The sequence below is a fragment of the Candidatus Hydrogenedentota bacterium genome (assembly GCA_016791475.1).
GTDB lineage: Bacteria > Hydrogenedentota > Hydrogenedentia > Hydrogenedentales > JAEUWI01 > JAEUWI01.
On record JAEUWI010000003.1, the window covers coordinates 115,343 to 218,996 of the forward strand.

The window sequence follows — 103,654 nt, forward strand, 5'->3', positions numbered from 1 at the left end:
TGAAATTGCCTGCCGAGCGGCAGCGCCTGTCGGCCCGCCTTGCCGAGCGCGTCGAAGTCCCGCTCCATCCCTTCGAGCTCACGGATGATGGCATCCGCGCGGCCGGTCAATACGGCCAACGACGGATCCTGTGCGGCGCTGCGCAGTGCACGCTCTTCCAATGATTCCGCTGGGGCGTAAAGATCCCCAATCCGCAATTTGTACTTCTCCAGAAGCTTGTTGGATTTCAGGCTGGTGAGGGCCGCGCGCATGCGTGGATAAACGATCGGCATCGGACGTTCGAAGAACTCGAAGACTTCCTTTAGCTGGCCCCAATAGGCCACTTCGCCGGGACCGGCCACATAGGAACGCACTGGAAACAAGGTCTGTTGCACGATACAACGAAGCCCCACATTGGCCGTGAACACTCCCGGCTCCCGATGGAGCAATTCGAGCAATTCCGCCTCGCTGAATCGCTCACCCGTATCCGGAAGTATGAAAAGACCTTCCCCATGGCGAACTCTACAGCGCACGCCCGCGCGTTCGAGGAAGAAATTGCAGGTATCGTCACCCTTCACGACCTGAGCGCCATAGCCCGCGGATTCCAGGCGCGCGCCGCCTTCGTTCAGGAGCCGCGTGCTCGCCAGCGGATGGCGTATTTCGCGCTCAAAGACCGGAATGGCAAGCTCGCGGGCTTCGGGGAGTTCGGGCGTGAAGATGACCAGGGGCGTGTCGCGAAAAAGACGCGCCATGAGCCGGGCATGCCATTCCGAGAGATTTGCCGAGGCCTGAAGGCTCTCGTGGAGAAAACCCAGGATTTCGCCGGAAAATTCCGAACCCGGAGCCTGGGCCGCGGCCAACTCGGCCAGATCATGCAGTTCATCGCGCACGGGCAGCCGGTAGATGGAGCTCGCCACTTGTCCAGGCGCGGGCAACAGGGCTAAGGAAACATCCACATGGTTCCTGCTCAGCAGGTGGGCTTCACGAATCTCATCAAAATCATGATCATCGCCGCCGACCCAATATATGGGAAGGAATGCGTGGCCCGACGTTTCCGAGGCGGCTTGAGCGAGCTTTATCGCGGTGATGGCCTTGTAAATCGTGTACAGGGGACCGGTAAAAATGCCCGGCTGTTGCCCGGTGATAAACACCCCCTCGTCACCGCGCAGCGTGCCGTTGCTTCCGATGTGAGCCTGGTAGCGCCGGATCCCGTCCACGAGCGAAGCGTTCCAGGGGGCGGGGGAGAGGTCCGCACCCGTCACGCCACGGGGTACACCCGCGTAGAACTTCATGAGCTCCGGATGGCCCGCCAGGTAATCCTCGATCAGGGAAGCCATGGTTAGAGCCGCGTTCCGACGACGATCTGTCGCGGTGTGTCTTCCCGCACGGGATCACCGTCGTAGTTGCCATAGCATGACTCCATGCGAAGGCCCGCACGCTCCAGCAAGGCCAGCAACTCTGAGCGTTCATAGAGGCGTACCGACTCTGAGCTACGGTTAATGATGGCGCCGTCACGTTCGACCTCGGTGATTTTGTTCACGCGCCTGGTGGTCTCGTCAATCCAGCGGCGTTCACGAATCTCAAATCTCCCTGAAACGCGAAGAGATTCCGGATCCAGGTGAGCCCGCAAGTAGGCGGGGTTCAAGTAGTCCACAAAGAAGCGGCCACCCGGCTTGAGCGCCCGGGCAATGCCCTGGGCCACGGCGAGATTCTCAGACTCGCTGCAGAAATATCCGAAGCTAGTGAAGAAATTGGCCAGCGCATCGAAAGCGCCCCTGAAGGGAATGGCCCGCATATCGCCACGCAGCAAATGGCCGGTCGTACCCAATTGCTTCCGCGCAATCTCCAGCAGGTCGGGGGAGTAGTCGAGCCCGACCACGTGGGGCGTATGCTTAAGCAGGTGGACCATGTGTCGACCGTTTCCGCAACACAAATCCAGCACGGAACAGGACTTGCAGAGGCGAAGCTGCTCGATCGCAAAGGCGGATTCCGCCGTGGCGGCCTCCACGGTCCGGTGGGCGTAGACAACCGGATACAGGGCGTCAAAGGCATGGGCAAACCAGTCCTTTTCCACCGTGCGCTCGGTCGACTTCGTGTTCAATACAACCATCCTGATGGCGTTCTCCGGGCTCCGGTGCCGTGTGGAGCCTCGAATAGATTCACGGAAATTTTGTTTCCGTGTCAATCATTGGGAACAACAATTAAATATCGTCCCCGGAATCGCCCACCGTGTGGAGCTTCAACATATTGGTCCGCCCGCCCTCCGCCAGAGGGGTGCCGGCAACAATAATGATCGTGTCGCCCTCCGCAGCCGCCTTGTGTCGAAGCAATTGCTCTTCCACTTCATGCACCATGACTTCGATAAGATCGAAATCCTTGGTCAGTACGGCGGAAACGCCCCACATGATGGCGCACTTGCGGCAGGTAGACTCACGATTGGTGATCGCCGTAATGCGAACACGAGGGCGATAACGGGCGATGGCGCCGGCCGTGTATCCGGTCTTGGTGAAGCAGACAATCCGGGTGATATCCAGGCTCTCGCACATGCGAAAGACCGCCTGGCCGATAGCGTCGGCATAGGAGTTCAGGTGAACGCCACGCATGCCCTCGCGCCGCTTCTTCAGTTCGTCCCGGCGCAATTCGCGCATGCGTCGGTCCGTCGAGGTCCGCTGTGTCTCCGCATCGGTTTTCGCGGCCACGCGGGCCATCACGGTGCAGGCCTCCACGGGATACTTGCCCGATGCCGTCTCCGCGGAGAGCATGACCGCGTCCGTGCCGTCATAGATGGCATTGGCCACATCGGTAACTTCGGCCCGGGTGGGTCTCCCGGCATAGACCATGGACTCAAGCATCTGCGTCGCCGTAATAACCGGCACGCCGAGCTCGTTGCAGGAGTTGATTAGCGTCTTCTGGATACTGGGGACGTCTTCAAAGTTCACTTCGACACCCAGATCACCCCGGGCGACCATGACGGCATCGCTGAGTGCGGCAATCTCTTTGATATGGACCAGCGCTTCCGGGCGCTCGATTTTTGCGACGATCCCGATATCGGAATTGGATTCCCGGAGGAGCTCCCGCAGCCCTCGGATATCGTCGGGTGAGCGGACGAAGGAAAGGGCGACAAAATCTACCTTTTCGGCGATACTGAGGGCTACGTCGATGCGATCTTTGTCCGTCAGGGAGGGTTCGGCAATGGACACGCCCGGAAGATTGATTCCCTTGCTCTCGCCCAGTTCTCCGCCGCGCACCACCGTGCAATGGACTTCGGGAGGAGCGACGCTCTCCACGCAAAGTTCCAGGGTGCCGTCGGAAAGCAGAATGCGGTCTCCCGGTTTGACGTCGTGGGGGAGATTGGCGTAGGTCGTGGAGATGCGATTCACATCGCCGACGATCTTATCGGTGGTAACCGTGATGCTGGCGCCGGGCTCCAGATTGACCACGTGGGGAGGGATGAGCTTCCCGGTCCGTATTTTCGGCCCCTGCAGATCCATAAGAATCGCCACATTGGCATTTTTTCGCGCGGACACTTCGCGGATGATTTTGATCCGCTCCTTGTGCGATTCGTGGCTGCCGTGGGAGAAATTGAGGCGGGCCACGTCCATGCCCGCATCAATCAGCCTCTCGATCATTTCGGGACTACACGACGCGGGCCCGATGGTACACACTATTTTGGTTTGACGGCGCATGGTTATTCCCAGGACTCGAAGGCGCGATAAATTGCGGTTACCGCCCGCTCCAGAGACTCTTCCTCTACCCCGACGATAATGTTCATCTCCGACGATCCCTGATCGATAACGCGAACATTCACGTTAGCCTCCGCCAGAGCCGTAAATAGACGTGCGGCCACCCCGATATGATGGTTCATTCCCAGACCCACCGTGGCGACCATAGCCAGACCCGACACCAGCCCTATGCTATCGGGTTGGCAGCGCCGTTGCAAGTCGTCGACCAGCTTATCGCCCAGACCGCCAATTTCTTCGTCCCGGAGAATGATGGACATGGTGTCGATGCCGGTGGGCATGTGTTCCCAACCAATGCCGTGCTCTTCAAGCACGGTAAGCGCCCTTCGGCCGAAACCCCGCTCGCGGTTCATCAGCGTCTTCTCAATATTGATCATGCTGAAGCCCCGGCGTCCTGCGATACCGCAGAGGGGGTGCTTGCTTTCCCGGCTGGCTACAATCAGGGTGCCGGGGTTTTCGGGTTCCCGGGTGCTTCGTATCTGAATCGGGATTCCAGGTTCGCGCACGGGATAAATCGCTTCGTCGTGCAGTACCGTGGCGCCCATGTACGACAATTCGCGCAGTTCCTGATAGGTGACCTCGTCGATGCGGCGCGGCTTGTCCACAATGCGCGGATCGGCCATGAGGAAGCCAGGCACGTCGGTCCAGTTCTCGTAGAGATCCGAGCCCGTTGCGCGCGCCACGATAGACCCCGTAACGTCGCTGCCCCCTCGTGAAAAAGTCTTGATGCGACCATCGGGCATGGCGCCATAAAAACCGGGCACTACATACAGACCGTCGCCCGAGAGCCGCTCACCGAGCAATCCGTAGGTCGCGGAATCGAAGTCGCCGCTGTTGGTGAAGCGGATACATTCTGCGGGGTCCACAAATTCAGCCCCAAGCAGGGCCGCAACCAGGCGACCGTTAAGGTATTCGCCGCGGGAAGCCATGAAGTCGGGCGTCGATTCGCGGGGAGCCCGGGCCTCAATCTCGTCGAGCAGCGCGGCTAAATCGATGCCGACATTAAGCTCCCGGGCCAGTTCTTCAAAGCGCTGCCGGATGATACGTTTTGGCTCGGACGGGTCCAGCCCCTGGGCGGCAATACCGTGCCAGGCATAGAGGAGGTCCGTGACCTTCTTGTCGGAGTCAAAACGCTTTCCGGGGGCCGAAGGAACCACGAAACGGCGGGCGGGGTCGGCCTTGACGATGGATTCCATGATACGAATGTTGGTAGCGTCGGCCAGCGAGGTGCCGCCAAATTTGCAGGTGATTTTCTTCAATTCCGGGGACTCCAGAGCTTGGGGGAAACAGGTTGGAACCTCGCTCCCGGCACGTGAAGTGAGTGCGGGAGTCAGGTGTTGAATCCGGGCGACGGACCTTGGCCGGCGATCAGGGCAACATGTCCGTGATCAGACGGCCCACATCGTTCCAGGTCACGAATAGCATGAGGCCGATGATCAGAACCAGACCGACGGTCTGGTATCGCTCCAGCACCACCATGCTGACGGGTTTTCGCCGGATTCCTTCTATTCCATTGATGAGAATCTGGCCGCCGTCGAGCACAGGCAGAGGCAGGAGATTAAATACGAACAGATTGATGCTGATGAGGGCCGTGATGTCCAGCAGTCGCCCCCAGCCCATCTGGGCTGCGTCGCGTGTGACCTGGAAGATCATGACCGGTCCCCCGAGATCCTTCGGGCTCACATCCCGCATGGCGAGGGCCTTAAGCGTAAGCAGGGTCTGCGCAACCGCCGTATAGCTCTTGTTGAGGGCCGCCGGAATGATCTGTGAAACCGATACGCGGTGAAACACCGTCTTCGGCGCCATGGAAATACCAATCGCACGCACCGAGTCCACCGGGAGATCGAGTTTCAATTCCTTGCCGCGCTGAAGAAGGCCGAAAAGGATCGCGGGACGTTCCACGCTGACCGAAAGGGTCTGGCCGGGGCTGGCCATCAATTTGTCCTGAAGAGATTTCAAGGTAACCGCTTCGCCATTGACCGCCGTAATCTTGTCTTTCCGCTGAAGCCCGGTGCTCTTTTCGAATGCCTCTTCCACAAACGATACCACGGGAACGGCCTTCTCCGGCTCTTCCGAGCCGCGGGGAGCGCCCCAGGCGACGGCCTTCAGGCGTCCAACGGTTTTGGGAGCCAGCGAGAGATGAATCTTTTCACCGGCCCGATCAACCAGCAGATCGAGGCTCTGCCCCTCCGGCATGTCCTGGGTCAATTCGAGAAAGGTGGAGGTATCCACCGCCGCCCCATTGGCACGGAGGATGATGTCGTCCGCCTGCAACCCGGCCGCCTCCGCGGGGGTTTCGGGAAGAATGCTCGCTATCAGCACCGCCGAAAAGGGCTCCACGCCAAAGCGGGGATAGCGCTCCTCGTCCTTCCGCGCAGGCATCACTTCACAGCGATAGTAGGTCTTGGAATCATCCGCGCCGGTGCGTTCGATTACGAAGTCGTGGGACATTTCGTCCCCATGCAAGAGGGCATTCACCGCCAGCGCCGGCACGATATTCTCTATCGGCGCCCCGTTCATCGACACAATCAGGTCGCCGGGTTGCCAGCCCACCGCGTCCGGCTCGCCCGTCATGTCCGGCGTGTCCGTCGCACTGGCCATCTTGTACAGCTTCGCCGTGGCCGCCGGATAGTCCTTCTCCACCTTGCCGATGCGCGGGGAAAGAACGGATTCGGGCACTTGCTCGCCGACGCCGACCAGCACGCCGTAGAGCACCACCGCGAGCAGGAGGTTCGCCACCGGCCCGGCCAGCAGCACAATCATGCGCTGCCACACGGGCTTGTTGTTAAACCAGCGATCCGGCGGAATGCTGCCGTACTCGCGCTCACGTTCCTCCTCGGAGAGCGGCGCGTCTTCCTGGCCCGCCATCTTAACGAAACCGCCGATGGGGAGAGCGCCGATACAATAGTCCGTCTCGCCCCACTTGAAGCCGATCACGCGGGGCGGCATGCCCACGCTGAAGCGGTCGACATAAATGTTGCAGGCTTTCGCTGCCAGAAAGTGCCCCATCTCGTGAAAGAACACCAGAAAACTCAGCACCAGCAGGAAAATTAAAACACTCGTCATTTCGTCATGATCCTAGTAGTTTGACCATTTCCCGCGCTCGGGCGCGAGCCTCGCCATCCGCAGCCATGATCGACTCAAGACTGTAATCCTGAGCGGGAGTTATCCCGTCACAAACACGACCGACCACGTCGCTTATCCCGAGAAAGGGCAAGCGATGGTTGCAAAAAGCCTCCACCGCTATCTCGTTGGCGGCATTCAACACTGCGGGCGCCGTGCCACCAACTGCCGCCGCCTGGCGCGCATACGCGAGGCAAGGAAACGCGCTGAAATCGGGCGTGTCAAAGGTAAGGGCCTTCAACCCGGCCAGATTGAGCCGTTCCATGGGTAATTCTACCCGTTCCGGGTAGGTAAGTGCGAACAGGATGGGGAATTTCATATCCGTAACCCCCATATGGGCGAGGATATTACCGTCCGTAAACTCCACCAGACTGTGAATAATGCTCTGGGGGTGAATCACCACGTCGATCTGATCGGGGCGCAAATCAAAAAGCCACATCGCCTCCACGATCTCCAGCCCCTTGTTCATCAAGGTCGCCGAATCCACACTAATCTTCGCGCCCATATCCCAGGTGGGGTGACGGGTCGCTTCTTCCGGGCGGACCTGGGCGAGACTTTCCCGGGGGCGACCATAGAAGGGCCCGCCCGACGCCGTCAAGTGAACCGTAAGTATATCGCCATGGGCATGGCCCATGGAGCACTGAAAAATCGCACTGTGCTCGCTGTCCACCGGAAGCACTTCCACGCCCCGGGCCGCGGCGCGCTCCATGATCAGCTTGCCCGCCATCACGAAGGGCTCTTTGTTGGCGACCGCCACCCGGTTTCCGGCGTCTATGGCGGCCAGCAGCGGATCCAGTCCGGCCGCGCCCACCATGGCGCAGAGGACGGTATCCACGGGAAGGGCGGCAAGCCGGGTAAGCGGAGCGGGGCCGTCCAGCACGATGGGACCGAGATCCATTTCCGCAAGCACGCCTCCGGCACAGGAATCGGACATGGCGGCGTAGCGGGGAGTAAATTCGCGAATCTGCGCGGCGAGCAGGTCCACATTGCGGTGAGCGCCAAGTCCAACCACGTTGAAGTGCTCGGGATATCGGCGGACCACTTCGAGGGCACTCTTGCCGATCGAGCCTGTGGAGCCCAGAATGATAATGTCTTTTTTCATCGAGGGACCGTTATTCCTGCACGGTCCGAGCGGCATTCCGTGCCCGGACCGAGGCCAAGTACTGCGCCATGGACTGTCGGCGCAGGTAACGCTCCTTGAGCAGGGCCTTGATCTCGTCCGCCGTCCCCATCTTCATGATTTCCACCGCGAGGGACTTGGCCTCCTTGTAGTTGATTTCGGCGATTTCGGCGCGCACCTGAGGCAGAGAAACCGAGGACATGCTCAGCGAGGTTACCCCGAGACCGATCAGCACTTCGGTGTACAGAGGATCGCCCGCCATCTCGCCGCAGATAGAGCAGGGGATACCCGAGCGGGTCGCGGCGTTGCAGGTCCACTTGATCATCCGGAGTACCGCGGGATGGGCCGGCTCGTAGAGGTGGGCGATCTTTTCATTGACGCGGTCCACCGCCAGAGAATACTGGATGAGGTCATTGGTGCCGATACTGAAGAAATCACATTCCTGCGAGAGGACATCCGTGAGTGTTACGGCGGAGGGCACCTCGATCATGGATCCAATCTTGATATCCCGGTCGTACTCGATTCCTTCCGCTTCCAGCTCCAGGGCGACATCCTCCACCACCTGCTTCACGCGGCGCAATTCTTCGAGACCGCTGATCATCGGAAACATGACTTGAATATTGCCCAGCGCCGAGGCGCGCAACATGGCGCGCAACTGGGGGCGAAACACATCGAGTCGCTCCAGGCAGAAGCGAACGGCGCGCCAGCCAAGTTGGGGGTTGTCTTCTTTCGAAATCTGGAGGTGGGAGACCAGTTTGTCTCCCCCGATGTCCATCGTTCGCAGGGTAACCTGCGCGGGATGCATCGTCTCAGCCGCTTTGCGATAAGCCTGGTACTGTTCCTCCTCGCTCGGCAGCGTGTTCCGGTTGAGGAAGAGGTATTCCGTCCGAAACAGCCCGATGCCCTCGGCACTGGAACGCAACTCGGGAACCAACTCGAAGGGAAGCTCGATATTGGCCAGCGTCGGTATGGAAACACCGTCCCGGGTCACGGAGGGACCCAGATGGAGCACACTCCGGAGCGCCTCGCGCATCTCCGTCTGCTTGCGCCGCTCTTCCTCGTAGTGGGCGAGGGTCTCCGCGGACGGATTGGCCACGAAAACGCCCTCGTTCCCGTCGACGATGACCGGGGTGCTCTGCGATACCAGAAGCGAGGCGTGCCGAAGGCCCATGACGGCGGGGATCTCCAGGGCACGGGCGAGAATCGCGGTGTGGGAGGTGGCGCTTCCGGAGTCCAGGGCCATGCCCAGCACTTTGGCCCGGTCCATGGTGGCCGTATCCGATGGCGGTATATCGTGCGCCAGCAATACGCCGGGGGCGGGAAGTTCGTGGAGGTGTGGCCGTTCTTCGTCCAGCAGGTTGCGCAGCAGGCGGTCCATTACGTCCAGCAGATCGGCGGTCCGCGCCTGGAAACGGGCATCATCCACCGCCGAGAGGATGGCCGCATAGTGGCGACTCAACTCATCCAGGATGGATTCCGCATTAACTTTTTCCTCCACGATGCGGTTCTTGACCTCGTCGAGAATCGCAACATCTTCGAGCACCAGCAGGTGGGCCTTGAAAATGTCCGCATGCCCCTCGCCAAGATCCTGAATGGTCTTCCGGTGAAGGTTCTGCAGATAGGCGCGGGTCTTCGATACGGCCAACTCGAATCGCTTCAGTTCCGCCGCCGGGTCCTCGACCTCGTACTTGGGAACTTCGAAGCGATCCTGGCCAAACAGGATCGCGGATCCTATCGCGATGCCCGGAGACACGCCTATGCCGCGGAGAACAGACTCCACTTAGTTTTCTCCAAACCCCGAAGCAAAAAGCGCGCGAATGGCATCCATCGTCGCTTCAGCGTCGTTGCCTTTGCATGTAATCGTGAGCCGGCTGCCCTGGGTCGCCGCCAGGGTCAAGAGACCCATGATACTCTTGGCGTTCACCCGGCTGCCATTGAAGGAAATGAAGACGTCGGACTGGAAAACCAGTACGCATTGCACCAGAGCCGCCGCCGGGCGCGCATGAATGCCCAGCTTGTTGACCACGGTAAGCTCTTCGGAAATGTCCTGCATAGTTACTGCACCAATCTCTATATCTATCGCTGCCCAGGCCTCCGCCGCCACGGCGGAAGCCACCTACTCGATGGAATCCATTCGATTTACGTAAAAAACGAACTCGCGGTGTACCGTCGCACCCGGCTCCAGCCGAAGCGCCCAGGAAGTAAGCACCACACTGCCCTGATGAACGCGCTCCTGCCCGCACTCGGACTGGCTCACCGTTTCCAGGGGGAAAAAGTAGAAGGAGCCGGCCTCGGCAAGGGAAAAACCAGCCTCCAACTGTTGCCACTCGTCCCGGAGGGCGAAGGCCTTCAATCCGCTTTCCACACCGCGCACCCCGAGCATGGGCCGGTCAAGCGCACGCTCCGCGGAATGGTAATACCGGTCGCTCGCGCTGCCGGTCAAGAAATTGATTGAGAATTCGACGCCGAAGAGCGATTCGAAAGCCGCCTCTCCGAGGTTGGTGATATCATAGCGAATTTTCAGCTCGGATGCACCGGAATCCAGCAGAATCTGCTTCTGAACTCGCACCGGGTGTTCACCACCTTCATACACGACGCCATCGGCGCTGAGGGCCAGCGCATTGCCCCGCGCCTCGCAGTGATACGTCTTCAATGGAAAGTCGGATCGTTCGCCCGCTTCATTGCGATAGAGGGTTTCCACGTCCAAATCAACCGCATAGAAGTGGTCGCGCAGACTCGCCCGACGGTAGCTGTCGTAAAAGAGGAGGGAATTGAGCCCTCGCTCTTTCGACTGGAAGTGATCATGAATACTCCGGACCTGCCCTTCATCCTCCGCTTCCGACTCCTCTTCGGCTTCGCTGGCGAGTTCGACGTGGTAGGGCTCCTCCCGGCGCGTGAGGGTATTGAGCACGTTGAAGGCGCCCGGCTTGTAGTCCAGCTCAAAAATGGTTCCGCCGTCGTTCGGATTGACAAAGACCGCTATCTCGCCATTTTCGAGCACGTGCTCCAGTTGGCCGTCGCCGTCAAAATCCAGCGCCACCGATCGAACACTGTTGTCCCGCTGTTCGATCTGGTCAAGCACATTCTCCGCCCGGATCAGGTGCTCGTAGATCGCCGTGCGAAGGTGATTCAGATAGAGACCGCCAAATTGCCCATGCCAGTAGGCGCAATTGCATTGTCCCTGGTGGAGATAGCGTTCCGCCTGCTCCAGCAGCGGTGATTCGCCGAATCGCGCGCGAAAATCGTTCAGGCGCTTGCTCACGCGGAGCATGCGCTTCTGCATGTTGTTGGCCTCGGCATATTTCGTGAGGAAGTTCCGCCAGAAACCGCCGCGCAGGAAGGGGGCGCACTTATCGCTAATCGCCGGCTGCTGCGCCAGCGTCTCGCGCACCTCCTTCAGCTCGCGCTGGCGGCGGGGCGGCAGCGCCCACGCCATCATTTCCTGATAGGACGCGCACGTAAGATAAGTGCGACCTATGGGGCGGTGCTGCTCCAGATATTCCGAATAGGTCACACTGCGCAGCCAGTCGCGGTTGTCCGTAAGCGCGGTGAAAAAAGCCTCCAGCCAGCCCTCTTCATAGACGCTGTGGTAGGTTCCGGGCCAGACGCCAAATTTCTCGCCGTCGTCGTGGAGCACCGCACAGCGCTGACCGTCTTCGGTCGCAAGGTCGCGCAGGTAGGAAATCGTCTCCTCGACCCGATGGAAGGGTACGAGATAGCGCAGCTTCTCCAGAATCGGAAACACCCGGATTGCCTCGCCTTCCTCCTCGGTCATGTAGCAGCCGTAGAGATCTTCCGGCCCGAGGCCGGAACAGAGGAAGTGGGAGTCGTCCAGAGCCGCATAAGTAACCCCGGACTGGGCCAGGATCTTCGCCATGTGGGGTTCCCAGACCCGCTCGGCCAGCCACATGCCCTTGGGCTCGGAGCCGAAATGCTCTTTGCAGAAAGCCCCCATTCGCTTGATCTGGCCCATGGCGTCCCGCTCGGGAATGGCGCATAGCATGGGCTCGTAATAGCCGCCGCCCATGATTTCCACCTGGCCGGCCTCCACGAGCACCCGAAGTCGCTTTACGTACTCCGGGTGATGTTCCACAAACCAGTCCCACAGGGGGCCGGTGTAGTGGAGCGTTACGCGAACAGCGGGGAAGCGTTCCAGCACATCGATAAAGGGGACATAGGATTTTTCGTAGGCCTCCTGGAACACAAAGTCGAAATTGCCCACGGGCTGGTGGGAATGGCAGCCCAGTATCAAGTTTATGCTTTTCATCGCGGGGGAGTGCCTTTGTGCCGGCCCGATGCCACTTCCGTCGGTACCGCCATGGGAAAGGAGCGGTTGGGGAATGGCGTCACAAGGCCACGGTCAATTACTGCGGTCGTTGATAATTCCCAGAATTCGATTGTTAAACTGTTCCGCTGGGTTCATCCCCAGCTCTTTGAGGCGATGGTTCAGGGCCGCCACCTCAATGATAATGGCGATATTCCGCCCGGGACGAACCGGAATACGAAGGTGCGGGATCCGGACGCCCAGTATATCCACATGCTCTTCCGTCAACCCCGTACGGTCGTAGAAAGCGTTCTGATTCCACTCCTCCAGCTCCACAATCAGGCCGATTCGCTTGGTATTGCGCACACAACCCACACCGAAAATGGCCTTCACGTCGATAATGCCGACGCCCCGAATCTCCATATGATGTTCGATAACGGGGTTCGTTTCGGCGTAAAGATTGTCTTCCCGAAGCCGCTTCAGCGCCACCACGTCGTCCGCGATCAGTCGATGTCCCCGCTCCACCAGTTCCAGCGCCGTCTCGCTCTTGCCCACCCCGGGTGAGCCCACGATCAGGCAACCGACGCCGTAACAATCCACCGCCGTGCCGTGAACCACCGTTTCGGGCGAAAACTCTTCCGCCAGAAAAAGAATGATCCGGCTGATGACTTCATCCGTGGATTTGGAGGTGCGCAGCACCGGAACCCCCCGGTGATTGCACAGATCCAGGAATACATTCTGCGGCGAGAGATTTCTGGATAGTACAAAAATGGGAATTTCAAAGGAGAACATGGCCGTCAACCGCCGTTCGAGCAGGGCGGGAGGGAGCTTCTCCATGTAGTGAATTTCCGTATTCCCCAGCAACTGGACGCGGTCGTTGGCAAAGTATTCGAGATAGCCGCTGAGGGCCAGCCCCGGACGGTTGATATCCGAGGTAAACACCGGTCGCCCGATACCTTGAAACCCCGCAATGACCTCAATATCCAGATCGTCCGCCATTTTGTCCAGTATGCGGGCCACCGGAATACTGCGCTTCCGGTTGACTGGGAGGTCCTGCGTATCCATAGGCGCCCTCGTGGGGTAGGCTGGCCGGGTCGGGGGGGAAGAAATGCGGGCTACCGCCTCGGCGATAGCCCGCTACCGCATCTCAGAACTTCGGCTCGATCAGTCCGAAAGTGCCGTCCTCACGGGCGTAAAGCACATTTACTTCAGACGTATCGGCATTCGAAAACACCAGAAAGGGCTGATCCTGGACCAACTCAAGCTGCATCATCGCCTCGTCCACGCTCATGGGCTTCATCGAGAGCTTCTCCCGATGAACCACCCGATGGGAGTCGTAGCTGGCGTCCGCATTCGTATTCTCTTCCGGAAGCTCCGGTGTAAGAATCGCATGGTGATAGTCGCGCGCTTCCCGCGCGGTGCGGGGCTGGTGCCGGTTAATCCGGTCCTTAAACTTGCGAATCTGTCGCTCCAGCTTCACCATGGCCGCATCGACGGACGCGTACATGTCGCTGGAAGCTTCCTTGCTATGAATCCGAACGCCATTGGTCCGCAGGTTCACTTCGGCGATATGCCGATGCTTCTCCACGTCCAGTACGACATCCGCCTCAAAGGCGTTGTCAAAGTGTGCCTCAACCTTTTCAAGACCATTCTGTATATAGGCCTTAAGGGCATCGGTCATTTCCATGTGTCTGCCCGTCACAGTAATATTCATAACATAACCTCCATTGCTCTAATTCCAAGGATAGTGCGATCATAGCACTGGACTGGAAAGCCTGTCAAAATATAACGGTGCGACTGCAAATCGCGCCAAAGCCTTTTACAACAGGGTGATAGGTGGGGTCAGAAGCTGGTTGGGCGTACCGGGTCCAGACGAGCAATACCACGAGGAAAGGAAAATTCTTGTACTTTAGTCAATAATTTACTATACTGACCGCGCCGTAAGGAATTCCGCCCCCCAGGGGCGACAAAACCGGAAACCAGGATACGATCCATGGTAACCCAGGCACAGAAGAAGCACGAACGCATCGTCGAGGCGGTGCGCCTCGGACTCGATGGCGAGGCGGCGGTGGACTTTGTCCACCAGTCCGGTTTTGCCGTTACCACCACGGGCATAGCGAGGCACTTGAGAAAAATGGGCGGAAGAGGTCATATCGTGGCATTGATTAACGAAGGACACACGAACTGGGAAATTCTTCAGGCCGCCTACCCCGAGGAGCGATTTGAGCACCTCACCGTGCTCCCCCCGAGCCAAGGCGACCTCTTTTCCGACAATTCCCCCAAGGTCCCTGATAACCTGTTGCCCTTTCAGGACTTATTCCAGAGCACAAAGATCACGCTGACCCTGCCCAACGACCTCCTGGAGGCCATACGGCTGGCGGCCCGCGCCGAAAAGACCACGCGGTCCCAACTCATCATCGACATCCTCACCAGCGCCATGTCCCGGGTGCCCGAGTGGCCACAGGGGGATGGGGAGTAGGGTGCAGTTGGCGGCGTTGTTCTGTGTCCTTACCATTCTATCCACCGAAGTAGCAATCTTGATGGGTCAGTTCCGGTGTTCGAATTTTGACGCTCCGCCTTCTCGGGGTTGATACAACTGGATATCCAGGAACCGAGCATAGTTTATGAAGTCTTTGTCTGTTGTGAATATCGGCAAAACACATCGGCTGGCGACTGCACAAATCAAGAAGTCTATATGTGACCCTTGGACACCCTTTCTTCTGCAAATACTATAAGCTATTGCCGCCGCCTCGTAATCACGAGCAACAATCTCCAAGTCGTCGAAATCGGCAAGGTGTTCACGGACCCTTTCGAAACTCTTTGAATCTGGCAGACCGGAAAGAATTTCCTGTCGAATCGGTCCGATTAGTGACGCTCGGCCTTCCTCAACGAGTTCGGAAAGCTCCCTTATCACGCCGCGATTGCGATCCGGCGCGTGGGTCCGGCGAAGCGCGAGAGACCATACCGTAGTGTCCACGAGAACAATCAACGGCGGTTTCTCCCCTTCTTGTGATCATAGGATGGATCGAAGTCGATCGTTCCAAACAGCGCAAGAATCTTTTTTTGTTTTCGTTTCTGGATATACTCGCGCAGCGCCTCGTTGACGGTGTCTTTTTTCGTTTTCAGGCCGCCTTCCTTAAGTGCCTCAGTGAGGAGCGCGTCGTCAATCGCAAGATTCGTAGCCATGGTTTACACCTCCTTTTACACAAAGAATAACACAGAACGTCTTGTCGCACAACCGAAGAATTCCATTGAGGACGTCCAAAGTCGCCATTCCTGGAGTCTATTTCAGGGCGCATTCCCGCAGTCGACCTTCCATGGCGCTCCCCGCTCCCTGTACTTCTCGACGCGTTCCGTTCGAGGCTCCAAACTGACAAGGGCGAAACCGCGCTCGTCCAGTTTCTCAACACAACAGTAATACAGAGCCCGAGATTCCAGCTTCAGATACATCATGTAGAACCCGAACTCATAGTCAATTGCTTCAATGCCGGTGAATCCTTTGAAATCCTGTCCCGTGAGTCGAAGAATTGCTTCGTTTTCATCCCGGTTCGAATTGGGCGAAAGTGGTGGGACGGTGTCTTGCTCCAGTTCCAGCAATGCGCTGTTTACGAAATTGCAGACGTCATTCCACTGCGGCGAATTCGCGGGTTTCACATTGCATCCGTGCAATGTGGCTGCTGCTGTCCCCAGCGTGATTAGGGAGACTTGCGTGATGTTCTTTCTTCTCTCATTGATGAGGCAAACCCTTATCGGTAACCCACCGCTGAAGTACATACCGTATGCTCCTTCGTTCGCAGAACCGACGATCTAAGCTGACTTCCCAAATGGAATCGGAATATGGTTCGAGGTTTCTTTCCATGAGTCCAGTGTAAGTCAAGTCGTCGACTCACTTTCGTTCACGAATTCCGAGCAGCACTTCCGCGTTCCTCACCATCCCGGCGTGCTTCGTTCTCCGGATGGGTGTCCCCGCGAAGCGTTCGTTGAAGGTCTCCTCATTCGACCCAGCCAGTTCCTCGAGTTTTGGAAAGGCCTGGCCCGCTCTCGGCGCGAAATCCGGCTCGGAACTGGATTGCTGGAAACGGTTCCAGGGGCAGACCTCCTGGCAGATGTCGCAGCCGAAGACCCAGCCCTTCATGTTGGCCTGCACGACGTCTGGAATATCGCCTCGGTTTTCGATCGTCTGATAGGAGATGCACTTGCGGGCGTCCAGAACGCCCTCGCGAACAAAGGCATCGGTGGGGCAGGCGTCGAGACAGGCGCGGCAGGTACCGCAGTGATTCGCGACGGGCCTGTCCGGCGCCAGCGCCACTTCCGTGATCACGGTTCCGACGAAGAACCAGGAGCCGATGTCGCGGCGTAGCACGAGGCTGTTTTTCCCGATCCAACCCAGGCCAGCGCGTTCGGCCCAGGCGCGCTCCATGACCGGCCCGCTGTCCACGGCGGCGTAGCTGGGAGCACTCACGCCAAAATCATCGAGGAATCGGGCGAGCTTGATGAGGGGCTTTTTCAGGACTTTGTGGTAGTCGCGCCCTCGGGCGTAGCGTGCCACTTTGCCCGTGCCCGGATCAGGTTCGGGGTCGGGGTAGAAGTAGTTTCGCGCAACGACGACCACAGAGCGTGCCCCTGGGATTTTGACGCGGGGATCCTGGCGAATTGCCTTTGTCGCGGCCATCCAGTCCATATCCGCATGAAATCCCGCAGCGAGCCATTGGCCCAATCGATCTTCGGGGTCAATCGGGCCCGCCTCGGCGATGCCGCAGGCGTCAAAGCCGATGTTGCTGGCGAAGTCCTTGACCGAGCGGCTTCGTTCCTCCGTGTCCCCGGTCATCGGAGATTTACTCGCGCCCCGTATTTCTTGATCAGTGCGGCGTTCCAGGCGTCGCCACCGGGAAGGTTGGCGCTCTTGAACAGGGGCGGTTCCTGACCCGCAGCCAGGAATACCTGGCAAATCTCCAGGACGATCTGTTGAACAATGACCACATTCGCCAGGGTGGAGGTGGGCCCGGTGGCCACACCGGTATTGCCCACGGGAATCGCGGCATCGCCGGTACAGCCGCAGTTGTCGATGACCACATCGCAGACCTCGAAAAGCTTCTTCGTCTGTCCCGTACCGGTCGTGGCGGCGGCGGATTGGGCGAGGGAGGTCAGGGCGATGGTCGCGATGCCACGTTCTCTTGCCATCAGGGCCAGTTCGACCGGCACGGCATTCTTGCCGCTATTGGATATGATCGTGAGCACCTCACCGGGGCGGATGTCCTCTTTCTCGAACAGGAGACGGGCCAGGCCGGGCAGTCTTTCCAGCTTTGTACTGGTGGCCGGGCCTTCATGCTGCATCAGGGCCGGAAAGAGCATCGCGTTTACCGGTGCAAGACCACCGGCGCGGTAGTAGACCTCTTCGCTGATGAGATGAGAGTGTCCCGTTCCAAAGAGATGCCAGACGCCGCCGGCGAGCAGAGACTCGCCCACGAGTATCCCGGCGCGGCGAATCTCTTCGCCCTGGGTCCGCTCGATGGTGTCCAGGACCGAGCGGGCCGCATCAAGGAAGCTGTTCATCTGGAATACCTCGGGCCCGTCGGGCCTGGAATCATCGCGCGGGGTCAGAGCGGATTATTCAGCGTCTCGCCCGCTTTCAACTTCAAGAAAACCAGCTTCCCTTCCCGCAGGGCCACCTTCAAGGGACCGGGAACGCCCTCCCGTATCTTCTTGACCTGGGCCCCCACCTGAACGAGATTGTCGGGATAGATACGACCGTGTACAAAGATGTGGTTGTTTGCCGAGGCATGGATGGAACGAAACAGGCCCTCCAACTCCCGCTCCTGCGCGGCAAAGAGGGTCTCGCGCTTCTGCAGCTCTTCCAGCAACTGGGCAAGCTTCTGCTTCAGCGGCGGCGAAAGGGAGTCGCGCTTGGTCCGGAGTGGCGCGACGGCATCGCGCAATTTCATGACAATGGTCTTCGAGGATTCGACGATAGCCCGTTTCTCCGTAATCACGGATTCCATCGTGTAGTCTTTACCTACGGTAAGTTCCGAGGGAATGCAGGCGTCGCTACCGAGATCGCCGGTCTCAATGCCCTTGAGCGCGACGATGGATCCGCCCACGATCCGCCCCTGAGAAACGACCACCGCGCCCCGTGTGCGAATCTGGCACTGGTTCAACTCCCGGTCCACGTAGATATCGCCACCGGCCTCGATGACCGCGTTCCGGATGAAACGGGCGTGGAGATTTCCCGCCACCTTGATGGAGCCGCGTTCTTTAAAAGATATGCCGCCCTGGACGGTCAGGTTGCCGCCCGACTCCACGATTGCGTCTTCGATGTTTTCGCCTACGTCGATATCGCCGGACGCGACCACCTCGGACTGGCTCTGGATGTCGCGGGTGACGATAAGGGCTCCCGGATGCTTGATATTCCCGGTTCGAAGACCCACGTTGCCTTCGATTTTGTAGACGTCGTCCACGGAGAGCACTTCGGCAACGAACCGAATACGACCGCTTACTTCAGAAGTGTATGCGCGCTGTCCGGGATTGTAGCGTACGTTCTTTCCCTCGTGTATTTTGGCCGGGCGCGGGTCGCGGGGGGGGACCACGCGCCCGAAAACGTCGTGACCGTTCTTACCGGGTTGTCCGGGAATGATCTCCGCCAGCAACTGGCCCTGTATGACCGAAACATCCGCGATTTTCCGGCGATAGTCCGCCTTGCCGGTCGCGGGGTCGATCACGAAGCCCTTTTCCAGGAAATTGCCGTTCCATCGGATGGACTCATCGATCGGCGGCGTGGGTGGGGAGCCTTCCAGGAGAACCACGTTTTCCAGATGAGGCCCCTGGGGAACCGCCTTGTGAAAGCGCGCCAGGGCCTCGGCAAGCCGCTCTTCCGTATTGATGCCGAGGTCGCCCAATTCGTTTCGAATGCGACCCACCAGTATCTCTATATTTCGCGGGGGTAATGTACAGGAAAGTAGCAGTGACATGTAGTCTTCAGAGGGGCGGAGATCGAAGCCCGGGCCGCTTGCGCTTCGTTTGGTCGTCGCTCCGGTATTGATAAAATCAGTCATGCACGAATCCTGGTCTCCAGGCGAAAACGCCATCGTCAACGCCCCCCCAACGCCACCCCCCTGTATGATAACACCTCTGTCAAGCTGGAGTACATAGTTACCGTAAGAGGACGACCGTCGTGCGCCGCCTTGCAATCGCCGGTCATGCGTGAGCTACCATGGCCCCAGGCCGGGGTGAACCATGGACGAGTTATCAACGTATAGAGCGGCAGGCGCGGCGGACCTCTCGGATGAAGCGCTTATGGCCCGCGTAAAAATGGGCGACGGGGATGCATTCGCCGTCCTCGTAAGGCGCTACGAGGAGCCCCTGTTCAATTATGCCAGCAAAATGCTCGGAGACAGAGCCGAGGCCGAAGATGTGTTTCAAGAGACTTTTTTGCGCGTCCACCTCCACGGGCATCGGTTCTGGGGACATGCCCCCTTTCGCCCCTGGCTTTATCGCATCGCCACGAACCTCTGCAAGGATCGGCTGCGCTACCGAAAACGGCGCCCGGAAGTCCCGGTCACATCGCTGCGCCACGACGAAGACTGGCCGGACCCCGTCGATCAGTGGGCCGCGACTTCGCAGCGCCCCGACGAAGCAGCCCTGGCTCGGGAACGCTCCATCATCATGGAACGCGCCTTGGCCGATCTTAGCGTGAAGCATCGGGCCGTCTTTCTCATGGCCCATCAGGAAGGACTGTCCTATGCGGAGATCGCCAAAGCCCTCTGGATTCCCGTGGGCACGGTGAAATCCCGCATGAACAAGGCGGTCAACCGGCTCATGGCGGCCATGGAGGCCTTGGACTAATGGCAAAGCATGTAGACTGCGAACAGGTCCGGGTGAATCTTCGCGCCTATGCGTTGAGGTCACTTTCCGACAGAGACATGGAGACCTCTCGACTTCATCTGAGCGGCTGTACGACCTGCCAGGCAGCGCTTGATAATGAACTGAAGCTACTCTCACGACTCAATGTACTCTCGGTGGAGGAGGCGCCGTCGGGGCTTGCCGAGCGAACGGTTGCGAGCGTAAAGATTCCCCGTCGCTCTTATGTGCGGCCGACGGCGGTCGCCGCGACGATTGTCCTGCTTTCCCTGCCGGTCCTTTACGCGCTGAGCAAATCCCGGGAAGCCGCACGACGCTCCTCTACCCAGGGAAACATGAAACAATTCGGTTTGATCTTCAAGATGTACGCCAACGAGTCGAGGGGTGAGGATTGGCCGCAATTGGCCGATGCCGACGGTGCCTGGGTACCCGATCTGGCACCGTGGTATGGAAAACTCGTCACGGACCCGCAATTCATGGTCTCGGAACAGCACCCGGACCGAAATCGTCTGAAGAAGGCGCTTGCAGAAGCCTGGAGTAGTCCCCGGCCCGACTTTGAAAAAGCCGAGGAAATCGTGGGGGAGAGCTTCGCCTACCTCGGATATTCCACAAAGGACGAGGCCGAGTTCGAGGCGCTAATGCGTGCCCGCGCCGAGCACCGGATGCCCGGCGAAGGGACCGTCCCCACTGGGCCGGGGGAACCTGCCCTTCAACCGCTCCGCGAAGGGGTTGAGCGCTTTATGATCACCGACATCAACAACGCCGGCGCTTCGTCCAGCGCGCAATCTTCTATTCCCGTGCTCATTGAAATCGCCACGTGGAAACATCGAAAATCCGATGACGATTTCAAGGGGACCAACGTGTTGTACATGGATGGCCACGTGGCCTTTGTGCAGCTGGGCACCTTTCCCGTACTGCCGTCTATTCTGGATGTGTTGAGTGGGGAGTAGGGACAGCCTCACCGGCTGAAGCACACTTCACACGTGTTAGATAACTCGATTGACATACCGTTCTTTTCGTAAATCGAAATCGTAGCGCGAGGCTGTCCCTACTTGACCTGCTGGCGCTTTTCCATCAGCTCCGTCCAGGAGACCAATATCACGCCCTCTTCTTTGATGGCTTCCAGGATCTTTGGATTCGTCAGGGCCTTGTAGTCGCCGTAGAGGTGGGTGCGACCGCCGGTAATCTTATCGGTCGTGTCGTCTGGCTTGGTCAGGTGCACGACGAACTCCGTGACGCCGGGCTTGAGGTTTCGGATGGCGTCGATAAAGAGGTCCGTCTTATCCGTCGTATCCCAGCCGTAGCTGGCGGCGTGCATATCGTCCAGCACGGGAAGGCCCGCTTCCCACAGCTTCTCAATGTGCGGTGCGCACTTCTCCACGAACTCCGGCTCCGCAGCGTAGGTGTAGCCCCGGACGGGACCGCCCACGATACGAATGGGAATCTTCTTATCGATGGCGACCTTCACATAGCGATCCAGAAATTCCGGCTTGGCGAACATGGACCACATGTGGGAATCCATGTGGGATACCTTGAGGCCCATCGTTTCCGCGCGGTCAATCTGGGCGCGAATCTCGATTTCAATCTCGTCGGGAGTAGCATGCTGGAGCAGGAGCTTATTGTTGTCCCAGAAGCAGCCCATCTCATCCACCAGGCCCGGCACGGCGCGTTTGCCGGCCACGGGCATGAAGCGGTAGTCGTCCCATTCCGAGCAGAAAGTCAGGTGGACGCCCACGCAGACCTCGGGATTCTTCTTCACGTAGTTGGCGAACATGGGTACCCAGGGGCAGGGCATCATGGCGGTAACCGAGGTCACGATTCCCGCTTCGATCCCTTCAATCGAGCCCTGTGTGGAGGCCAGGCACATGCCTACGTCGTCACTGTTGATGATCAGTACCCGGGAACCCGCCGGGTAGCCCAGGCGTTCGGCAAAGGTGGGCTCGTCGGCGGGACTGCCGAGGGCGAGGAGCGAGACGACAACAATAAGGGCACCATCAATCAAACGCATCATGCTTCTTCTCCCTGTGCGTTGTGCACGACCGATCAATGAAAAGGACGTTACTCACGAGTGACCCCGACGGGCGCATTGTAGCATTGATGCGAGTCGATCAACACTCCGGATCTTCTCCAAGTAGCAGCCGCAGCACCGCATTGGCCTGGTGGTGAGCCGCCACACCGACGCGCGGCGCCATCAGGCCCGTGCCCGGCTGAGCGGCCGTAACCAGATCGCCGACGATGACCATGACGCGGCCCATTTTCTGGGTGCGGATCGTGTTGCTCGGCATATGGCCTGCCAGGCCCGTGGCCAGCACGATGGGCTTTTCGGGGTAAAGCATGCCGTAGGATTCCGCCAGCATGGCCTTCTGGTCCGCACGGTCGAAGGCTTCCACCATGACGTCCACGCGTCCGAAAAGTTCGGCGATATTCTCGGGGGTTACCTTGATGAGATGGGGTTCCACGTTCACGTAGGGATTGATACGCCGGAGATTCGCCGTCAAAGCCTCAACTTTGGGCTGTCCAATCTGATCCACGAAGAACTGTTGCCGATTCAGATTGCTCGGTTCCACCACATCGAAGTCCGCGAGAATGAGGGTGCCAACACCGCTCCGCGCGAGAGCGACCGCCACGGCGGAGCCCAGACCGCCGGCACCGGCAATGCCCACGGTGGCCACCTTCAGTTTCTCGTGCACGCCCGGCGTGTGGCGCGAGGCCATCAAGGCTTCGAGCTCGTGCTTCGCGGGGATTTCGCCACGTCGTATGAGCACGACCGCGTCGCCTTCCGTAAGGACTACGTTCTCGGCTGCGGGTGCACCGTTCAGGATGAGTACGTCGGCCCCCGGTTTGTGCTCCTCCCGCAGGTCGAACAGGGTCATGCCCCGGGGTACGTGAATCACTTGTTCGGAAAGCTTGATGGTGATGGGGTGGTCCATGGTCCCGTTCCTCTCAGCGATAGCGCCCTTGCCAGTTCCTGTAGTGTATCAGGAGGAGGTCCCAGAACATGCGCGCCGAATCGCGCACGGGATTCACCCGCGATGCGCGGCTGTTGATCCAGCGTACGGGAATCTCCCGGATGACCAGGCCGTGCTTTTCGGCTACGAAAAGGAGCTCCACGTCGAAGCTGAATCGGTCCACGGTCTGCCGTGAAAAGACGCACTCGGTCGCCGCGGCGGTAAAGGCCTTGAAACCGCACTGGGTGTCGATAAATCCCGAAAGGCGCAGGGCCTTCAAGATGCGGTTGTAGGTTCGCCCCATGAATTCCCGGTAAGGCGCCTGATGAACCTCCACGCGCGATTCCGGCAGGGATCGGGAGCCGATGACGATGTCCGCGCCCCCCTCAAATTCCGCCCAGATCCGGTCCACTTCTTCGATGGGGGTGGACGCGTCGGCGTCGTAAAAGAGGCGGAAGGCGCCCGTCGCGAGCGTGTTCATGCCCGCCTTGACCGCCGCCCCTTTTCCCTGGTTGACCTTAAGCTGGTGAACGCGGATCGGCGTGCGGTTGGGCGTTCGCATATTGCGCACAACCCCGAAGGTCGCATCGGTGCTGCCGTCGTCCACCACGATGACCTCGGAAGGGTAATCCTGACTTTCCAGATAGCGCAACACGTGGACCAGGGTCGATTCAATGCGCGAGGCCTCGTTGTAGGCCGGGATCACGATGGAGAGTCGGGGAGGAGTTTCCGATTTGGTGTGGACCGACGTGCGTGGGTTCATTCAGGGTTCTTCCAGGGAAGCATAAAAATGGCGCTGGCCGCGCCCCAGCCCCAGGGTGCAGGCGCGGCCAGCAGCAGTACTATCAGTCGATGGGCTTCAGCCAGATATTGCGATACTCCACGCGATCGTGGTGATCCTGAAGCATCAGAACGCCTTTGGGCGCTTCCTGATCGCTCACACCGCCGGGGGTCGGGCTGGGGAGGACCACTTTATCGTGGATCGTAATACCATTGTGCTTTACCGTGATAATCGCGTCGGCCGTCTTGGCGCCGGCGGCGTCAAACTTCGGCGCATGGAACTCGATGTCGTAGGTCTGCCATTCTTCGGGCGGGAGACAGGCCTTGGTCAATGGAACGGCCTTCTGGTAGATGCCGCCACACAGGTTGTCGCGCGGCGCATCGGTGAAGCTGTCCAGCACCTGCACTTCGTAGCGCCCGAAAACGTAGACGCCGCTGTTGCCACGGGCCTGGCTGCCGGGCGCTTCGTTGGGCATGAAGGGGGTCTTGAATTCCAGGTGGAGCTGCATGCTCGGGAATTCTTCCTTGGTGCGGATGGAGTGGCCGCTCATGTTCATCACGCCATTGCGCACGTCCCAGAAGGGCTCCTGGATCCAGGCGTTCATGTTCGTGCCGTCCTGCAGCACTATCGCGCCCTCGGGGGCTTTGAGGCCCAGCGTGGGGGAGCCTTTCTCGATGCGGTTGAGGGAAAACTTGTGCACACCATCCGAGCCTTCGGCCGTGCCAGAGAAGACCCGATTCTCAACCTTGCCGGAGATTTTGAAGCTGCCCATTTCAGGGCCAAGGTCAATCGTCTGTTCGTAGAGACAAAGGCCGTCTTCCGCCTTGCCCTTGGTCATGCCTTTTACTTCGACCAGGGCATCGGCCACACTGATTTTGGCCACGTGCTCGCCTTTGCCGAGGGCCACGATCTGGGCCGTCACGGGCATCGTTTCGCCGGTGGGCGCCGTTACGGATCCGTCAAAATTACCCTGGAGTTCGATTTCCTTTACACTGGCGGCCATTGCGGTGAGCGACAGGCTCAGGGCAAGGCAGCCGGTCAACAGCGTTTTCTTCATGGGGTTTCTCCTGATGATGACCAATCTCTCCGCGCACGCGCCGCACGCCGGCGCCAGCCCGTCAAACTGCTGCATTGGACCACGGACACACGGGAGGGGTGTCGGGGAATGGATACAAACACTTCGGGGCTGTCTTGCGCGGAGTGAATATAGCACCCGCTCCGGTGGGGATTCCAGACTTCACGGCATCGCCAAAGGCTTGCTCGTTAACAGCCCTATGCCCCTGCCTGAGGTGCCGACCGCGTTGTAGAAGAGGTAGCGCGTATCGTTACTGGGGTTGTACACCAAAGACACCTTGTGGGCATGCTCCGCGTCCAGCCCACCGGGGTGACCGCCTGCTCGGTAGAGGGGCTCCGGGTCCACCGTCCACGTAAGAAGATCGCGCGAAAAGGCCGCCATGATGTGGGCATGGCCCTGACCTACACCGAAGAAGATCATGATCCAGTGATCGCCGTCGCGGTAGACCTTGGGGTCGGAGGAGAAGACCTCATTGAAGCTGCCTTTCGGCCCCACAGGGATGACGGGGTTCTTCGGGTGACGGCGCCAGTCGAGGAGATTCTCTGAAAAGGCTACACCCGATTGTTCCACACCGCCCTCGGCGGCGTTGTAAAAATTGTAGAAGCGCCCTTCGTACTCCACAAGCCACGGCTGATAAATGCAATCCTTTTCCCAGGTACCTGCGTCATCCTGAAAGATGGAAAGGATGGGCCGGTCCACCGCCCGACGCCAGGAAAGGCCATCGTCGCTCACCGCCACGCCTTCATAGCCGGGACGGAGCTCGTAGCCGCCCTGCCGGGGGTAGGCGCCGTAAAGTGACCAGTATCTCCCGTCGTGTTTCTTTAGCGTGCGCCGGTCATTGGTGCCGTAGCGCTCGTAGAGGTAGGCGCCCAGCACCACACCGCCGTGGTCAAAACTACCCGCTTCACCAAAGCCCATGGCGAGGCGGGGCTGAGTCCAGCGAACCAAATCGGTGCTTTCGGCGATGTAGGACTGGTAGCCCCGGCCGTCGAATCCGATGAAGGACATAAACCACCGGGGATCGTCTGGAAGCTGGAATACCGTGGGGACGTCCGTCTTCTCGATGCCCGCGTGGCCTGGAATTTCGGGGGCCGCGGGTATCACAAGTTCGGGGTAGTAGTGCCAGCCGCGCCAGGGCGCCGACCATGCTGCGATGGTATCGGGAGAAATTTCCTCGCCGTTGACACGTACAACGGTAATTAGCAGCAGCGCGATCAGGATATGTGGACGAAGTATCGTCATGGGGCCGTCTCCGCGGGGCCGCTCCGCTTGGCCATGAAGGCATCCCAGAGCTCTTTTCGAATGAAGGTGGGCATGAGTACGCCGGGCCGCAGGCCATTCATTTCCACCTGATATTCATCTTTGAGCCGGGGCTGCAGGGCACCGGCGATCTCGGGGGAGGTCAAAATGACATCGGCGTCGGGGGATTCGGGAAAATTTGGCCAATAGCCCACATTCGGATAGCGCCGCAGATACCACGGCAGCGGCCAGTAGTCGCCGTCGAATCGGAAGACGTTGATGTGAATCTGATCGCCTCGGGGATGGACCGCGGCCAGATCGGTCACGCGCTCGGTCAAGCGGCGAATGGCGGAACTGGTATGGGCATAGACGTAAGGATTGCGCACATCCGCGCCGTAGGTGAACGACCCGCGCCACGCCTGGCCCGCGAGCTGAGCCGTGGCGGCCAAAATCAATACCCCGAACAGGAATCGAACCCATACTGCGCGCTGCAATCCTGTCAGGCATTGCGCCCCCAAGCCCGCCAGGAGGCAGAGGGGATGGAGGAAGATGAGGAGGTTCCAGGGCGTCTTGTAGGGAATCAGAGAGAAGCCCACAACGAGAAAGAGGGTGTAAAGTGCCAGGAAACGAGGAAACGCCGCACCGCAGTCCACGATTGCCCCATCCCGATCGGTCCGATCCGTCTGATCGGTCCGATTAGGACCCCAAAGCCCCCACAAGACGCCGATCAGCCCCAAACCCAGTATCAGCCCTTCGCTCCACTTCGGGCCCGCCTCGCGGTAGGTCCAGGCCAGCAGCGAAATGTAGTAATACCACGGCTGATCGTGCAGGGCGCTGCTTCCGTGGCCTTCCGCGCGGTTGAGATAGGTCGTGTAGGTCAGGAGCGAATCCAGCGGACCGCGCCAGTGCGTGAAAAACGAGGAGAAAAAGAGCACCGAAATCGCCAGGGCGAGCCCCAATCCCGCGCCGAGGTGCCTCCAGTTCAGGGTCAGGGCTATTGCCCGCCGCGCGACGAATTTCTCCCACGCGACGACACAGGCCAGCGCCGCGACCATGGCGAAAACGACGAGTACGCTCGTTTCCTTCGTGGCGTGGAGGAGTCCCAGACAGAGCCCGGCTCCCAGCGCCCAGCCAATGCGGCGGGAACTCAGGTAGTGGTGGCCGCACCAGAGCAACCCCGCCGCGAAAAAGACGAAGGAAATCTCCTGCACGTAGTAGCGGCTGTAATACACCAGCCCGTGAGAGACCGCCGTCAACAGGGCGGCCCACAGTCCCGCCCGGCGATCGATGGGGGAGACAATCAGCCACGACAGCAACACCAGCCCCAGCCCGAAGAAAGCCGGGACGAGGCGGATCATGGGCTCGGTCATCTCCGCCGCGTTGTGCGCCCCGGCGATCCACAGAATCGGTAAAGTCAGATAGTAGAGCGTTGGCCCATGGTGCTCGAAGGGATCATAAGCATATTCGCCTTTCGCCAACAGCACGGAAGTCTTCATCGCTTGATTCGCCTCGTCGCCATGCATCGGGCGATAACCGAGGTCGTAGAAACGAAGTACGGCGGCGACGAGGAGGATGAGGGCCAGGGTGGCCACATGGAAAACGGGAAACTTCGTCAATGTATCTCTGTGCCTTCGTAGTCTATGTGGCGGTAGCCAATGAAAACCTATGTGTTCTTTCCGTTCTTTTTGGTTAGATTCCTTTTGAACCACAAAGAACGCAAAGAACACATAGGTCTCCGCTGCAAGACTTCGGTTAAGTCCGAGTGTGTTGCGGCTGATGTCAATTATCTGATTTCTTACCCCATACTTCGATTTCAACTACTTGGTTCGTGGACGTGTTCGTGTTGCCGTTGCCGTAAAAGCGAATGTAGCGGGCCTTGATTCCCTTCAGATCGAAAAGTCGTCCGTAGTTTCTTTCCAGGTACTCCTTGTCTTTTCCCGCGCCCAGATGAGAAGTGTTGTCGATATCGTTGTTGTAAAACTCGGTTACGTCCTTCTTGAACTCAGGATCGTTCGAGGCCTGACCTATGACATCAAAATAAATATGGATTCCACGGAAGTTGTGCCAAAGGAGGATGGCATAGACCTCGAATTCTTCCTGGAGGTCGACCTGAGTCCATTGTAACCCTTCGGGAAGTTCCAGAACGTTTTCTGGTTCGTAGCCTTTCTTGCCATCAACCACTTGTTCCAGTTTTCCCCGCAGCGGCGAAGCACTGGAGCTTACAGGCTTTTGCCTGGAGACAATTGCGGTGCCCACGGGCGCTTTAAACGGTGGACGTTCCTTATAGGTAAACTCCTCCAAATTCGGAAACCATCCATCCAGAGGCGTGCCCCCAAAGAATGGCTCGGGCAGCTCAAATTGTAATTCGGCTTCTTCGGGAAGTTGCTCTTCGCCGTGGACGGGCTGGATGGCGGTCCATAGACTGGCGAAGAGCAACACAGCAATCCACATGGTTTTCCCATCCGTTATTCTGAATTCTCTATTCACCATTTGCCTTCTTCCCCCAAACCTCAATCTCGACATAGTTGTTAAAATCATTCGCCGTATTTCCCCGGCTCGAAAACCGCACGTAGCGCCCGGTCTTCCCCTTAAGCTCAAAGAGACGCCCATCGCTAATGTCGATGTACTCTTTGTCCTCGCCCTGGCCGAGGCCACTGGAATTGTCGAAATCGTTGTTGTAAAACGTCGTCACGCCGGTCTTGAACTCCGGGTCGTCGGAGATCTGGCCGATCACGTCGAAATAGACCCGGGCGCCTTCATGAAAGTGCCAGAGGAGGATCGCGTGGATGGCGTGGGGGGCTTCCAGGTCGATCTGAACCCACTGGGTGCCCTCCGGCAACTCCACCAGGCTCGTCTTGCCGAATTCTTTGTTGCCGTCGTTGATCTGCTTCAATTCGCCGATGGTGGGCGCAGCGCTGGCGGTCACGGGCTTGCCCAGCGACACCACGGACGTGCCCCTCGGGGCGAGTACCGGCTTCCGCTCGGGGTAGAGCGTCGATTCCAGCTTGGGACTCCAATAGGAGATCACCGTGCCGCCGTAAAAGGCTTTCGGCAGTTCAAATTTCAGCGCCTCCTGCTCCTCGGCGAAGACCGGTGAGAGCAGCAAGGTGGAGACCATTAATGCAATTCGAATTGGTGAATTCATGCGTACTTCAAAACCTTTCGCAACTAAAAAAACTGGCGGGTCCGATCCCGCTGTCAATGGTTAAGAATATGGTTCATCCGGTTTCAGCGTACGTTTTCCATTGGAGTCGAGAGCGCATGCGGCTTCTGCTCTTTTTCTTCGAGAAGTCTCGCAAGAAAAGCCCACCACCGCCCCAGACTCTTTTTTATTTTCGTTTTTGCCCCGGAGGGGCTACGGAACTTAGCCCAGGGTGAAGCGAGGTACGAGCGAAACCCTGGGAAACCGAGTGGCGATATGGCTCAACCCCCAAAGGGGGTGACGGAAACGCTGTCAATTCCATCGGAGACCGGTTGATTTTGATGTCTTGACACCATCAAAAGCAACAGTCTACACATAGATTCTCGTGTCGAGAGCGCTTTACCTCAGCTCGTCTTCCGCCACTCCCTTCGGGAGTTTAAGACATGGGTATTCCGCAGATCCCAGCGTTTCGCTCGTTCCTCTCTTCACGCTGGGCTAAGTTCCGCGGCCCCTCCGGAGCCAGGACAATCGCAAAAAGGTTAACGCGCGCGATCGCAACAAAAGTGAAAATGTACGATCAAACCTGATGAACCAACGACATCATTTTCCCCATACCTCCACTTCGATAAAGTGGTTGAAGTCGCTGGCCGTGCTGCCTTTGCCGTAGACACGCAGGTAGCGGCCCTTGGCACCCTTGGCATCGATTAGGCGGCCCTGGTAGCTCTCCTGATACTCGTTGTCTTCCCCGACGCCGAGGCCGGCGGAATTGTCGAAATCGTTGTTGTACAGCGTGGATACGCCGGTCTTGAACTCAGGATCCTCGGAAAGTTGAACCACCAGATCGAAGTATACCCGCTGCCCTTCGTGAAAGTGCCAGATCAGCACGGCATAGAGGGTACTCGACTTCTCCAAGTCGATTTGCACCCACTGGAGCCCTTCCGGGAGTTCGATCTGGCTCGTTGTCGCATAGTCCTTGTCCCCGTCGGTGAGGCGCTTCAACTCACCAACCGTCGGATCGGCGCTGGCTTTTACCGGCTTGCCCTTCGAGATTATGGCGGTGCCTTTGGGCGCCATAAAGGGCGCGCGAGGTTTGATGCTTTTTTCTTCAAGCTTCGGTCCCCAGTAGTTAATGGGCGTCCCGCCGAAAAACTCCCGGGGTAGATCTATCTTGATGGCTTCGGTCTCTTCGGCACGGGCACCCGCGCACGAAATGAGGGCAGCGGTGGCAAAGACGCAGAGTTTGCGAGTGAGTTCCTGGATGTTCATGGTGCCTCCTTAATGGTTGTCACAATATATCTTGGATTATTCCACGTTCGGGCTGATTTGTCGGCGCATACTGGAACCAGCGAGTCACTTGCCCCAGACCTCCACTTCAATAAAGTGGTTGAAGTCGCTGGCGGTGCTGCCTTTGCCGTAGACGCGGAGGTAACGGCCCCTGACACCCTTGGCGTCGATGAGGCGTCCCTTGTTGCTCTCGATGTATTCCTTGTCTTCGCCCGCGCCCAGACCGGCGGAGTTGTCGTAGTCGTTGTTGTAGATCGTCGTCACGCCCCTGTTGAACTCGGGGTCGTCGGATACCTGGGCCACGAGGTCGAAATAGATCCGTTTGCCTTCGTGGAAATGCCACACGAGCACGGCGTAGATTTCGCTGGTCTTTTCCAGGTCAATCTGCACCCACTGCAGGCCTTCGGGGAGTTCGATGAGGCTGGTCTTGGCGTAGTTCTTGTCTCCGTCGGTCAGTTGCTTCAGCGTGCCCACCGTGGGCTCGCTGCTGGTCGTAACGGGTTTACCGGCGGAAATAATTGTCGTCCCGCTGGGAGCCAGGAACGGGGGACGCTCCTTGTAATCTTCCGCTTCAAGATTCGGACCCCAATAGTCGAGGGGCGTGCCGCCGAAGAAGGCTTCGGGGAGCTCTACCTGAATAGGCTCCATCGTGCTGGCTACCGCAAACGGTTCGGACTCCGGTGTGGCTTCTTCCGGATCTACAACGGAAGTGGCTGGAGCTGTTTCATGCTCGGGACGCTCAACTACGGGAGACTCTACCGAAGGCATCTTCCCGGTCTGATCGGGCGCGGGTTTGGGCTCCAGCGGTGGCTCAGCCACTGCAAGCACGTCGTCCGTGGATACTGAATCCCTGGTCTCCGGCGATTCAACCGGTGGCACAGGCGTTGGTATTTCAGTTTCGGCCTCTGGCGTAGGACGCAGCGGTTGTTCATCTGAGGCTACTCGATCTTTTTCGGGCCTGGAATCCTCGGTCTCGGACGATTCAACGGGTGGCAATGAGGACGCCACTTCGGTTGCGGGTTCCGGCATGGGATTCTGCGGCTGTTCATTCGAAGCAGCAAGGTCCTCTTCTGGGGCAGGCTCTTCGACCACCGTAGCCGCAACCGACGGTACCTGCACAGGCACCGTATTCCCCATTTCGGGCGATTCAACAGGCGCGGTGGAGGTGACCTGACTCGTGGGGGATTCGATGGGCGGAGTCCCCGTCTTCAGCGTCCAGGCAATAAGGCCAGCGAGCGCCGCGAGGACGATGATACCGAAAACTTTCGATGCGACAAGGGTACTCTTTCGGGACGGTACGGCGCGAGGTGTGGAAGGGACATTTCCCGCACCCGCGAGGGACAACTTGCCCAGGTTGGCGGCCAGGTTGGCACTGACCATCTCAGAAGTGCTCTCTTCGAGGGCGGTGCCCACTACGCTGGCGGATGCGGTTATGCCACGGCGATGAAGATCCCTGCGAACACGCTCGATTCCCTTGTTGATGCGGTAGCGAACCGTTGGATCCGCAATCCCCAGTTCGCGACCGATCTCGGCGTGGGTCTGTCCTTTGAGAAAATGTCGAATGATGGATTCACGATACTTTACCGGCAAACTCGCAATGGCCTCGTCGATATGGGGGTAGATGTCATCCCAACCGACTGTGTAACTCGAAGGCCGACCCATGGCATATTGGATTTCCCTCTCGCGCCTGCGGGACTCCCGCTTAAGCCGATCCAGGCAGCGGTGCGTGGCCAGCGTGTGGAGCAGTCCCCCCAACGAATTTCCGACCAGGGTGTGAACGGCGCCCAGTTCCATGAAACACTCCTGGGTCACATCCTCCGCGTCCGCGCGATTGCGCAGAATCCGGTTGCATGTGTTGAACACCATGCCCGAGTGGCGCATGACCAGAAGGGTGAATGCCTCGCTATCGGAACTTTGTTGCCACCGTCGCAACAGGGCCACATCGGAAATGTCCATGAATGCCTCCAGAGTCTATTATCCTTATAGCGACACCGGAGAGGAAATCAGCAGAAAAATAAAAAGCGCCCCCGACGAGATGTCGGAGGCGTCTAATGCTGCAATACGTGAGCTTACTTACCCCAGACTTCCACTTCGATGAAGTGGTTGAAGTCGCTGGCGGTGCTGCCCTTGCCGTAGACGCGGAGGTAACGGCCCTTCGTGCCCTTGGCGTCGATGAGACGGCCCTTGTTGCTCTCGATGTATTCTTTGTCTTCGCCCACACCCAGACCGGCGGAGTTGTCGAAGTCGTTGTTGTAGATCGTGGTCACGCCCGTCTTGAATTCGGGATCGTCGGAAACCTGGGCCACGAGGTCGAAGTACACCCGTTTGCCTTCGTGGAAGTGCCACACCAGCACGGCGTAGATTTCGCTGGTCTTTTCCAGGTCAATCTGCACCCACTGGAGGCCTTCGGGGAGCTCGATAAGGCTGGTCTTGGCGTAGTCCTTGTCGCCGTCGGTGAGCTGCTTCAGCTCGCCCACGGTCGGGTCGCCACTGGCCTTTACGGCCTTGCCCTTGGAAATCACGGCCGTACCCTTGGGGGCCATGAAAGGCGCGCGGTCCTTGTAGTCTTCCGCTTCAAGGTTCGGGCCCCAGTAATCGAGGGGCGTGCCGCCGAAGAAGGCTTCGGGAAGCTCGATCTTGATGGCTTCCATTTCCTGGGCCACCGCGAACGGCATCACCAGCCCGCCGAGGGCCGCCATCGCCGCGCCGGCACACACCACAACACGCATTTTGTTCATTACATTCTCCTTTTACTACAGCCAGGGTCGTAACAAGTAGAAACTTGTTGGTTAAACAGAACCACGGGTATACACCTGCCGGATAGTGTAGCAAATCATCCCGCCCCGGTTCATCCGGTAAATTGGACGCGGAAAGACAGGGGGATATTCAAAAAAGGAACCGCAAATTTCCGCAAATTCACGCAAATTCGATTGGGGGACGGCGAAAGGGGATCTGAACCGCGAATGGACGCGAATTAACGCGAATTATATAACGGGCCGTCTATATTGGTCGCAGGAAGCATACATTGACCACGGAGCCCACGAAGGCGCGGAGAAAATAAAAATGGGACGGAGGCCGAGATGCCTTATCAAACGCAAGCGTGCCGTGACGCGGGGCCGGCGCTTCTGAAGCTCTTCTTCTTCTCCGAGCCTCCGTGGCTCCGTGGTCCAATTACTTGATTGCGGCCAACGGCTACGCCAGGGGCTCCGCAATCAATGTTTTAGACAATCCCTAAAATTCGCGTCCATTCGCGTCCATTCGCGGTTCAGATCTCACGCCCGCACGGTTTCCGTCGCAAACACCGTCTCCACCAGGCGCAGGGCCTCGGCGCGAAAGCCGTGGAGCTGGTTCACTTTGGGCTCCAACCGCGCGATGATGGCCTCCCGCTCCCGCCGGATTTCTTCTTCACGGGCCAGCAGGTCGTCGCATTCCCGCTGGACGGCTCCAATCGCATTGTCCACTTCGGACTGCACGGCATCGAAAAAGGCCGTACCGCGCCGGTTCAGGTATTCGGAGACCGACTCGGCCACGGGGGCAGCCCGGTTGCCCTGCTTGTCTTTTCCGCCCTGAAGCAGCATGCCCATGACGTTCTGGCGGATGACCGGCTCCAGCTTCTTGATCCACTTGTCCTCGCTCCAGGCCAGCCGGGTAAGGAAGCCGCCCACGGCGCCGATCAGCGCACCGATGCCCGCGCCGATGGCCGTACCAATCACGGGTACGATGGTGGTGCCCACGGCGGCACCGGTGGCAATGCCTACAAGCGCACCGCCGGTGCCAAAGGCCACGTAGCTCTTCGTCATGGAGGTTTCGAGGGTAAAGTCTTCGATACCCGCCGGCTGGATCATCTGCACCCGCAGCTCCCGGATCTCGCCGAGTTTCTCCACGATGGCAGCACGGGCTTCCTGCTCGGCGGCTTCCATGGTCGTCTGGAGGCGGACCATGATGGAGGACACGAATTCGTCCACCTGATGCTCCGTCTGGGCGGAGAGGGGCTGAAACTTCTGACGGCGCGCCTGCTTCAGGTTGTTGTCCGTACGCAGCCAGGTCAGGATAGGGTCTATTACTTTTTCTTTGATGGCCTTTTCGTTCATTTCGCCGCGAAACTGGGCCTCGTAGCCTTCGAGCGTTTCGCCGTCCAGCGTGCCACCCTTGCAGCGAATGCGGTAGCGGTTCAGTACGTCGGCGCTGCTGGCCCGTATCTCTTCCAGCCGGCTCATGAGCCGCTCGCGGTTCGCCCGAAGCTCGTTGAACATGGAGGGGTCCCTGGCCAGGGTCAATTCGTTCATGAGCCCGGCGGCGAAGGCGTCCGCCCGCTCGCCCACAAAGTGAACGGCGGTCTCCAGAACAGCTCCGGCCTTGTTTTCGTTGAGCAGATAATCAACGAGGCGTTCTTTCAAATGGGGCAGGCGGCTCTGGAGCATAAGATAACTTGACAGCTCGGCCACCGGCTCTTCCTCGTCGGTGATTCGCTCGGCGACGCTTGTGGGAATGGAAACCTTATTGTCATCCAGCACTTCAGCCAGTGCGATGTACCCCTGATCAAGCTCCTGGGCCCGCAAGGCGCGGTAGCCGGAGAAATAGAAGATTTCCGAGTCTTCGGGGATGTCGTGGCGCACGAAGGCCTGCACCAGACTCTTTGCCGGGCCGCGGGCCCCGCGGATATCGATTTCGTTGCTCTCCAGCTTGTCCGCCTTGTTGAGCACGAAAAAGACCCGTCGCCCGCGCCATTTTATGATGCGCTTGATAAAATTCAGATCGTGGATATTCCCGGCAAAACCGCTGTCCACAAAAGAGATGACCAGGTGGCTACGTTCGATGACCCCGTAGGTGATTTCCTGGCGCGTCTCGGAAACACTATGGACGCCGGGGGTATCCACGAAGACGATGTCTTCTTCCAGCACTTCCGAGGGCAGGGAAAGATCGAGTTCTTCAATCTTTTCGCGCAGGGGGGCCAGATGGGGAAAGGACTCATCCGCCGCCACGGTCACCAGCGGCTCCAGGCTCTTCCGCATCCAGTCGGGGTGGTGGCCCGCGAAGCGAATCTCGATCCGGGCGCGATCCCCGGAAATATCGATGCTTGCCGGAACACCCTGCAGCGCGAGAATCAGGGCCTCTTGCTCTTCCTCGGAAACAGGTTCGCTGAGATTCATGGACAGCGTCATCTGCTCGCCGCGCTGAATGAAGGTCAGCTTCGAGGTGCATTCCTCCACGTCCATCGGCAGGTAACCGCCGCCCAGAAAGGCATTGATGGCCGTGGACTTGCCCACGTTGAAGGTGCCCAGGAAGACCACGCGGTACTTGCCATCTTCCACACAGCGGCGCTGATAGAGCAGCGACTTCGCCTCGAACTTCTGGTTGCCGTGAAAGTCCTCGTCCCGTTCAACGAATTCACTGAGCGTGTCCAGCGCGGAAAGGGCCCAGGCGCGGTGCGCCTCCATATCCTTGAACTTCATGCTTGCACTCCTTCATGGGACGACAGAAAGGAAGCGGCCAGAGGCATGGAGACCACCGCGTCCAGCGCGGGACGAGGAAAGCGACGACCGCGAGCGGCCTCAAATTCGTACAGCGCGACGCGAAGCGCGTCAAAGCCGCTGTCGCATAATTCCCGCACGCGGGCCTTCGTCCGGCAGCGGTATTCGTTTTTCGGCTCCAGGCGGAATTGCTCCAGGCGCGCTGAAATGGTGAAAAAGCGGGGGGCGGGATTGATGCCGTATTCTTCCATGCGCTGAGAGGCCTTCTGGTGAATCCGCTCGATTTCCTGGGCATTCAGGTGGTCGGCCTTGTTGGCAACCACCATGATCGAATCGCCGAATTGCTCCTGGTGAAAAGCGATAAAGTCCATCGTGTGCTTCGCGGCCCAATATTCGATATCCGTCACCACCAGCACCAATCCATCTTCCTGATCCTTCAAATCGGCGATTTCCAGCGACTCGCAGGCGTCCGTGGACATGCCCGCCGTGTCCACAAGAATCAGGTTGTTGAACGGGGCATGAACACAGCCCGCGGCCAGCGCCCGAAAAGCGGGAGGCTGCTCTTCCTCTTTCCGGAGGCGAAGAAACTCGTCGTGCGTCTTGGGTACAAGGCTGCCATCCTTCGCACTGACTGCGGCGAAGCGGTCGTGGTTCTCGGAGATACGGCAAAGGAAAGTGGGGAAGGCGCGGCCTTCCTCGCGGCTGGTGTGAAGCACTTCCTGCCGGAGCAGGGCGTTGAGCAGCGTGGATTTGCCCGTATTGTAATCCCCGACCACAAATACACACGGGGTGGGCGTGCTTTCCTGCATTGCTATCCTTAATCCTTTCGCGGGAGGGTGGGGGCGGGCCCGAGGTCGCCATTTACCCCTCCAGGGTTTCGGGGATGATAGCCAGCCGGTCCCGTGTTGCGCAAGTCTTTTGCGGATAAGCGTTTCCCCGGAATGGATTCGCGCGACGCCCGATGCGGGAATGAGGCTATCGGGAGCTTGGTGGCTGAGTCGCTCCCGGAAAAGTTTCTGGTTTGCCTTGAAGAGTTAGAAAGCGTGCGCCCAAGGGTGTCCCAGCAGCCTTTTCGTGGATATGGCGGATCCGCTCTTCGGAGGACATTCCTGCCATATCCTGGCTCAGGCGCTCACGAAGATTGCGCATCATTGCGACGGAATCAAAAGTTTTCGTGCTCATTTTCCAACACCTCCCGTGGTGAACGAATTTCCAGCATTGGATAACCCGTCCGCAGATTGACGGCATTAATCGCGTGTAGACGGATTAGGTTTGACATCACTGCGGTCCGGTAAGATCGACCAATTCCCCCGTAAGCATCACGATTCGACCGAACAGAAAGATAATGGGTAGAGATGACATACAAACGACCAAAGCCGTAATAACAAGCAGCGCTTTTACACGCGCCGGAAGGTTGCCAATCGCGGATGGTGAACCGGAGTCTGCTCTCACTTCGCCCAGTGCATTGACTGCGTCATCGTAGATATTCTTCCGCTCGGCGTATGTCGTCATCACACTGGCCAACAGGCCGCAAAAACCACTCATCGACCACACCGCTTCTTGGGCACTATCACCATATGAGATTGCCCCAAGCAGAATCAATCCGGAGGCCAGGAGTGGCCACTCTATCTTAAGTTGCAGCAAGTTGGGCAGTGGTCGCTTTTCGCCTTTGGCTAGTAACAACCGCCCAACCAGCAAGTCATGATAGTTACGCAGGCCCCGCCGATAGAACCGCATGAGCAAGAGGCCTACGAGAAAGAAGCCAAGAAACAACAGCCATGGGATTACAACGCCAAGAAGCATCGCCAGTCTGGGGTCTGATTCCGGCGATTCCATGGGCACGAAAAGCTGGCCAAAACGATAGCCCATGGCACTTCCACCAATGCTACAGATAATGCCCATTGTTAGACCGCAAAGCCCAGGCAATGTCGCGGCAATCAACGGATGCGCGGTGGAAGGAATGACGTGTTTAGTAGTCAAGGCGAATTGCCTCCCTGTGCAGCCGAACGGTCTTAGCGCGACCCAGTGCGAATAAGGCTAATAATTATTCCTGAAACCCATCGTCAAAGTATCCACTTACAAGGTGTGCATTCACGTAGATTCGTGTAGTTCTCGTTGCAAAGGCCATATCGCAATCCTACCAGCAGAATTTGCGGTCTTGCAATAGCCGTGGCACACAAAAGGTAGCCTCACCGTGAATATTATGTTATGCTCAGTTAGCAGATGTATCGTCAATCAAGTATCGCGGGCTTCCGTCCCCGGAAGGGGGAGGGAGCGATGCGACCATTTTTTGGCCCAGAGCGCGACTTACCGGTCGTTAGGTAAAGAGGACCCCAGCATGGCAGAACAACAGAACGCCAAAGATCAGGCGATGGAACTCGCAGAAGCCGCACGGGAAACCGAGTGGCAATTCCCAAGCTTTACCGCGGAGATGTTTCGCGGAAACTTCCGATGGGACCTGCTCCATCCCTATCCGAAGCAGGACGCCGAGGACCAGAAAGTCGGTGACGAGCTTATCGAAAAGATACGCGCCGTTCTCGACGAGCACCTCGATCCCATCGCGGTGGATGCGACCGGCGACTACCCTGTGCATGTTCTCGAAGAGCTCGCGAAGATCGGTGTCTTCGGCATGAAGATCGACAAGAAGTATGGAGGACTTGGCCTTTCCCAGTGGAACTACGGTCGGGTGCTCAGCTTTATCGGCAGCTATTGCCAGTCCACGGTTACGTGGGTCTCCGCACACCAGAGCATCGGTGTTCCCCAGCCCTTGAAGCTTTTCGGGACGGAAGCGCAGAAGCAGAAGTTCCTTCCCCGTCTCGCCGGCGGTGAGATCTCCGCTTTCGCCCTCACCGAGCCCGATGTGGGCTCCGATCCGGCCAAGATGTCCACCACGGCCACGCCGTCGGAAGACGGCAGCTACTACCTCATCAACGGGGAAAAGCTCTGGTGCACCAACGGCACGGCGGCCACGCTCATGGTGGTGATGGCCAAGACCCCTTCCATCATCAAGAATGGCCGTGAAATTCCCCAGATTTCCACATTCATCGTGGAGACCAATTCTCCCGGAGTGACCGTGGCCCACCGCTGTCAGTTCATGGGCCTCAAAGGCATCGGAAATGGCCTGCTCCTCTTCAACAACGTCAAGGTGCCCGCCGAAAACATGATCGGCAAGCCTGGACAGGGCCTCAAGATTGCCCTCACGACGTTGAATGCCGGTCGACTCGGCATCCCGGCCGCCTCCGCCGGTTCCTGTAAGAAGTATCTGCTGGACTGCCAGGAATGGGTGAACAACCGTATTCAGTGGGGCGTGCCCATTGGTAAGCACCAGTCCATCGCCAAGAAGATTGCCAACATGGCCGCCGACACCTTCGCCATGGAGAGCCTCGTGTACATGGTCAGCTCCTTCGCGGATCGCAAGAACGCCGACATCCGTCTGGAGGCCGCCGCGGCCAAATACTTCTGCACCGAAACAACCTCGCGCCTCCTGGACGAATTTCTGCAGGTCCGCGGCGGGCGTGGCTTCGAGGACGACACATCCATTTACCAGCGCGGCGAAAAGCCCGTGTCGGTGAATCGTACCCTGCGCGACATGCGCGTGGGCCGCATCTTTGAAGGCTCCACGGAAGTCATGCACCTCATCATGGCCCGCGAGGCGATGGACACCCACTTCAAGCTGGTCATGCCGATTCTGATGCCGAAAGGCGATCAGAAGGGAAAGAAATGGTCGTATATCGCGGCGGCTGCGAAGTTCTACATGGGCTGGTACCCGAAGGTGTGGATGCCGCCGACGCTGGACTTCAACGTGACCCACCTGAACCCCGCGAACCGCGAACATTTGGCCTTTGCCGCCAAGACCTGCAAACGACTTGCTCGAAATCTGTTCCACACGATGGGCAAGTACAAGGAAAAGCTGGAATTCGAGCAATTGATCCTGGCCAACTTCGTCGACATCGGCGTGGACCTTTTTGTGATGGGATGCGTGCTTGCAAATACCGAACACCTGCTGGCCCAGAACAAGAGCGACCAGAGCCCCCAGGAACTCGCCGACCTCTTCTGCGAGAATGCGCGTAAACGGATCGAGGCCAACTTCAAGGCGGTCAAGGACAATCACAACCGGTCCTTTAACAAGGTGGCCGATTCCCTCATGAGCGGAAAATACCGGTGGCTTTCGAAAGACGTATTCGAGGATCTGCCCCGGGCCTACCGCAACTTTGCCGACAATCTGCCCCAGTCAACGGCGGCGGAAGATCTGGCCAAGACCGAATAGCGCAGGGCCCGTTCCAGCATCAATTGAAAAACGCCGGGTGCGCTCCGCACCCGGCGTTTATTTATAACTCTGGATTTCCCCGTCAGTCCTTGAGGTCTTCCGGCTTCAGCCCTTTGGTGTGCTTGCCAAAGCCGAAGGGCGTCGGGTTATATTCGCCGACGATATCCACCTTGCTCCGGGCCGGTATCTGGTCTTCCAGGCCCACGCCCCAGTACGCGGCGTTCACCAGCAGGCGGCGGAGCCCCTCGCTCAGCAGATCCCGCGACGCGCCCATGGTGGTGGTGAAGATGCGGGAAGGCTTGCCGCTTTCGCCCGTGTAGGTTTTGATCCAGGCGATGGGCTGAACCGCCGTCTTTTCCGTGCTCGGCGGGTCCGTCGGGTTCATACCGGTCAACACAATCCCGTTGACCAAAGGCTGGCTATCGCCCGTGAGGTTGTTAATACCGTATACGTCCGTGTCGCCCCAAATGTCCTCGCAACCCCGCACGATGGGGTGCCCCTTCATTTCCGGCACGATGGCGCCACGGGTGCTTTCATGACCGTGGTGTCCATAGTGGGTAACCCAGGTCTCACCGAGCACCTGCCGCCCATAGCCGCCCTTGAAGGATTCGTCTTCATTGTTCCACGTATATTTGGCGTAAGGGCTGGCGGTATTCACGATGTAGTTGAAGGGATGGGTGGCCGTGCGCAGGGCGATGATGGGCCTCCCGGAATTCGTGTAATCGATAATCCGCTTCATATCGGCATCGGGCAGCTCCCGAAAGCGCGTGAACAGCACCATCAGATCCGCCGATTCGAGCGCCTCCAGACCGGGGATATTGTCCAGCGTTGTGGGGTCGATCTCGCCGGTATCCTTGTTGATGGAGAAGAGCACCGTGCAGGTAAAACCGTGGTGCGTGGCGAGAATCTTCGCCAGTTGGGGCATCCCTTCCTCGGAACGGTACTCCTCGTCACCCGTAATGAAGACGATGTGCTTGCCCTTGCCTGGGCCTTCCTGGTCCGCATAGGTCACGCCGGCCGCATGCGCGGCGGAAGCGCAGACGACAATGGCCAGGGCCAGCATCGCCCCTCGAATCACTTTCGACATCCTTCTCTCCTTCGTTGATCGCTCAGCGTTGATGCCAATACCCGGCGGAGCCTGGCCGCCCGGTCAACGCTATACCATAGCACGGCCACGGCTCCGGGGCAATCGCCGGTATGCATCCCGGCGCGTAACGACAGGAACGCCGCACCGGCGCGGCCGCCGCAGCCAGACAAGGAGGAGCAACCGATGATATCCATACAACGAATCCGAGAGCATGAATCCATTCGCCGATGTTATCCGATCATGGCGCAACTGAGACCCCATCTGGACGAGGCCACCTTCTGTGCGCGGGTGAAACGGCAGTTTGAGACCCAGTGCTACCATCTCGTCGCGCTGGAGTCCGAAGGGACGCTCGTCTCTCTGGCGGGCTATCGCTTCCTTGAAAATCTGATCTACGGGCCCTACCTCTATGTGGACGACCTGATCACGGATACCGCGCGGCGCGGTCAGGGCTTCGGCGGGCAACTTTTTGACTGGCTGGTGGAAGAAGCCCGGCGGGAGGGCGTCCGCGCGCTGCACCTGGACAGCGGCGTGCAACGATTCGACGCACACCGGTTTTATCTTGGCAAGAGCATGGAGATCACGTCGCGCCACTTCGGACTTCAGTTGCAAGGAGGTTGAAGGGAGGGAAACGGGTGGCCGCTCAACGTTTTCGGGTTCGCTTGAGGCGGTTGTAGGCCTCGTTGAGCGCCCGCATCATGTCTTCATCGCCCCCGAGATCGGGGTGGTGAATCTTGGCCTTGCGCTTGTAAGCACGCTCGATTTCATCCCAGCTTGACGAAGGGGAAATACCGAGCATCCGATAGCACATGTCCAGATCGCCACCGGCGTTCTGTGGGACTTCATCGTCGAACCGCTCGCCCCGCAGTTCGCGGAGGCCCCGGACGATGATGGGAAGGAGCCCCGTCGCGCTGAGTACCACGATGATGATTACAATTCCGAGAATTTCTTGCAGGCTGGGCATGGGGCTGACAGTTCCGGCGCGGTCTTAACGACGTTTGCGATCATCGAATTTGAAGATGTTGTCGACGGCTTCCCCAACCTTGTCGTTGGGCGATTTCTTCCCTTTGACTTCTTTGCGCCGCCGTTCGCGCCGGAAGCTGATGAACATCGGGAGGAGTTTCATATAAAGAAAGCCCACGCCCATGCCGCCGAAGTGGGTCACCCAGGATACCGAGGTGCCGTCGAGACTGGAAATCAAATTGAGCAGGAAGGCGATGAGCACGAGGGCCCGGGCGTTGATGGGCCAGGGGAAGTAGAGAAAGTAGAACTCGCGGTCGGGCTCCACCATGGCAAAGGCGACCAGAACCCCCATGGCCGCGCCGCTCGCGCCGACTACATTGGTGACTTCGCCTTGCAGAAAATAGGGGAGGAGCGTGGCCAGCACGCCACCGGCGCCGCAGGTCAGATAAAATCGAAAAAATGCGCGGGTGCCCAATACCCGTTCAACTTCCGGGCCGAACCAGTACAGGGAAAGCATGTTGCCCACGAGGTGCATCAAGCCGCCGTGGAGAAACTGATAGGTGAGCGGGGTCCAGACGAATCCCGAGAGAAAGCGCTGCTGCTGGAAGCCAAACCAGGTGCTCAAAGCGCCCCCATAGAAGCCCGGTCGCTGGTTCAGCCACACCATCAGCGGATCCGAGAGAAGCTGCAGAGCGAATACGACGATGTTGACCAGAATCAGCCGTTGAACGGCCCAGGTAATTCGGGAACTGCCAAAGGCGTTGGATTCCATTGTGTACGAATATCGGCTCATCGGCGCTCTATACGGGCCTTTCGGGACCGCGCCCGCGGTTAGAGGACGCAAACGATTAGACTCAGGTTTCACTCGGGCGCGGGCGGGGCCTGGGATGCCTCTCTCCGCCTCCTGCCGTGCTTATTGTACCCGATTCCCCTGCCTCAGTACCAAGACGGGCTTCGCGTCATTCCCCAAGGCGATTCGTCAGGGGATAGGACGAAACCTTCCCCCAGCGCTCGTAGGGAAAGTAGATGAAAATCGCCCGCCCGACGATGAGCGAAACCGGGAAACACTCGCCCTCGTCGTGGCTGTCCATACTGTTGTTCCTATTGTCGCCGAGAATAAAGACATGGTCTTCCGGCACGGAAACCGGCGGCATTACTTGATAAAGCGGCGGCTCCAGGAGATAGGGCTCCGATGCATACTCGCCGTTGATCTGGAGTGCGCCCAGTTGCACGCTGATCGCATCGCCGCCCACGCCGACAATTCGCTTGACGAGGTAAGCGCCCGGTTCGGCGGGATCGCGAAGCACCACGATGTCACCACGACCATAGGAAGACTCCGCAATGGTGACAAGCTGGTCCACCGGTTGCAACGTGGGTTCCATGGATCCCGAGGGCACCCGGAAGAAGCGCACGTGTCGATAGCCGAAGAAATACACGCATAGCAGGAGGAAAATGACAACAAACACATTCCCCACGCGCTTGCTCGACAACAGGAGTCGAAGCTGTCCCAGGTTCAAACAGGACCTCCAATCATCGGTCTACACGCCACAATCTTCAGTTCTCGCCGCTCACACTGTCCAGGAGCCGCGTGGCGACTTCATTGCCCGGTATGACGGCCAGCGCCTCCTCGAAACAGCGCCTGGCCTCCTTGTTGTTCTCCAGATTGCGCCAGGCCCGTCCCTCGTTGAGCCAGGTGAAAAAGGTATGCACCGTGGTCTTGGCCTGCGCGCGTGCGGCCTGCCAAGCCTTGATTGATTCCTTCCAGTCGGGCTCCAGTTCGAAATTCTCCGCCGCGATGAAGTTGACGGCGTAGTCCTCCAGAATCTCATAATCCGTCGGCGCGAGCTTGGTGGCCTTCTTTGAAAGTTTCATGGCCTCTTTGTAGATTTTGGGCGCGTCCCATCCCCGGATCTCTTCCGTCTGGGGGCGGTAGATCAGATAGTTCTGGGCCATGTTGTAGCAATAGTCCGCGTTCTTTGGATCGAGTTCGAGGGCCTTGTCCATATTTTGAAACCCGAGTTCGTATAACCCGGAATGAAAATAGTGCATGCCCAGATTGTTGTAGGGATCGCTGTATTTTGAATCCAGCGATACCGCCTTGAGCCATTCCTGTACCCCCTCCATGTGCTTGCCGAACCCGTCGTAGTAGACCGTTCCGCGGAAGTTGTGCACCGAAGCGCTGTGATCAAAGGCCTTCAAGCCCAGCTCCCCAAGGGCGGTCAGCTTCGCCAGGCAAACGTTTATCTCGGCGAATTTCGCCTGGATCTCCGCCTCGCTCATTTCCGGCGTCATCTGGCCGTGAAGGGCCGTAATTTGCTTGAACTCCGCATTGCCCATGGACCACAACTGGTCCAGGAAAGCGTTTTCGTCGCCGGTAAGGGCCTCCAGCGGCGCGAGGTAGGCCGGGTCCACTTGCGGCAAGGCCGATTCCGCGGGGGGGGCGGCCGGCGGGGCGGCGGGGGCGGATTCCTGCGCCGATGCGCCGAGGGTGAGAGCGCTTAAACTTACCGCAAGGAGCAGTTTCGATAGCCGGAGAGGGAAAGAAACGTTGATGAACATGTACAATCCTTACGGTAAAGGGAAACAGGCGCGACGGGCCGCTTGCCCAGCCCAAACGCCCGCGTTAACCCACAACGGTCCTCGCATACTCGAACGGCGGGTTAAGTATTTCATTCAAGACGGTCCCGACTCAAGGTCACCCGGCGCTAAACTTTCGATGTCGGGATTGGACTCGGCCCCTTAGCGGGCCGCCGCCACATGGATCGCGTCTCCGGACTCTACGACCACCACACCCGACGGGGTCACCCGGAAAAGTCGGGCGTCCCGTTCAAGGTCGTAACCAATCTCGGCGAACGCGGGAATCCGCACATCCTTTTCCACAATCACGCGGCGCAGGCGGGCGTGGCGGCCCACATCGACCCCGCGAAAAAGTACCGATTCCTCCACCTGCGAATAGCTGTTGACCCGCACTTCGGGGGACAACACCGAACGGATCACCTGGCCCCCGCTGATAATGCAACCGGGGCTGACGATGGAGTCCATGGCCACGCCGAAACGCTCGTCGCGATTGGCGAAAACAAACTTGGCCGGCGGATAGGAGGGGAGCTTGATCTGCATCGGCCAACTCTTGTCATAGAGGTTGAACTGGGGGTCCACGCGGGCCAGATCCATATTGGCTTCCCAGTAGCTGTCGATCGTCCCCACATCCCGCCAGTATTTGGCTTCCTTCTTGTTCTCGTCTTCGAAGGGATAGGCGTAGACCAGCGCTTTGTCTATCAGACCGGGGATGATATCCTTGCCAAAATCGTGGGAACTGTTCATTTCCGCGTCTTCGATCAGGGCGTTGCGGAGCACTTCAAGATTGAACACATAGACTCCCATGGAAACCATGGCGGAATCGGGGTGGTGCGGGTCGGGGCGCGGTTCGGCGGGCTTTTCCTCAAATCCGACGATCCGGTGGTCCGCGTCCGCCGCCACGACGCCGAAGCGGTGGGCCTCGTGGATGGGCACCTGGATCGTCGCCACCGTCGCCGCCGCCTCGGCCTGCCGGTGAAACTGGACCATTTTTTCGTAGTTCATCTTGTAGATGTGATCGCCGGAGAGCACCAGGATCTCTTCGGGGGCCTCCCGGTCGATGGAGTAAAGGTTGTGGTACAGGGCGTCGGCCGTGCCCCGATACCAACTGTCGTTCACCCGCATCTGGGGCGGTATTATCTCAATGAACTCGCCCAGTTCAGGCCGTGTCATGTCCCAACTGTAGCGGATGTGGCGCGAGAGCGACTGAGACTTGTACTGCGTGAGAATATGGATACGCCGGCAGAACGAGTTGATACAGTTCGCAAGGGTGAAATCGATGATCCGGTAGGTTCCGCCGAAAGGCACCGCGGGCTTGGCCCGATGGCGGGTAAGGGGGTAAAGGCGTTCCCCGGCCCCCCCGGCTAATATTACAGTGAGTACGCGATTCACGATTACTCCTTACTGGGCCGTCCCGCCGACCCGTGTGGGCGAGACGCCGTCAACTTTCATGTGGCTGTGCGCGGCCTAGTACTGCTGGGCCGCCTTGCGGAGGGCTTCCAGGTCCAGCAGCGTAACCCGGCGATTTCCTGTTTCAACCACCCCGGCCTCGCGAAGACTGTGCAATACCGCGGTGGTGGTTTCGCGGGTCGAACCCGCCAGATTGGCCACCTCCTGATGGGTTACGCGGATGGTTCGCCCGACCGGGCGCTCCAGTTGATAAAGCCGCAGAAGGCCCGCGGCGATTCGACCGCGCACCGGCCGAAATACCGCCTCGGCATAGAGGTGGTCCATTTCGCGGGCGCGACGGGAGACCCGCTCCAGCACCGCGCGCGCAAATTCCAGATCGCTGTCGAGTACGGAGCGGAAGGCCTCCGCCGACATGAAGCGCAAACGGGTTGCCTCCATGGACTCGGCGTGGTCGCAGCGCTGTTCCCATCCCGACATGCAATCCTCTCCAAACATATCCCCCGTACTGTGGTGGCGCAGCGAAAGAACGCGTCCATCGGGCGAAACCCGAGACAGTTTTACCCGGCCGACCTCAATCCAGTAAACGGAATCGCAGGGGTCTTCGGGAAAATAGATGCTCTCTCGCACACCGCATTCCCGAAACTGCGTCAATCCATCCAGTCGAGCCCACAATTCCGGACTGAAACTGGATAACAGCGCGACATTCTCCGGACCGCCGGTGAAACTTCGAGATGTACCCATAATTCCGTCCAGCCCTCCTCGCTGCGTCCCCCTCGCGCATCGGGAGTACCGGAGACACAACTCGAATAACTGTAGCACGAATACCATGAAAAGTCACGGCAATTTGCAACCAATCAACCCGCACTCCCCGAAAATGAAACCCCGATTTCCACCGAATCCTGGTCCGCGGCGTCGCGTCGGGCCGCAGGCCGCGTTAGAAACCCAGTTTCGAAGCGAAGCTCCGGATTGCGGGCGCGTTGGCATAATAGAACGTGGCGCTGAAACGTAGAAAATAAAACACCGCCGTCCCCGCGATCCACAGCAGCAGCAGCCGGTCGACGAGGGCGCCGCGTTCGTTGGTATCAGGGCGCTGACACATCATCCCGCTCCAGGGCTTCGATACGGCGCGCAAGCAGGGCAACTTCCTGGGCCAGAATGCGGTTTCGCTCCGAGAGCTTGGAAATGACCACGGTGAAGGCGAGGACGAGAAAGAGGAGAAAGAGAAATGACCCTACATAGAAGACCGTGAGATACTGAAATCCGAAGACGGATGACATCCATGTGATTACGCCGGGAAAGAGGCCCACGCCCAGACCGCAGGCCGCCGCCGCAAGCCACAGGAGGGCATAGCGCTCCTTGAGGTGCGCCCGGCGCACCAGTTCCAGCACCAGCACCATGAAACTCAGGCTCACGAGGAGCAGGCCCACGCGATGAGACCAATAGAAGCCGACAAAGGGCAGCGCTGGATCGGTCATTCCGCAGCCCTCCGCGCGGGGGCGTAATGGCGAAACTGATCGATGAGAATGGCGAGCCCAACTTTGACCATGTAATAGACCGCCCCATGGGCGCGGATCGAGGTCACGCCACCCTGACGGGGATGCATCGTTACCGGAATCTCGACGACACGAAGACCGTGCTTGTGCAATATCACCAGAACCTCCGGCTCGGGATAGTCTTCGGGATAAGCTTCCGCGACTACCGCTATCGCGGCGCGATTCATCGCACGGAATCCGCTCGTGGTGTCCGTAATACCCCCGCCGATGAATAGATTGATCCACCGCGACAGCAGCGACTTGCCAATCCGGCGACTCAGGCTCGGGGTATAGTCGCTGTCGGCCACATAGCGCGAGCCGATGACCACGTCCGCAGCACCGTCCTCAATGCGGGAAAGCAGCCGGACGATCTCCTCGGCGGGATGCTGGCCATCCGCGTCGCACTGCACCGCGATGTCATAGCCGTTGCGCAGAGCGTACTTGTAACCGGTCTGCATGGCGCCGCCGATCCCGAGGTTGAAGGGGAGGGAAAGCAAGGTGGCCTGTCCCGATTCGCGTACGAGCGCACCGGTCTGGTCCCGGGATCCGTCATCCACCACGACAACGTCGCAATCCGGCGCGGCGGCGCGGATCTGGCCGAGCACGCCGATGATGGTGGCCTCTTCGTTGTAGGCGGGAATGATTACGAGTACGCGCGCCATTTAGACCTTGTTCTTGGTTCGGGATGTGAAAGCCGATAACCCATGCACCAGGCCCACCGCGCGGGCACTATCGCGCAGGCAGGCGATCAGGAGAAAGTATAACAGGTCGTCCACGGGCAGATCGTGCCGCAGGCGTAGCACCATGGGCAGATGCAGCGAGGCATAAAAAAGCACCAGCGCCAGACTGAGGATTGACGCGAGGAGGCCGTACCCCGTCTGGACGCCCGCCACGGCGATCAGGAGCAGGAGGAAGGGGAGCCCCAGGCCCAGCGGCGGCGCGAGGAGATCGGGCCACCCGGCATATTGATCGCCGCCCGCGCGGCGGGGATGGTCCCGGTAGAGTTTGACCCGCCAGTAGCCGTGTCGGCTCTGGGTGCGCAGATAACCGAATAGATGCTCGGGGTGGTAATGGGCCACCTCGGCCCTGGGGTTGAAGACCATGCGGCCACCGAGGTCGTGAAGGCGATACGCCAAGTCATTGTCTTCGCCCGAGGCCTGGCGATACGACTCATCAAAGCCCCCGACGGCCTCAAAAGCATCGCGACGATAGGCCACGTTGAAGGAACCGAGAAAATCCACCTCGCCTTTGAACTGGCGATGCCGCGCGGCAATCTCCGCCTGGACGACACGGGCGAGGCGCGACGTGGGATTAGCGATGGCATAGGTCCCGCCAACCGCCACGACGCCCTCCTCAAAGCCATCGATCAATTGACGGAGCCAGTCGGCCTGGGGGATGCAGTCCGCATCGGTGTACACCAGGATTTCGCCCGTGGCCAAACGCGCGCCGGTGTTTCGCGCCGATGCCGGCCCGCCATTGGACTGGCGGTGGTACCGCACACGGTCAAAGTGCCGCGCGACAGCGCCGGTACTGTCGGTCGAACCATCATCGACGACAATAACTTCAAAATCAGGATAGTCCTGCGCGAGACAAGCCGTCAGGCATTCGGCTAAAGTCCTTTGGGCGTTGTAGGCCGGTATGATGATGCTGGCGCGCAAAACTGTCTCATTTCCCTCTCGATTGGCATGTACTCAAGGAATATCGCACAAACAGAAAACCATGGGTGGCGCCCTCAGGTCAATGCCAACCGATCCACCATAGACTTCACCGCCGCAATCAAGGGTTCCTTGTTCGGCGAATAGCCCTGCGGCGCCTCCGGGGGATTCGCGCAGGCGTCCGCAAGGTCTTTCATATCAAGAACCATCCTACCCCATCCGCGACGCTCAACGGCTTCGGCAATTTCCAACTGGTGATCGTTCATGTGCTCGTTGAAACGCCTCAGTCGCGGCACCACTATAAACGGTCTCTGCACGCTCAGGGCGTCGATGGCCGTGCCGATGCCCGCATGGCCCACGATGACCCGTGCGTGGCGCTGGATATCGAGGCATTCTTCGCGCGGCAGGAACTCAAACCATTCGCAATGGCTCGGGTGCCGGCTGGCATTGCCCAATTGCAGTATTACCTGCTCGCCTGTCTCTTCCGCAATCGCATCGACGGCCTTCACGAGGCGATCAAATCCCATAAACATGGTGCCAAGTGTCACGTAAATCATGAAACTGGCGACTCGTCGATCAAGGAGCCAGAATAACGCGCACGGGGGCCATAGACCTTCAAGAGCTCGGGCCACTGCACATAAAATTCGTCGGCGATCCAGTACACGACGCGGCCCGTCACGGATGGGCGTACGACCTGGGCTCCACACTCGATGTAAAGCAAGCGGGCGCGAAACAGCTTGCCGACCAGCGCCACGGGAATCGCGATCTCCGCCCCGGTGGATACGATGAGGTCGGGGCGCTCCCTGCGAAATATCAAGAACACACGACCGAGGTTCTTCAGGAACTCGACGGGATTCCTGGCCATATTCGGCACGAGATAGGCCCGCTCCAGACGGCGCGTGGTATCGGCGTCGTAGGTGAAATAGAAGACCTCGTGACCCGAAAAGGCCGCCTGAAGCTGGAGCATCTCATTGAGATGACCGCCGTGGGAGCAGGTGCAACAGATTTTGATGGGGTTGGGCATGGGTAAGCGCTTTCATGTCGATTGGTGTGAATCGTAATGGAAGTACGAGTGAGGATGCCAACAATCGTTCGTCTCGACAATTGATCGACTAAGGTGGACGCCGAAATACAAGATACACCTCTGGGTGCCACCCGTACGCGGAGGAGCGAAGCGGGGGAGCTTACGGGTGATGGGACTCTAACTTGTTTAAGGCACACTGGAACAACAAGAGTAGAATCAGTTCGACGTAGTAGTCCGGCGAATCCGCCCCCGTAAACTTGGTCGCAGTAGCTCCCGCGTGTACGGGTGGCACCCAGACGTCTGTTTCGAACGGTCGGATGAGTGCCGATAGATTGCGTACTCATTGCGTATCCACGACCTAGACTCCTAATCACCAACCCGATACAATACGGGCATTCACCTTCAACCGGAACCGTCTTTTCGCATGCACCGACTTCACGCCCTGCGCCAATCTATCCTAGAGTTCATGCGATTCATATTCGCACCGGCGCCATCCGTGGATACGCCCATGGCGCGGTGGGAGTGGGGTGCCGTTGCGGTCTTGGTAACTATTTCCCTCGCGTTGGGCTTACCCAATCTTGCCGCACCGAGCCTTTGGCACGATGAACTGGTGCATATTTACGTGGCCAGGAACATCGCCGACACCGGTTGGCCCGCGCTGCCGAGCGGCAATTTCTATCCGAGCTCCACGGCGTACAATTATCTCCTTGCGGCATTTGTACGCCTTCTGGGCGACGACGCTTTCGCCGTGCGTCTCCCTTCCGTGTTGCTCGGCGGCCTGAACACCGCTCTCGTTTACATTCTTTGTCGCAACTGGCTGGGCCGCACCACCGCATTGTGGGCCGCGTTTTTCTTTGCCACTTCGCCGTGGCAGGTGGGCTGGGCGCGCCAGGCCCGCCTCTATGAGTTCCAGATTACGAGCTACCTGCTCATGCTCGGGCTTGCGTGGCGTTTCTTCACTGGCCCGAAGCCCAGCTCCCTGCCGCACACGGGTACGGGCGCGATCCTGGCCTATGTCACGGGCCTGCTCACCTCCTTCCATTCCATCCTCTATCTGGGACCCCCGGGTGCCTTTGCGATCTTCGCCCTGCTCCGCAATCGCGTGTGGAAGTCGCGCTGGAGCGCGGCCATCCTTACCTGCACCGTACTGGGACTCCTCACCATCGCGTCGTTTTACTTCAACCCCAACCCGGTGGACCGGGCGGCGGTATTTGAGACGGGTATCGGCGGGCGCCTGCTGGATCAACTCCGCACCGACCGCTATTACTACTTTCGCTTTCTCGGCGGCAATCTGAGCCTCGGCTTCTTTCTCCTGGCCCTCTTCGGCTCGGCGGTATTGTTGCTTCGGCGCGATCCGAAAACGTTCTGGGTGCTCCTCGCTTTCTGGGTACCGGTACTGATCCTGACCTACCTCGTAGGCTACCGGCGGCATCGCTTCATGTTCTTTGCCTACCCGATCTATATCATGATTTACGCCCACGGCCTCGTTGTGCTGCTCGCTCTCCTGCGCGAGTACCGGCGCTCGATGCTTCATTGCGCTGTCGCCGTACTGACGGCGCTCTTTCTCGCGCGCCTGGCCTGGTCGCAAGCACAACTCATGGGAGACAGCGTCGAGGCGGCCGGCGGCGCGGACACGACCCTGGCCACCCATCACCCTCAATGGCGAGAGCCCGCGACGTGGGTGAAAGAGCACCAAACCGACGAGACGATTCTTACCACCACTTACCTGCCCGTCCAATATTATCTTGGTCATGTGGACAACTGGTTTCCGAACCGTTACACGAAGTGGGAATATCAGGAATCGGGCATGGAAGGCCTCGGCTCGCTGGATGAACTCAAGGCATTCCTCCGGGAGCACCCGCGTGGCTACTTCCTCGCCGAATCGTCTCGATTCGACATGTGGCGCCATTATGGCGCCCTGGTGCAGGATCTGGGTCGGGAAGTGGACTGGGTGGAGGCCCACATGGAATTTGTTGAAGAGGCATCCAGCGTGGATGTGCGCGTCTGGCGCTGGGACTTCGAGGAGAACGGCGTGGTAACCGTGCCATGAGCAACGCCGAGACATCGCCACGATCACGCAGCGGGGGGCGCTGGTTTTTCTTGTTCGGCCTGCTCTTCCTTACGGCCCTGGGCTGGCATTTCGGCTTTCGGGATCTGGGAGACTTGCTCCGGGATGCGAAACCCGTGCCCCTCGCGCTCATGTCGCTCCTCATTGTCGCGGGCTTCTGGCTCCGCGCCGCGAAGTGGCGCTACGCGCTGGGGCCAGGCCAACAGGGGATTCTCCTCTTTTTCCTGGCCAAGACTGCGGGCAACTGGACGCCGGGCCGGGCCGGGGAACTAGCCCCCTTGCTGCTGAAGCGCCACCGCAATGCCCGCGTGGCGGCGTGGATCGGGCTCGACCGTGTCGTGGAGGTGGCGTGGACGCTGGTCCTCGGCCTGGCGGGCGTGGCGTGGTTGGGGCTCGTAGCGCCATGGGCATGGTTTGCGATCGTCGCAGGGGCCCTGGTGGTCGCGCTGCTGACCCTAACGGGGCTTCGGGTCCAATCGAGGGAAGAGACATCGGTCAATGATGAAGTTACGGGCGGGTGGAAGGACCGAATCCTCGCTTTCGCCCTGAAAGTCCGGACCGAGCTCCTCCTCTTTTCCCGAAAGTTTCCCCTGGTCATGGCGCTGACCTTTTTCGCCAAGCTAACTGATGTTTACGCCGTGGTTTATCTCTGCGAAGCTTTCGGCTACACCGCCGGAATCATGCTGGTCTGCGCCGCCCGCTGCGCCCACGGCCTCGTCAGTGCTATTCCCGTGACACCCGACGCCACAGGTGTGCCCTACGTCGCCGCCGCCTGGTTTCTTTATCAATATGCGGGAATCCCGTATGAGACCCTGACCACCGCGCTCGCCTTGGAGGTCATTGCGATTAATGCTATACTCTGGGTCTGTTTTTGTCTGGTAACCGCCAGGCGTTGGAAATCACCTTCGATCGGATCAACTGCCTCATGAAGTCCTTCTCCACCGGAATTCTTCTCGTCAACACCGGTTCTTCTTCGGCCCCAGAAACCGCCGAAACGCGCGAGTATCTTCGCCAGTTCCTCTCCGACCCGCGCATTATCGATATCGCGGCATGGAAACGCTGGATCATTGTTAACCTGTTCATTCTGCCCTTCCGGCCGGCCAAGACTGCCGAGGCCTATAGGGCCGTCTGGACTGATCGCGGTTCGCCCTTGCTCAGCATCAGCGAGGACTTCGCCAAGGCACTTGCGGAAGTGCTTCCCGACATGCCAATCGAACTCGGCATGGCCTATGGTGTGCCCTCCATCGAAACCGGCATGGACAAGCTTATCGCCACCGGCGTTGACCGGATCATCGTGGTGCCCATGTTTCCCCAGTACGCCTCGGCGACCACCGGCGGCGTGGTGGAGCGGTGCTCCAAACACGCCGCGGGCATGTGGAATACGCCCTTCCTGTCCTTCCTGCCGCCCTATTTCGATGACGAGGGCTATCTGGAAGCGTGGGAAGCCGTGGCGGCGGATCGCCTGGCGGCCTTCAAGCCGGATCACGTTCTCCTGAGCTACCACGGCCTCCCGGAGCGCCAGATCTACAAAGGCGATCCGTCCGGCAGTCATTGCCTGAAGGTGAAAGACTGCTGCGCCGTGGAGAACTCGGCCAATAAGAATTGCTACCGCAGACAGTGCATGGCCACCTCTCGTGCCCTCATCCAGCGCCTCGGTCTGGAAGAGGGAAAATACTCCCTGACCTTTCAGTCCCGTCTCGGCCGTGACCCCTGGCTTTCGCCCGCCACCGACCAGACGGTCGTCGCCCTCGCAAAGAGCGGCGTAAAGCGCCTGGCGGTCCTTTCGCCCGCCTTCACGGCCGACTGCCTGGAAACCCTCGAAGAAATCGGGATGCAGGCCAAGGAAAGCTTCCAAGAACATGGGGGAGAGGCCTTTGAGCTCATTCCCTCGCTGAATACACACCCCCGGTGGGTCGCGGCGCTGGCGGACCTGGTCAAAGCCGTTTGATTAAGCTCTTCGCCGGTACCCGGAGGGGGCATAATCATGATTCCGAAAACAGTAGCCTGTGACTCAATAGTACGTCCTATAAGAAGCGTGCCAACGGTTTTGAGGCAGATCGGAGTTTTTCGCTGTGCCCTTTATTCCCGTATACGACATTCGGACCTGGCGTTGCGTCACCGCCACGCGGGAAGAGTTACGATTCCGCCCGGGGTTGGTAACGCTTCTCCGTAGACTCTTCCTCGCCGGTCTCTGTGCGCTCGGAATCTTTATGGTCGAGTTCACTTTCCGGGGGGCCGCGAACACTGCGCCACAAACTAGCCTTCCAGCCCACGGCGAGCGTCGGCAGGAGGTCAGTGAAGACCTGGCGCGGGCTTTCGAAGCGATTCGCAACAGTATTTCCGAAGAAGAATATCAGCGCCTCCTCGCCGAGGCCGATGCAGGCCACACCCAGCGGCTTGCCGAAATGACCGCAGCCCGGGAGCGTTCTGCGCACGTTGAACGCGCTTTCGGGTTGATACGACAGCCGCTCCTGGGGGTACTTGCCACCGTCGGGATTATGGCCGTCCTCAGTTGCCTGTGGAACCGGTTGTCCGTTGCAAGGAATGCTCGGGGAGAACTCGAAATCTTCAGCTTCTTCCTCTGGCCCCGTACCGGCTACGTGTCCCTCGCGGCGCTCCACGGAATCCAGATTTTTGCCGTCGAGCGTCTCGGTAAGAAGCGGCCGATGTCGCCCCCCGATCACCACTGGGAATGGATCGTGAAACTGGTCTCCACGGACGGCAGCCCTGCGCCGCAGTTTCACATCCTGCGAGAACGCCGCCCGCCGGGAATGCGCGGAATGGGGCCCGCACCGGTCCGCGAACTGGCGCAGGCGCTGCACCTGATGACGGATTTGCCCGTAAGTCCGCCGGAGTTGATAAACGCGCAAAGGGCAGGCGGAAGGGGTGTTGTCTATGACAGAAGTCTGAACGACCTCAAGGTGACACCCGTGCGCCAGGAGACTTGGAATTTCTCCAGGAACGAGGAAATCCCGTCGGAAATAAGAGCGCAAATCTCGGGGATGACGGGGAATCGGACCGAGGTACTACCCGGCGGGGTGACCCGCTCCATGCGCCAGGAGATCGTTGTGACTGACGAACAAGGTCGGTCCATCTCCTACAATAGCATCGACGAACTGCCGGACGACGTCCGACGACGTCTTGGACTTCATTGAGACCATTTGAATAGGCCTCCCGGCTCTTCGTCTCTTCCAGCAAGGAACCTGTACACGGGGTACGGGTATTAGACCGATGTAACAATGACCGACCAGAACGGTACTCATTGTTGAGACAACGTGTCGAAAGCGGACAGGAGTGAGGAAGACCATGCTGGAAGCCATAGCCGATTCGACCCAATCAGCCGTAGACCTGGCCCTGAAGATGGCCGGGGATGCTATTCGAGCCCTTGGTGGATTGTTGAGGGGGTAGCCGCTACACCAACTGTTTCAGCCGCCGTTCCATTTCACGCATGGGCATCAGATCGCCTTTGCGTCCCGCGACTTCAACGCCCGTAGCGTAGGCCACTCTGGCTGCGGCCACGTCGCCCAGGACCTCGTGACACTTGCCGAGGTTCAGGTAGGCCGCCGAAAAATCCTTCTGCACCCGGGTCGCCGTCTCCAGATAGGGAATAGCGTCCGCATGGCGGTCCAACTGGATATACGCCTGGCCCAGCCCCATCGTGGCAACGGGATCTTCCGAGTCGATCTCCAGCACTTCCAGGAACATGCCGATGCGCTGTTCCGCTTCGGCCTTGAGGCGTTCCCGCTCCGCTTTGGCCGCCTTCTCCGCCTGTCTCGCGTCCAGTTCCTGCTTGAATTCCAACTGATTTGCCAGCGCTTTCTCGTCCTCCGCCTCCTGGATTCGCCCCTGGCTCATGTAGAACACGGAAAGATTCGTATGGGCCATCACGCAGTTCGGGTTCAGCGCCGCAAGCTTCTTCATGAAGTAAATGGCATCGTCCACCCGGTGATGGCGGTGCAGAATCACCCCCAGGGCCTCGTAGGCATCCTCAAATTCGGGCGCGAGCAGGAGCGCTTCCATCAGAATATGAATCGCAGTCTCATCTTCATCGTTGGTGTCGGCCTCGAAAAGCTTCAGGGCCTCATCGTAAAAACGGCGGGCGTTCTCCTCCCGGTTCAGCGGTGCGTGAACTGGCCAGTGAGCCACCACGCTATGGAAGACCGACTCCGGCGTGCCCGTCGTGAGCGTGTAGCGTTGGGCCGAGGTGCGGTGCTCGCGGTCGAGATAGGCCAGGGCCAGCCAGGAATTGAGCGTGGGGGAGAAGCCGCAGCGGAGCGCCTGGCCGACCTTCTTATCGCAGTCGAACAGGTCCGCGCCCACCTGGGGGATGGGGGAACCGTCATCGTCGATCAGTAAGCCGGCGAGCTTTTGCTTAGGGCTGCCGTAGGCCTTCAGCCGCGCCACCACTTCCTGGCCCAGATAGCAGCCCTTTTCGTAGCTCACCGCGCAATCCGCGAGGGGAGTCTCGGCGATGACGCGATCCGCATCAATCCCCTTGCCCCATCGGGGCATTCCCGATTCCATGATCAGGGTCTCTCGGGCTTCCGTGCCCACTTCCGTAAGAAAGAAGTCGTAACCCACATCTTCGAGGCGCATCAGGAGGGAAAGGGCTTCGCCGGGCTCGGGGATCAACAGGAACCCGTCCTCCCCGGACTCGCCCTGTCGAAACACCAGCACGTCGTGATCCAGAAAATGGATCGGCGCGAAAGCGAAGGGCTCCCGGGGCAGGTGGCGCGCCGCCTCCAGGGCATCACCGTGCTGGTTGGCCATGAGCACCACGGCCCGTGGCCCCTCCAGCAGGATCTGGGGGGTATCGCCGCCAACTTCCTCCACCTTGACCTCTTCCAGGAATAAATGAGTTTCCACCCGGCCGAGCAGCGCGGGTAGCTGGACCTTTTCGATGATGGCCCAGAACTCGTCCTCCCAGCGGTGAAGGGAGAAATAGGCTTGAACGCAACCTTTACGGTCCAGAATGGCCTGCATGTTGCCATGACCCGATTTCAGGCCGACCACATCATTGGTCGTCTGGGCGTGCAGCCAAGAGCCCGCGTCCTTCCCTGTAAACTGGACGACGGTGTAGTCGTCGCGGGTCCAGTAACCCACATTCTTGCGGACGGCTTCTATTTCTCGGATGGTGGCCATTTAGATTCCTGACGTCATGGGCAATTATTTGCAGAGACAGCAGGAACGACAGGGACAGCAGAAATTGAGGTGCAACCACACCGCACCCATAGGTCTCTGCTGTCCCTGTCGTCCCTGCTGTCCCTGAACTGCTTAAAAAAACTAAACCGAAAAGGATTCCCCGCAACCGCAGGTGCTGCTGGCGTTGGGGTTCTGGAAGGCAAAGCCCTTGCCCTTGAGGCCAGCCTTGTAATCCAGCACGATCCCCTTCAGGTAAATGGCGGACTTGCGGTCCATGAAGAACTTGATACCGTCCTGCTCCAGCCTGTTGTCGCCGTCGCGCGGGTTGTCAAATTCGAGCACGTAGGAAAAGCCGGAGCATCCTCCCCCCTTGACCCCCAGGCGAACGCCCTGCTTGTCCTTGCCCTCCTCGCCGTTCATCATTTCGTGGAGCGCGGCGATGGCGTCTGGCGTGGCCTTCAACAGGGCTTTGGGCTGTTCCATCACGGTATCGGCGGTAGCGGACATGAAGTACTCCTTGTGGGCAATGCCACGAAAAATCGGTCAGGATTCGGTAGTCTCAGTGGAGGCCGTAGACGTTGCGGCGACGCTTTCCTGGGGGTCATGCTCCATCAGACCTTCGAGCACTTCCAGCAGCACCTCGGAATCCACGCCATAGCCCATGCAGACCTGCTCAATGGTTTCATAGTGGGCCACGCCGCAGTGGGAGCAACCGCCCAGATGGAAGGCCGCAAAGACCTCCGCGGCGCGGGGATGCATCGCCATGGCTTCCGCAACGGGCATGTCGAGTCTGAAGTATTTGTCTTGAGCTTCCAGCATGGGGCACCTCGATTTCTGAGTTCACATCTGGATCCGACGGCGCGGTGGCGCTGGGGTATCCACTTGTATTATAACGAATTAGGCCAATCCCGGCCAAATGAATCCAGAGCATAGTGGGTACGAACTCGGGAAAAATTCGTTTACAACGGGTATTAACACGTATTCTATCCCGAAAATTCCTCTCTCTGAAGGCTCACATCGTGGAATATGTCAAACTCGCCAAGGTCCAGGACTTCAAGAATACCCGGATCAAGTCCTACCGACTGCTCGCCCGCCCCGTGGGCATCGTAAAGCAGAAGGACGGAACTTTTTTTGCCACCGAGATTGGCTGTAAGCACGAACTGGCCGATTTGAGCCAGGGTCGCTTCGACGGCGACGTGGTGACCTGCCCCTGGCACGGCTGGAAATACAATCTGGTGACGGGGGAGTGTCTCTGGGGGAGTAAGGTCTGCCTGCGGCGCCACGGCATCAGAATCGAAGGCGACGATATCTACGTGAGCTTGCGCCCCCTGGAAGAGGCGCCGCCGGAAGACGACTGGGGCCCGCCGCTGCGGTGATGTGGCGCTTTTCAGCCCATCGGACTGATCGGACGGATCAGACCGATCTGCTTGATTGTTCAGATCGGTCCGATAACCACTCCTCACTTAACCATTGTCAAGAAGATCAGCAATTCCACTTCAATGATCAAATGCACCACAAAGCCCAGCAGCCAGTTGCCGCGCTTCATGCACCAAAGCGTGAGCACGACCGAAAAAGCCAGCATGCCCAGCGCTTCCAGACCCGGCTTTTGAAGGTGGTAGAGCGTCTCCGCAAGGGGGACCAGCAGCCAGCCCCAGCGGGGCCACGCCATTTGCGCCGCACCCAGAAGCAGGTAGCGGTGCATGAACTCCCAGCCAACCAGCCAGGAGAGATTCCAGGCCATGACGCCCAGGAAGTACTGGGCCTTCTGTTCCGGCGTGAGGGAGCCGTGGTCGAGGTACGTCGCGCTCAGGCTGGGGACGAGCGGGATCAGGAACATGACGCCCATGCCCACCACGGCCAGCGCGCCGACCAGAATCAGGTCCCACTTTTTCCACGGACCGCGCAGCAGATACTTCCAGTTCATGCCCGGCAGGCACGCGGCGAAGGGCACGAGAAACCAGAACACGAACTTGAACAGGTCGAAACCCGCCCACGGCGTGCCCCGGAGATCGGGAAAGGTATTCGAGAGATGCCAGTCCAGACGCGACCACGGAAAGGGCCATTGCACACGCATCGCGATCAGGGAATCGACCCCGAGGGCGATGTCTACGTATACAATGACGAGTACCGTTACCCAGAGAGCACGGTATTGGTCGGTTCTTCGGGGCGGGGTGTTAACGTGCAAGTTTTTTCCCTTCTTTGATGTCGGGAAAGGGGCACAATTCCCGCAGGGTGCATTCCGAGCACTTCGGCGCGCGCGCAGAGCACACCGCGCGACCATGAAACACCATAAAGTGGGAGAAAAGCGTCCAGTGGGCCGGTGGCCAGACCTTCATGAGGTCCTTTTCGATTTTGACGGCATCCTGATTCTTCGTGAATCCAAGCCGGTTCGCCACACGCGTGCAGTGGGTGTCCACCACAACGCCCTGATGGCCAAAGCATTCACCCAGCACCACGTTGGCTGTTTTTCGCCCCACCCCCGCGAGCTGGACCAAATCCTCCATCCGTCCGGGGACCTCGCCGTTGAACTTCTCCACCAGGCTCTGGCAGGTGAGCATGATGTTCTTCGCCTTCTGTCGGTAGAAGCCACAGGAGTGGATAAGCTTCTCCACTTCCTTCACATCCGCTTCCAGGAAGGACTGCGGCGTGGGGAAGCGGGCGAAAAGATCCTTCGCCACGATGTTTACCCGCGCGTCGGTACACTGGGCCGCAAGCGCGGTCATGATTACGAGCTGAAAAGGGCTGTGATAGTCCAAAGTACAGCGCACATCCGGGTACAGTTCACAAAGGCGGGCGTAGACCTCGATGGCGCGCTCGCGCTGCGCACCGGGGGCGGTACGAATTCTGGGGGCAGCTTTCACGCTGTTACTCCTGCCATGTTGGCTCCACCAGTCTGGGACCGTCACAGCCACGATGGAACCGTCTTTTTTCGAGCCGCTATAGTACTCACGAGGGAGGGTTAATGTCACTCCCTTGACTCGTGGCAAAAGCAGTTGGCCAGCCTACTTGCCTGTTCACCCCGGGGTATGGCGCGTTACAAAGGCCGCCGGAGGTCGACTGTAACTCATCGCACGGGCTGGCTATTGGCATTGACTTCGCAAGGAATGCGGTGTAGAGTTGGCCTGTGAGATTCGAATGGGACAAGCAGAAGAATGCGGAAAACCAGGCCAGACATGGGGTCTCCTTTGAAGAAGTTCGGGAGCTTTTTACTTCCGGGCACGATTATCTCGAATTGTACGATGAGGTTCATTCGACCTTCGAAGATCGATTTATGGTCATCGGCTTCGTATCCAGAGGGTTGGGCGTCGTTGTAATGACCGAAAGAGATGACGACGTCATTCGCATTATCAGCGCCCGATGGGCTACCCCGCGGGAGCAACGCAGGTATAATGAATACATGGAACACCGCCATGACTGATATACCAGAACTGACAGAAGCGGATTTCGCCGCGGCAATACCCGCGAGCGTGCGCAACAGGCTCACGGAGGGCAAAGTTGCATCCGGCAGCGACATTGTTGCACTGCGTCACTTCGTACGAATGACAGAAGTGGAATTCGCCGAGGCCATGGGTGTCAGTGTCAACACGCTGCGCAACTGGGAGCAAGGCCACTGGCGTCCGGAAGGTCCCGCGCTGGCATTACTGCGAATTGCCGCCCGCCACCCGCGAATTATTCGCGAGAGTCTCAACTCGGTCGCCACGGCATAGGGACAGCCCCGCCAGTCAAGGCGCATCGCTTTTGGTCCAAAACTGCAGATGAAGCGATGTGTCTCGTTGTGGGTGCGTATCATGTGGCGATGCTGTCCCTATGATTTTCGCCACGCCAGCAGCTCCTCCGCCGACCAGCAATTGATCACGTGCTCCGGCCCGAGCCAGCCTTTGCGGGCGATACCGACGCCGTACTGCACGTTGTTCAGCCCGTCGATGCTATGAGCATCGGGTCCGATGGAGAAGAGCACCCCCTTGTCGCGCCCCTGCCGGATGAAACGCCAGTCGATATCCAGCCGCTTGCAACTGGCGTTAATTTCGACCGCCACCTTGTTCGCCACGCAGGCGTCGAAGATTTTCTCCATGTCGAGCGAAAAACCCTTGCGCGAGAGGAGCAGGCGCCCCGTCGGATGCCCCAGTATGGCTGTATACGGGTTTTCAATCGCAGCGATAACGCGCCTGGTGGCTTCTTTCTCGTCCATGTCCAGCTTGTTGTGGACCGACGCGATGACCAGATCGAAACTTGCCAATACATCGTCGTCATAATCCAACGAGCCGTCAATCCGGATATCGGATTCGATGCCGGAGAGGATACGAAAGCCATGAAACTGGCTGTTCAGTGCCGCAATCTCGCGCTGTTGCTGGAGTATCCGGTCCGGCTTCAGCCCGCCCGCATAACCCGCCGACTGGCTGTGATCGGTAATCAACAGGTATTGATAGCCCTGTTCCCGCGTGGCCTCGGCCATGTCCGCGAGGGTGTGCTGTCCGTCGCTGTAGGTCGAATGACAGTGAATCAGACCCTTGAGCTGATGCTGCTCGAGCAGGCCCGGGGTCTCGGTCAAGGTGAACTCACCTCGATCTTCGCGCAATTCCGGCGGGATGAAGGGGAGACCCAGGGCTTTGTAAATGGACTCTTCGGAGTCGCATTCCACCAGCGACTCGTCCTCCTTGAAGAGCCCATATTCGTTCAGTTTCAGCCCCCGCTCCTTAGCGCGCTGGCGCAGCACCACGTTGTGCTCTTTGCTGCCGGTGAAGTGGAGGAGGGTATAGGGGAACTGACTCGCCTCCACCACGCGCAGGTCCGCGCCGATGCCCGAGGCGAAGCGTACCGAGGACTTGGTCTCGCCGTGGCCGATGACCTGCACCACGTCCGGCGCATCCACGAAACACTGCATGAGGGCCTTTGCGTCGTCCGTGGTGGCGACCAGATCGATATCCTTGATGACTTCCTTGCGACGGCGCAGGCTGCCCGTCACCGCCAGGTCCTTCACCAGCTTCGACGCGGTTAAATGCGCCACGAGCGCACGCGCCTGGGACTCGGCCTTGTTGTAGAGAAAGGATCCCGTGTGGGCGCGCGTAAATTCAATGCCTTCCAGAATCTTGGTCTGCATTTTCGCACCCATGCCCTTCAACGGCTTGATCGCGTCATTCTTGCAGGCCGCCTCCAGCTTGTCCATGGAATCGATGCCCAGGCTCTCGTACACCTGTTTAATGCGCTTCGCGCCCAGTCCGGGAATATCAAAGAGCTCGTAGATGGACGCGGGAAACTCGGACCGGAGCGCCGTAAGGTCGCTGCTTTCGCCCGAGGTGAATAGCTCCGTGATAATGGCCGCAAGCGCCTCGCCGATTCCCTTGATGGAGCGCAAACGTCCCTCAGAGACCACGGTAGCCAGGTCTTCCTCCAGCGCCTCAATCGTCCGCGCGCCGTTGACAAAAGAGCGAATACGAAAGGGGTTCTCCCCCTTGAGTTCCATCAACATCGCCATCTCCTCCAGCACCGCCGCTGCGCCCTGCTTATCCATGCGTTACTCCAACATAGCGGCCCGCGTAGAGACCAAGAAAAATTAAGCCAATGCCCAGCGCGTTCTGTCCGACAATGTAGGCCGCGGCAAGGCCCAATTGCCCCTCGCGCAGCATCGCACTGCCGTCCACCGCGAAGGTGGAGAAGGTGGTGAAGGACCCCATGAAGCCCACCAGCACCGCCAGCTTGGTGTGGTCGCTGAAGGGAATCCGGTGCTCCGCCACCGAAACGAAAATGCCAAAGGCAAGACAGCCCAACATATTGACCAGGAACGTGGCCCAGGGGAAGCCCGTCCAGCCGAGCTGCCGACAGAGGCCATAGACCCCATAGCGCGCCAGGGCGCCCAGAGCGCCCGAAAGGCCGACGACAAGGATTTTTAAGGCGATACTGGTGTTCACAGGGAGTTTCCGAAGGGTGAGCTGGTGCGCATATTGTATCAATTGACAATGGACAATTGACAATGGACAACGATCTGTTGGCCTCTGTTCTGGCGACAGTGGTTTTGGGGCAGATAAGACCGATAGGACCGATATGATCAATCGGTCCTATCCGTCGTATCGGTCAAATTCCCCGTTGTCAATTGGGCGTGTCAATTGTCCATTCCCCTCCCTCAACTGCTACAATTCCCCATCAAATCCAACTAACCCCGGAGTATCCCCCGTGCAATTTCGTACCCGAGCCATCCACGCCGGACAGGGTCCCGACCCGCTTCATGGCGCGGTCATGACCCCGGTCTACCAGACCTCAACCTTCGCCTTCAACGCGCCCGATGACTCGGGTGAGTTTGACTATTCCCGTTCGGGCAATCCGACCCGCAAGGCGCTGGAAGAATGCCTCGCTTCTTTGGAGAATGGCACGCGCGGTTTCGCCTTTGCCACGGGCATGGCGGCGGAAACGACGCTCCTCATGCTCCTTAACGCGGGCGACCACCTGATCCTCAGCCACGAGTGCTACGGCGGCACCTACCGCGTCGCCATGAACGTCATCAAGAGCAAGGGGATCGAAATCGATCTCCTCGATCTCACCGATCTGCCCGCGGTGCGCCACGCCATCAAGCCAAACACCAAAATGATCTGGATCGAATCCCCAACCAATCCCCTCATGACCGTGGTGGACCTCGAAGCCCTGGCAAAAATTGGCCAGGCCAACAACATCCTCACCGTCGTGGACAATACCTTCCTGTCGCCCTACCTCCAGAACCCCCTGGACCTCGGCATCGACATCGTGGTCCATTCCACAACCAAGTACATCAACGGCCACTCCGACGTGGTCGGCGGCGGCGTCGTGGTAAAGGACGAAGAGCTGGGCAACCGAATCTACTACCTGCAGAATGCCATCGGCGCGGTTCAAGGCCCTTGGGACAGTTTCCTTGTGCTGCGCGGCATCAAGACCCTCGCCCTGCGCATGGACGCCCACCTGAAAAATGCCCAGGCCCTTGCGGAGTTCCTCGAAGCCCATCCAAAGATTGAAAAAGTGCTCTATCCCGGTCTGCCGAGCCATCCCCACTACGCACTGAACAAGAAGCAGGCCCGCGGCGCGGGGGGGACCTTCTCCTTTTACGTCAAGGGCGGTGTCACCGAAGCCTACGACCTCCTCGGCAAGCTCGAGCTCTTCTCCCAGGCCGTCTCCCTCGGCGGTGTAGAGTCCCTCATCGAATATCCCTGGACCATGACCCACGGCACCATCCCCGAGCAGGCCAGAAGAGAAATGGGTATCGCGGAAAATCTGATCCGCGTTTCGGTGGGCCTGGAGGATATTGTTGATTTGATAGCGGATTTCGAGCGCGCGCTGGGGTAGGAACCAAACGTTCTTAACCACCACTGGACGCGAATCTTGTCATCTTGCGTTACCCTGGATTTCATTTTGTTCTTTCGGCCCGAAGGGTCACGACAGCATAGCCCCGGGCAACGCTCAGGGTTAGAACGCTCAATCGTCCCAGCCCTGAAAGGGCAAAACATGGGCGTAGGGCAAGGGGCCTCGGCTTCCCGCCCTGAGCCTCCAAAGGTTGACTGCCCACGCCGCCCGTCGCACCATAGATTCGCGGCAGTTCTCACTGTGGAGAAACACAATGGTTCAAGCAGACGAAACCTAGAGTCTACTCGAATTTACCCAACACGCCATGGACCACATCGCCCGCCTCAGATCCAGCGGGCAGCCGGAGGTTTTGACGGTGGACGGGAAAGCCGAGGTAGTCGTTCAAAATGCGGCAGCCTACCAGGCCCTCCTGGACCGGCTGGATTCCATTGAGGCCGTCGCGGCCGTAAGGGCATCCATGGTCGAATTCGAACGCGGCGAAGGAATCCCGGTTCGGGAGGGGTTCGCGGCGTTGAGATCGCGCAGGGACTGACGCGGACCCGCGCGCCATGGTAGCGGAAATACCGGTAAATTGAAGGGGTTCTTATACGAGCGTTATTGATTGCAGGGTCCGTGGCTGTCCCGTCGTGGCCCGAGCGCACTCGGCGCAATCACAGCGCCCGTATTCAGGGGCAATGTCGCGGACTGAGCACCTGTTGGCGTATTCCGTCCATTTCCCCAACGACGGGACGGCCACGCGCGCTGACGAGCTTCCTACTTTTCACCGGGCCCTATGCAACGATAGTGAAATTAGCTCGGTGACGGTCCGCCTGCGCGCGTCAGTCCCTATGTGATCCCGTGAACGGGTGCAATTAAAGAGTCACCCATCTCATACTCCCGAAAGGCACCACATGGCCACACTCGAACGCGCCCTCGTCATTGCCGCCGAAGCCCATCAGGGCGCCACGGACAAAGGAGGAGCGCCCTACATCCTGCACCCGCTCCGGCTCATGCACCAGATGACCACGGTGGACGAACGAATCGTCGCCCTCCTCCATGACGTGGTGGAGGACTCCCCCTGGACCCTCGACGCCCTCCGCGCAGAAGGATTTTCCGAGGAAGTCGTGTCGGCGGTCGACAGCCTCACCCGCCGGGAGGGCGAGACCTATGAGGACTTTATCAAGCGCGGCGCGGTCAATCCCCTCGCGTGCCGGGTAAAACTCGCCGATATCGAAGACAATATGGACGTGCGTCGCCTCGGGGAGATTGGCGAGAAGGACCTGGAGCGCTTGCAGCGCTACCAGCGCGCACGAAGCGTAATTCTGGAAGCGATGGGGGAGAATACGTAACAAGGCATGAAATAGTTACACCAGGAGGGCAGGAGGATTCACGACGGGAAGGTGATAGTGGCGTCGCGCGATTTCGGAAGATATTCAGTCACTCGTGGCATCTAGTCGTCTTGAGGCGTTGCACGCAAAGGCGCGGAGGCGCAAAGAAATAATTCGATTGGACCCCGCACAGATTGCAGGGTAAATTCAAAGTTGTAGAACGCTTCCTTTTCCTCATTCTTCTTCGTGTGCTTCGTGCTCTTCGTGGTGAAACATTTGATTGCGGCCAACGGCAGCGCCACGCCCATCCGTGATCAACCTGTTCCTCACACCCCCAACGCAATCCCCAGCACCTCATGCATCTGCGACACGAAGTGCACGGTCAGCTTTTCCTTTATGTTCTCCGGCACGTCTTCTTCCCACATGGCGCGGCAGCCTTCGGGCAGGATGACTTCCTTCACTTTGGCGCGTGAGGCCGCCAGGACCTTTTCCTTGATGCCGCCCACCGGCAAAACCATACCGCGCAGGGTGATCTCGCCGGTCATGGCGAGGCCGCTTTTCACCCGTTTTCCGGTCATAAGCGAGGTCATGGCCGTGAGCATGGCGACGCCCGCGCTGGGGCCGTCTTTGGGCGTGGCGCCGGCGGGCACGTGGATGTGTACGTCGTGGTCCGCGAAGGCGTCGTCGGCGATGCCGAATTGGGCCGCGTTGGCGCGCAGGTAGCTCAGCGCCGTTCGGGCGCTTTCCTTCATCACGTCGCCGAGTTGTCCCGTGAGGATGAGGGTGCCTTTACCCGACATGCGCGTCGCCTCGATGAAGAGGATATCGCCCCCAACCGCCGTCCAGGCGAGGCCGATGACCACGCCGGGCTGACGGGTGCGCTCGGCCATGTCATAGCGCACTTTTTCCGGGCCAAGGTGCTCCCGCAGCTCGGCGATGTTGATCGTGATGGGCTTTTTCCGGCGGCTGGCAAATTTGCGCGCGCTGCCTCGGCAGATGTGGCCAATTTCCCGTTCGAGATTGCGTACCCCCGCTTCGCGCGTATAATTCGAGATGATGGTCCGCAGGGCGGCGGGGGAGAACTTGAGCTGGTCCGCCGAAATACCATGGGCTTCCAACTGGCGGGGCACCAGGTAGCGCTTCGCGATCTCAAACTTCTCTTCTTGAGTGTACCCCGCGATATCGATAATTTCCATGCGATCGCGCAGGGCCCAGGGTATCGTATCGCCCACGTTCGCCGTGGCGATAAACATGAACTTTGACAAATCAAAGGGTAGATTCAGATAGTTGTCGGTAAAGGTGTTGTTCTGCGCGGGATCCAGCACCTCCAGCAAGGCCGACGACGGATCGCCGCGAAAGTCGTTGCCGATCTTGTCCAGCTCATCCAGAATGACCACGGGATTGCGCGACTGGACCTTGCGCGCGAGCTGGATGATGCGGCCGGGCATGGCGCCCACGTAGGTGCGGCGGTGTCCGCGGATTTCGGCCTCGTCGCGCAAGCCGCCCAGGGCAATTCGGCCGAATTCGCGGCCCAGGGCCTTGGCGATGGATTTTCCCAGGGAGGTCTTGCCCACACCCGGGGGGCCAATAAAGCACAGAATCGGCCCCTGGGCGTCGGGCTTCAGCTTGCGCACCGCCAGGTATTCCAGGATGCGCTTCTTCACCCGCTCCAGGCCGAAGTGGTCCTCGTCCAGGATGGCCTCGGCCCGCTTGATGTCCAGCCGGTCCCGGGTGGACTTGTTCCAGGGCAGCTCCAGCACGGTATCGAGGTACGTCAGGATGACATGGTAGTCCCCGCTCGATTCATGAAGGCGCGCCAGCCGATCCACTTCGCGCAGGAGCTCCTTGCGCACGTCTTCCCCCGCATCCAGCGCCTCCACGCGCTTGCGGTAGTTTTCAGCCTCACTTTTCTGCGCCTCGCCCTCGCCCAACTCCTCTTGAATGGCGCGAAGCTGCTGCCGCAGGAAAAACTCCCGCTGCCCCTTGTCGAAGGCGCTTTTCACATTCTCGTGGAGCTTGCTGGAGAGCTCCATGATCTCCAGTTCGCGCTGGAGCACATACATGAGCCGGGTGATCCGCTCCTGGGGCTCCATCAGCGCCAGTATCCGCTGCTTCTCCTCCTTGGATATGGAAAGATTCCCCGCCACCATATCCGCCAGATAGCTCGGATTCTCCACCGATTCAATGATGATCTTCACCCCGTCGGGTATGTTGGGCGACAAGGCAATGAGCTGGCCCATCTGGGTCTTGATCGTCGCCGCCAGAGCGTCCAGCTTCTGCTGGTCCTTGATGATATCCTCCATCGGCAGGATGCGCGCCACGGGGTAGGGCTCGCGACGGATAAAGCCCGTGATACGACAGCGCTTCAGGGTCTGAAGCATGACGTCCACATGGCCATTGTGGCCATGCTGCACCTGCACGATCCGGGCAATACAGCCCACGTCGTACACGTCCGCCATGGACTGCTTCAATTCTTCGCCATCTTTTGCGGCGGCGATAGCCACCAGCCGGTCGCCGTTGTGCACGTCGTTGATCAAGCGAAACTCGGACTCGGATCGAATCGAGATGGGCACCAGGGCCAGCGGGAACACCACCTGATCCTGCATGATGATCAAGGGCAGCGCGTCGGGAAAATCGCGGGGCACCGCCATGGGCAGGTTGCCGCGGGGAGTCTCATTGTCGGGCACGAACAAAAACCTTGCAGTCGAAAACTTCGGCGCGGGAGCGGTGGAGGAAACGCCCCCGCCGCCCGTGGCCGTTGCGTCATAGTGTACATTGACCATGCACACGTGCTAAGTATAGCCTGCGGTTACCATGGGCGCAAAAATGGTCGCCGCACAACTATATTCCGGAGTACCCCGTAATGAAGTCCCTTCGCCCCCTTCTGATGGGCGCTCTCGCCCTCGCCGCCGCATTCCCCGTGCCTGCCGAAGACCGCACCTCCTTCCAGACCGCCGGACCCTACGACCCCGCCGTAGACATCGGTTCCGACCAGGTCATGGTCTATGGCGTCAATGAGACCTTCCCCGCCCGCCTACAGAGCTGGAAGGAGCAGGGCTACCGTCCCGGTTTCATGACCGGCATCTCCTGGGGCGGCTACGACGCCTACTATGGCGCCGATGAGAAGCGCGTTGTGGAGGAAGTGCAGACGGACGCCTCCGGCAAACGCTTCATGCACGGCGACAGCACGACGGTGGGGTATAACGTACCCACGCCCGCCTACCTGGAATTTCTGAAGGAATATCTTAACCCCGCCATCGACGCGGGCATCGATTCCTTCTACCTGGAAGAACCGGAGTATTGGGCGAACACGGGCTGGAGCGAAGGCTTCAAGCGCGCGTGGCGGGAGTACTACGGCACGCCCTGGCTCGCGCCCGACAGCAGCGTGGAGGCCCAGTTCAAGGCCAGCCGCCTGAAGTACGAGCTTTACTTCAATGCCCTGAGCGAGGTGTTTCGACATATCAAGGACCGCGCCGCGGCCCAGGGGCGTCAGGCGAAGTGCTATGTGCCCACCCACAGCCTCCTGAGCTATGCCCAGTGGCGCATCGTCAGTCCGGAGTCTCACCTCATGGATCTGGACATCGCCGATGGCTACATCGCCCAGGTCTGGACCGGCACCGCCCGCACGCCCAACCGCTACCAGGGGGTGCGCAGGGAGCGCACTTTCGAAGGGGCCTTCCTGGAATATGGCCAGATGCTCAGCATGGTCCGACCCACGAGGAGGACCGTCTGGTTCCTGGCCGACCCCGTGGAAGACGACCCGCGCCACACCTGGTCGGACTACGAATACAACTACAAGCTCACCCTGGTCGCCTCGCTCCTTTGGCCGGAAGTGAGCCAGTTCGAAGTCATGCCCTGGCCCGACCGCATTTTCAAGGGTCAATATGCCCTGACCGAGGGCGGCACGGAGCGAGCGGGTATTTCCCGCGAATACGCCACCCAGTTGCTCGCCGCCATCAATGCCCTGAACGACATGAAGCAGGCCGATTATGAATTCGACACCGGCACCCGGGGTATCGGGGTTGTCGTGTCGGACACCCTCATGTTCCAGCGCGCCAAACCCACCCCGAGCGATCCCGACCTCGCCCCCGTGCACGCCCTCGCCCTGCCGCTCCTGAAGCACGGCGTGCCGATTGAGCCTGTGCAGTTGGAAAATGTGCTCGTTCCCGCCACGCTCAAGCCCTACCAGGTCCTCCTCATGACCTACGAAGGCCAGAAGCCCCTCCGGCCCGAGTACCACGAGGCCCTCGCCCAGTGGGTGCACAATGGCGGCGCCCTGATCCTCGTGGGCGATGGTCGCGATCCCTACCACGCCGTGCCCGAGTGGTGGAATGCGCAAGGCGCCCGCGCCACCACGCCCTACGACGACCTCCTCGCGCGACTTGGCGCGGGCGAGGAATGCCGCACGCGGACCTGCCCCACAGGCAAAGGCTTCCTGCGCGTCCTGGCGGAAGACCCCGCCGCCATCCAGATGGACCCGGAGGGCGCCAACCGCATCCGGGGGCTCGTCCACGACGCGCTCTCCGCTCGGGGTAGCACCTTGAACACCCAGAACTACCTCAGCCTCCGGCGCGGGCCCTATGTCGTCGCCATGGGCTTGGACGAAAGTGTCGACGGCCCGGTTCACGCGCTGGAAGGCCCTTTTGTCGACCTTTTCGATCCCGCGCTGGCGCTGATTGATGAAAAGCCCCTCGCTCCGGGTACGCCCGCGCTGCTGTATAGCCTCACCTGGGCCGAGGACCACCTCGCCAATCCGGGCGTGGTCGCCGCATCCACCCGTGTCCGCGACGTGGTCGCCGATTCCAGGGGCGTCTCCTTCGACACCCGCGGCCCCCTCAACACCCCGTGTTTCATGGTCTTACGACTGCCCGAGCCCCCCGGTACCGTGACGACGGACCCGGTGCTTCCCGTAGAGCAGGTCTGGGATGCCCGTCATTCACTTCTGCGCCTTTCCTTTGAGAATCAGGCCCGATCAATAAGAGTGGCAGTGCCCTTCCGCGATAGGTTAGGATCAGGGACTGCGGGCTCGGAGAGTCGCCAATAACCCATTGGCGCGTATCGCAAAGCGCACAAGAACGCCGAAAGTATCGGCACGAGGCACAGGCACATCCCATCGATGGCGCGGGGCATCCCCGCCGCATCCCGGTTACCCTGAAAACGGAGTGAGAAATGATTGAATCCAAGTTTGTTGACCAGATCAGTGCCAAAGTCGGCGTTTCACCGGCACAGGTCTCGGTCGCGATTGAGCTGTTCGACAAGGGCGCCACGATTCCCTTCGTGGCCCGCTACCGGAAGGATGCCACCGGTAACCTTGACGAAGTGAAGCTGGAAGCCATCGAAGACTTGAACTCCCAGTTTATCGCACTCACCAACCGCCGGGACGCCATCCTCGACAACATCGAAAAGCAGGGAAAACTTACCGAAACGCTCAAGAAACAGATCCTGGACTGTTGCGACGCCACCGTGCTGGAAGATCTGTACCTGCCCTATAAGAAGGCGCGTAAGACCAAAGCCACCACGGCCCGGGAGCAGGGCCTGGAACCCTTGGCCGACTTCATCTGGGCCCAGGCGGCTGGCGAGCGCTCGCTGGACGAAGAGGCCGCGGCCTACGTGAACGCGGAAAAGGGCGTGGCCGATGCCGCCGCCGCCCTTCAGGGTGCGCGCCACATCATCGCCGAGCGCATCTCGCAAGACGCCGAGTTGCGCCAGCATACCCGCCAGGTGTTTCACGCCGAAGGACAGCTCACGGCATCCGATACCAAGAATGCCGAGGGTCAGAAAACGAAATTCGAGGCCTACTATAATTTCAAGGAGGCCATCAAGAGCATCCCGTCCCACCGGCTCCTTGCCGTGCTCCGGGGCGTCCGCATGGGCTTCCTCCGCATGGAGCTGGCCGTCAACGAGGAAACAATCCTCGGCGACATGCGCGCTCGATTCATTAAGGATCCCGCCTCGCCCTTTGCCGGGCTGCTCTCCGAGACGATCGAAGATTCTTACAAGCGACTGATCCAGCCCGCCATCGAAAATGAAGTGATTCAGCAGGCCCGCAAACAGGCGGACGAAGAAGCCACCAACGTGTTCCGCGAGAACGCGGAAAACCTGCTCCTCGCTTCGCCCGCCGGCCACAAGGCCGTGCTTGGCGTGGATCCCGGCCTTCGCACCGGTTCGAAGCTCGCCGTGATCGATGCCCAGGGCGGTTATCAGGAAAGCGCCACGATCTACCCCACGGAGCCCAAAAACGATGTAGCCGGTGCCGCGCGCACCCTGCTGGAGCTTGTGCGCAAGTACAATATTGAACTCGTCGCCATCGGCAACGGCACGGGCTCCAAGGAAATCGGCCGCTTCATACGCACCGTGCTGAAAGAGGCCGGTCTGGCCGGTATCACCATCGTTCTCGTCAACGAAGCCGGGGCCTCCATCTACTCCGCGTCCCAGGTTGCCCGCGACGAGTTTCCCGATCTCGACCTGACCATTCGCGGCGCGATTTCCATCGCCCGCCGTCTGCAGGATCCTCTGGCGGAGCTGGTCAAACTGGAGCCGCGCCACGTCGGCGTGGGCCAGTACCAGCACGACATCAATCAGAAACAACTCCGCGAGGGCCTTACCAAGACCGTCGAGTCCTGCGTGAACCGCGTCGGTGTCGACTTGAACACGGCCTCGGTGGAACTGCTCCGTTATATCAGCGGCATCCAGCAGAACACCGCCCAGAACATTGTGAAGCATCGCGAGGCCAACGGCGCATTCCAGAGCCGCGCCCAGTTGAAAGAAATTTCGGGCGTGGGGGAGAAGACTTTCGAGCAAAGTGCCGGCTTCCTGCGCATTCAAAACGGCGACGAGCCCCTCGACCAGACCTCGATTCACCCCGAAGCCTACGGCGTGGTCGAGGCCATGGCTTCCGCGCTCTCCGTCAAGAGCGCCGATCTTATCCGCAATTCCGAATTGCTGAACAAGCTGGATCTCAACACCTTTGTGGGCGACACCATCGGCAAACTTGCCCTGACCGACATTAAGAATGAACTCCTGAAGCCCGGTCGGGACCCGCGCCAGGAATTCCAGGCCCCCAAATTCCTCGACGGTGTGGATGACGTGAAGGACCTCGAAATCGGCATGATCACCGAGGGCGTCGTCACCAACGTCACCGACTTCGGCGCCTTCGTCGATATCGGCGTCCATCAGGACGGACTGATCCACCTGTCGGAGCTCGCCAATCGCTATGTGCGCGATCCCCACGAAGTCGTCAAGGTCGGCCAGATCGTTCAGGTCAAGGTCATTCAAGTCGACAAGGACCTCCGTCGGGTCTCCCTTTCCATCAAGGCCCTTCAGCCCCAGCCGGAGGCCCGCGCCCCCCGTGCAAATCGGGGCGAGGACAAGCCCGGTGGCGACGCCGCGGCCACGCGAGATCGCCGACCCAGGCCCGCACGCCCCGAGGGTGGTCGACCCGCCGAAGCCAAGCGGAGTGAGGGGGGCGAACGCAGCCAGCGGCCCCCGCGCAAGGGCGAGAACCGTAAGGCGCGAGGCGACAAGCCCCGCACGGCGCCCAAGCCGGTCCAGCCCGCCCCCAAGGAGCAGATGAACACGCTGCTTGCGGACCAGTTGGCGGCCCTTCGAGAGAAGTTTAATTCCTGACACGCGAGCGACACAACCAACAAAACTGCGAATTCTGCACAATCCTCCTTGACTTTTGGCCCGGACTATGCTACCCTCTCCACGCTTGTGACCTCGGTGGACCCGGTCCGGGGATATATACTCAATGCCGTATGGCGCGTCGCCTGCGGCCTTGTGGACCGGGGTACCTCGACCCATCCCGTGCTCGTCACGCGCCGGATCGCCGGTGCGGAGGGTACATTCAAGGCCTCGCCCAGGCGTGAAGCCCGATTTTGCAGGAGTGTATTGCAGTGAGCATGAATAAAAAAGACGCCAAGAAATTCGAAAAACTGTTGCTGACGGAGCGTGACCGTCTCAGTGGCAACGTTCGAAATATCGAAGATGCTTCCCGTTACGAGTCTGGTCGCGACAACAGCGGCGATCTCTCCAGCTATGCGGAGTCGGGCACGGACAACTTCGAGCTGGAAACGGCGCTGAACATCGCCAGCGGCGAATCGCACTGGCTCAATGAAGTCGCCGAAGCGCTGGTTCGCATCGAAAACGGCTCCTACGGCACCTGCGAAGGTTGCGAGAAGGAGATTCCCCGCAAGCGGCTGGAAGTGTTTCCTTCCGCCCGCTTCTGCGTAACCTGCCAGAGCGAAATTGAGAAGCAGAAAGCCTACTGAGCGATCCACAGGATTTCGGCCAGGCGCTTCGCGGATTCGGTAGTTCCCGCGGAGCGCTTTGCTGCTTGACGGGCCATCTCGCCTCCTTCGGAGGTGGATGTCCCGCGCCCCGCCAAACCCCCTGGAGGCATTCCCCGCCATGTATCCTTCCATTTTCCATTGGGGCCCCATAACGCTCCACTCCTATGGCCTGATGATCGCCCTGGGCTTCATCACCATCCTGTATTTCATGCAACGGGACGCGCGCCGCGTCGGAGTCGATCCCAACGCCATCGGGGATACGGCCTTCTGGACTCTGATTCTCGGCGTGGCGTCGACGCGCCTGGCCCACATCATCATGTTCCCACAGTTTTACTCCTGGAACGACCCCATCGGCTGGATCAACGTGACCAACGGCGGCCTCGTCTTCCAGGGCGCCATCCCCACCGCCATGGTTTATATCTACTGGTCCATGCGTCGCAGAAATATTTCCTTTCTGGTTGTCGCGGACATCGTGCTGCCCTATGTACCTATCGCCCAGGCCTTTGGCCGGATGGGCTGCTTCCTGAAAGGGTGCTGCCACGGCGCACGGGCCGACGATCTGCCCTGGGCCGTCCGTTTCCCCGAGGGAAGTCCAGCCTTCAGCACGCACCAGCACGTCTATGCGAATTTTCCCGCCGATGCGACCTGGTCCTATCCGGTGCATCCCACCCAGCTCTACAGCATCGTATTGCTCCTGTGCATCACCGGGCTCCTGCTCTACTTCCGAAAACACCGCTCGTTCATCGGCATGTGCCTCCCGCTCTATTTCGTGTTCTACGCGATCAAGCGATTTATCGTCGAAATGTACCGTGGCGACGGCAACCCGACGCACCAGTATTTTGGGTTGGACCTGACGACCCAGCAGTGGTTTTGCGTGGGCATGATGGTCTTCGGCCTGGTCACCTGGTTTCTGATGTACCGATTCCGGGACCGCGCGGCGGATACGACCTTCCCAAAGCCGCCGGAACCCGGAGCCGCCTAAAAATTGGACTGCCCGATCCGTTTCGGTATACTTCGCCTCGGGGGGCGTGTGTCTGGGTTCAAGGCCGGGAGGGCCTATGTGGCGTTTCGCACAGGTTTCTGACCCGCATCTGGCGAGTCAACGAGACGGTATCTGGAATAATCGGTTTCTATGCACCATGATGCCGGGCGTCATGGAGTGCCTGGCCCGTGATCTCGCCGTCCTGAAACCCGACTTCCTCCTCGTCACCGGCGACATCGCCAGCACGCAGACCCGGGAGGCCATGCTTGAAGCGCGGGACAGCATGGAAAGTCTCGGTTTTCCGTACTATCCCATGGGTGGCAACCACGATTTCGTGTTGGAGGAATCCCGCGACTGGTTTCTGGAGGCGTTTCAGCATCGCCTCCCCGTACCTCAGACCTACTACGCCTTCACACACAAGAATCTCCATTTTTGCGTGCTGGATGCCTGGTGGATGTGGTCGGACGGGACATTATGCGAGGTGAGCGAAGCCAGCGTAGCCCGGGACTTGGACACAACCCTGAAGGGTGCCCGGTGGGCTATCCCGCCCCATCAACTTACCTGGCTTGCAGAGGATCTCCGGCAGAATCCCGACATTACCACGGTAATCGCCGTCCACTACCCGGCCATACCCATTCCAACGCGCCTGCACCGGCCCGACTTCAATAATGGCGGCTGTCTGGAAAATGGGGATCTGCTTATGGAATGTCTGGCGAAATACCCTCAGGTGAAGGCTATTTTTTCAGGGCATGTTCACCTGAACTTCGTGGAGCGGCGCAACGGTATCACGCAGGTGGTAACCGGGGCGCTGCCGGAATTCCCGACGGAATATCGGGATATTCGCGTCTTCGAGGATCGAATGGAAATTCAGACCCTGGGACTGAGCGATCCGGATTTCGCCGCGCGTTCGCTGATTGCGGGAAAGAACTGGACAGCGGGGGATAGCGAGGACCGTAAGGTCATTATTCAGTTCTGAGGGGTGTCGCCCGACTTCGATTCCGGCGCCGCCAGCGAAAGCACCACGACCATTTCCTTGCCCTCGCCCAGCTTCAGTCCCTTCACCAGTACCTTTTTTCCGGGCTGCAACAGCAATTCCGTGGTCAGGGCGTTGATTTCAGTGCCGGGCGTCTTGGTCGAAGGCATGGTGATCGTGATCTTCATCCGGTAGCGACCATCCTTGGTCGGGACGGGGGGGCTGGCGGACAGGGTGTACTGCTCGTTAATCGCGGCGCGGTATTCCTGATCGTCCGTAAAGGTGTGCTCATCGGTTTTGAGTTTCAAGTACGTATCGAATTTGAGCGACTTCACCGCATCCTTCACTTCGTCCAGGCCCGGATCGAAGTGGGGGGCATCACGACCCTCCGCATGGGCCTCCATCGCCCAGATCTTGAACTCGGCGGAGTCCCCGGCTTCAACCTGAAGGGGGGCGAGTAACAGGGCGCCCATCACCAGGGCTGCCTTCCAGAAAGCCATCGTCAGATATCATCCTTGCCGACACGGACATTGATGGACGTGACACCGCCTTCGGGCGTTTCGACATGAACCGAAGCCCCCTCAATATCCGTTGACACGGACTCCACTTCGTTCGCCTTGGCGGGGCCGGGGCCCGTAAACATGGAGAAGGTGGCCAAGGCGATCACCAGCGCGGCCGCGGCCAAACTCATCAACGCCCAGATACCGCCCGAACGGCGGCGGGGCTCGTGAATTCCAGCCCTGATACCTTCCATGAAGGCGGGGAACTGCTGGTCGCTCAAAACGGGGGTGGCCAGGACGGGCGCAAGAGAATCGCGCCAGACGAGGAGGGACTTGCGGTGGGCCGCACAGGCAGGGCAGGACGCCATATGGGCTTCCACGGCGCTCTCATTCCGCGCCTCGCCGTCCACGAGACGCTCCACGTCTTTGAACCAACTGCAGGATTTCATAGCGTACCACCTTCCACGAAGCCCAGAAGCGCGAGTTTATTCTGCAGCTTCTTTCGGGCATGATGCAAACGGCTCATCACCGTACCTTCACTACACGCCATCACCTCCGCCATTTCTTTATACGACATATCTTCGAATTCCCGGAGCACGAACGCCATTCGGTGCTTGGGAGGCAGACCGTCCAGGGCCTGCTGGATGGCGACGCCGAGCTCCGTGTTGCTCAAGGTCTGACCCGGATCCGACTGGCTCGCGAAAAAGTCCTGTGTTGGCAGGGCGTCCATGGAGACCGTCGGCACGCGCCGCTTCTTAAAATGGTCTTTGCAGTGGTTCGCGGCGATCCGCAGCACCCACGTTTTAAAACCCGACTCGCCCCGGAACTGGCTCAGCGAGCGGTAGGCTTTGATGAAAACTTCCTGGGACACGTCCCAAGCCTCTTCCCGGTTGCGAAGGAAGTGGTAGCTCAGGCCGTAAACATCGTTCCGATATCGGCGAACCAACTCTTCAAAGGCCGCCTCCTCTCCGGTGCGGGCACGGGCGACCAGCTCCGAATCCTCGGCTTCTCGGGGGACCGTACTGATATCCAAGCGCTCCTCATCTGCGGCCAAGTTGCCAAACAGCAGTCTGACGTCCAACGATAGACTCATTCGCAGGGTCTCCTCATTCCACACCACCAGACGCCGCCGCAACCCCGGTATTCAAAATATTTGCGCCGAACTTCAGCGGCGCTATTTTAGCACGGAGCCGTCCGCTCGAACACACGGGAATGGCTTCGCAGGGGGCCGGAGCGCCCAACGCGACCCTTGCAACACATCGGCCCGCCTCCAGCCTGCCCGCTTTCACCCTTGAAACGTGTCGCATTACTCCGGGGGCATCTGGTAGACTTTCCATGTAGCAGGATGGGGTGGAGTGTCGGCTGACGTTTGTTGTCAGTCTGGAGCGATACCCCGTCGGGCGCCGCAGCAGTCCGGACCGGCCCTCCCCATTTCGGCGCGGTCAGTGGAAACAGGCCCAAAATTGCCCCATGGCAGCCATGGCGGCCAGACTTGGAGATCCCATGCAGAATAAAAGCAGCAAGAAGGAGTTCTTTGCGCTCCTGACCTTCCTTACGGTTTTGACATTGTTGCTGACCAACGGCTTCGCCCCCCGTATTCATGCCCAGGGCGGCGAGGCGGACATTTATCCTCAGGTCGAACCGATTGGCGAAGTCCTCACCAAGATTCTCGACGAGTATGTGCGTGAAGCCGACATGGATCGGGTCGTCGAAGGCGCCATTTTCGGCATGATGAGTGCTCTGGGCGGCCACAACAGCTATATTCCCGCCCAGGCCCTCACGGAAATGCGGGAAGACACCCGGGGCGAATTCGAAGGTATCGGCATCTCCATCAAGGAGGAAAACCGTCAGGTCGTCATCTTCACACCGATTGAAGGAGCCCCGGCCGCCACGGCGGGGCTGCTGCCGGGCGATATCATCGTCGCGGTGGACGGAATAACCACGGAAGACATGTGGAAAGAAGCCGAGTCCAATCCCGCGTTCAAGATTGTCAACGCCGTTGCGGACAAAATACGCGGCCAGCGCGGTACGGAAGTTAAGATTACGGTCTCCCGCGTTGCTCCGGACGCCTCGGGCACCCAGCAACTCGATTTCATGGTGAAGCGCGACAAAGTTCCGCTGGAAAGCATCCGGGAAGCCCGCGTGCTTCCGGACGGCGTCGGCTATATCCGCCTGCGCGATTTTAAGGACAATTCCGCCGCCGATATCAAGAAGCACCTCATCGAATTCAAGAAACAGGGCATGACCTCCTTCGTTCTGGACCTCCGCTGGAATCCCGGTGGCCTCTTGAACGCGAGCGCTCAGGTCTGTGACCTCTTCCTTCCCAAGAAGTCCCTGGTGACCTACACCAAGGGCCGCGAACAGGCCGATGGCAAGGCCAACGTGGAGAATGTGCAGCTCTATACGGAGCACGAGCCCGTGTTGCCCCTGGACTTTCCCATGGTCGTACTGGTCAATGGCGAGACTGCGAGTTCCGCCGAGATCGTGACCGGCGCCCTCCAGTATCACAAGCGCGCCCTGATTATCGGGGAGAAGACCTTCGGCAAGGGAAGCGTGCAGACCATCATCCCCTTGAAGCGTCCCGCCCAGACGGCGCTGCGCCTGACAACCGCGCTTTACTACACGCCGGCCGACGTGACCATCGACCACCAGGGCATCCTGCCGGACATTGAAGCGGCCATGCCGGAAGAGGATGTCCGCGCCCTGATCAACCAGCTCTACCGGACGTTTGAGAAAGACCACACCCAGAAGAACGCCCAGAACCACGGGTCGGTCACGGGCCATACGGTATCCGTCGTGGATGAATCGGCGAACGCCGAAGAAGAGGCTCTTCTAGCTCAGGTGGCGGCCTTCTACGGCGAAGACGTATCCAAGACCCTCCGGGAGAGCATCAGCCTCAAAGAACGTACGGACAAGACGGTGGAAGATCTGCCCCTCTTGAAGGCGGTCCAGGTGATCAAGGAGTCGGCCGACTGGAAGGCCACCTTCGAGAAATACCACCGGGATGTCAAGGAAACTCAGATTGCCGCTTCGGAAGATCTGAGCAAGCCCGAGCCCGGCAGTCTCGCCGAGATTTACCAGCTCGAACAACCGGCCGCCGAACCGACGCCGTAATCCGGCGCCACCGGCGTTCACTCATCCGCCATGCTGATTAAACGGCAGCGGGCCGACAACCTTCACGGTTGCGCCCGCTGCCTCGGTTTTCAGCCTGGAATCGTGGCAACTTGACGCAAATCTTAAACCTGAACACCAAACGAACGGAGTTTCCATGCGCACAGACGGACGTCGTCCGGACGAATTGCGTCCCCTTTCTTTCCAGCGCCACTTTACGCGCAGCACCCCCGGCTCGGTCCTGGTGGCCTTTGGGGGCACCAAGGTTCTGTGCACCGCCAGTCTGGAGGCCAAAGTACCGCCGTGGCTTCGCGATACGGGGAAGGGCTGGGTAACCGCCGAGTATGCCATGCTCCCCGGGTCCTCGAAAGAGCGAATCCACCGCGATTCCAACAAGAAGGGTCGGGCCCTGGAGATCAGTCGCCTGATCGGTCGCTCCCTGCGCGCCGTGGTCGACCTGGAGGCCCTGGGTGAGCAGATGATCACCCTGGACTGCGATGTGCTTCAGGCCGATGGCGGCACCCGAACCGCGGCTATCTGCGGCGCCTATGTCGCGCTGCACGACGCGGTGGCGAGCCTTATCGACGCCGGTATGATCACGGCGTCCCCCTTGCTCAGCCCCTGCGCGGCCGTGAGCGTGGGACTGATCGGCGGCGAAGCGCTGCTGGACCTCTGCTACGAGGAAGATGTGGTGGCGGGCGTGGACATGAATGTCGTGATGAACGGGGAAGGCGCCCTGATCGAGGTTCAGGGCTGTGCCGAGGGGGAGGCCTTTTCCCGCGCACAAATGAATCAGATGCTGGACCACGCCGAAGCCGGCATCGCCCGCATCGTGGAAGCCCAGAAGGAGGCCCTGAGCCATGGCTGATGTACTCTTGATCGGGTCGGCAAACCCCGACAAGGCCCGTGAACTGGTGGAACTTATGGCGGGACTTCCCTGGGAGGTCCGCAGTTTGAAGGACTACCCCGCCGTGGAAGAGCCGGAAGAAACGGGCACGACCTTTGAGGAGAACGCCCTTTTGAAGGCGCGATATTACAGCGCCCACTTTGGCGTGGCCTGCGTCGCGGACGATTCCGGGTTGGAAGTGGACGCGCTGGATGGCGCGCCGGGAGTCTATTCTGCCCGCTATGCCGGCGAACATTGCTCGTACGATGACAACAACGAAAAGCTGCTTGATGCCCTCGAGGGTGTTCCCTGGCATGAACGAACCGCTCGTTTTCGCTGTTGTGCCGCACTGGTCATTCCCGGCGAGGCGGAATTCCATGTGGAGTCGGGTACGGTCGAGGGTTACATCGCCGCCATCATCGAGGGCGATCAAGGCTTTGGCTACGATCCGCTTTTTGTGCCCCGGGGCGAAGAGATCACCTTTGGGCAGATGACGCCTGCAGAAAAGCATAAGATTAGCCATCGCGGGCGCGCCTTCAAGCAGATGCGTGCCTACCTGGAAAAACGTCATGGAGCGAATTGAAGCGAACCCCACGTCGATTGCGCGCGCCGTGGAAGCCCTGCGCGCGGGCGAAGTGATCGCCTATCCGACGGAGACCGTCTACGGTCTCGGTGCGAATCCTTTCGACGCGGGGGCCATGGAGCGCCTGTTCGAAGCGAAGGGCAGAGACCGGAGTAATCCCATCTTGTTGATTGTGGCTTCACGTGCGCAACTTGATCGCGTGGTGTCCGGTGTCAGCCCCCAGGCGCTGGCGTGTATGGACGCCTTCTGGCCGGGCCCGCTCTCAGTACTCTTTCCTCGCCATCCGTCCCTGCCCGACCTCATCACCGCCGGAAGCGACAAAGTCTGCGTGCGCTGTCCGGGCCACGACTGGGCGCGCACACTCTGCGAAGCCTTCGGCGGGCCGGTCACCTCGACATCGGCAAACCGAAGCGGCTCACCCGTTGTTCAGTCGCTTGATGAATTGGATTTACCCGGCGTCGATCTCGGTTTCGATGGGGGGACGCTGGATTCTTCACAAGCCTCCACCATTCTCGACGCCGAGAGCGGCACAATTCTGCGGGAAGGTGCGATCGCGCGGGAGGAGATCGCGCGGATTCTGGGATAGGACGGATGAGACCGATAGGACGGATTGTTTGTTTAATCCGTCGTATCGGTCCAATTCGTCGTATCAACTTCTCTCCGGTCACTTGTGAAGCGCACCATGGCGGAATTACAATACCCGCTGGCCCTAAGACCCCGAATGAAAGTACCCTCCCATGAAACTCGCCTTTGGCTGCGACCACGCTGGCTACGAAGCTCCTGAACCCTTTTACGCTCCCGAGATCATCGAATACCTGGAATCGCTCGGACACAGCGTGGAACACGTCGGCACCTATGGTCCGGACTCCGTAGACTATCCCGATTTCGCGGCCAGGGTCTGCGCCAGAATTCTCGATCACTCCGCCGATCTGGGTATCCTGCTCTGCGGCACCGGCATGGGGATCAGCATTGCCGCCAACCGCCATAAAGGCATCCGGGCCGCCGCGTGCGTCACCGAAAAGATGGTCCGCCTCGCGCGGGACCACAACAACGCGAATATTCTCTGCGTTGGCAGCCGGGTGTCCACGCTGGAAGAGTGCAAAGTCCTGATCAAGCTCTTCCTGGAAACGGGCTTCAGCGGCGGGGAACGCCATCAGCGACGGATCGACAAACTCGACAGCCTCTGCTGAGCGCCCCGGTGTATCGTGAGCACTTCGCAGCAACGGGTGGCTGGGTTCCGCGGGCAAGAGTGAATAAAAGGGCCCCTTACGACCTATAAGACGCATTCGATCCATTCATCATGAGCGGTATGACCGTGGAGTTCAATAAATGAGCGCATTGACGCCCCGTGAAATCGTGGAGGCCCTGGACCGGCACATTGTCGGCCAGCAGGAGGCGAAGAAAAAAGTAGCTATCGCCCTGCGTAACCGCTGGCGACGCAAGCAGTTGCCCGAGGGGATGCGCGATGAGGTCGCCCCGAAGAACATTATCATGATTGGCCCGACGGGCGTGGGCAAGACGGAAATCGCCCGGCGCCTTTCCAAACTGGCTGACGCGCCCTTTATCAAGGTGGAAGCGTCCAAGTTTACCGAAGTAGGCTATGTGGGCCGGGACTGCGAGTCCATGATTCGTGAACTCACCGAAGTGGGTGTCAAGCTGGTGAAAGAAGAGATGCAGCGGGATGTTGAGGAAGCGGCGAAGGCGCGGGCGGAGCAGAAGCTTCTCGATCTGCTCCTGCCACCCCAGCCCTCTGGACCGCAGAAGATTTTTCGACCCAGCGATCCCTATAGCGGCGACGAGGGCCCGGCCCGGAACGTTGAAAGCGATCCCGAGACCCGGACCCGTGAAATTCTTCTGAAAAAGCTCCGCGCCGGCGAAATGGATCAGCGCGAAGTCGAAATTTCGGTCAAGGAGAACACGGCGGGGCCGATGCTTCAGATGTTCGGCGCGTCGGGCATGGAGGAGATGGGGGCTAACCTGCAGGAAATGATGGGGCGCATGATGCCTCAGAAATCGAAACGGAAGAAAGTGAGCGTGGCGGAGGCTCGAAGAATCCTCGAGCAGGAAGCGGCCCTCGATCTGATCGACATGGAATCCGTGACCGCGCTGGCCGTGGATCGCGTGGAAAACGCCGGTATCATATTCCTGGACGAAATAGACAAGATTGCCGGTCGGGGCCGACAGGGCAGCGGCCCGGATGTATCCCGTGAAGGGGTGCAGCGCGACATCCTTCCCATAGTGGAGGGCAGCACCGTGATGACGAAGTATGGCCCCGTGCGCACCGACCACATCCTCTTTATCGCCGCGGGCGCTTTCCATATATCCAAGGTCTCCGATCTCATTCCCGAGCTTCAGGGACGCTTTCCGATCCGGGTGGAGCTGGACAACCTTGGTGCAGCAGATTTCGCCCGTATTCTCCGGGAACCCGAATGCTCTCTTATCAAGCAGTACCAGAGCATGATGGCTACCGAGGGGGTGACCCTGGAGTTCGAAGAAGAGGCCATCGACGCGGTCGCCGAGTTCTGCCAGCGCGTGAACGACGAGACGGAGAATATCGGGGCGCGCCGCCTGCACACCTTGCTTGAAAACCTGCTGGAGGAAATCTCCTTCACCGCCCCCGAACGTCCCGGTGATGTGCTCCGGGTTGATGCCGCCATGGTTCGGGAGCGGTTGACGCTCAAGGTCGAGAACCACGACTTGTCCCGGTACATTCTGTAGGTCTACGCAGACTATCGAGATTTGTGGCGCGGAGGCTTTCCAGCCTCCGACTAGCAGGAGTCACCCATGAAACGTTTCACCTGGCTCGAAGAGCATGGCGCGGCGGTCGCCTTCATGACCGGCGTGGCCGACGGCGATTGCGGATGGGAGGGATGTGTCTCGGGCAGCCGCGACACCTTTTTGCGTGGCGCCCCGATTCCTTCGGACAAGCTGGTGGTGCTGCGCCAGTGTCACGGCAAGGTCGTTCATGCGGTACGGCCCCAGGATGCCGGAAAAGGAGCCCTGTCACGAGAAAGTGCCCTTGGGGATGGCGATGGCCTGATCACCGCCTGTCCGGGCATTCCTCTTGGCATCAACGTGGCCGACTGTGTTCCCGTATTTCTGTGTGGGGGAGGTGTCGTGGGGTTGATTCATGCGGGTCGGGCAGGTACGGAACTTAATATTGCGGGGCATGCGGTGGACCGAATAGTCCAGGAGTTCGGCGTGCCCGCCGCGTCACTTTTCGCACTAATCGGCCCTTCGGCCGGTCCCTGTTGCTATCAAGTGGGGAAGGAAGCCCTTCAGAAGTCCGCCGAAGCGGGGTTGGTGGTGGCGGGGGATCGCCTGGACCTGTGGGAAACGAACCGGAATCAATTGCGCGCCTCGGGGGTGCCGGATGCGCATGTTTCCGTGGACGGTTGTTGTACGATCTGTCACCCTGGGTACTTTTCGTATCGTGGGCGCGGCACGGCGGAACGCAATCTCGGTGTAATCATGGGGTAGAGGCTCGGGATGCGGGCGGGGCAATCCGGAACCCGGCAAGGGGGTAAGCTGCTAGAAATACACCATTTACTGATTGCACCGACCCGATTCTTTATGCTACACTACGTGTTCTGATAGTGCGACTTCGCGAACGAGTGGGTCTTGGCCCACTTTTTTTATTACATTTCAGAGGTTACGTGTGAGTAAAGAGGAACTGGTTCGGCATTTCTGGGAGCGCTATGACGCCGAGATTGCCGAGCAGGGTTACGAGTTGGTGGAAGTGGAGATCGCGGGCCAGAGTGGCACGCGCATACTCCGCCTGTATATCGACAAACCCGGCGGCGGCATCGGCCTGGCGGACTGCACGGCGGTGTCCCAGTTTCTCAATCCGCTCCTTGACGCGGAAGACTTTATAGCTGAGAACTATATACTGGAAGTATCCTCTCCGGGCATCGACCGCCCGTTGCGGAAGCCAGGCGACTTTATCCGGTTTGCCGGCGAGGAAATCACGGTACTGACCCATTCTCCCCTCCAGGGACGTAAGAAGTTTACGGGTATCCTGCGGGGCATTGAGGATGGGTTGATACAAGTGGATTGTGAAGAGACCTCGTTTGAGATTCATCTGGAGAATCTCAAGCGCGCGAATCTGAACCGGTAGAAATGGAAAAGGGAGATTGTTTTGGATCCGAATCTGCGCTTAATATTGCAGCAAATCGAGGCGGACAAGAGTATTGATCGCCATACCCTCATCGAAGCGATCCGCAGCGCCATTGAAAGTGCTGCCCGCAAGGACGCCGGTAACGCTGCCAATATAACCGTTGAAGTCGATCCGGATACCCTCGCCTTCAAGGTGTTTGAAATTCGCACCGTGGTGGAGGAGATTTCCGATCCTTCTACGGAAATCACGCTCGCAGCCGCCCTGGAGTTGAACCCCGCCGTGGTGGCGGGCAACCGCCTCAAGGTGCAGGCCCACCCGCAGGATTTTGGCCGGATCGCGGCCCAGACCGCAAAGCAGGTCATCATCCAGAAGATTAAGGATGCGGAGCGGGACAACATCTTTGAGGAGTTCAAGCAGCGCGAGGGCGAGCTCATCACCGGTACGGTGAAGCGGGTGAGCCACGGCAATATTATCGTGTCGATCGGGAAAGCGGAGGCGTTGATTCCCTACCGCGAACAGTCGCCGCGCGAAACCTTCCGCACGGGTGATCGCATCCGCGCCATTCTCGTGGAAGTCGAGAAATCACAGAAGGGCGCGCAGGTTATCTTGTCGCGCACCTCCCCGGAACTGGTCCGCGCGCTCTTCGAGCTTGAAGTACCCGAGCTCTACGACGAGACCATCGAGATTCGCGCCATCGCCCGCGAGGCTGGAAGCCGGACCAAGGTGGCCGTAAAGTCGAACGACGTGAATGTGGACCCGGTGGGCGCGTGCGTGGGGATGAAGGGCGCTCGCGTGCGCTCCGTGGTGGAGGAACTGTCCGGCGAAAAGATCGATATCGTCCGGTGGAGCGACGACGCGGTGGAACTCTGCGCCAACGCCCTGAACCCGGCGGACATACTGAATATTCAATTAGACAAGGAACACGGGAACATCCAGGTGGTAGTGCCCCAGGACCAGCTTTCGCTGGCCATCGGGAAACGCGGTCAAAACGCGCGCCTGGCGTCCAAGCTGATCGGCTGGAACATCGACATTCAGGGCGAAGCGGACGGTGGCGGCGATGATGACGACGCACTGTTTGACGAGGCGGGCGAGGAACAGGACGCCTCCAGCGGGGCACGGAATCAAGAGGCATCGGCCGGCGACGAAGAAGTAGATTAATCAGCCGAATATGCCGCGTCCGGCGGCAGCATCGTAGTGGCCGCCGGAATTCCCTTCCGTCCCGTGTACAGGTAAGTCTTGGAGGAATTGTTACGATGCAGACCGTTGCCAGTTTGGCAGAACGTCTTGATATGAGTGCCGAAGAAGCGGTGGAAACCCTTCGCAAGATCGGTGTCGCACTTGAAGGTGTGGAATCTGAAATTACGGCCGCTCAGGTAGACATCCTGATCGATGTGGACGAAGATCCGTCGGTATTGGACAAGATTCTCCAGAAGAAACGCAAGGACGACGAGGCCGAGAAAAAGCGTAAGCAGAAGGCCGACAAGAAGGCCGCCGACGAGAAGAAGGCGGCGGCACGCAAGACCGGCGATGAGAAAGCCGAAGCGGATGGCGGTGAAGACGCGGGCGAAGAGCCCGAGGCCGAGATCCTGGGTGATATCGTGCCCGAGGAAGCGCCCATTCAGGAAGTTCCAGACGCAGTCGGGGCTGCGCCCATTGAAATTGCAACCGCGGAGCCCGTCGTTTCGGTCGACGTGGCCGAGCCCGTGGTCGTCGAGACGCCGGAAGTCGTCGAGGCCGTGGAGGCTCCGGTATCCGTACCCGCACCCACCCCTGCCCCCACAATGGAACCCATGGCTGAAATACTCCCGCCGGAAGAACCCGGCGCACCCGGTGAGCCCGGTCAGGACGATGAGTCCGGTCGGGGCCGCCGCGGGCACGATTCCCCGATCCACGAAACCACCCTCGCCAAGGCGGAAATACTCCACGAGAAAGAGGACCGCCTCCGGCAGAAGAAGAAACTCGAACGGCCCCTGCCCACGCCCGATCCCGATGTGGTGGCCGCGGTGATCCGCCGCGACCAGGAAAAGCGCTCCGGCATTCTCCGGGCTGAAGCGGGTGCGCGCCGTCGCCCCGAACGTCCCGGCGCACTGGGAGCCACGCCGCCGCCCGTCGGCGCATCGCGCGGTCGCGACGCCGGCCGTGAACCCCTCCGCGATTCCGGCAGAGACGCCCGGGGCCTTCCCAAGGTTATTCCCCTGACCATTGAAGAGCAGGCGGAAAAGGAGCAACAGTTCCGGAATTCGCCCAAGAAGGGTGTGGGCGCCGCTGGAAAAGCGGCCCGCAAGAAGCCCAAACGCGCCGAACGCGCCCGCGTGCTTGAAGATACCTTGCGCCGCGACGCGGCTGCCGCCGTGAAGGAATTTCAGTCCGGCAGCGGCGTCCTGGGAAGCAAGAAACGCCGCAAGAAGCGGGCCCAGGAGGGCGATTTGCAGCAGGAAGCCAAAGTGGGCGGCTCGATTGAGGTGGATGAATCCATGACCGTCGAGCAACTGGCCGAAGCGATGTCCGTGGGCGTGAACGATCTTATTCTCGACCTCATGGATGACAACATGATGGTCACGAAGAACCAGTCGCTGGATATTGATATCATCCGCAGGCTGGCCGTGAAGAGGAACTTTGAAGTCACCTCGATTATCCCCGAGGAAGACGATGTGCTCTTCGACGAGCCCGACGCCCCGGAGGATCTGGTCTTCCGCGCACCCGTGGTTACCGTCATGGGTCACGTGGACCATGGCAAGACCTCTCTCCTCGACGTGGTTCGCAAGGCAAACGTTGCCCACGGCGAAGCGGGTGGCATCACGCAGCACATCGCGGCGTACGACGTTGCGATGGGCGCGGGACGCGTCGTCTTCCTGGATACGCCGGGTCACGAAGCCTTCACCCAGATGCGCTCCCGCGGCGCCCAGATCACCGACGTGGTGGTGCTGGTGGTGGCGGCAGACGACGGCGTGAAACCCCAGACGATTGAAGCTATCGACCACGCCAAGGCCGCCAATGTGCCGATCGTCGTGGCCATCAATAAGTGCGACAAGCCCGGCGCCCAGCCGGATCGCGTGCGCGGCGAATTGGCGAATTATGGCCTCCAGGACGAGTCCTGGGGTGGCAAGACCATCGTCAAGAACGTTTCGGCCCACACCGGCGAAGGCATCGACGAGCTCATGGAGCTGCTGGTGCTGGAATCGGAGATGCTCGAACTGAAGGCCAACCCGAACAAGCGGGCCCGGGGCGCCATCGTGGAGTCCGAACTCTCCAAGGGCCACGGCCCGGTGGCCTGGGTTCTGGTACAGACTGGCACGCTGCGCATTGGCGATGTGTTCCTGTGCGGCGAGACCTATGGCCGAGTGCGCATGATTACGACCTCCAAGGGACGGCAGGTTAAGGAAGTCGGTCCCGCGACCCCGGTCCTGGTTACCGGCTTTAACGCGGTCTGCGAAGCCGGCGACCAGTTCGTGGTCGTGCAGGAAGAGCGCGTGGCGCGTACGATCGCCACGAAGCGCGCCGCCCTCAGTCGCCAGAAGCGCAGCGTATCCCAGAAGCGCATGACGCTGGAAGATTTCCACGCCCTGATGGAAGGGGTCGAACAGAAGACCCTCAATGTGATTATCAAGGCGGACGCCCAGGGCTCCGTCGACGTACTGTGCTCCAGCTTTGCCAAGTTGGGCAATGCGGAAGTAAGCATAAGTGTTGTACACGCGGGCGTAGGCGGGATCAACGAGTCCGACGTGTTGCTGGCGGGTGCGAGCAACGCGGTTATCATCGGATTCCATGTGACCGCCGGGATCAAGGTCCGCCAGATGGCCGAGGCCGAGGGCGTGGATATCCGCACCTACCTCATCATCTACGAGGCGATCGATCAAGTAACGCGGGCCCTGGAAGGCTTGCTTACGCCGGACACCAAGGAGACCATCACGGGCCACGCGGAAATCCGCCAGGTCTTCCGCTCTTCCAAGTTCGGCAATATCGCGGGCAGCTTCCAGTTGGACGGCGATACGGAACGCGGCGCCCTCGCGCGTCTGCTGCGCGACAACGTGGTGATCTACAGTGGCAAAATCGCCACGGTCCGCCGCGAACGGGATGAAGTAAAGAGTGTCACGCAGGGCTTCGAGTGCGGTCTGAAACTGGACCGCTTCGACGATATCCAGGCGGGCGATATCATCGAGACCTACAAACTCGAAAGCATCGCTAAAACACTGGAGTAAGGCGGTCCTTTGACCATCGGACTGCTGAATATTGATTTTCTCGTTCCCGAGGCCCGGTCGCTTAAGGATAAGCGCCGGGTCTTGCGGAGCGTGAAGGATCAGGTTCGCGCCCGTTTCAACTGCGCCATCGCGGAGACGGAGCATCAGGATCTCTGGCAGCGGGGACGCCTGAGCGTCGTGGTCGTTTCGGGCGACTCGCACCACGCCAATTCACAACTGAATGAAATCTTACACTTTGTAGAGAGCCGGCTCGGCGCGAACATCGCCGATTGCCAGATTGAATTGCTATGAGTACAAAAGGCCGCGGACAGCGGGTGGGCGAATTGATTCGCCATGAAATAGCCGGGCTCCTTACCCGGGGTCTGAAGGACCCGCGTATCGGGTTTGTGTCGGTCATGGACGTGGAGATGTCGAAGGACCTGCACTACGCCACGGTCAACGTGAGCCTCTACGGCGATGAGAAAGAGCGGAAAAGTTCCCTGATCGCCCTCCAGAACTCGGCGGGCTGGATCCGGCGCGAAGTGGGTAAACATGTGCGCCTGCGCTTCACGCCGGAAATCCGTTTTCGCGCCGATGAGACCCTCGATCAGGTCTACGCGCTGGAAAAAGTCTTTGAAGAGATTCACGAGGATCGGAAACAGCAACCCATGATCCGTCTCGAACTTCCCGCGCTGCTTGAAGAGCTCAAGGCCGCCAATTCCTTCATGATCACGAGCCATGTGAGCCCCGACGGCGACGCCGTGGGCAGCGTCCTGGCCCTGAAGTTCCTGCTGGAGGCCCTCGGCAAGACGGAGGTCCACTGCGTTCTCGCCGACCCCGTTCCGGCCATCTACACCAACCTCCCCGGCGCTTCGAGCATCAAGAGCGCCGATGCGGATATCCCCGACTATGAGGTCGCCGTTATCGTCGACGTGGCGCGATTGAACCGCATCGGCGACGCGGCGGACCTGATCACCGAAGACGAGAAGGTTTTTGTGATCGATCACCACCTCGAAGAACACCCGGAGGGCAACTTCGGATTCGTCGACGCGACTTACGCCGCCACGGGCGAGATCATGGTGGATCTGTTCACCACCGCGGGCATTCCCCTGACGCCGGAAGCCGCCCACTGCGCCTACGTCGCCCAGATCACGGATACGGGCGGCTACCGCTATTCAAACACGTCGGCCCGCTCCCACCGCATCGCCGCGCTGATCCACGAGGTCGCGATCGACCATGCGGACATTTGCAGCGATGTCTTCGACATGTTCTCCCGCCCGAAGATCCTCTTGATGAAAACGGTGCTCGACCGGATGGAACTTTCCTGCGAGGGGCGCGTGGCCACATCCTACGTGACCCAGGAAGACATCGACGAAGTGGGCGGGAAGAAGGAAGACCTGAACGGCCTCGTCAACTACCTGCGCAATATCGACGGAGTCGTCGTCGGCATACTGTTCACCGGCGTCGATGCCCGGATCACGAAGGCCAGTGTCCGCTCATCCCATGCGTTCAACGCGGCCACCTTCCTGAAGGAATACGGTGGAGGTGGTCATGCCGCCGCCGCCGGCGTCACGATGGAAGTGCCCCTGGACGAGGCGCGCCAACAGATCCTGGATCGCCTCTGTACCCTCCTGGGGAGCTGCCCATGAAAGGCATACTGTTGGTAGACAAGCCAGCGGGTATGACTTCTCATGACGTGGTGGACCGGATCCGTCGCGCGGCCCGCATGAAGCGTGTGGGCCATACCGGCACCCTCGATCCCGCCGCTACGGGACTGCTGATTCTCTGCCTTGGTCCCGCGACGCGGCTCTCGGAACACTTTACCGGACTGGAAAAAACTTACGAAGGCACCATGCGCCTCGGTATCGAGACGGCCTCCTACGATCTGGATGGCGAGATCGTGGCCGAGAAACCCGTGCCCGACCTTGATGTGGCGGCGATCCAGCGCCAGTGCGCCCCATTTACGGGCCAGATTCAGCAGGTTCCACCGATGGTGAGCGCGGTGAAAGTGGACGGCGAGCGGCTCTACAAGCTCGCCCGCAAAGGCGAGATCGTGGAACGCCCCGCGCGCTCCGTGCTGGTGCGGGCTTTTGACGTGCTGTCCTATGACGCGCCCGATGCGCGCGTTCGAGTGACCTGTTCAAGCGGTACTTACGTGCGCAGCCTCTGCCACGATGTGGGCCAGGCCATCGGGTGCGGTGCCGCACTGGCCTCCCTCCGCCGTCTCGCCGTGGGACGTCACCGGATTGAAGACGCCCTGCCGCTCGAAGCGCTTACCTCACCCGATTCGGTGGCGGCGCACCTCCTGCCCATGGGCAATGCCCTGGACCTCCCGGCGGGGGTCCTGGAAGACGACGCCCTGCCGGCCCTGGCCAACGGCAACCCCATCAGCAGCCGCAACCTGGTGGGGGGGTGCCCCGTCTCCCATGGATGGCTTCAGTTGAAAAACCGGGCGGGAGATTTGCTCGCCCTCTGTATGGTGGAACCCGCCGGACTCGAATCACTGGTGCATCCGAAACGAGTCTTCTTCAACGATCGCTCCTGAGGGCCTTCACGTACTTGAACCGGACTTCGCTGTGACATGGACGTAATCCAAGACGCGACCAGGTGCGATTGCCGCTACCCCAATCTCGTGCTTACGGTGGGTAGCTTCGACGGCGTCCACCTGGGCCACCAGACCATCCTGAAGGCCGTGATCGAGCGAGCCCGTCAGCAAAACGGTACGGCGGCGCTCATGAGCCTCCAACCCCACCCCAGAGCATTTTTTCAAGGGACCGACGACTTCGCCCTGCTTTCCGACGCATGCCAGAAGGAGAATCTCCTCCGCGCGGCGGGCCTCGACGTTTACTTCATCCTGCCCTTCAATGATTCGGTCGCGCGAATGGAGCCGGGCGACTTTCTCGCTCGCATCCTGATCGGGCAGTGCAAAGCCCGGCACATGGTCGTGGGGGATGACTTCTTTTTCGGCGCGGGCGCGCGGGGCAATGTGGCCTTTCTGAACCGGGAAGGCGGGCGCCATGGCCTGACGGCGGAAGTGGTCCCGCCGGTTATCGTTGACGGGGAGCGCGTCAGCAGCACGCGAATACGCGCCCTGGTGGCCGGAGGCCGGCTGGAGGAAGCCGGGGCACTGCTCGGTCGGCCCTATGCCATCGCCGGCACCGTCGCGCGGGGTCGCGGGATGGGCAGGCAACTCGGGTACCCCACCGCCAACCTGCAATCCGACAGGGCCCTTCTTCCCGCCCACGGAATTTACGCGGCCCGGGTAACCATCGACGGTGCGGATCTCCTGGCGGCGGTGAATATCGGCTTCGCACCGACCCTGCCTCACGAGCGACCGGTGGTGGAGGCCCACATCCTCGACTACGCGGGCGAACTGGCGGGGCGGCTCATCGAAATTCGCCTTTATCGACGCCTGCGCGGGGAAACAAAGTTCGACGGGATCCCCGAATTGAAAGCCGCCATCGAAAGAGATATAGTTGCAATACGGCAGTATTTCGCCGAGGGGGCTTGACCGTGCTCGGGATTCTCTCCGCGAATGCACAATGGATGTGAAGAAATTCGCGGCCCTTTTTGAATAGAAGCTCGATTTAATCGTCTGTTTGGTGGACTGGTCGTCGCCCGTCGAAAACTCACGTGGTCGATGGCTTGCCGGAGTGTCTTCCAACGCCGTTTTCAGCACCCTCAGCGGCGAAAGATCTTTGCGGAAGTACGTGCAGACCGACGACAACGATCATCGGCGCGATACCGAGGCCCGTGCCACCGCGATTCGGCGCGAAGCGCCCGGCTTCCGATCAGACACACGGCGCGGCCCGGCAGGCTCGAAAACACACAGGTGACCACTGATTTACTGAAACCTATTTCCACGTGCGCAGGTCCCTAAATCGGGGCGCGGCAACAGCGATTCACTCACCATGAAGTAGACCGAAATGCGCAGTATTCTCTTAAGATTATCCACGAGTACCTCGGGTGGGCGACGCGTGTGCGCGCTCCTCTCCGCAGTGGTGGCGGCGGCCCTGCTGGCCTCGTGCTCGACGACTCGCTTTAAGGAAAGTGCGGACCGAGAAGTCTACGAAATCATCGAGACCAAATCGACCGAGGTGCCGGGGATGCTCGAGGACTTCTCCATCGAGCCCACGACGGGCGCGGATGCGCTCGACGATCTGCCGGTCAACGATGTGATCGATCCCGCCCTGGGCGAAACCGGCGCGGACGAAAGCGGCGCAACGGTCCTCTCGCTGGAGCAGGCCCTCGCCCTGGCCGTCACCAACAGCCGCGCTTATCAGAATCGCAAAGAGGCCCTCTACCTGGAGGCCCTGTCGCTGAGCCTGGACCGGCATCGCTATGCGCCCATCTTTTCGGGTGGAGCCGGGGCCGAGTATGCCCGCACCACCACAACGACCAACGAGGCGACGGAACTCAGCCAGGCCCTGGGCGTAACGAACGCCTTTATCGATGAACTTGAGGCTGTCACCGGCACACCCGCCGACCTGCTGAACGCCTATGCCGCCGTGGTGGAACAAGCCGGAGACGTGGCCGGACTCACCGGAACCGAAGCGGGCTACGCGAGCGAGCGCACGGCGTCGGCGGGCACAAGCGCGGGCGTGGACTGGCTCCTCAAAGGGGGCGGGCGCATTGCGGTGGACCTTACCTCAAATTTTCTCCGCTTTCTTACCGGGGACACGGAATCCATCACTTCGTCGGTGCTCTCCGCCACGGTGACCCAGCCCCTCCTTCGCGGGGCGGGCGCAAAAGTTTCCGCCGAGCGCCTGACCCAGGCCGAGCGCGATGTACTCTATGCCCTCCGTGATTTCAGCCGATTTCGCCAGCAGTTCACCGTCCAGGTGGCTGCGGCGTATTACCAGGTACTCCAGAATCTCGATGCGGTTCACAATAACTGGAACAGCCTGGAGAATTTCCGCCGCAACGCGGAGCGCGAGCGCGATTTTGCCACCGAAGGCCGGAGCACCCTGGCAAGCGTGGGCCGTCAGGAAGCCGCCGAACTGGGGGCGGAGAACAGTTGGATCAATGCGGTGCGCAACTATCGCGAGAATCTAGACGAGTTCAAGATTCTACTTGGGCTGTCCACCCATACGGCCATTGTGCTTGACCCCGCGGAACTCGACGAGTTGCGACGTACGGGCCTGCGCCACCCCAACATCGTCATGGACGACGCGGTGAAGGTGGCCTTCAGTGCCCGTCTGGATCTGTACACGGAGCGCGACCGGGTCGAAGACGCGGAACGAGCGCTGGTCGTGGCCCGGAACGCCCTGCTGCCCGATGTCACCCTTGCCGCCGATGCCTCGGTGCGCAGCCAGGGCGACGACAATTTTCAGCGGCTCGATTTCCGCCGCACCGACTGGAACGCGGGCCTCGATGTGGACCTGCCCCTTGATCGAAAAGCCGAAAGAAACGCATATCGTAGTACGCTGATCCAGTACGAGCGCATCAAGCGCGACCTGACCCTTGCGGAAGACACCATTTCGCTGGACGTGCGCAGCGCCTGGCGAAACCTCGAATCCGCCCGCCGAAACTTTCTGGTGGCGCAGAAGAGCGTGGATTTGAACATGCGCCGCGTGGAAGAACAGGAACTCCTCGCGGAACTCGGGCGGGGCTCCGCGCTGGATCAGGTGGACGCCCAGAATGAACTCACGCAGTCCCAGAACGGACTGACCGCTTCGCTCATCAGCCACACGCTTGCCCGCTTGCAGTTCTGGCTCGATATGGGCATTCTGTATATCAAAGAAGATGGACAATGGGAGGAAGTCTCCGATGACTACCAGCAGCAACTCTAGCTTCGCACCGGCATCCCTCCGCCGCAGAAAGTGGCCCCTGCGCCTTATCCTGGGCGCACTGGCGCTCGCCCTGATCTACGGACTCTACGGATTCCTGGGAAAGGGCGAGGGCGCCATCAGCTTTGGCACCACCTTTACAGCGGTCCGGGGCCCGCTTGAAGTATCCGTGGTGGAAGGCGGAAGCATCGAAGCCAAGGAATCTCAGGAACTCAAGTCCGAGGTTCAGGGTACGACCAAGATTCTCACCATCGTGGAGGAGGGCTACCTCGTCACGCCGCAGGACGTGGCCGAAGGCAAACTTCTCGTAGAATTGGACTCGAAAGAACTCCTGGACCGACTCACGGAACAGGAACTCCAGTACCAGAATGCGCTGGCGCGCTTCACGGAAGCCCGGGAAGAGCACGGAATCCAGATCAACCAGAATCAGAGCGATGTGAAAGCGGCCGAACTGGCGAGCAAATTCGCCTTGATGGATATGAAGAAGTTTCTGGGCGAGAAAGCCGCTTCGGAGATCGCCGAAAAAGTGGAGGAGAACGCCCTGGCCTCGGAGCTCGCCCAGGCGGCGGGAAGTGAGAAGGAAGTCGCGCCCGTTTCTCCCGATGCGCCCGCGTCCGCCGGTTCTCCCGCGCCGCCCGAGGCGCTGGCGCGCGATCCCGAATCCGGTCGAATCGCCATGGAGAGCGAAACCGGCCCGGCCCTGGAAATTGATTTCACGAAATATGCCCGCCTGGAGACATTGGGGGATGGCCAGGCCCGCCAATCCATCCGCAAGTATGAAGACGACGTGGTGCTGGCGGCGGAGGAAGTGGGCGTGGCCGAGTCGCGCCTGGCGGGGACGAAGCGCCTTTTCGAGAAGGATTTCGTCACGAAAATAGAGATGGAGAACGACGAGCTCGCCCTTAAGCGCAAAGCTATCAGCAAGGACTCCGCTCAGACGGATATGGACCTCTACGTGAAGTACGAGTTCCCCAAACAGGCCGAGAAACTCGTATCGGACTATGAGGAATCACTGCGCAAACTCCAGCGCGCGCGAAAACTGGCCGTGTCCAAACTGGCCCAGGCCGAGGCCAACCTCAACTCCGCCCAGGCCAGCTTCGAGCTCCAGAGCCGCAAGCGGGACGAGTTGAAGGAACAGATCGAGAAGTGTGTGATCCGCGCCACGAAACCTGGCCTGGTGGTCTATGGCGAAGGCAATCGGAGCTACTATCGCGACAACGACCGCATCGAAGAAGGCGCCACGGTGCGCGAGCGCCAGGTGATCATCACCATTCCCGATACAACCCAGATGACGGTCGAGGTGAAAGTACACGAGTCCTATGTGAAGAAAGTGGTGAAAGGCCAGAAGGCCCGGATCACGGTGGACGCTTTCCCGGATTCTCCGCTCACGGGCGAAGTTTTCCGAATTGCCGTGCTCCCCGATTCCCAGAACCGCTGGATGAACCCCGACCTCAAGGTGTACGCCACCACGATCACCATCGACGGCCAGCATGACTGGCTCAAGCCCGGCATGAGCGCCGAAGGCGAAATCATCATCGAAGTCCTCCAGGACGTTGTCAAAGTCCCCCTTCAGGCCGTGTCCCAGGAAGGAACAGAAACCGTCGTGTACGTCGCCAGCAACGGCATGGAACGGCGCAAGGTGGTCACCGGCTCCTTCGACACCTCCTTCATCGAAATCAAAGAGGGACTCGAGGCCGGCGAGGTGGTGGCGCTCCGCTCGCCGTCAAGCGGTGACTCCGACGAGAAAGAGGACGAATCCGGCGAGGACAAGGAAGAAAAGAAAGAGGACGAGGCACCGGCCGTGGAAGCCCCCAAGACGCCCGAGGCCGCGTAATGACGGTGGCCGTCTCCAGCATCGTCCGCCTCGAGAACGTCCGGAAGACCTATCAGATGGGCTCGGAAAGCCTTGACGCCCTGGGCGGGATCAACCTCGATATCCTCGAGGGGGACTACTGCGCGATCATGGGCCCTTCCGGTTGCGGGAAATCCACCATGCTCAACATTCTGGGCTGTCTGGATCGTCCCACTTCGGGGCATTACATACTGGGCGATACGGATGTCTCTCAGATGCCGGACGACGACCTGTCCGAGATTCGCGGCGCGCGCCTGGGCTTCATCTTCCAGTCCTACAACCTGATCCAGCAACTTACCGTGCTGGAGAATATTGAAGTACCCCTGTACTATCAGGGAATCCCTCAGGAAGTCTGCCGCGAAATAGCCGAGGAGATGGCGGAGAAAGTGGGGCTGGGGCACCGCCTCAACCATAAGCCCTTTGAGCTTTCCGGCGGCCAGCAGCAGCGCGTGGGCATCGCCCGCGCCCTGGTCAACGACCCCATCGTCCTGCTGGCGGACGAGCCCACGGGCAATCTGGACTCGCGATCGGGCGCCGAAATTCTGGGGCTCTTCGACGAGCTCCATCAGCAGGGAAAGACCATCATCATGGTGACCCACGACGACGAGATCGGCCGGCGTTCCCAGCGGGTGATCCGCCTCCGCGACGGCCTGGTCGAGCGGGATATCCGCAATGGATAGGCGGCTCGCCGGAAGGCACAGCACCAGCCCTTTTGCACCCGTGCGCCTTAAGCGCACGATAATCCTGGGCTTCAAGAGTCTCTGGCTGCACCGCCTCCGTTCCCTGCTGACCGTGCTCGGCATCGTATTCGGCGTCTGCTCCGTGATCGCCATGCTGGCCGTGGGGGAGGGGGCCAGCTTCGAGGCACAGGAACAAATTCGCCGCCTGGGCAGCAACAACATCATTCTGAAGAGCGTCAAGCCACCGGACACCGGAAGCAACAGCGCCCAGCAGAGCTACGTCATTGAGTACGGCCTTACGTATGACGACATTGAACGCGTCCGCGAGTCCATCCCCGGTGTCAGCGTGATCGTGCCCAATCGCATCATGCGCAAACGGGTCTGGAATGCCACGGCCCGAGCGGACGCGGATCTGGTCGGCACCGTTCCCTGGTTCCCCGAAATGCGCAAACTCGGCCTCCGCCAGGGTCGTTTCTTCTCTGATATCGAGATGGAAGAGAAGAAAAACGTGTGCGTCCTGAGCGAAGCGGTCGTGCCCTCGCTTTTTCCATTCGAAAGTCCGCTGGGCCGTAAGATCCGAGTGGACGGGGACTACTATCAGGTCATCGGCATCATCGACCGCGAGGCGGCACCCGCCGGGTTGGGAAAGCAGGACGGCGGCAGCGGCTCTGATTCAAGCAGCATGGACCGCATCTACATACCCCTGTCCACGGCCCGTGACCGTTTCGGCGAAATCCTGCGCAAGCAGAGCAGCGGTAGCTTTGAAAATGAGAAAGTACAACTCCACGAAGCCACGATCCAGGTAAAGGATCAGGCGGAAGTGGAAGAGACCGCCCTCATCATAGGCGAGATACTTGCGCGGCACCACAAGCAGAAGGACTTCGAGATCGAAGTCCCCCTGGAGTTGCTTCGCTCAGCCGAGGAAACGGCCCGCACCTTCAATATCCTGCTGGGTTCCATCGCCGCGATTTCCCTGCTTGTGGGCGGCATCGGCATTATGAACATAATGCTTGCCAGCGTTACCGAGCGCACCAGGGAGATCGGCATCCGCCGCGCTCTGGGGGCCAAGCACCGCGACATCATCATCCAGTTCCTGATCGAGACCGTCCTGCTCTCCGCCACGGGCGGCGCCCTGGGGGTCGTCTTTGGCGTCATGATCCCCATCGCTATCGGAGCCTTCACCGAAATGCGTACCATCATCACGCCGGACGGACCCATCCTTGCTTTCAGTATTTCCGCTATTGTCGGTATTATCTTCGGGATCTACCCCGCCATTCGCGCGGCGAGCATGGATCCCGTTGAAGCGTTGCGACACGAGTAGGGAATAGTGAATTTTGAATAGTGAATGGCGAATGAAGAGGGTACAATAGGGACATGGATCACACTCCGGTGGTTTGGTTTCTTTTATTCATCATTCGCTAATCTTAATTCTCTATTCTTAATTCCCGAAAGGCCTCCATGCCCCTCCCAAGAGACCCTCAGGCTATCACGGTAACCGGTTACGGCGGCGTCGATCTGAATGTGTGGGATTACGGCGGCCTGGGGGAACCCCTGTTGCTCGTGCATTGCACCGGCACCCTCGGCCGAATCTGGGATGTGGTGGTGGCCGAGCTGGGTGACCGGTTTCGCATCCTCGCGCCCGACACTCGAGGTCAGGGCGATTCCCAGGCACCGGAGCAGCGACGGGATTATCTCTGGGACTTCTCCGGTCAGGATTTGCTCGCCATCATGGAGCATTTCGATCTCCCCCGGGGGATGGGCGCGGTTGGTCATTCCGCAGGCGGGGCCCACGTGGCCTATGCCGAACGCAGGGTGCCCGGAATCTTCGGCAAAGTCATGCTCATCGACGCCATCATCGCGGACCGAATTTTCTTCAACGGGGAACATCCGCTGGCGGAGAAAGTCCGCAAGCGGAAGAACGAATTTGAGACTCTGGAAGCGGCTCGGGAGCGGCTGAGTTCGAAGCCCCCCATGGAGCACTGGGTACCCGGTGCGGTGGATTCCTATATCGAGCACGCCTTCACGCCAGCGGAAGGTGGGGGATTCCAGCTCAAATGCCCCGGAAGCCGCGAATCGTGGTTCTACGAGCTCGGCGGTGCCAGTGATATCTACGACGTGCTCGACACGCTCCAGTTCGAGGCCTGCGTGGTTACCGGGGAAAACAGCTACGCCCAGCCCTGGGCCGCCGCCCAGCAGGCGCGATTGCCCAAAGCGAAGTTGGAGGTCATCCCCGGCGCGGGACATTTCATCCCCCAGGAAAAGCCCGTGGAGACGGCAGCGCTGATAAAGGGGTGGTTTAGCAGTAACGCGGATGCTCTATAGCAAGGAACCACAGCCCGAACGCCGGGTGCGACCTCAATCAAGCGGTACTCGATTGGTTGTCATGAGGGCGGAGAATTGCGCGAATCAGTGCATTTCCGGGTCCAGCTTGTGAAGTCGTGCCATACGAAATTTGAGAGGAGCTTGTATATGCCAAGCATTAAGTTAATTTGCGCAAACAGTATTCTGCTCATATTGGTCTGCACCGCAGTTGGCGGTGATTCGCTCGATTCAGGATCGGCAATTCTCAAGGACCGCCAACGACTTGAACAAATATTCTCGCAGAAGGAAGTGGATGAAACATTCAAACAAGTGGTGAATCTATGGGAGGCTCACGGTCGGTTGTATGAGGCATTTGTGGGGGATTCGAATCTCAGTAAATTCGACACCGGAACGAACGATAATCCGTGGATATTCGTTGGTGACGGCCAGAAGGAACTGCCTGCGGATGCGACGATCACGCTGACGCTGTCGAAACAGGAATTCATTGATCTAAAGTTGCCAGGCTGGGAACGTATGAATATCGGCGGACCGAATAATCTGGCATTCCTGAAAGCTTGGATGGCCTATCAGTCCTACGAAAATGTGCGTTTGCGGCTCGAGTTGCTGAAATTGAAAACGCCTGATGCAGAACCCGCACAGCGAGCGGAACTGGAGGCGGCGATGGCGAAATACGAGAAAGAGATTGTTACATATCTCGAAGCGCCAGGGGCGGACTGAGGGTGATACCTTCTTTGTGAACAGGCAAAGCAGGAATACTACGATTCGACCGTGGGGATCCATTCCAGCACAATTTCATCAGGATCGCTAGCCTCGATATTCACAAGATGGTCAAACCCGTATCTTCGGTAGAAACCGAGCGCCCGCGTGTTGCTGGCTTTCACCTCCGCGATCACACGACTGAATCCGGCTTCTTCTGTGCCCCAGCGAAAGAGGGCATCCAGCAGCGCATCCGCAGCGCCACTTCCCCGATGTTCGGGCGCCACCCAGACCTGTAGGAGTTCTCCGGTGCCGGGTAACTCAGGATGGAGATAGAGGGCAGCCAGGCCTGTCGGTTTGCCATCGGTCAGGATGAAAAAGATTGCCCGCGCCGTGCCGTTGGCAGCACCGTCTGCCGTTTCATCCCAACTACCTGCGTTACGCTCAATGGCCTGCGCGTAGGTCGTGGTAAATGCGTCTGGGGCGTCGCGAAGGGCACGAAGGCGAATCTCGCGATAGACGCTACCTTCGTCATGTTGTATTCGACGGACGTCCAACACTCACAGTCCCTTTCGATTTTCTTGCGCACTCCCGCAGAATATCGGAGCCATTTTTCCGTGCATTTCCGTGCCCTTCCGTGGTCAAAAAAAGGATCGGACCACGGAAATACGCGAAGGTGCACGGAACCGATAAGATCAGCGAATTCGTAGAGCGCCCTACTTCGGCGGTTCGGTCGCCGCAGGCACGACGGGCCGCGTCTGTTTCACCAGATCACGGATCGAGAACACCGCGCGATCTATCATTTTCTCGGGACCACCGGGCGTCACCCAGGCGGATGCCGGGTCGGCGCCATAGCCACCTTGTTCTATGGCGCGCAAGGTGGGGAAGTACATGTCGTGGCCGTTGCAGTAGCCCACGAAAATCGTCTTCACGCCCTCGACGCGCTTCTTCAGTTGGAGGGAATGATCGCAGAAGAACTCTCCCGAGCCGCCCGCGATGGCAAGTTCGCCGTTGATGAGCAGGGTTGTGAACTTCGGATGCATCAGGCCATCGGCGTATTTCGTCTTGTAGCTCTGGTGGAGCGATTCGCCAAACTCGGCGCGCATCCCCTCTGTCACGGCCGGATCGTTCAGGTCAAGGCGCAGTTTGAAGGAAAACGAGGCCCGTTCACCGCGCAGATCGGGTCGGGCTGGCGCGGCCGTCGTGAGTGTCGCGTTCAGCGCGAGCACTTCCCGGGCAAGCTGCTGCCCCGGCTCCACCATCTGCTCAACTTTGCCCCACTGGCTGTCGTCCACATCGCACTGCAGGTCGCCTGCCGCGCCCTGCAGGAACAGGCACGGCGCGCCGGTGGCGTCCTGAATCGCCTTCATCATCACGCCCGGATAGTCCGCGCTGAATTTGTTGTCGCCGTGGGGATGGTTGGTCGGGTGCGCGGCAAAATTAACCATAAGGGCGATGGGCTTGCCGTCGAGGTCATCCACGCGCAGGGTGAAGAGTTCCGGATCGCGGGGGACGGGCGCCTCCTGGGTATGACGGTTTCGGTTCACCTGGCTCTCGGCGGAGGCCCAGCCGATTTTCGCGGGCACGAGCTTGCTCGCCGCCTCGACGATGACGCCGATTAGCTCTTGCTCCAGTTGCTCGTAATAGGCGAAGGCGTTTTGCAGTGAGGGATCCGTGTTGCCTTCCACGGGAACGAGTTCCAGCGCGGGGCCGTGGTGGGTGTGGGAGCCCACGAGGAATACATGTTGAACCCCGGCCTGGGTCAGCACCGCCTGCTCGATGCGGCGCACCATGGGCTCGAAAGGCGCACGACCCAGATCGAGGCCCACGAGGGCGGCGCGGGTCTCGCCGGCCTCAAAGACCAGCGCCTTCGCGTAGAGCAGGTCAAGCACGCCCGTGGAGTTGTTCTCGGGACGGTGTTCTCTGCCATAGCCCCACATGGGTACGGAAGCCTCGGGTGTGATGTCGACCGACGCAAAGCCTGCTTTGAAGATCACCGGTTCATCCTCCTGAGCGAATACGCGCCCAACCATTGACAGGGCCAATACGGCTGCGATGCCAAAATAGTTCTGTTTCATTCGACTACTCCAATTACGTACGCGTACCGTTTATCAATGCCTCAGGTCGGTACCTGCTTTTTTCAAAATGTCGTTGCGCCCCCCCAATAAAACATGCATAAGCTGGGAGCGCAGGCATCCCTGCCGGCATTACGCGCCGAAGGGGCATGGCTTAATTTTGCCAACTGGATCGTATGGTTATGCCGCGCTCACTCGATGGGAGGCTGGATACATGATGAAAATATGAATCATTACAGAAAGCTCAGGT

At 59.7% G+C, this 103,654-nt stretch carries 98 protein-coding genes (1 of these 98 only partly in view); 40 read left to right on the plus strand and 58 right to left on the minus strand.

What is annotated here, in order from left to right; translation table 11 throughout:
• The 11 genes from bshC to raiA all read right to left on the minus strand — a co-directional run.
• Positions 1-1,316: the 5' portion of a bacillithiol biosynthesis cysteine-adding enzyme BshC gene (gene bshC / locus JNK74_02590; protein MBL7645056.1), read on the minus strand. The gene continues 244 nt to the left of window position 1, outside the view; only the first 1,316 of its 1,560 coding nucleotides appear in the window; it begins with the start codon at positions 1,314-1,316; the stop codon falls past the left edge of the window.
• A 2-nt stretch (positions 1,317-1,318) separates the two neighbouring features.
• Positions 1,319-2,080: a class I SAM-dependent methyltransferase gene (locus JNK74_02595; protein ID MBL7645057.1), complete on the minus strand. Its 762-nt coding sequence runs from the start codon at positions 2,078-2,080 to the stop codon at positions 1,319-1,321.
• A gap of 100 nt (positions 2,081-2,180) precedes the next feature.
• On the minus strand, positions 2,181-3,665 hold the full coding sequence (gene pyk / locus JNK74_02600) for a pyruvate kinase (protein MBL7645058.1): 1,485 nt from the start codon (positions 3,663-3,665) through the stop codon (positions 2,181-2,183).
• Between the two features lie 2 nt (positions 3,666-3,667).
• Positions 3,668-4,978, minus strand: a complete 1,311-nt coding sequence (locus JNK74_02605; GenBank protein ID MBL7645059.1) for an aspartate kinase — start codon at positions 4,976-4,978, stop codon at positions 3,668-3,670.
• Between the two features lie 109 nt (positions 4,979-5,087).
• The gene (locus tag JNK74_02610; protein MBL7645060.1) at positions 5,088-6,785 is read right to left on the minus strand and encodes a site-2 protease family protein; all 1,698 of its coding nucleotides are present in this window, start codon (positions 6,783-6,785) and stop codon (positions 5,088-5,090) included.
• Positions 6,786-6,789: 4 nt separating this feature from the next.
• Complete coding sequence (locus JNK74_02615; protein MBL7645061.1) at positions 6,790-7,944, minus strand: 1-deoxy-D-xylulose-5-phosphate reductoisomerase; 1,155 nt, start codon at positions 7,942-7,944, stop codon at positions 6,790-6,792.
• Positions 7,945-7,954: 10 nt separating this feature from the next.
• Positions 7,955-9,742 (minus strand): phosphoenolpyruvate--protein phosphotransferase, encoded by a 1,788-nt coding sequence (gene ptsP, locus JNK74_02620; GenBank protein MBL7645062.1) that lies wholly within the window; start codon positions 9,740-9,742, stop codon positions 7,955-7,957.
• Entirely contained in the window at positions 9,743-10,015 is a 273-nt protein-coding gene (locus tag JNK74_02625; protein ID MBL7645063.1) for an HPr family phosphocarrier protein, read from the minus strand.
• A 63-nt stretch (positions 10,016-10,078) separates the two neighbouring features.
• Complete coding sequence (locus JNK74_02630) at positions 10,079-12,229, minus strand: DUF1926 domain-containing protein (protein ID MBL7645064.1); 2,151 nt, start codon at positions 12,227-12,229, stop codon at positions 10,079-10,081.
• 93 nt (positions 12,230-12,322) lie between these two features.
• Complete coding sequence (hprK, locus tag JNK74_02635; GenBank protein MBL7645065.1) at positions 12,323-13,225, minus strand: HPr(Ser) kinase/phosphatase; 903 nt, start codon at positions 13,223-13,225, stop codon at positions 12,323-12,325.
• A gap of 148 nt (positions 13,226-13,373) precedes the next feature.
• Positions 13,374-13,940: a ribosome-associated translation inhibitor RaiA gene (raiA, locus tag JNK74_02640; protein MBL7645066.1), complete on the minus strand. Its 567-nt coding sequence runs from the start codon at positions 13,938-13,940 to the stop codon at positions 13,374-13,376.
• Between the two features lie 279 nt (positions 13,941-14,219).
• Between raiA and JNK74_02645 the strand changes: the two genes are divergently transcribed.
• Entirely contained in the window at positions 14,220-14,705 is a 486-nt protein-coding gene (locus JNK74_02645; GenBank protein MBL7645067.1) for a hypothetical protein, read from the plus strand.
• Positions 14,706-14,771: 66 nt separating this feature from the next.
• On the opposite strand, the gene JNK74_02650 is transcribed toward JNK74_02645, so the two are convergent.
• From JNK74_02650 to JNK74_02675, 6 genes are all read right to left on the minus strand, one after another.
• Positions 14,772-15,215 (minus strand): PIN domain-containing protein, encoded by a 444-nt coding sequence (locus JNK74_02650; protein MBL7645068.1) that lies wholly within the window; start codon positions 15,213-15,215, stop codon positions 14,772-14,774.
• Positions 15,212-15,412, minus strand: a complete 201-nt coding sequence (locus JNK74_02655) for a type II toxin-antitoxin system VapB family antitoxin (GenBank protein MBL7645069.1) — start codon at positions 15,410-15,412, stop codon at positions 15,212-15,214. The genes JNK74_02650 and JNK74_02655 overlap by 4 nt, the downstream gene beginning before the upstream one ends.
• A gap of 102 nt (positions 15,413-15,514) precedes the next feature.
• Positions 15,515-16,000, minus strand: coding sequence for a hypothetical protein (locus JNK74_02660; protein MBL7645070.1), 486 nt, complete (start codon positions 15,998-16,000; stop codon positions 15,515-15,517).
• A 112-nt stretch (positions 16,001-16,112) separates the two neighbouring features.
• Complete coding sequence (gene queG / locus JNK74_02665) at positions 16,113-17,054, minus strand: tRNA epoxyqueuosine(34) reductase QueG (protein MBL7645071.1); 942 nt, start codon at positions 17,052-17,054, stop codon at positions 16,113-16,115.
• Positions 17,051-17,779: an SIS domain-containing protein gene (locus JNK74_02670; protein ID MBL7645072.1), complete on the minus strand. Its 729-nt coding sequence runs from the start codon at positions 17,777-17,779 to the stop codon at positions 17,051-17,053. The genes queG and JNK74_02670 overlap by 4 nt, the downstream gene beginning before the upstream one ends.
• A gap of 44 nt (positions 17,780-17,823) precedes the next feature.
• On the minus strand, positions 17,824-19,275 hold the full coding sequence (locus JNK74_02675) for a DUF342 domain-containing protein (protein MBL7645073.1): 1,452 nt from the start codon (positions 19,273-19,275) through the stop codon (positions 17,824-17,826).
• A 181-nt stretch (positions 19,276-19,456) separates the two neighbouring features.
• Between JNK74_02675 and JNK74_02680 the strand changes: the two genes are divergently transcribed.
• Together JNK74_02680 and JNK74_02685 are read left to right on the plus strand one after the other, a co-directional pair.
• On the plus strand, positions 19,457-20,065 hold the full coding sequence (locus JNK74_02680) for an RNA polymerase sigma factor (protein ID MBL7645074.1): 609 nt from the start codon (positions 19,457-19,459) through the stop codon (positions 20,063-20,065).
• Between the two features lie 77 nt (positions 20,066-20,142).
• The gene (locus JNK74_02685) at positions 20,143-21,030 is read left to right on the plus strand and encodes a DUF1559 domain-containing protein (GenBank protein ID MBL7645075.1); all 888 of its coding nucleotides are present in this window, start codon (positions 20,143-20,145) and stop codon (positions 21,028-21,030) included.
• A gap of 98 nt (positions 21,031-21,128) precedes the next feature.
• Here JNK74_02685 and JNK74_02690 read toward each other — a convergent pair whose 3' ends face one another.
• The 14 genes from JNK74_02690 to JNK74_02755 form a co-directional block, all read right to left on the minus strand.
• Positions 21,129-22,091, minus strand: a complete 963-nt coding sequence (locus JNK74_02690) for a polysaccharide deacetylase family protein (protein MBL7645076.1) — start codon at positions 22,089-22,091, stop codon at positions 21,129-21,131.
• A gap of 97 nt (positions 22,092-22,188) precedes the next feature.
• Positions 22,189-23,010 carry a sulfur carrier protein ThiS adenylyltransferase ThiF gene (gene thiF, locus JNK74_02695; GenBank protein ID MBL7645077.1) on the minus strand — a complete coding sequence of 274 codons (822 nt, stop codon included), beginning with the start codon at positions 23,008-23,010 and terminating at the stop codon, positions 22,189-22,191.
• Between the two features lie 13 nt (positions 23,011-23,023).
• Entirely contained in the window at positions 23,024-23,791 is a 768-nt protein-coding gene (locus tag JNK74_02700; protein ID MBL7645078.1) for a glycosyltransferase family 2 protein, read from the minus strand.
• A gap of 82 nt (positions 23,792-23,873) precedes the next feature.
• Positions 23,874-24,866 carry a DUF1080 domain-containing protein gene (locus tag JNK74_02705; GenBank protein ID MBL7645079.1) on the minus strand — a complete coding sequence of 331 codons (993 nt, stop codon included), beginning with the start codon at positions 24,864-24,866 and terminating at the stop codon, positions 23,874-23,876.
• Positions 24,867-25,046: 180 nt separating this feature from the next.
• On the minus strand, positions 25,047-26,126 hold the full coding sequence (locus tag JNK74_02710) for a hypothetical protein (protein MBL7645080.1): 1,080 nt from the start codon (positions 26,124-26,126) through the stop codon (positions 25,047-25,049).
• The gene (locus JNK74_02715) at positions 26,123-27,739 is read right to left on the minus strand and encodes a TIGR03663 family protein (protein MBL7645081.1); all 1,617 of its coding nucleotides are present in this window, start codon (positions 27,737-27,739) and stop codon (positions 26,123-26,125) included. The genes JNK74_02710 and JNK74_02715 overlap by 4 nt, the downstream gene beginning before the upstream one ends.
• Before the next feature lie 163 nt (positions 27,740-27,902).
• Positions 27,903-28,613: a hypothetical protein gene (locus tag JNK74_02720; GenBank protein MBL7645082.1), complete on the minus strand. Its 711-nt coding sequence runs from the start codon at positions 28,611-28,613 to the stop codon at positions 27,903-27,905.
• Entirely contained in the window at positions 28,603-29,268 is a 666-nt protein-coding gene (locus tag JNK74_02725; GenBank protein ID MBL7645083.1) for a hypothetical protein, read from the minus strand. Before JNK74_02725 ends, JNK74_02720 begins: the two co-directional genes overlap by 11 nt.
• Before the next feature lie 597 nt (positions 29,269-29,865).
• Positions 29,866-30,531 (minus strand): hypothetical protein, encoded by a 666-nt coding sequence (locus JNK74_02730; GenBank protein ID MBL7645084.1) that lies wholly within the window; start codon positions 30,529-30,531, stop codon positions 29,866-29,868.
• A gap of 84 nt (positions 30,532-30,615) precedes the next feature.
• A complete protein-coding gene (locus tag JNK74_02735; GenBank protein ID MBL7645085.1) occupies positions 30,616-32,505 on the minus strand; it encodes a sigma-70 family RNA polymerase sigma factor in 1,890 nt (629 codons plus the stop codon).
• Positions 32,506-32,618: 113 nt separating this feature from the next.
• Positions 32,619-33,287 carry a hypothetical protein gene (locus tag JNK74_02740; GenBank protein MBL7645086.1) on the minus strand — a complete coding sequence of 223 codons (669 nt, stop codon included), beginning with the start codon at positions 33,285-33,287 and terminating at the stop codon, positions 32,619-32,621.
• A 534-nt stretch (positions 33,288-33,821) separates the two neighbouring features.
• Complete coding sequence (locus JNK74_02745) at positions 33,822-36,002, minus strand: dynamin family protein (protein ID MBL7645087.1); 2,181 nt, start codon at positions 36,000-36,002, stop codon at positions 33,822-33,824.
• Positions 35,999-36,829, minus strand: a complete 831-nt coding sequence (locus JNK74_02750) for a dynamin family protein (protein MBL7645088.1) — start codon at positions 36,827-36,829, stop codon at positions 35,999-36,001. Before JNK74_02750 ends, JNK74_02745 begins: the two co-directional genes overlap by 4 nt.
• 469 nt (positions 36,830-37,298) lie before the next feature.
• Positions 37,299-38,000 (minus strand): hypothetical protein, encoded by a 702-nt coding sequence (locus JNK74_02755; protein MBL7645089.1) that lies wholly within the window; start codon positions 37,998-38,000, stop codon positions 37,299-37,301.
• 358 nt (positions 38,001-38,358) lie between these two features.
• On the opposite strand from JNK74_02755, the gene JNK74_02760 reads away from it, so the two are divergent.
• On the plus strand, positions 38,359-40,287 hold the full coding sequence (locus JNK74_02760) for an acyl-CoA dehydrogenase family protein (protein MBL7645090.1): 1,929 nt from the start codon (positions 38,359-38,361) through the stop codon (positions 40,285-40,287).
• An 82-nt stretch (positions 40,288-40,369) separates the two neighbouring features.
• Here JNK74_02760 and JNK74_02765 read toward each other — a convergent pair whose 3' ends face one another.
• A complete protein-coding gene (locus JNK74_02765; GenBank protein ID MBL7645091.1) occupies positions 40,370-41,374 on the minus strand; it encodes a ThuA domain-containing protein in 1,005 nt (334 codons plus the stop codon).
• Between the two features lie 183 nt (positions 41,375-41,557).
• Here JNK74_02765 and JNK74_02770 point away from each other — a divergent pair, with 183 nt between their 5' ends.
• Complete coding sequence (locus JNK74_02770) at positions 41,558-41,992, plus strand: GNAT family N-acetyltransferase (protein ID MBL7645092.1); 435 nt, start codon at positions 41,558-41,560, stop codon at positions 41,990-41,992.
• A gap of 22 nt (positions 41,993-42,014) precedes the next feature.
• Here JNK74_02770 and JNK74_02775 read toward each other — a convergent pair whose 3' ends face one another.
• The 12 genes from JNK74_02775 to JNK74_02830 form a co-directional block, all read right to left on the minus strand.
• Positions 42,015-42,335 (minus strand): J domain-containing protein, encoded by a 321-nt coding sequence (locus JNK74_02775; protein ID MBL7645093.1) that lies wholly within the window; start codon positions 42,333-42,335, stop codon positions 42,015-42,017.
• Positions 42,336-42,359: 24 nt separating this feature from the next.
• Positions 42,360-43,127 carry a rhomboid family intramembrane serine protease gene (locus JNK74_02780; GenBank protein ID MBL7645094.1) on the minus strand — a complete coding sequence of 256 codons (768 nt, stop codon included), beginning with the start codon at positions 43,125-43,127 and terminating at the stop codon, positions 42,360-42,362.
• Positions 43,128-43,293: 166 nt separating this feature from the next.
• Positions 43,294-43,851 carry a signal peptidase I gene (gene lepB, locus JNK74_02785; GenBank protein ID MBL7645095.1) on the minus strand — a complete coding sequence of 186 codons (558 nt, stop codon included), beginning with the start codon at positions 43,849-43,851 and terminating at the stop codon, positions 43,294-43,296.
• Between the two features lie 37 nt (positions 43,852-43,888).
• Entirely contained in the window at positions 43,889-44,893 is a 1,005-nt protein-coding gene (locus JNK74_02790) for a hypothetical protein (GenBank protein ID MBL7645096.1), read from the minus strand.
• A 180-nt stretch (positions 44,894-45,073) separates the two neighbouring features.
• The gene (gene glgC / locus JNK74_02795) at positions 45,074-46,300 is read right to left on the minus strand and encodes a glucose-1-phosphate adenylyltransferase (protein MBL7645097.1); all 1,227 of its coding nucleotides are present in this window, start codon (positions 46,298-46,300) and stop codon (positions 45,074-45,076) included.
• A 75-nt stretch (positions 46,301-46,375) separates the two neighbouring features.
• A complete protein-coding gene (locus tag JNK74_02800) occupies positions 46,376-47,059 on the minus strand; it encodes a Crp/Fnr family transcriptional regulator (GenBank protein MBL7645098.1) in 684 nt (227 codons plus the stop codon).
• A gap of 193 nt (positions 47,060-47,252) precedes the next feature.
• Entirely contained in the window at positions 47,253-47,420 is a 168-nt protein-coding gene (locus tag JNK74_02805) for a hypothetical protein (protein ID MBL7645099.1), read from the minus strand.
• Positions 47,401-47,793, minus strand: a complete 393-nt coding sequence (locus JNK74_02810; protein MBL7645100.1) for a DUF2304 domain-containing protein — start codon at positions 47,791-47,793, stop codon at positions 47,401-47,403. The genes JNK74_02805 and JNK74_02810 overlap by 20 nt, the downstream gene beginning before the upstream one ends.
• Complete coding sequence (locus JNK74_02815) at positions 47,790-48,512, minus strand: glycosyltransferase family 2 protein (GenBank protein MBL7645101.1); 723 nt, start codon at positions 48,510-48,512, stop codon at positions 47,790-47,792. The genes JNK74_02810 and JNK74_02815 overlap by 4 nt, the downstream gene beginning before the upstream one ends.
• Entirely contained in the window at positions 48,513-49,508 is a 996-nt protein-coding gene (locus JNK74_02820; protein MBL7645102.1) for a glycosyltransferase family 2 protein, read from the minus strand.
• Positions 49,509-49,582: 74 nt separating this feature from the next.
• Entirely contained in the window at positions 49,583-50,062 is a 480-nt protein-coding gene (locus JNK74_02825; GenBank protein MBL7645103.1) for a beta-1,4-galactosyltransferase, read from the minus strand.
• On the minus strand, positions 50,059-50,529 hold the full coding sequence (locus tag JNK74_02830; protein ID MBL7645104.1) for a capsular biosynthesis protein: 471 nt from the start codon (positions 50,527-50,529) through the stop codon (positions 50,059-50,061). Before JNK74_02830 ends, JNK74_02825 begins: the two co-directional genes overlap by 4 nt.
• 466 nt (positions 50,530-50,995) lie before the next feature.
• On the opposite strand from JNK74_02830, the gene JNK74_02835 reads away from it, so the two are divergent.
• From JNK74_02835 to hemH, 3 genes are read left to right on the plus strand one after another with little or no spacing between them, the layout of a single operon-like run.
• Positions 50,996-52,579 (plus strand): glycosyltransferase family 39 protein, encoded by a 1,584-nt coding sequence (locus tag JNK74_02835; GenBank protein ID MBL7645105.1) that lies wholly within the window; start codon positions 50,996-50,998, stop codon positions 52,577-52,579.
• On the plus strand, positions 52,576-53,526 hold the full coding sequence (locus tag JNK74_02840) for a flippase-like domain-containing protein (GenBank protein MBL7645106.1): 951 nt from the start codon (positions 52,576-52,578) through the stop codon (positions 53,524-53,526). Before JNK74_02835 ends, JNK74_02840 begins: the two co-directional genes overlap by 4 nt.
• Complete coding sequence (gene hemH, locus JNK74_02845) at positions 53,523-54,545, plus strand: ferrochelatase (GenBank protein ID MBL7645107.1); 1,023 nt, start codon at positions 53,523-53,525, stop codon at positions 54,543-54,545. Before JNK74_02840 ends, hemH begins: the two co-directional genes overlap by 4 nt.
• Positions 54,546-54,732: 187 nt before the next feature.
• Here hemH and JNK74_02850 read toward each other — a convergent pair whose 3' ends face one another.
• The gene (locus tag JNK74_02850) at positions 54,733-55,032 is read right to left on the minus strand and encodes a hypothetical protein (protein MBL7645108.1); all 300 of its coding nucleotides are present in this window, start codon (positions 55,030-55,032) and stop codon (positions 54,733-54,735) included.
• A 93-nt stretch (positions 55,033-55,125) separates the two neighbouring features.
• Here JNK74_02850 and JNK74_02855 point away from each other — a divergent pair, with 93 nt between their 5' ends.
• The gene (locus JNK74_02855) at positions 55,126-55,752 is read left to right on the plus strand and encodes a hypothetical protein (GenBank protein ID MBL7645109.1); all 627 of its coding nucleotides are present in this window, start codon (positions 55,126-55,128) and stop codon (positions 55,750-55,752) included.
• A gap of 256 nt (positions 55,753-56,008) precedes the next feature.
• Here JNK74_02855 and JNK74_02860 read toward each other — a convergent pair whose 3' ends face one another.
• From JNK74_02860 to JNK74_02870, 3 genes are all read right to left on the minus strand, one after another.
• Positions 56,009-57,739, minus strand: coding sequence for a tetratricopeptide repeat protein (locus JNK74_02860; GenBank protein MBL7645110.1), 1,731 nt, complete (start codon positions 57,737-57,739; stop codon positions 56,009-56,011).
• Between the two features lie 141 nt (positions 57,740-57,880).
• Positions 57,881-58,222 carry an iron-sulfur cluster assembly accessory protein gene (locus JNK74_02865; GenBank protein ID MBL7645111.1) on the minus strand — a complete coding sequence of 114 codons (342 nt, stop codon included), beginning with the start codon at positions 58,220-58,222 and terminating at the stop codon, positions 57,881-57,883.
• A 60-nt stretch (positions 58,223-58,282) separates the two neighbouring features.
• Complete coding sequence (locus JNK74_02870) at positions 58,283-58,558, minus strand: DUF1858 domain-containing protein (protein MBL7645112.1); 276 nt, start codon at positions 58,556-58,558, stop codon at positions 58,283-58,285.
• 200 nt (positions 58,559-58,758) lie between these two features.
• On the opposite strand from JNK74_02870, the gene JNK74_02875 reads away from it, so the two are divergent.
• Positions 58,759-59,115, plus strand: a complete 357-nt coding sequence (locus JNK74_02875; GenBank protein ID MBL7645113.1) for a Rieske (2Fe-2S) protein — start codon at positions 58,759-58,761, stop codon at positions 59,113-59,115.
• Positions 59,116-59,198: 83 nt separating this feature from the next.
• Here the strand turns inward: JNK74_02875 and JNK74_02880 are convergent, their stop codons facing one another.
• Both JNK74_02880 and nth read right to left on the minus strand, forming a co-directional pair.
• Entirely contained in the window at positions 59,199-59,924 is a 726-nt protein-coding gene (locus JNK74_02880) for a hypothetical protein (protein ID MBL7645114.1), read from the minus strand.
• The gene (gene nth, locus JNK74_02885) at positions 59,914-60,582 is read right to left on the minus strand and encodes an endonuclease III (GenBank protein ID MBL7645115.1); all 669 of its coding nucleotides are present in this window, start codon (positions 60,580-60,582) and stop codon (positions 59,914-59,916) included. Before nth ends, JNK74_02880 begins: the two co-directional genes overlap by 11 nt.
• Positions 60,583-60,863: 281 nt before the next feature.
• Here nth and JNK74_02890 point away from each other — a divergent pair, with 281 nt between their 5' ends.
• Positions 60,864-61,157: a BrnT family toxin gene (locus JNK74_02890; GenBank protein MBL7645116.1), complete on the plus strand. Its 294-nt coding sequence runs from the start codon at positions 60,864-60,866 to the stop codon at positions 61,155-61,157.
• Positions 61,129-61,446, plus strand: coding sequence for a type II toxin-antitoxin system MqsA family antitoxin (locus tag JNK74_02895; protein MBL7645117.1), 318 nt, complete (start codon positions 61,129-61,131; stop codon positions 61,444-61,446). The genes JNK74_02890 and JNK74_02895 overlap by 29 nt, the downstream gene beginning before the upstream one ends.
• 98 nt (positions 61,447-61,544) lie before the next feature.
• Here the strand turns inward: JNK74_02895 and polX are convergent, their stop codons facing one another.
• On the minus strand, positions 61,545-63,248 hold the full coding sequence (gene polX, locus JNK74_02900; GenBank protein ID MBL7645118.1) for a DNA polymerase/3'-5' exonuclease PolX: 1,704 nt from the start codon (positions 63,246-63,248) through the stop codon (positions 61,545-61,547).
• Positions 63,241-63,645: a CrcB family protein gene (locus JNK74_02905; protein MBL7645119.1), complete on the minus strand. Its 405-nt coding sequence runs from the start codon at positions 63,643-63,645 to the stop codon at positions 63,241-63,243. Before JNK74_02905 ends, polX begins: the two co-directional genes overlap by 8 nt.
• A gap of 133 nt (positions 63,646-63,778) precedes the next feature.
• Between JNK74_02905 and JNK74_02910 the strand changes: the two genes are divergently transcribed.
• The 3 genes from JNK74_02910 to JNK74_02920 all read left to right on the plus strand — a co-directional run bounded on the left by JNK74_02910 (position 63,779) and on the right by JNK74_02920 (position 66,390).
• Complete coding sequence (locus tag JNK74_02910) at positions 63,779-65,044, plus strand: PLP-dependent transferase (protein MBL7645120.1); 1,266 nt, start codon at positions 63,779-63,781, stop codon at positions 65,042-65,044.
• Between the two features lie 322 nt (positions 65,045-65,366).
• Entirely contained in the window at positions 65,367-65,594 is a 228-nt protein-coding gene (locus JNK74_02915) for a type II toxin-antitoxin system Phd/YefM family antitoxin (protein ID MBL7645121.1), read from the plus strand.
• A gap of 358 nt (positions 65,595-65,952) precedes the next feature.
• Positions 65,953-66,390: an HD domain-containing protein gene (locus JNK74_02920; protein ID MBL7645122.1), complete on the plus strand. Its 438-nt coding sequence runs from the start codon at positions 65,953-65,955 to the stop codon at positions 66,388-66,390.
• Positions 66,391-66,695: 305 nt separating this feature from the next.
• On the opposite strand, the gene lon is transcribed toward JNK74_02920, so the two are convergent.
• Positions 66,696-69,152 (minus strand): endopeptidase La, encoded by a 2,457-nt coding sequence (gene lon, locus JNK74_02925; protein MBL7645123.1) that lies wholly within the window; start codon positions 69,150-69,152, stop codon positions 66,696-66,698.
• 80 nt (positions 69,153-69,232) lie between these two features.
• Between lon and JNK74_02930 the strand changes: the two genes are divergently transcribed.
• The 5 genes from JNK74_02930 (at position 69,233) to JNK74_02950 (ending at position 76,618) form a co-directional block, all read left to right on the plus strand.
• Positions 69,233-71,413: a hypothetical protein gene (locus JNK74_02930; GenBank protein MBL7645124.1), complete on the plus strand. Its 2,181-nt coding sequence runs from the start codon at positions 69,233-69,235 to the stop codon at positions 71,411-71,413.
• Between the two features lie 125 nt (positions 71,414-71,538).
• A complete protein-coding gene (locus JNK74_02935) occupies positions 71,539-73,995 on the plus strand; it encodes an RNA-binding transcriptional accessory protein (GenBank protein ID MBL7645125.1) in 2,457 nt (818 codons plus the stop codon).
• Between the two features lie 275 nt (positions 73,996-74,270).
• Entirely contained in the window at positions 74,271-74,639 is a 369-nt protein-coding gene (locus tag JNK74_02940) for a TraR/DksA C4-type zinc finger protein (protein MBL7645126.1), read from the plus strand.
• A gap of 139 nt (positions 74,640-74,778) precedes the next feature.
• Positions 74,779-75,642: a prolipoprotein diacylglyceryl transferase gene (gene lgt, locus JNK74_02945; GenBank protein MBL7645127.1), complete on the plus strand. Its 864-nt coding sequence runs from the start codon at positions 74,779-74,781 to the stop codon at positions 75,640-75,642.
• A 76-nt stretch (positions 75,643-75,718) separates the two neighbouring features.
• Entirely contained in the window at positions 75,719-76,618 is a 900-nt protein-coding gene (locus JNK74_02950; GenBank protein ID MBL7645128.1) for a metallophosphoesterase, read from the plus strand.
• Here JNK74_02950 and JNK74_02955 read toward each other — a convergent pair.
• The 3 genes from JNK74_02955 to JNK74_02965 are packed head-to-tail and all read right to left on the minus strand — an operon-like array spanning position 76,609 to position 78,208.
• On the minus strand, positions 76,609-77,115 hold the full coding sequence (locus JNK74_02955) for a hypothetical protein (GenBank protein ID MBL7645129.1): 507 nt from the start codon (positions 77,113-77,115) through the stop codon (positions 76,609-76,611). The two genes, JNK74_02950 and JNK74_02955, sit on opposite strands and share 10 nt — an antisense overlap.
• Positions 77,116-77,117: 2 nt before the next feature.
• On the minus strand, positions 77,118-77,564 hold the full coding sequence (locus JNK74_02960) for a zf-HC2 domain-containing protein (protein MBL7645130.1): 447 nt from the start codon (positions 77,562-77,564) through the stop codon (positions 77,118-77,120).
• Positions 77,561-78,208 (minus strand): sigma-70 family RNA polymerase sigma factor, encoded by a 648-nt coding sequence (locus JNK74_02965; protein MBL7645131.1) that lies wholly within the window; start codon positions 78,206-78,208, stop codon positions 77,561-77,563. Before JNK74_02965 ends, JNK74_02960 begins: the two co-directional genes overlap by 4 nt.
• 410 nt (positions 78,209-78,618) lie before the next feature.
• On the opposite strand from JNK74_02965, the gene JNK74_02970 reads away from it, so the two are divergent.
• The 20 genes from JNK74_02970 (at position 78,619) to JNK74_03065 (ending at position 101,350) form a co-directional block, all read left to right on the plus strand.
• Positions 78,619-80,229 (plus strand): S41 family peptidase, encoded by a 1,611-nt coding sequence (locus JNK74_02970; GenBank protein ID MBL7645132.1) that lies wholly within the window; start codon positions 78,619-78,621, stop codon positions 80,227-80,229.
• A gap of 154 nt (positions 80,230-80,383) precedes the next feature.
• Positions 80,384-81,094, plus strand: a complete 711-nt coding sequence (gene rph, locus JNK74_02975) for a ribonuclease PH (protein ID MBL7645133.1) — start codon at positions 80,384-80,386, stop codon at positions 81,092-81,094.
• On the plus strand, positions 81,087-81,695 hold the full coding sequence (gene rdgB / locus JNK74_02980; protein MBL7645134.1) for an RdgB/HAM1 family non-canonical purine NTP pyrophosphatase: 609 nt from the start codon (positions 81,087-81,089) through the stop codon (positions 81,693-81,695). The genes rph and rdgB overlap by 8 nt, the downstream gene beginning before the upstream one ends.
• Positions 81,682-82,281, plus strand: coding sequence for a threonylcarbamoyl-AMP synthase (locus JNK74_02985; protein MBL7645135.1), 600 nt, complete (start codon positions 81,682-81,684; stop codon positions 82,279-82,281). Before rdgB ends, JNK74_02985 begins: the two co-directional genes overlap by 14 nt.
• 151 nt (positions 82,282-82,432) lie before the next feature.
• A complete protein-coding gene (gene rpiB, locus JNK74_02990) occupies positions 82,433-82,885 on the plus strand; it encodes a ribose 5-phosphate isomerase B (protein MBL7645136.1) in 453 nt (150 codons plus the stop codon).
• Between the two features lie 139 nt (positions 82,886-83,024).
• Positions 83,025-84,413 carry an ATP-dependent protease ATPase subunit HslU gene (gene hslU / locus JNK74_02995; GenBank protein ID MBL7645137.1) on the plus strand — a complete coding sequence of 463 codons (1,389 nt, stop codon included), beginning with the start codon at positions 83,025-83,027 and terminating at the stop codon, positions 84,411-84,413.
• A 66-nt stretch (positions 84,414-84,479) separates the two neighbouring features.
• Positions 84,480-85,175, plus strand: a complete 696-nt coding sequence (locus JNK74_03000) for a polyphenol oxidase family protein (protein ID MBL7645138.1) — start codon at positions 84,480-84,482, stop codon at positions 85,173-85,175.
• Positions 85,176-85,353: 178 nt separating this feature from the next.
• Complete coding sequence (locus JNK74_03005) at positions 85,354-85,812, plus strand: ribosome maturation factor RimP (GenBank protein MBL7645139.1); 459 nt, start codon at positions 85,354-85,356, stop codon at positions 85,810-85,812.
• Positions 85,813-85,833: 21 nt separating this feature from the next.
• Entirely contained in the window at positions 85,834-86,970 is a 1,137-nt protein-coding gene (gene nusA / locus JNK74_03010) for a transcription termination/antitermination protein NusA (GenBank protein ID MBL7645140.1), read from the plus strand.
• Between the two features lie 131 nt (positions 86,971-87,101).
• Positions 87,102-90,011, plus strand: coding sequence for a translation initiation factor IF-2 (gene infB, locus JNK74_03015; GenBank protein ID MBL7645141.1), 2,910 nt, complete (start codon positions 87,102-87,104; stop codon positions 90,009-90,011).
• A 9-nt stretch (positions 90,012-90,020) separates the two neighbouring features.
• Positions 90,021-90,302, plus strand: coding sequence for a DUF503 domain-containing protein (locus JNK74_03020; GenBank protein ID MBL7645142.1), 282 nt, complete (start codon positions 90,021-90,023; stop codon positions 90,300-90,302).
• A complete protein-coding gene (gene rbfA / locus JNK74_03025; protein ID MBL7645143.1) occupies positions 90,299-91,639 on the plus strand; it encodes a 30S ribosome-binding factor RbfA in 1,341 nt (446 codons plus the stop codon). Before JNK74_03020 ends, rbfA begins: the two co-directional genes overlap by 4 nt.
• Complete coding sequence (gene truB, locus JNK74_03030) at positions 91,636-92,535, plus strand: tRNA pseudouridine(55) synthase TruB (GenBank protein MBL7645144.1); 900 nt, start codon at positions 91,636-91,638, stop codon at positions 92,533-92,535. Before rbfA ends, truB begins: the two co-directional genes overlap by 4 nt.
• A 36-nt stretch (positions 92,536-92,571) precedes the next feature.
• Entirely contained in the window at positions 92,572-93,501 is a 930-nt protein-coding gene (ribF, locus tag JNK74_03035; GenBank protein ID MBL7645145.1) for a riboflavin biosynthesis protein RibF, read from the plus strand.
• A 415-nt stretch (positions 93,502-93,916) separates the two neighbouring features.
• Entirely contained in the window at positions 93,917-95,782 is a 1,866-nt protein-coding gene (locus JNK74_03040; GenBank protein ID MBL7645146.1) for a TolC family protein, read from the plus strand.
• On the plus strand, positions 95,760-97,613 hold the full coding sequence (locus JNK74_03045) for an HlyD family efflux transporter periplasmic adaptor subunit (GenBank protein MBL7645147.1): 1,854 nt from the start codon (positions 95,760-95,762) through the stop codon (positions 97,611-97,613). The genes JNK74_03040 and JNK74_03045 overlap by 23 nt, the downstream gene beginning before the upstream one ends.
• Positions 97,613-98,311, plus strand: coding sequence for an ABC transporter ATP-binding protein (locus JNK74_03050; protein MBL7645148.1), 699 nt, complete (start codon positions 97,613-97,615; stop codon positions 98,309-98,311). Before JNK74_03045 ends, JNK74_03050 begins: the two co-directional genes overlap by 1 nt.
• Entirely contained in the window at positions 98,304-99,632 is a 1,329-nt protein-coding gene (locus tag JNK74_03055; GenBank protein MBL7645149.1) for an ABC transporter permease, read from the plus strand. Before JNK74_03050 ends, JNK74_03055 begins: the two co-directional genes overlap by 8 nt.
• Before the next feature lie 137 nt (positions 99,633-99,769).
• Entirely contained in the window at positions 99,770-100,633 is an 864-nt protein-coding gene (locus JNK74_03060; GenBank protein ID MBL7645150.1) for an alpha/beta hydrolase, read from the plus strand.
• A gap of 147 nt (positions 100,634-100,780) precedes the next feature.
• Positions 100,781-101,350 (plus strand): hypothetical protein, encoded by a 570-nt coding sequence (locus JNK74_03065; protein ID MBL7645151.1) that lies wholly within the window; start codon positions 100,781-100,783, stop codon positions 101,348-101,350.
• A gap of 38 nt (positions 101,351-101,388) precedes the next feature.
• Here JNK74_03065 and JNK74_03070 read toward each other — a convergent pair whose 3' ends face one another.
• Together JNK74_03070 and JNK74_03075 are read right to left on the minus strand one after the other, a co-directional pair.
• Positions 101,389-101,889, minus strand: a complete 501-nt coding sequence (locus JNK74_03070) for a GNAT family N-acetyltransferase (GenBank protein MBL7645152.1) — start codon at positions 101,887-101,889, stop codon at positions 101,389-101,391.
• A gap of 156 nt (positions 101,890-102,045) precedes the next feature.
• Positions 102,046-103,407, minus strand: a complete 1,362-nt coding sequence (locus JNK74_03075) for a neutral/alkaline non-lysosomal ceramidase N-terminal domain-containing protein (protein ID MBL7645153.1) — start codon at positions 103,405-103,407, stop codon at positions 102,046-102,048.
• Positions 103,408-103,654 lie beyond the last annotated feature (247 nt).

What these genes read in the sequence shown, in the direction of transcription:
- pyk (MBL7645058.1), bottom strand. Translation starts at nt 3,665, where the DNA reads ATGCGCCGTCAAACCAAAATAGTGTGTACCATCGGGCCCGCGTCGTGT.
- JNK74_02610 (MBL7645060.1), bottom strand. Translation starts at nt 6,785, where the DNA reads ATGACGAGTGTTTTAATTTTCCTGCTGGTGCTGAGTTTTCTGGTGTTC.
- JNK74_02615 (MBL7645061.1), bottom strand. Translation starts at nt 7,944, where the DNA reads ATGAAAAAAGACATTATCATTCTGGGCTCCACAGGCTCGATCGGCAAG.
- JNK74_02625 (MBL7645063.1), bottom strand. Translation starts at nt 10,015, where the DNA reads ATGCAGGACATTTCCGAAGAGCTTACCGTGGTCAACAAGCTGGGCATT.
- JNK74_02630 (MBL7645064.1), bottom strand. Translation starts at nt 12,229, where the DNA reads ATGAAAAGCATAAACTTGATACTGGGCTGCCATTCCCACCAGCCCGTG.
- hprK (MBL7645065.1), bottom strand. Translation starts at nt 13,225, where the DNA reads ATGGCGGACGATCTGGATATTGAGGTCATTGCGGGGTTTCAAGGTATC.
- raiA (MBL7645066.1), bottom strand. Translation starts at nt 13,940, where the DNA reads ATGAATATTACTGTGACGGGCAGACACATGGAAATGACCGATGCCCTT.
- JNK74_02645 (MBL7645067.1), top strand. Translation starts at nt 14,220, where the DNA reads ATGGTAACCCAGGCACAGAAGAAGCACGAACGCATCGTCGAGGCGGTG.
- JNK74_02655 (MBL7645069.1), bottom strand. Translation starts at nt 15,412, where the DNA reads ATGGCTACGAATCTTGCGATTGACGACGCGCTCCTCACTGAGGCACTT.
- JNK74_02660 (MBL7645070.1), bottom strand. Translation starts at nt 16,000, where the DNA reads ATGTACTTCAGCGGTGGGTTACCGATAAGGGTTTGCCTCATCAATGAG.
- queG (MBL7645071.1), bottom strand. Translation starts at nt 17,054, where the DNA reads ATGACCGGGGACACGGAGGAACGAAGCCGCTCGGTCAAGGACTTCGCC.
- JNK74_02670 (MBL7645072.1), bottom strand. Translation starts at nt 17,779, where the DNA reads ATGAACAGCTTCCTTGATGCGGCCCGCTCGGTCCTGGACACCATCGAG.
- JNK74_02675 (MBL7645073.1), bottom strand. Translation starts at nt 19,275, where the DNA reads ATGACTGATTTTATCAATACCGGAGCGACGACCAAACGAAGCGCAAGC.
- JNK74_02680 (MBL7645074.1), top strand. Translation starts at nt 19,457, where the DNA reads ATGGACGAGTTATCAACGTATAGAGCGGCAGGCGCGGCGGACCTCTCG.
- JNK74_02685 (MBL7645075.1), top strand. Translation starts at nt 20,143, where the DNA reads ATGGAGACCTCTCGACTTCATCTGAGCGGCTGTACGACCTGCCAGGCA.
- JNK74_02690 (MBL7645076.1), bottom strand. Translation starts at nt 22,091, where the DNA reads ATGATGCGTTTGATTGATGGTGCCCTTATTGTTGTCGTCTCGCTCCTC.
- thiF (MBL7645077.1), bottom strand. Translation starts at nt 23,010, where the DNA reads ATGGACCACCCCATCACCATCAAGCTTTCCGAACAAGTGATTCACGTA.
- JNK74_02700 (MBL7645078.1), bottom strand. Translation starts at nt 23,791, where the DNA reads ATGAACCCACGCACGTCGGTCCACACCAAATCGGAAACTCCTCCCCGA.
- JNK74_02705 (MBL7645079.1), bottom strand. Translation starts at nt 24,866, where the DNA reads ATGAAGAAAACGCTGTTGACCGGCTGCCTTGCCCTGAGCCTGTCGCTC.
- JNK74_02710 (MBL7645080.1), bottom strand. Translation starts at nt 26,126, where the DNA reads ATGACGATACTTCGTCCACATATCCTGATCGCGCTGCTGCTAATTACC.
- JNK74_02720 (MBL7645082.1), bottom strand. Translation starts at nt 28,613, where the DNA reads ATGGTGAATAGAGAATTCAGAATAACGGATGGGAAAACCATGTGGATT.
- JNK74_02725 (MBL7645083.1), bottom strand. Translation starts at nt 29,268, where the DNA reads ATGAATTCACCAATTCGAATTGCATTAATGGTCTCCACCTTGCTGCTC.
- JNK74_02730 (MBL7645084.1), bottom strand. Translation starts at nt 30,531, where the DNA reads ATGAACATCCAGGAACTCACTCGCAAACTCTGCGTCTTTGCCACCGCT.
- JNK74_02735 (MBL7645085.1), bottom strand. Translation starts at nt 32,505, where the DNA reads ATGGACATTTCCGATGTGGCCCTGTTGCGACGGTGGCAACAAAGTTCC.
- JNK74_02740 (MBL7645086.1), bottom strand. Translation starts at nt 33,287, where the DNA reads ATGAACAAAATGCGTGTTGTGGTGTGTGCCGGCGCGGCGATGGCGGCC.
- JNK74_02745 (MBL7645087.1), bottom strand. Translation starts at nt 36,002, where the DNA reads ATGAAGTTCAAGGATATGGAGGCGCACCGCGCCTGGGCCCTTTCCGCG.
- JNK74_02750 (MBL7645088.1), bottom strand. Translation starts at nt 36,829, where the DNA reads ATGCAGGAAAGCACGCCCACCCCGTGTGTATTTGTGGTCGGGGATTAC.
- JNK74_02760 (MBL7645090.1), top strand. Translation starts at nt 38,359, where the DNA reads ATGGCAGAACAACAGAACGCCAAAGATCAGGCGATGGAACTCGCAGAA.
- JNK74_02765 (MBL7645091.1), bottom strand. Translation starts at nt 41,374, where the DNA reads ATGTCGAAAGTGATTCGAGGGGCGATGCTGGCCCTGGCCATTGTCGTC.
- JNK74_02770 (MBL7645092.1), top strand. Translation starts at nt 41,558, where the DNA reads ATGATATCCATACAACGAATCCGAGAGCATGAATCCATTCGCCGATGT.
- JNK74_02775 (MBL7645093.1), bottom strand. Translation starts at nt 42,335, where the DNA reads ATGCCCAGCCTGCAAGAAATTCTCGGAATTGTAATCATCATCGTGGTA.
- JNK74_02780 (MBL7645094.1), bottom strand. Translation starts at nt 43,127, where the DNA reads ATGAGCCGATATTCGTACACAATGGAATCCAACGCCTTTGGCAGTTCC.
- JNK74_02790 (MBL7645096.1), bottom strand. Translation starts at nt 44,893, where the DNA reads ATGTTCATCAACGTTTCTTTCCCTCTCCGGCTATCGAAACTGCTCCTT.
- JNK74_02800 (MBL7645098.1), bottom strand. Translation starts at nt 47,059, where the DNA reads ATGGGTACATCTCGAAGTTTCACCGGCGGTCCGGAGAATGTCGCGCTG.
- JNK74_02805 (MBL7645099.1), bottom strand. Translation starts at nt 47,420, where the DNA reads ATGATGTGTCAGCGCCCTGATACCAACGAACGCGGCGCCCTCGTCGAC.
- JNK74_02810 (MBL7645100.1), bottom strand. Translation starts at nt 47,793, where the DNA reads ATGACCGATCCAGCGCTGCCCTTTGTCGGCTTCTATTGGTCTCATCGC.
- JNK74_02815 (MBL7645101.1), bottom strand. Translation starts at nt 48,512, where the DNA reads ATGGCGCGCGTACTCGTAATCATTCCCGCCTACAACGAAGAGGCCACC.
- JNK74_02825 (MBL7645103.1), bottom strand. Translation starts at nt 50,062, where the DNA reads ATGATTTACGTGACACTTGGCACCATGTTTATGGGATTTGATCGCCTC.
- JNK74_02830 (MBL7645104.1), bottom strand. Translation starts at nt 50,529, where the DNA reads ATGCCCAACCCCATCAAAATCTGTTGCACCTGCTCCCACGGCGGTCAT.
- JNK74_02835 (MBL7645105.1), top strand. Translation starts at nt 50,996, where the DNA reads ATGCGATTCATATTCGCACCGGCGCCATCCGTGGATACGCCCATGGCG.
- JNK74_02840 (MBL7645106.1), top strand. Translation starts at nt 52,576, where the DNA reads ATGAGCAACGCCGAGACATCGCCACGATCACGCAGCGGGGGGCGCTGG.
- hemH (MBL7645107.1), top strand. Translation starts at nt 53,523, where the DNA reads ATGAAGTCCTTCTCCACCGGAATTCTTCTCGTCAACACCGGTTCTTCT.
- JNK74_02860 (MBL7645110.1), bottom strand. Translation starts at nt 57,739, where the DNA reads ATGGCCACCATCCGAGAAATAGAAGCCGTCCGCAAGAATGTGGGTTAC.
- JNK74_02865 (MBL7645111.1), bottom strand. Translation starts at nt 58,222, where the DNA reads ATGGAACAGCCCAAAGCCCTGTTGAAGGCCACGCCAGACGCCATCGCC.
- JNK74_02870 (MBL7645112.1), bottom strand. Translation starts at nt 58,558, where the DNA reads ATGCTGGAAGCTCAAGACAAATACTTCAGACTCGACATGCCCGTTGCG.
- JNK74_02895 (MBL7645117.1), top strand. Translation starts at nt 61,129, where the DNA reads ATGAATACATGGAACACCGCCATGACTGATATACCAGAACTGACAGAA.
- polX (MBL7645118.1), bottom strand. Translation starts at nt 63,248, where the DNA reads ATGGATAAGCAGGGCGCAGCGGCGGTGCTGGAGGAGATGGCGATGTTG.
- JNK74_02910 (MBL7645120.1), top strand. Translation starts at nt 63,779, where the DNA reads ATGATCAATCGGTCCTATCCGTCGTATCGGTCAAATTCCCCGTTGTCA.
- JNK74_02915 (MBL7645121.1), top strand. Translation starts at nt 65,367, where the DNA reads ATGGACCACATCGCCCGCCTCAGATCCAGCGGGCAGCCGGAGGTTTTG.
- JNK74_02920 (MBL7645122.1), top strand. Translation starts at nt 65,953, where the DNA reads ATGGCCACACTCGAACGCGCCCTCGTCATTGCCGCCGAAGCCCATCAG.
- lon (MBL7645123.1), bottom strand. Translation starts at nt 69,152, where the DNA reads ATGGTCAATGTACACTATGACGCAACGGCCACGGGCGGCGGGGGCGTT.
- JNK74_02930 (MBL7645124.1), top strand. Translation starts at nt 69,233, where the DNA reads ATGAAGTCCCTTCGCCCCCTTCTGATGGGCGCTCTCGCCCTCGCCGCC.
- JNK74_02935 (MBL7645125.1), top strand. Translation starts at nt 71,539, where the DNA reads ATGATTGAATCCAAGTTTGTTGACCAGATCAGTGCCAAAGTCGGCGTT.
- JNK74_02940 (MBL7645126.1), top strand. Translation starts at nt 74,271, where the DNA reads ATGAATAAAAAAGACGCCAAGAAATTCGAAAAACTGTTGCTGACGGAG.
- lgt (MBL7645127.1), top strand. Translation starts at nt 74,779, where the DNA reads ATGTATCCTTCCATTTTCCATTGGGGCCCCATAACGCTCCACTCCTAT.
- JNK74_02950 (MBL7645128.1), top strand. Translation starts at nt 75,719, where the DNA reads ATGTGGCGTTTCGCACAGGTTTCTGACCCGCATCTGGCGAGTCAACGA.
- JNK74_02955 (MBL7645129.1), bottom strand. Translation starts at nt 77,115, where the DNA reads ATGGCTTTCTGGAAGGCAGCCCTGGTGATGGGCGCCCTGTTACTCGCC.
- JNK74_02960 (MBL7645130.1), bottom strand. Translation starts at nt 77,564, where the DNA reads ATGAAATCCTGCAGTTGGTTCAAAGACGTGGAGCGTCTCGTGGACGGC.
- JNK74_02965 (MBL7645131.1), bottom strand. Translation starts at nt 78,208, where the DNA reads ATGAGTCTATCGTTGGACGTCAGACTGCTGTTTGGCAACTTGGCCGCA.
- JNK74_02970 (MBL7645132.1), top strand. Translation starts at nt 78,619, where the DNA reads ATGCAGAATAAAAGCAGCAAGAAGGAGTTCTTTGCGCTCCTGACCTTC.
- rph (MBL7645133.1), top strand. Translation starts at nt 80,384, where the DNA reads ATGCGCACAGACGGACGTCGTCCGGACGAATTGCGTCCCCTTTCTTTC.
- rdgB (MBL7645134.1), top strand. Translation starts at nt 81,087, where the DNA reads ATGGCTGATGTACTCTTGATCGGGTCGGCAAACCCCGACAAGGCCCGT.
- JNK74_02985 (MBL7645135.1), top strand. Translation starts at nt 81,682, where the DNA reads ATGGAGCGAATTGAAGCGAACCCCACGTCGATTGCGCGCGCCGTGGAA.
- rpiB (MBL7645136.1), top strand. Translation starts at nt 82,433, where the DNA reads ATGAAACTCGCCTTTGGCTGCGACCACGCTGGCTACGAAGCTCCTGAA.
- hslU (MBL7645137.1), top strand. Translation starts at nt 83,025, where the DNA reads ATGAGCGCATTGACGCCCCGTGAAATCGTGGAGGCCCTGGACCGGCAC.
- JNK74_03000 (MBL7645138.1), top strand. Translation starts at nt 84,480, where the DNA reads ATGAAACGTTTCACCTGGCTCGAAGAGCATGGCGCGGCGGTCGCCTTC.
- infB (MBL7645141.1), top strand. Translation starts at nt 87,102, where the DNA reads ATGAGTGCCGAAGAAGCGGTGGAAACCCTTCGCAAGATCGGTGTCGCA.
- rbfA (MBL7645143.1), top strand. Translation starts at nt 90,299, where the DNA reads ATGAGTACAAAAGGCCGCGGACAGCGGGTGGGCGAATTGATTCGCCAT.
- truB (MBL7645144.1), top strand. Translation starts at nt 91,636, where the DNA reads ATGAAAGGCATACTGTTGGTAGACAAGCCAGCGGGTATGACTTCTCAT.
- ribF (MBL7645145.1), top strand. Translation starts at nt 92,572, where the DNA reads ATGGACGTAATCCAAGACGCGACCAGGTGCGATTGCCGCTACCCCAAT.
- JNK74_03040 (MBL7645146.1), top strand. Translation starts at nt 93,917, where the DNA reads ATGCGCAGTATTCTCTTAAGATTATCCACGAGTACCTCGGGTGGGCGA.
- JNK74_03045 (MBL7645147.1), top strand. Translation starts at nt 95,760, where the DNA reads ATGACTACCAGCAGCAACTCTAGCTTCGCACCGGCATCCCTCCGCCGC.
- JNK74_03050 (MBL7645148.1), top strand. Translation starts at nt 97,613, where the DNA reads ATGACGGTGGCCGTCTCCAGCATCGTCCGCCTCGAGAACGTCCGGAAG.
- JNK74_03055 (MBL7645149.1), top strand. Translation starts at nt 98,304, where the DNA reads ATGGATAGGCGGCTCGCCGGAAGGCACAGCACCAGCCCTTTTGCACCC.
- JNK74_03060 (MBL7645150.1), top strand. Translation starts at nt 99,770, where the DNA reads ATGCCCCTCCCAAGAGACCCTCAGGCTATCACGGTAACCGGTTACGGC.
- JNK74_03065 (MBL7645151.1), top strand. Translation starts at nt 100,781, where the DNA reads ATGCCAAGCATTAAGTTAATTTGCGCAAACAGTATTCTGCTCATATTG.
- JNK74_03075 (MBL7645153.1), bottom strand. Translation starts at nt 103,407, where the DNA reads ATGAAACAGAACTATTTTGGCATCGCAGCCGTATTGGCCCTGTCAATG.